97 protein-coding genes, 1 tRNA gene and 1 pseudogene (1 of these 99 running past the window's edge) are annotated in these 115,343 nt (G+C 64.9%); 55 read left to right on the forward strand and 44 right to left on the reverse strand.

Features of this window, described 5'->3' with window-relative positions:
- The first annotated feature begins 308 nt into the window (after positions 1-308).
- The 11 genes from I6F17_RS23110 (at position 309) to I6F17_RS23160 (ending at position 10,674) form a co-directional block, all read left to right on the forward strand.
- Complete coding sequence (locus I6F17_RS23110; protein ID WP_225132211.1) at positions 309-1,124, forward strand: sugar phosphate isomerase/epimerase family protein; 816 nt, start codon at positions 309-311, stop codon at positions 1,122-1,124.
- 30 nt (positions 1,125-1,154) lie between these two features.
- The gene (locus tag I6F17_RS23115) at positions 1,155-2,792 is read left to right on the forward strand and encodes an ABC transporter substrate-binding protein (protein WP_225132212.1); all 1,638 of its coding nucleotides are present in this window, start codon (positions 1,155-1,157) and stop codon (positions 2,790-2,792) included.
- Between the two features lie 2 nt (positions 2,793-2,794).
- On the forward strand, positions 2,795-3,778 hold the full coding sequence (locus I6F17_RS23120; protein ID WP_225132213.1) for an ABC transporter ATP-binding protein: 984 nt from the start codon (positions 2,795-2,797) through the stop codon (positions 3,776-3,778).
- Entirely contained in the window at positions 3,775-4,761 is a 987-nt protein-coding gene (locus I6F17_RS23125) for an ABC transporter ATP-binding protein (protein ID WP_225132214.1), read from the forward strand. The genes I6F17_RS23120 and I6F17_RS23125 overlap by 4 nt, the downstream gene beginning before the upstream one ends.
- Entirely contained in the window at positions 4,761-5,690 is a 930-nt protein-coding gene (locus tag I6F17_RS23130) for an ABC transporter permease (protein WP_225132215.1), read from the forward strand. Before I6F17_RS23125 ends, I6F17_RS23130 begins: the two co-directional genes overlap by 1 nt.
- Positions 5,687-6,550, forward strand: coding sequence for an ABC transporter permease (locus I6F17_RS23135; protein WP_225132216.1), 864 nt, complete (start codon positions 5,687-5,689; stop codon positions 6,548-6,550). The genes I6F17_RS23130 and I6F17_RS23135 overlap by 4 nt, the downstream gene beginning before the upstream one ends.
- Before the next feature lie 252 nt (positions 6,551-6,802).
- A complete protein-coding gene (ilvD, locus tag I6F17_RS23140) occupies positions 6,803-8,653 on the forward strand; it encodes a dihydroxy-acid dehydratase (protein WP_109143722.1) in 1,851 nt (616 codons plus the stop codon).
- A gap of 390 nt (positions 8,654-9,043) precedes the next feature.
- Positions 9,044-9,361: a hypothetical protein gene (locus I6F17_RS23145; RefSeq protein ID WP_225129915.1), complete on the forward strand. Its 318-nt coding sequence runs from the start codon at positions 9,044-9,046 to the stop codon at positions 9,359-9,361.
- A gap of 314 nt (positions 9,362-9,675) precedes the next feature.
- Entirely contained in the window at positions 9,676-9,999 is a 324-nt protein-coding gene (locus tag I6F17_RS23150) for a hypothetical protein (RefSeq protein WP_036028057.1), read from the forward strand.
- A gap of 190 nt (positions 10,000-10,189) precedes the next feature.
- Positions 10,190-10,465, forward strand: coding sequence for a hypothetical protein (locus I6F17_RS23155; RefSeq protein WP_225129917.1), 276 nt, complete (start codon positions 10,190-10,192; stop codon positions 10,463-10,465).
- A gap of 119 nt (positions 10,466-10,584) precedes the next feature.
- A tRNA-Ser gene (locus I6F17_RS23160) sits at positions 10,585-10,674 on the forward strand.
- 313 nt (positions 10,675-10,987) lie between these two features.
- On the opposite strand, the gene I6F17_RS23165 is transcribed toward I6F17_RS23160, so the two are convergent.
- The gene (locus I6F17_RS23165) at positions 10,988-11,596 is read right to left on the reverse strand and encodes a hypothetical protein (RefSeq protein WP_225129919.1); all 609 of its coding nucleotides are present in this window, start codon (positions 11,594-11,596) and stop codon (positions 10,988-10,990) included.
- A 392-nt stretch (positions 11,597-11,988) separates the two neighbouring features.
- Here I6F17_RS23165 and I6F17_RS23170 point away from each other — a divergent pair, with 392 nt between their 5' ends.
- The 7 genes from I6F17_RS23170 (at position 11,989) to I6F17_RS23200 (ending at position 18,427) form a co-directional block, all read left to right on the forward strand.
- Positions 11,989-12,285, forward strand: coding sequence for a hypothetical protein (locus I6F17_RS23170; RefSeq protein ID WP_035999192.1), 297 nt, complete (start codon positions 11,989-11,991; stop codon positions 12,283-12,285).
- A gap of 191 nt (positions 12,286-12,476) precedes the next feature.
- Complete coding sequence (locus tag I6F17_RS23175; protein ID WP_225129921.1) at positions 12,477-14,510, forward strand: VTT domain-containing protein; 2,034 nt, start codon at positions 12,477-12,479, stop codon at positions 14,508-14,510.
- Complete coding sequence (locus I6F17_RS23180; RefSeq protein ID WP_036039617.1) at positions 14,510-15,196, forward strand: endonuclease/exonuclease/phosphatase family protein; 687 nt, start codon at positions 14,510-14,512, stop codon at positions 15,194-15,196. The genes I6F17_RS23175 and I6F17_RS23180 overlap by 1 nt, the downstream gene beginning before the upstream one ends.
- Before the next feature lie 220 nt (positions 15,197-15,416).
- Entirely contained in the window at positions 15,417-15,608 is a 192-nt protein-coding gene (locus I6F17_RS23185) for a hypothetical protein (protein ID WP_035999201.1), read from the forward strand.
- A gap of 223 nt (positions 15,609-15,831) precedes the next feature.
- Complete coding sequence (locus tag I6F17_RS23190; protein WP_225129923.1) at positions 15,832-16,152, forward strand: DUF1476 domain-containing protein; 321 nt, start codon at positions 15,832-15,834, stop codon at positions 16,150-16,152.
- Between the two features lie 104 nt (positions 16,153-16,256).
- A complete protein-coding gene (locus tag I6F17_RS23195; RefSeq protein WP_225129925.1) occupies positions 16,257-16,547 on the forward strand; it encodes a hypothetical protein in 291 nt (96 codons plus the stop codon).
- Between the two features lie 953 nt (positions 16,548-17,500).
- Positions 17,501-18,427: a septal ring lytic transglycosylase RlpA family protein gene (locus tag I6F17_RS23200; protein WP_225129927.1), complete on the forward strand. Its 927-nt coding sequence runs from the start codon at positions 17,501-17,503 to the stop codon at positions 18,425-18,427.
- Here I6F17_RS23200 and I6F17_RS23205 read toward each other — a convergent pair.
- Entirely contained in the window at positions 18,421-19,377 is a 957-nt protein-coding gene (locus I6F17_RS23205) for an alpha/beta hydrolase (RefSeq protein ID WP_225129931.1), read from the reverse strand. The genes I6F17_RS23200 and I6F17_RS23205 overlap by 7 nt on opposite strands.
- Positions 19,378-19,531: 154 nt before the next feature.
- On the opposite strand from I6F17_RS23205, the gene I6F17_RS23210 reads away from it, so the two are divergent.
- The 9 genes from I6F17_RS23210 (at position 19,532) to I6F17_RS23250 (ending at position 29,276) form a co-directional block, all read left to right on the forward strand.
- A complete protein-coding gene (locus I6F17_RS23210; protein WP_225129934.1) occupies positions 19,532-20,794 on the forward strand; it encodes a D-alanyl-D-alanine carboxypeptidase family protein in 1,263 nt (420 codons plus the stop codon).
- Positions 20,795-20,796: 2 nt separating this feature from the next.
- The gene (gene tmk, locus I6F17_RS23215) at positions 20,797-21,483 is read left to right on the forward strand and encodes a dTMP kinase (RefSeq protein WP_036031435.1); all 687 of its coding nucleotides are present in this window, start codon (positions 20,797-20,799) and stop codon (positions 21,481-21,483) included.
- On the forward strand, positions 21,480-22,526 hold the full coding sequence (locus I6F17_RS23220) for a DNA polymerase III subunit delta' (protein WP_225129936.1): 1,047 nt from the start codon (positions 21,480-21,482) through the stop codon (positions 22,524-22,526). The genes tmk and I6F17_RS23220 overlap by 4 nt, the downstream gene beginning before the upstream one ends.
- A gap of 108 nt (positions 22,527-22,634) precedes the next feature.
- Complete coding sequence (gene metG, locus I6F17_RS23225) at positions 22,635-24,590, forward strand: methionine--tRNA ligase (RefSeq protein WP_225129938.1); 1,956 nt, start codon at positions 22,635-22,637, stop codon at positions 24,588-24,590.
- Between the two features lie 13 nt (positions 24,591-24,603).
- The gene (locus I6F17_RS23230) at positions 24,604-25,380 is read left to right on the forward strand and encodes a TatD family hydrolase (RefSeq protein ID WP_225129940.1); all 777 of its coding nucleotides are present in this window, start codon (positions 24,604-24,606) and stop codon (positions 25,378-25,380) included.
- Between the two features lie 13 nt (positions 25,381-25,393).
- Positions 25,394-26,191, forward strand: a complete 798-nt coding sequence (locus I6F17_RS23235) for an MBL fold metallo-hydrolase (protein ID WP_035999229.1) — start codon at positions 25,394-25,396, stop codon at positions 26,189-26,191.
- Positions 26,192-26,349: 158 nt separating this feature from the next.
- On the forward strand, positions 26,350-26,943 hold the full coding sequence (locus tag I6F17_RS23240; protein WP_225129942.1) for a TRAP transporter small permease: 594 nt from the start codon (positions 26,350-26,352) through the stop codon (positions 26,941-26,943).
- A gap of 2 nt (positions 26,944-26,945) precedes the next feature.
- The gene (locus I6F17_RS23245) at positions 26,946-28,259 is read left to right on the forward strand and encodes a TRAP transporter large permease subunit (protein ID WP_035999234.1); all 1,314 of its coding nucleotides are present in this window, start codon (positions 26,946-26,948) and stop codon (positions 28,257-28,259) included.
- 39 nt (positions 28,260-28,298) lie between these two features.
- Positions 28,299-29,276: a TRAP transporter substrate-binding protein gene (locus tag I6F17_RS23250; protein WP_036039595.1), complete on the forward strand. Its 978-nt coding sequence runs from the start codon at positions 28,299-28,301 to the stop codon at positions 29,274-29,276.
- Between the two features lie 54 nt (positions 29,277-29,330).
- Here the strand turns inward: I6F17_RS23250 and I6F17_RS23255 are convergent, their stop codons facing one another.
- The 4 genes from I6F17_RS23255 to I6F17_RS23270 form a co-directional block, all read right to left on the reverse strand.
- Positions 29,331-30,980 (reverse strand): acyl-CoA synthetase, encoded by a 1,650-nt coding sequence (locus tag I6F17_RS23255; RefSeq protein ID WP_225129944.1) that lies wholly within the window; start codon positions 30,978-30,980, stop codon positions 29,331-29,333.
- 21 nt (positions 30,981-31,001) lie between these two features.
- A complete protein-coding gene (locus I6F17_RS23260) occupies positions 31,002-32,891 on the reverse strand; it encodes a TRAP transporter large permease subunit (RefSeq protein WP_225129945.1) in 1,890 nt (629 codons plus the stop codon).
- 30 nt (positions 32,892-32,921) lie between these two features.
- Complete coding sequence (locus I6F17_RS23265; RefSeq protein ID WP_225129947.1) at positions 32,922-33,953, reverse strand: TRAP transporter substrate-binding protein; 1,032 nt, start codon at positions 33,951-33,953, stop codon at positions 32,922-32,924.
- 474 nt (positions 33,954-34,427) lie between these two features.
- Positions 34,428-35,303 carry a ferritin family protein gene (locus I6F17_RS23270; RefSeq protein WP_225130005.1) on the reverse strand — a complete coding sequence of 292 codons (876 nt, stop codon included), beginning with the start codon at positions 35,301-35,303 and terminating at the stop codon, positions 34,428-34,430.
- Between the two features lie 179 nt (positions 35,304-35,482).
- Here I6F17_RS23270 and I6F17_RS23275 point away from each other — a divergent pair, with 179 nt between their 5' ends.
- The 8 genes from I6F17_RS23275 (at position 35,483) to I6F17_RS23310 (ending at position 48,527) form a co-directional block, all read left to right on the forward strand.
- Positions 35,483-37,777, forward strand: a complete 2,295-nt coding sequence (locus I6F17_RS23275; RefSeq protein WP_225129949.1) for a NosR/NirI family protein — start codon at positions 35,483-35,485, stop codon at positions 37,775-37,777.
- A gap of 22 nt (positions 37,778-37,799) precedes the next feature.
- Positions 37,800-39,746 (forward strand): TAT-dependent nitrous-oxide reductase, encoded by a 1,947-nt coding sequence (nosZ, locus tag I6F17_RS23280; protein ID WP_128261662.1) that lies wholly within the window; start codon positions 37,800-37,802, stop codon positions 39,744-39,746.
- A 13-nt stretch (positions 39,747-39,759) separates the two neighbouring features.
- Entirely contained in the window at positions 39,760-41,118 is a 1,359-nt protein-coding gene (locus I6F17_RS23285) for a nitrous oxide reductase family maturation protein NosD (protein ID WP_225129952.1), read from the forward strand.
- Positions 41,115-42,035: an ABC transporter ATP-binding protein gene (locus I6F17_RS23290; protein WP_036039559.1), complete on the forward strand. Its 921-nt coding sequence runs from the start codon at positions 41,115-41,117 to the stop codon at positions 42,033-42,035. Before I6F17_RS23285 ends, I6F17_RS23290 begins: the two co-directional genes overlap by 4 nt.
- Complete coding sequence (locus I6F17_RS23295; protein WP_225129954.1) at positions 42,032-42,859, forward strand: ABC transporter permease subunit; 828 nt, start codon at positions 42,032-42,034, stop codon at positions 42,857-42,859. Before I6F17_RS23290 ends, I6F17_RS23295 begins: the two co-directional genes overlap by 4 nt.
- Positions 42,856-43,425, forward strand: a complete 570-nt coding sequence (locus I6F17_RS23300; RefSeq protein WP_036039555.1) for a nitrous oxide reductase accessory protein NosL — start codon at positions 42,856-42,858, stop codon at positions 43,423-43,425. Before I6F17_RS23295 ends, I6F17_RS23300 begins: the two co-directional genes overlap by 4 nt.
- Positions 43,422-44,417, forward strand: coding sequence for an FAD:protein FMN transferase (locus tag I6F17_RS23305; protein WP_225129956.1), 996 nt, complete (start codon positions 43,422-43,424; stop codon positions 44,415-44,417). Before I6F17_RS23300 ends, I6F17_RS23305 begins: the two co-directional genes overlap by 4 nt.
- A 291-nt stretch (positions 44,418-44,708) precedes the next feature.
- Positions 44,709-48,527, forward strand: a complete 3,819-nt coding sequence (locus tag I6F17_RS23310) for a Dyp-type peroxidase domain-containing protein (protein WP_225129958.1) — start codon at positions 44,709-44,711, stop codon at positions 48,525-48,527.
- A 22-nt stretch (positions 48,528-48,549) separates the two neighbouring features.
- Here I6F17_RS23310 and I6F17_RS23315 read toward each other — a convergent pair whose 3' ends face one another.
- From I6F17_RS23315 to I6F17_RS23330, 4 genes are all read right to left on the reverse strand, one after another.
- Positions 48,550-51,639 carry an adenylate/guanylate cyclase domain-containing protein gene (locus I6F17_RS23315; RefSeq protein ID WP_225130007.1) on the reverse strand — a complete coding sequence of 1,030 codons (3,090 nt, stop codon included), beginning with the start codon at positions 51,637-51,639 and terminating at the stop codon, positions 48,550-48,552.
- A gap of 302 nt (positions 51,640-51,941) precedes the next feature.
- Positions 51,942-52,769, reverse strand: a complete 828-nt coding sequence (locus I6F17_RS23320; protein ID WP_225129960.1) for a hypothetical protein — start codon at positions 52,767-52,769, stop codon at positions 51,942-51,944.
- Between the two features lie 86 nt (positions 52,770-52,855).
- A complete protein-coding gene (gene fsrB, locus I6F17_RS23325; RefSeq protein ID WP_036039542.1) occupies positions 52,856-54,148 on the reverse strand; it encodes a siderophore utilization protein FsrB in 1,293 nt (430 codons plus the stop codon).
- 212 nt (positions 54,149-54,360) lie between these two features.
- Complete coding sequence (locus tag I6F17_RS23330) at positions 54,361-55,293, reverse strand: helix-turn-helix domain-containing protein (RefSeq protein WP_225129961.1); 933 nt, start codon at positions 55,291-55,293, stop codon at positions 54,361-54,363.
- Positions 55,294-55,491: 198 nt separating this feature from the next.
- Between I6F17_RS23330 and I6F17_RS23335 the strand changes: the two genes are divergently transcribed.
- From I6F17_RS23335 to I6F17_RS23355, 5 genes are all read left to right on the forward strand, one after another.
- Positions 55,492-56,712: an amino acid ABC transporter substrate-binding protein gene (locus tag I6F17_RS23335; RefSeq protein ID WP_225129963.1), complete on the forward strand. Its 1,221-nt coding sequence runs from the start codon at positions 55,492-55,494 to the stop codon at positions 56,710-56,712.
- Between the two features lie 64 nt (positions 56,713-56,776).
- Positions 56,777-57,652, forward strand: a complete 876-nt coding sequence (locus I6F17_RS23340; protein ID WP_225125393.1) for a branched-chain amino acid ABC transporter permease — start codon at positions 56,777-56,779, stop codon at positions 57,650-57,652.
- The gene (locus I6F17_RS23345; protein WP_225129965.1) at positions 57,649-59,319 is read left to right on the forward strand and encodes a branched-chain amino acid ABC transporter ATP-binding protein/permease; all 1,671 of its coding nucleotides are present in this window, start codon (positions 57,649-57,651) and stop codon (positions 59,317-59,319) included. Before I6F17_RS23340 ends, I6F17_RS23345 begins: the two co-directional genes overlap by 4 nt.
- A complete protein-coding gene (locus I6F17_RS23350; protein WP_225129967.1) occupies positions 59,312-60,043 on the forward strand; it encodes an ABC transporter ATP-binding protein in 732 nt (243 codons plus the stop codon). Before I6F17_RS23345 ends, I6F17_RS23350 begins: the two co-directional genes overlap by 8 nt.
- A gap of 35 nt (positions 60,044-60,078) precedes the next feature.
- Positions 60,079-61,530 (forward strand): aldehyde dehydrogenase, encoded by a 1,452-nt coding sequence (locus I6F17_RS23355; RefSeq protein ID WP_225129969.1) that lies wholly within the window; start codon positions 60,079-60,081, stop codon positions 61,528-61,530.
- 51 nt (positions 61,531-61,581) lie between these two features.
- Here I6F17_RS23355 and I6F17_RS23360 read toward each other — a convergent pair whose 3' ends face one another.
- From I6F17_RS23360 to I6F17_RS23370, 3 genes are all read right to left on the reverse strand, one after another.
- On the reverse strand, positions 61,582-63,594 hold the full coding sequence (locus tag I6F17_RS23360; protein WP_225129971.1) for a TonB-dependent siderophore receptor: 2,013 nt from the start codon (positions 63,592-63,594) through the stop codon (positions 61,582-61,584).
- Positions 63,595-64,149: 555 nt separating this feature from the next.
- Entirely contained in the window at positions 64,150-66,138 is a 1,989-nt protein-coding gene (locus I6F17_RS23365; protein WP_225129973.1) for a primary-amine oxidase, read from the reverse strand.
- Between the two features lie 15 nt (positions 66,139-66,153).
- A complete protein-coding gene (locus tag I6F17_RS23370) occupies positions 66,154-67,344 on the reverse strand; it encodes a serine hydrolase (protein WP_225129975.1) in 1,191 nt (396 codons plus the stop codon).
- Between the two features lie 182 nt (positions 67,345-67,526).
- On the opposite strand from I6F17_RS23370, the gene I6F17_RS23375 reads away from it, so the two are divergent.
- Positions 67,527-68,516, forward strand: a complete 990-nt coding sequence (locus I6F17_RS23375; RefSeq protein WP_225129977.1) for a helix-turn-helix domain-containing protein — start codon at positions 67,527-67,529, stop codon at positions 68,514-68,516.
- Between the two features lie 6 nt (positions 68,517-68,522).
- Here the strand turns inward: I6F17_RS23375 and I6F17_RS23380 are convergent, their stop codons facing one another.
- From I6F17_RS23380 to I6F17_RS23390, 3 genes are all read right to left on the reverse strand, one after another.
- Positions 68,523-69,188, reverse strand: a complete 666-nt coding sequence (locus I6F17_RS23380) for a methionine ABC transporter permease (protein ID WP_036039523.1) — start codon at positions 69,186-69,188, stop codon at positions 68,523-68,525.
- Entirely contained in the window at positions 69,178-70,317 is a 1,140-nt protein-coding gene (locus I6F17_RS23385; RefSeq protein WP_225129979.1) for a methionine ABC transporter ATP-binding protein, read from the reverse strand. Before I6F17_RS23385 ends, I6F17_RS23380 begins: the two co-directional genes overlap by 11 nt.
- Positions 70,318-70,542: 225 nt before the next feature.
- Positions 70,543-71,349, reverse strand: coding sequence for an enoyl-CoA hydratase/isomerase family protein (locus I6F17_RS23390; RefSeq protein WP_225130009.1), 807 nt, complete (start codon positions 71,347-71,349; stop codon positions 70,543-70,545).
- A gap of 118 nt (positions 71,350-71,467) precedes the next feature.
- Between I6F17_RS23390 and nthA the strand changes: the two genes are divergently transcribed.
- Genes nthA through I6F17_RS23405 form a run of 3 tightly spaced genes read left to right on the forward strand, consistent with a single transcriptional unit; the run spans position 71,468 to position 73,133 of the window.
- Entirely contained in the window at positions 71,468-72,100 is a 633-nt protein-coding gene (gene nthA / locus I6F17_RS23395; protein ID WP_225129981.1) for a nitrile hydratase subunit alpha, read from the forward strand.
- The gene (gene nthB, locus I6F17_RS23400; protein ID WP_225129983.1) at positions 72,097-72,756 is read left to right on the forward strand and encodes a nitrile hydratase subunit beta; all 660 of its coding nucleotides are present in this window, start codon (positions 72,097-72,099) and stop codon (positions 72,754-72,756) included. Before nthA ends, nthB begins: the two co-directional genes overlap by 4 nt.
- Positions 72,756-73,133: a nitrile hydratase accessory protein gene (locus I6F17_RS23405; RefSeq protein WP_036028031.1), complete on the forward strand. Its 378-nt coding sequence runs from the start codon at positions 72,756-72,758 to the stop codon at positions 73,131-73,133. Before nthB ends, I6F17_RS23405 begins: the two co-directional genes overlap by 1 nt.
- Before the next feature lie 111 nt (positions 73,134-73,244).
- On the opposite strand, the gene queC is transcribed toward I6F17_RS23405, so the two are convergent.
- Positions 73,245-73,958: a 7-cyano-7-deazaguanine synthase QueC gene (queC, locus tag I6F17_RS23410; RefSeq protein WP_225129985.1), complete on the reverse strand. Its 714-nt coding sequence runs from the start codon at positions 73,956-73,958 to the stop codon at positions 73,245-73,247.
- A 127-nt stretch (positions 73,959-74,085) separates the two neighbouring features.
- Between queC and mazG the strand changes: the two genes are divergently transcribed.
- On the forward strand, positions 74,086-74,931 hold the full coding sequence (gene mazG / locus I6F17_RS23415) for a nucleoside triphosphate pyrophosphohydrolase (RefSeq protein WP_109143783.1): 846 nt from the start codon (positions 74,086-74,088) through the stop codon (positions 74,929-74,931).
- A gap of 18 nt (positions 74,932-74,949) precedes the next feature.
- Here the strand turns inward: mazG and hflX are convergent, their stop codons facing one another.
- The 4 genes from hflX to I6F17_RS23435 form a co-directional block, all read right to left on the reverse strand.
- The gene (hflX, locus tag I6F17_RS23420; RefSeq protein ID WP_225129987.1) at positions 74,950-76,332 is read right to left on the reverse strand and encodes a GTPase HflX; all 1,383 of its coding nucleotides are present in this window, start codon (positions 76,330-76,332) and stop codon (positions 74,950-74,952) included.
- Between the two features lie 11 nt (positions 76,333-76,343).
- A complete protein-coding gene (hfq, locus tag I6F17_RS23425) occupies positions 76,344-76,592 on the reverse strand; it encodes an RNA chaperone Hfq (protein ID WP_007591126.1) in 249 nt (82 codons plus the stop codon).
- Between the two features lie 249 nt (positions 76,593-76,841).
- Entirely contained in the window at positions 76,842-78,212 is a 1,371-nt protein-coding gene (locus I6F17_RS23430; RefSeq protein ID WP_035999365.1) for a sigma-54 dependent transcriptional regulator, read from the reverse strand.
- Positions 78,213-78,229: 17 nt separating this feature from the next.
- Positions 78,230-80,638 (reverse strand): PAS domain-containing sensor histidine kinase, encoded by a 2,409-nt coding sequence (locus tag I6F17_RS23435; protein WP_225129989.1) that lies wholly within the window; start codon positions 80,636-80,638, stop codon positions 78,230-78,232.
- Positions 80,639-80,811: 173 nt separating this feature from the next.
- Between I6F17_RS23435 and I6F17_RS23440 the strand changes: the two genes are divergently transcribed.
- The gene (locus I6F17_RS23440) at positions 80,812-80,958 is read left to right on the forward strand and encodes a hypothetical protein (RefSeq protein WP_167361662.1); all 147 of its coding nucleotides are present in this window, start codon (positions 80,812-80,814) and stop codon (positions 80,956-80,958) included.
- A 189-nt stretch (positions 80,959-81,147) separates the two neighbouring features.
- Here the strand turns inward: I6F17_RS23440 and ntrC are convergent, their stop codons facing one another.
- Genes ntrC through dusB form a run of 3 tightly spaced genes read right to left on the reverse strand, consistent with a single transcriptional unit; the run spans position 81,148 to position 84,773 of the window.
- Entirely contained in the window at positions 81,148-82,590 is a 1,443-nt protein-coding gene (gene ntrC / locus I6F17_RS23445) for a nitrogen regulation protein NR(I) (RefSeq protein WP_225129991.1), read from the reverse strand.
- 9 nt (positions 82,591-82,599) lie between these two features.
- A complete protein-coding gene (locus tag I6F17_RS23450) occupies positions 82,600-83,775 on the reverse strand; it encodes a nitrogen regulation protein NR(II) (protein ID WP_035999469.1) in 1,176 nt (391 codons plus the stop codon).
- Positions 83,772-84,773 carry a tRNA dihydrouridine synthase DusB gene (dusB, locus tag I6F17_RS23455; protein ID WP_085974562.1) on the reverse strand — a complete coding sequence of 334 codons (1,002 nt, stop codon included), beginning with the start codon at positions 84,771-84,773 and terminating at the stop codon, positions 83,772-83,774. Before dusB ends, I6F17_RS23450 begins: the two co-directional genes overlap by 4 nt.
- A 275-nt stretch (positions 84,774-85,048) precedes the next feature.
- Here dusB and I6F17_RS23460 point away from each other — a divergent pair, with 275 nt between their 5' ends.
- Positions 85,049-86,230, forward strand: a complete 1,182-nt coding sequence (locus I6F17_RS23460) for a bifunctional 2-C-methyl-D-erythritol 4-phosphate cytidylyltransferase/2-C-methyl-D-erythritol 2,4-cyclodiphosphate synthase (protein WP_225129994.1) — start codon at positions 85,049-85,051, stop codon at positions 86,228-86,230.
- A gap of 3 nt (positions 86,231-86,233) precedes the next feature.
- A complete protein-coding gene (locus I6F17_RS23465; RefSeq protein ID WP_035999375.1) occupies positions 86,234-86,842 on the forward strand; it encodes a CinA family protein in 609 nt (202 codons plus the stop codon).
- A 6-nt stretch (positions 86,843-86,848) separates the two neighbouring features.
- Here the strand turns inward: I6F17_RS23465 and I6F17_RS23470 are convergent, their stop codons facing one another.
- The 3 genes from I6F17_RS23470 to lipA form a co-directional block, all read right to left on the reverse strand.
- Complete coding sequence (locus I6F17_RS23470) at positions 86,849-87,631, reverse strand: mechanosensitive ion channel domain-containing protein (RefSeq protein WP_036039487.1); 783 nt, start codon at positions 87,629-87,631, stop codon at positions 86,849-86,851.
- Positions 87,632-87,853: 222 nt separating this feature from the next.
- On the reverse strand, positions 87,854-88,324 hold the full coding sequence (locus I6F17_RS23475; protein WP_027542754.1) for a type II toxin-antitoxin system RatA family toxin: 471 nt from the start codon (positions 88,322-88,324) through the stop codon (positions 87,854-87,856).
- Between the two features lie 6 nt (positions 88,325-88,330).
- The gene (gene lipA, locus I6F17_RS23480; RefSeq protein ID WP_225129997.1) at positions 88,331-89,287 is read right to left on the reverse strand and encodes a lipoyl synthase; all 957 of its coding nucleotides are present in this window, start codon (positions 89,285-89,287) and stop codon (positions 88,331-88,333) included.
- A 130-nt stretch (positions 89,288-89,417) separates the two neighbouring features.
- Between lipA and I6F17_RS23485 the strand changes: the two genes are divergently transcribed.
- Positions 89,418-90,020 carry a DNA-3-methyladenine glycosylase gene (locus I6F17_RS23485; RefSeq protein ID WP_225129999.1) on the forward strand — a complete coding sequence of 201 codons (603 nt, stop codon included), beginning with the start codon at positions 89,418-89,420 and terminating at the stop codon, positions 90,018-90,020.
- 1 nt (position 90,021) lies between these two features.
- On the opposite strand, the gene I6F17_RS23490 is transcribed toward I6F17_RS23485, so the two are convergent.
- The 5 genes from I6F17_RS23490 to I6F17_RS23510 all read right to left on the reverse strand — a co-directional run bounded on the left by I6F17_RS23490 (position 90,022) and on the right by I6F17_RS23510 (position 96,699).
- A complete protein-coding gene (locus I6F17_RS23490; protein WP_225130001.1) occupies positions 90,022-92,898 on the reverse strand; it encodes a valine--tRNA ligase in 2,877 nt (958 codons plus the stop codon).
- A gap of 151 nt (positions 92,899-93,049) precedes the next feature.
- The gene (locus I6F17_RS23495; protein ID WP_036039479.1) at positions 93,050-93,820 is read right to left on the reverse strand and encodes a DUF2497 domain-containing protein; all 771 of its coding nucleotides are present in this window, start codon (positions 93,818-93,820) and stop codon (positions 93,050-93,052) included.
- A 302-nt stretch (positions 93,821-94,122) separates the two neighbouring features.
- Positions 94,123-95,508, reverse strand: coding sequence for a TolC family outer membrane protein (locus tag I6F17_RS23500; protein ID WP_036039478.1), 1,386 nt, complete (start codon positions 95,506-95,508; stop codon positions 94,123-94,125).
- A 204-nt stretch (positions 95,509-95,712) separates the two neighbouring features.
- Positions 95,713-96,375 carry a protein-L-isoaspartate O-methyltransferase gene (locus tag I6F17_RS23505; protein ID WP_225132091.1) on the reverse strand — a complete coding sequence of 221 codons (663 nt, stop codon included), beginning with the start codon at positions 96,373-96,375 and terminating at the stop codon, positions 95,713-95,715.
- A gap of 141 nt (positions 96,376-96,516) precedes the next feature.
- Entirely contained in the window at positions 96,517-96,699 is a 183-nt protein-coding gene (locus I6F17_RS23510) for a hypothetical protein (RefSeq protein ID WP_225132090.1), read from the reverse strand.
- A gap of 458 nt (positions 96,700-97,157) precedes the next feature.
- Here I6F17_RS23510 and I6F17_RS23515 point away from each other — a divergent pair, with 458 nt between their 5' ends.
- From I6F17_RS23515 to I6F17_RS23525, 3 genes are read left to right on the forward strand one after another with little or no spacing between them, the layout of a single operon-like run.
- Entirely contained in the window at positions 97,158-97,805 is a 648-nt protein-coding gene (locus I6F17_RS23515) for a CoA transferase subunit A (protein WP_035999395.1), read from the forward strand.
- Between the two features lie 4 nt (positions 97,806-97,809).
- A complete protein-coding gene (locus tag I6F17_RS23520; protein WP_036039471.1) occupies positions 97,810-98,460 on the forward strand; it encodes a 3-oxoacid CoA-transferase subunit B in 651 nt (216 codons plus the stop codon).
- A gap of 12 nt (positions 98,461-98,472) precedes the next feature.
- Entirely contained in the window at positions 98,473-98,931 is a 459-nt protein-coding gene (locus I6F17_RS23525; protein WP_036039469.1) for a MaoC family dehydratase, read from the forward strand.
- Between the two features lie 195 nt (positions 98,932-99,126).
- On the opposite strand, the gene I6F17_RS23530 is transcribed toward I6F17_RS23525, so the two are convergent.
- Positions 99,127-100,011: an alpha/beta hydrolase gene (locus I6F17_RS23530; RefSeq protein ID WP_225132089.1), complete on the reverse strand. Its 885-nt coding sequence runs from the start codon at positions 100,009-100,011 to the stop codon at positions 99,127-99,129.
- 9 nt (positions 100,012-100,020) lie between these two features.
- Complete coding sequence (locus tag I6F17_RS23535) at positions 100,021-102,528, reverse strand: alpha/beta hydrolase (RefSeq protein WP_036039465.1); 2,508 nt, start codon at positions 102,526-102,528, stop codon at positions 100,021-100,023.
- Between the two features lie 132 nt (positions 102,529-102,660).
- Here I6F17_RS23535 and I6F17_RS23540 point away from each other — a divergent pair, with 132 nt between their 5' ends.
- On the forward strand, positions 102,661-103,587 hold the full coding sequence (locus tag I6F17_RS23540) for an alpha/beta hydrolase (RefSeq protein WP_225132088.1): 927 nt from the start codon (positions 102,661-102,663) through the stop codon (positions 103,585-103,587).
- Entirely contained in the window at positions 103,584-104,183 is a 600-nt protein-coding gene (locus tag I6F17_RS23545) for a hypothetical protein (protein WP_225132087.1), read from the forward strand. The genes I6F17_RS23540 and I6F17_RS23545 overlap by 4 nt, the downstream gene beginning before the upstream one ends.
- A gap of 18 nt (positions 104,184-104,201) precedes the next feature.
- On the opposite strand, the gene fabI is transcribed toward I6F17_RS23545, so the two are convergent.
- Genes fabI through I6F17_RS23565 form a run of 4 tightly spaced genes read right to left on the reverse strand, consistent with a single transcriptional unit; the run spans position 104,202 to position 109,427 of the window.
- Positions 104,202-104,990 carry an enoyl-ACP reductase FabI gene (fabI, locus tag I6F17_RS23550; protein WP_225132086.1) on the reverse strand — a complete coding sequence of 263 codons (789 nt, stop codon included), beginning with the start codon at positions 104,988-104,990 and terminating at the stop codon, positions 104,202-104,204.
- The gene (locus I6F17_RS23555; RefSeq protein WP_225132085.1) at positions 104,987-106,201 is read right to left on the reverse strand and encodes an acetate/propionate family kinase; all 1,215 of its coding nucleotides are present in this window, start codon (positions 106,199-106,201) and stop codon (positions 104,987-104,989) included. Before I6F17_RS23555 ends, fabI begins: the two co-directional genes overlap by 4 nt.
- Positions 106,202-106,206: 5 nt before the next feature.
- Complete coding sequence (locus I6F17_RS23560; protein WP_249782619.1) at positions 106,207-107,169, reverse strand: phosphate acetyltransferase; 963 nt, start codon at positions 107,167-107,169, stop codon at positions 106,207-106,209.
- A gap of 29 nt (positions 107,170-107,198) precedes the next feature.
- On the reverse strand, positions 107,199-109,427 hold the full coding sequence (locus I6F17_RS23565) for a DUF3141 domain-containing protein (RefSeq protein ID WP_225132084.1): 2,229 nt from the start codon (positions 109,425-109,427) through the stop codon (positions 107,199-107,201).
- A 136-nt stretch (positions 109,428-109,563) separates the two neighbouring features.
- Here I6F17_RS23565 and I6F17_RS23570 point away from each other — a divergent pair, with 136 nt between their 5' ends.
- The gene (locus I6F17_RS23570; protein ID WP_346657053.1) at positions 109,564-110,100 is read left to right on the forward strand and encodes a GNAT family N-acetyltransferase; all 537 of its coding nucleotides are present in this window, start codon (positions 109,564-109,566) and stop codon (positions 110,098-110,100) included.
- Between the two features lie 21 nt (positions 110,101-110,121).
- Here I6F17_RS23570 and I6F17_RS23575 read toward each other — a convergent pair whose 3' ends face one another.
- From I6F17_RS23575 to I6F17_RS23595, 6 genes and pseudogenes are all read right to left on the reverse strand, one after another.
- A complete protein-coding gene (locus tag I6F17_RS23575; RefSeq protein WP_035999416.1) occupies positions 110,122-110,580 on the reverse strand; it encodes a hypothetical protein in 459 nt (152 codons plus the stop codon).
- Positions 110,564-111,481: a DUF2950 domain-containing protein gene (locus tag I6F17_RS23580; RefSeq protein WP_225132083.1), complete on the reverse strand. Its 918-nt coding sequence runs from the start codon at positions 111,479-111,481 to the stop codon at positions 110,564-110,566. Before I6F17_RS23580 ends, I6F17_RS23575 begins: the two co-directional genes overlap by 17 nt.
- Positions 111,478-113,151, reverse strand: coding sequence for a DUF3300 domain-containing protein (locus I6F17_RS23585; protein ID WP_225190446.1), 1,674 nt, complete (start codon positions 113,149-113,151; stop codon positions 111,478-111,480). Before I6F17_RS23585 ends, I6F17_RS23580 begins: the two co-directional genes overlap by 4 nt.
- 111 nt (positions 113,152-113,262) lie before the next feature.
- Positions 113,263-113,685 carry an ABC transporter substrate binding protein gene (locus tag I6F17_RS37775; protein ID WP_276573260.1) on the reverse strand — a complete coding sequence of 141 codons (423 nt, stop codon included), beginning with the start codon at positions 113,683-113,685 and terminating at the stop codon, positions 113,263-113,265.
- A 131-nt stretch (positions 113,686-113,816) separates the two neighbouring features.
- Positions 113,817-114,242: pseudogene (locus I6F17_RS37780) on the reverse strand (ABC transporter substrate binding protein); the annotation flags it as partial.
- A gap of 92 nt (positions 114,243-114,334) precedes the next feature.
- Positions 114,335-115,343 carry the 3' portion of an ATP-binding protein gene (locus I6F17_RS23595; protein ID WP_225128804.1) on the reverse strand. Its footprint extends 884 nt past the window's final position, so the window shows 1,009 of its 1,893 coding nt (coding positions 885-1,893); its start codon lies beyond the right edge, outside the window — the gene reads right to left on this strand; its stop codon occupies positions 114,335-114,337.

Here is a 115,343-nt window from a genome sequence, read left to right on the forward strand (position 1 = left end):
CGCCCCATGTGGTCCCCCAACCCCATGTAGCGCGATCAGAGGATGATGCCCGTGGAAGTGGCCGCCGATCGATGTCCCGCGATGTACGCGAAGGACGGCTAGGATTCCATTCCGGATCACTACGGACACGATGGCGCTTGCCATGTGCCCATTCGGCATCGCTCGCAGCGATCGCTTTTGCTTGAACTGCAGCACGCGCGGGCAGGATGTCCACATCTCGTCCACGCTGCGGAGGGCGCATTTCACGGGCCTGTCATTGAACTGGTCTAGCGCTGCTCCCGTCATCGCTGACGACGAAGGAGCATGCCATGTCGAAGCCGGTGCTGGGCGCCGCATTGTCCATCAAATCGATCCCCGCGCATCGTGAATGGCTTCTCGAAAAGCAGCGCGATCTGGAAATCCAGGACTTCTTCCGGGCCGATCTGCTCGATAGCGACTGGCGGGCAACTGCCGGCGAGATCAAGCAGATGCTCACCGGTCACACCGGCCGGCTCGGCATCCACGGCCCGTTCTGGGGCTTCAAGATCGACAGCCACGATCCGATGATCCGCCAGGCCGTAACTAAGCGCCTGCTGCAGGGCCTCGAGGCCGCCGAGTTCCTGGGCGCGACGCAGATGGTGATCCACTCGCCATTCACGACCTGGGACCACAACAATCTCGATCTCTATCCCGACAATCGCGCCAATATCGTCGAGCGCGTCAAGGCAACGCTCGCCGAGGTGATTGCGCGAGCCGAGACGATCGGCTGCGAGATCGTCATCGAGAACATCGAGGACAAGGATCCGCGCGACCGCGTGCGCCTCGCCAAGGCGTTGGAAAGCAGCAAGGTCCGCGTCTCGCTCGACACCGGGCACGCCAATTACGCGCACATCTCCACCGGCGCGCCGCCGGTCGACTATTACGTCGAGACCGCCGGCGACATGCTGACGCATGTGCATCTGCAGGACACCGACGGCTTTGCCGACCGGCACTGGGCGCCGGGCGAGGGCAACATTCCCTGGGGCGCCGTATTCCGCGCGCTGGGACGGCTGACGTCGAATCCGCGGCTGATCCTCGAACTCCGCAACCACGAAGACGTCCGCAAGGGCGCGGCGCATCTCGCCGCGCTCGGTCTCGCCGAATAACCGACATCACACAGGGCAGGGGTTATCCTCATGAGCAAGCTCACCCGTCGCACCATCCTGAAATCCGGCGGCGCTGCCGCAAGCACCTTGCTGCTGCCGCGCTTTGCCATCGCGCAAGCCGACAACCGTCCTTCTGTGACCATCGCGGTCCAGAAGGTCACGAATGCGAACGTGCTCGACGTGCTGCGCGAACAGTCCAATGTCGGCGAGCGCGTGTTCTTCTCCTCGATCTGGGAAGGCCTGATCTCGAAGAACTGGCGCGGCAAGCTCGAAGCTGTGCCGGGCCTCGCCACCGAATGGCGCCGCATCGACGACCAGACCGTCGAGGTGAAGCTGCGCCAGGGCGTCAAGTTCCACAATGGCGACGAGCTCACGGCGGAAGACGTCGTCTTCACCTTCAGCCGCGAGCGCATGTTCGGCGAGACCGAGGCCAAGAACCGCTCGACCATCAAGGCGTTCGAGAAGATCCCGACGCCGCGTCCGGGCAAGGAGCTGCCGCCGGACGTCCCCGCGGTCGCCCGCCGCATCTGGCCGGACCTGGTGCGCGTCGATGCCGTCGACAAGTACACGGTGCGCTTCTACAACGCGACGCCTGATGTCACGATCGAAGGCCGGCTGTCGCGCTACGGCTCCGACATCGTGAACCGCCGCGCCTGGGAAGAGGCGGCGAGCTATCTCGACTGGGCCCGCAAGCCCGTGACGACCGGTCCCTACAGGGTCGTCGAGCTCAAGCCCGACGTTTCGCTGACGTTGGAAGCCCACGACGAATATTGGGGCGGCCGGCCGCCGCTCAAGCGCATCCGCTTCCTCGAAGTGCCTGAGGTCGCCAGCCGCATCAACGGACTGCTCTCGGGCGAATACCAGTTCGCCTGCGACATCCCGCCGGACCAGATCGCCGGCATCGAGAAGAATTCCGCGTTCGAAGTGCAGGGCGGCACGATTCAAAACCACCGCCTCACCGTGTTCGACAAGAACCATGCCGTGCTCGCCAATCCGCTGGTGCGGCGCGCCTTCACCCATGCGATCGATCGCCAGGCGATCGTCGACAGCCTGTGGTCCGGCCGCACCCGGGTGCCGAAGGGTCTGCAATGGGAATTCTACGGCGACATGTTCAACGCCGACTGGAATGTGCCGGCCTACGATCCCAAGCTCGCGCTGGATCTGCTCAAGCAGGCCAATTATAAGGGCGACCCGATCCCGTACCGCCTGCTCAACAATTACTACACCAACCAGGTCGCGACCGCGCAGATCCTGGTCGAGATGTGGAAGTCTGTCGGCCTCAACGTCCAGATCGAGACCAAGGAGAACTGGTCGCAGATCATGGAGCGCGGGCCGGCACGCGCCGTGCGCGACTGGTCGAACTCGGCCGCCTTCAACGATCCAGTGTCGTCGCTGGTCGCCCAGCACGGTCCCAACGGCCAGCAGCAGCAGATCGGCGAATGGACCAACGCCGAGCTGAACACGCTCTCCGAATTCCTGGAGACCTCGACCGATCGCGCCGCGCGCAAGAAGGCGTTCCGCCGCATGCTGGAGATCGCCGAGCGCGAAGATCCCGCCTACACGGTGCTGCACCAGAACGCGACCTTCACGGCCAAGCCGAAATCGATCAAGTGGAAGGCGGCGCCCGCCTTCGCGATGGATTTCCGCGCCGGCAATTTCGAGGTCTGAAGGTGAAGCCGCTGGTCAGCATCGAGGACTTGCGCGTCGCATTCAATGGCGTGCCGGTCCTGCGCGGCGTCGACATTGTCTTGCAGAAGGGCGAGGCCGTCGGCCTCGTCGGCGAGTCCAGCTCCGGCAAGTCGGTGACGTGGCTGGCCGCGCTGGGGCTGTTGCCGCGCTATGCGCACGTCTCTGGCTCGGTGCGGCTCAACGGGCGCCAGATTCTCGGCGCGCCGGCCACCGAGCTCGACCAGGTCAGGGGCGGGCGCATCGCCATGATCTTCCAGGATCCGGCGAGCGCGCTCAACCCGGTGCTGACCATCCGCAGGCAGCTTTGCGAAGCGCTGGCGCTGCACCGCGATCTCCAAGGCAACGCCGTGAAGGCGGAAGCGCGGCGGCTGCTCGATCTCGTCGGCATTCCCGACGCAGGCCGGCGGCTCGAGGCCTATCCGCACGAATTCTCCGGCGGCCAGGTCCAGCGCATCATGATCGCGATGGCGCTGGCCGGCAATCCCGATCTCCTCATCGCCGACGAGCCGACCACTGCGCTCGATGCCACCATTCAGGCACAGATCCTGGAGCTGCTCTCCACGGTCCGCCGCGAGCTCGGCATGGCCATGGTGCTGATCAGCCACGACCTCGGCGTCGTCGCGGAGAATTGCGACCGCGTCGCGGTGATGTATGCCGGCCGCATCGTCGAGCAGGCCCCGAGCAACCAGCTGTTCGCCGATCCCGTGCATCCCTACGCGCAAGGATTGATCGGCGCGCTGCCGCCGCTCGAGGGTCCGCGGCGGCGCCTCACCGCCATTCCCGGCACGGTGCCCGATCCCGCGCACATGCCCGGCGGCTGCGCCTTCGCGCCGCGCTGTGCACCGGTCGCGGAAGCATGCGGCCTTGCGGCGCCAAGCCTGGTGCCGATCGCCGATGATCGCAGCGTCGCCTGCGTTCGCGCCGAGGCCTCGCGCCGCGCGCTGCTCGGGATTGCCGCCGAATGAGTCCGCCGCTCGTCGAGGTCTCCGCGATCTCGCGCACCTATGCGATGCGCTCCAGAATGTTCGGGAGAGCTGCGGCCGTGCATGCCGTCGACGACGTGTCGCTGACGATTCCAAGGGGCCAGACGCTCGGTCTCGTCGGCGAATCCGGTTCGGGCAAATCCACCACGGGCCGCATCGTGCTCGGCCTCGAGCCGCCTGATAGCGGCGAGGTACGGTTCGACGGCAAGCCGATGGCCGCGCTCGGGACAACGGCGTGGCGTGCGCAGCGCGCGCGGATGCAGATGATCTTCCAGGATCCGCTCGGTGCACTCGACCGGCGGCTGCCGGTCGCCACGCAGATCCGCGAGCCGCTCGACATTCACGGCCTCGGTACGCCGGCGGAGCGCGAGGAGCGCGTCCGCGAGCTGCTGCGCGCCGTCGAGCTCACGCCGGCGCATGGCGCACGCTATCCCGGCGCGCTCTCCGGCGGGCAGCGTCAGCGCATCGTGCTGGCGCGGGCGCTGGCCACCAAGCCGGATTTCCTGGTCTGCGACGAGCCGGTCAGCGCGCTCGACGTCTCGATCCAGGCGCAGATGGTGAACCTGCTTTGCGATCTCCAGGCGCAGCTGTCGCTGACGCTGCTGTTCATCAGCCACGATTTGCGCGTCGTCAGGCAGATCAGCAATGTCGTCGCCGTGATGTATCTCGGCCGCATCGTCGAGATCGGCAGCGCCGACGATTTGTTCGCGCGGCCCGAGCATCCCTACACCCAGGCCCTGGTCTCGGCCTCGCCCGCGCCGGGCCGCCGCAGTGCCGGCCGAATCGTGCTGTCAGGCGACCCGCCGAACCCGGCCGCGCGCCCCACGGGCTGCGCCTTCCATCCGCGCTGTCCGCGCGCCATCGCGCGCTGCGCGAGCGAGGTGCCGGCGCTGTCCGCCGTCGGCGGCGACCGGCAGGTCGCCTGCCATCTCGTCACCGGCGCTGCGACACGGGACGCCGCGTAATGGGACGCTATTTCACCATTCGGATCGGACGCGCCGCGCTCACGATCGTGCTCGTCGTGACCTTCGCCTTCATCGTGTTGCGGCTGTCAGGCGATCCCGCGCTGATGATCCTGGGACCGGAGGCGCCGCCGGAGGTGCTCGCGGCATTCCGCAAGGCTTGGGGCCTCGATGACCCGATCTGGGCTCAATATTTCGACTATTTCGGCGCCATCGCGAAAGGCGAGCTCGGCCGCTCCATGCGCGACGGCCGGCCCGCGATCGAGCTGGTGCTGGAGCGCATCCCCGCGACCCTGGCGCTGACCCTGCCGGCGTTCTTCTTCAAGGTCGCGCTCGGCGTTCCCGCAGGGATCTACGCCGCGCTGCATCGCGGCTCGGGAATCGACCGTGCGGTGATGATGACGGCGGTCGCGGGCTTTACCGTGCCGAGCTTCGTGCTCGCGCTGCTGCTGGTGCTCGTCTTCGCCGTGCAGCTGGGATGGCTGCCTTCGGGTGGGCAGGACAGCTGGCGCCACGCCATCCTGCCGATCGCAACGCTCAGCCTCGGCGGCGCGGCGGTGCTGGCGCGCTTCACCCGCAGCGCTATGCTGGAGGTGCTGGGCCAGCCCTATATCCGCACCGCATCCGCAAAAGGCGTGTCGTGGCGCAAGGTGGTGACCTCGCATGCGCTGCCGAACGCGGCGATCCCGACCGTGACCATCCTCGGCTTCATGGTCGGCACGCTGATCGCAGGCGCAGTCGTGGTCGAGAGCGTGTTCGCCTGGCCGGGAGTAGGGCGGCTTCTTGTCGTTGCGGTTGCCAACCGCGATCTCGCCGTCGTGCAATGCATCCTGCTGCTGGTTGCGATGACCATGGTGACGTCCAACTTGATCGTCGACTTCCTTTACGGCTTCCTCGACCCGCGCCTGCGCAGCAAGGGAGCGCATGCATGACCGACGCGACGCTGAAGGAGACCAAGGCGTTTTCACGCCGCATCAGCCTGCCGGCCATTCCGGTCTCGGTCGCGCTGGCGATCACCTGGATCGTCGCGATGCTGCTGATCGCGGCCTTCGCGGAGAAGATCGCGCCATACGGCTTCACCCAGCTCGACCTGCGCAACCGGCTCGCGGCGCCCGGCAATGCCGCGCACTGGCTCGGCACCGACGAGCTTGGCCGGGACGTGCTGTCGCGGCTGCTCGTCTCGATCCGCATCTCGCTCCTGATCGCGTTCGGCGCGACCGCAATCTCGGCCGTGGTCGGGACCATACTCGGCTTCCTCGCCGCGCATTTTCGCGGGGCCGTCGAGCAGCTCGTGCTGATGCTGACCGACTTCCAGGCCAGCATGCCCTTCCTGATCATGGCGCTGGCCGTGCTCGCGTTCTTCGGCAACTCGTTGCCGCTCTTGGTCGGGCTGATGGGCCTGTTCGGCTGGGAGCGCTACGCCCGCATCGCGCGGGGCCTTGCCATCTCCGCGAATGCGCAGGGCTACGCCGCCGCCGTCCGCCAATTAGGGGCGACGCCGTCGCGGATCTATCTCCGGCACATCCTGCCCAACATCGCCTCGACCCTGATCGTCTCGACCACGCTCGTGTTCCCCGAGGTGATCCTCATGGAGTCAGGCCTGTCCTTCCTCGGCCTCGGCGTGCAGCCGCCGATGACCAGCCTCGGCAACATGGTCGGCTATGGCCGGGAATATCTGACCCGCGCCCCCTGGATCATGCTGGCGCCGGCGACGACCATCGTGGTCACCACCCTGGCGGTCTCTGTGATCGGCGACTGGCTGCGCGACCGGCTCGATCCGACGCTGCAATAAATGCTCGTCATGGCCGGGCTTGTCCCGGCCATCCACGTCTTTGCCGCGCAGAACCAAGAACGTGGATGCCCGGGACAAGCCCGGGCATGACGGCTGAGATCGCCTATGCCCCCGCGCCGGGAGCAGGGGAGCCCTGTCCAACCCAAGTTCCCGTTGCGCCCGCCGGGTCCGTGCGCTATCCGGCCGGAAAGGCCTGAGGTGGCTCCACATTTTCCCGCCCCGGCCGACGCAAACCCGAGGACGGAAACCGCCATGCCAGCCTATCGCTCCCGCACCACCACCCACGGCCGCAACATGGCGGGCGCCCGCGGCCTCTGGCGCGCGACGGGCATGAAGGACGCCGATTTCGGCAAGCCGATCATCGCGGTGGTCAACTCCTTCACCCAGTTCGTGCCGGGCCACGTGCATCTGAAGGACCTCGGCCAGCTCGTGGCACGCGAGATCGAGCAGGCCGGCGGCGTCGCCAAGGAATTCAACACCATCGCGGTCGACGACGGCATCGCCATGGGCCATGACGGCATGCTCTACAGCCTGCCGTCGCGCGAGCTGATCGCAGACAGCGTCGAGTACATGGCCAACGCGCATTGCGCCGACGGCCTCGTCTGCATCTCCAATTGCGACAAGATCACGCCCGGCATGCTGATGGCCGCGCTCAGGCTCAACATCCCCGCCGTGTTCGTCTCGGGCGGGCCGATGGAGGCCGGCAAGGTCAAGCTGGCCGGCAAGACCAAGGCGGTCGACCTCATCGACGCCATGGTGGCCGCCGCCGATAGCAAGGTCAGCGACGAGGACGTCAAGGTGATCGAGCGCTCGGCGTGCCCGACCTGCGGCTCCTGCTCGGGCATGTTCACCGCCAATTCCATGAACTGCCTCACCGAGGCGCTCGGCCTCGCGCTGCCCGGCAACGGCTCGGTGGTCGCAACCCATGCCGACCGCAAGCGCCTGTTCGTCGAGGCCGGCCACACCATCGTCGATCTGGTCCGCCGTTATTACGAGCAGGACGATGCCTCCGTGCTGCCGCGCAACATCGCGAATTTCAAGGCGTTCGAAAACGCGATGACGCTCGACATCGCGATGGGCGGCTCGACCAACACCGTGCTGCATCTCTTGGCTGCCGCCCATGAGGGGCAGGTCGCCTTCACTATGAAGGACATCGACCGTCTGTCGCGCCGCGTGCCCGTGCTCTGCAAGGTCGCGCCTTCCGTCGCCGACGTGCATGTCGAGGACGTGCACCGTGCCGGCGGCATCATGGGCATCCTCGGCGAGCTCGACCGCGCCGGGCTGATCGACACCTCTGTTACGACCGTGCACGCGCCGACCATGAACGAGGCGCTGGAGCGCTGGGACATCAAGCGCACCAAGAGTGAGACGGTCCGGACCTTCTATCGCGCTTCGCCCGGCGGCATCCCCACGCAAGTCGCCTTCAGCCAGGAGCGCCGCTACGACGAGCTCGACGCCGACCGCGAGAAGGGCGTCGTGCGCGATCTCGCGCACGCCTTCAGCAAGGACGGCGGTCTCGCCGTGCTCTACGGCAATCTCGCGCAGGACGGCTGCATCGTGAAGACCGCCGGCGTCGACGCCTCGATCCTGAAATTCTCCGGCCCCGCGCGCGTGTTCGAAAGCCAGGACGCGGCGGTCGAAGGCATCTTGGGCGGCAAGGTCGTCGCCGGCGAGGTCGTGGTCATCATCTATGAAGGCCCGCGCGGTGGCCCCGGCATGCAGGAGATGCTGTATCCGACCAGCTATCTGAAATCGATGGGCCTCGGCAAAGCCTGTGCGCTCGTCACCGACGGCCGGTTCTCCGGCGGCTCCTCCGGCCTGTCGATCGGCCATCTGTCGCCGGAGGCCGCCGAAGGCGGCAATATCGGTCTGGTGCGGACGGGCGACATCATCGCCATCGACATCCCGAACCGCAGCATCAGCCTCGAGGTCTCCGACGAGGAGCTCGCCAAGCGCCGTGCCGCGGAGGAGGCGAAGGGCGATGCCGCCTGGCAGGCGCAAGGCCGCAAGCGCAACGTCTCGACCGCGCTGCAGGCTTACGCCGCGCTCACCACCAGCGCCGCGCGCGGTGCGGTGCGCGAGGTCAAGCGGCGTCCGAAGTAGGCGGCATCGGCGCCACTGGGCTGGATCGGCGATCTTCGGAACGCCTCGCGGCTCCGTGCGATCACCCAGATGCGCCGTTGCAGGAAGTAGCCGGAACGGAGATTGGGAAAGAACGGCCCCCGCCTCCCTAGGGCGTGGGGCTGGTTGGGGTGGGGAGCGGGAGCCGTTTGCGCAGTGGGCACCCGACGTGCGGGCTCGCCCGCCAGGCATCATCAACTTAGTGCATTTTCCACATTTTGCTATTTAATTCTTATTAATCTTGTTTTTATTTTTATTTAATCGTGCCATCCTGAGAAAAATCGTCGAAATACATTTTCCGAATCCGGCTGAGGCGGTCGCCGTATCGAGATTCGTCCGCAAAGGTCGGGATTGCCAATAGCGGAGTTAGCCATGAGTCATTCTCCATCACTCGTGCCGCAAATCACGACAGACCGGGACGTCTATCTTGTGCTCGATGATTTCGGCCGCCGGCTGGGCCGGGCTTGGTGCGAGACGGCCGAGGAGGACGCCAATCGCGCGACCCTGCTCAGACATCTCGCTGAAGGGCAATATCTCCATCCCGCACGTATCGTGGCCTTCAATACCGCGGAGGGATGGTCGCGCGATGTCACCGCCGAAATCGCCGATGAGCTGCGCCGCCGCTTCGTCGAACTCGAGGAGACCGATCCCTCGCTGTTGGAGTTTCTGGAAAGAGCAGCGAGGCGTTGAAAGGTCGAACATCGAACGCGGATGAACTGCAAATTTGCTCGAACGAGTACCGCGGCGATGTCCGATCGCGGACTCGCTGTCATGCGCACCCCCGCGCAAGCATCCCGCGCGTTAATGCGCGTGGTCAATGAGTTCTTACCGCCCCGCCGCGATCGATCGTTCGCATTAAGGATGCCTCGACGAAGTTCGGCAAGGCATGGTTTTGCGCCGTATACTCCCGCGACCTTCGCAGATCCATTTCGGGCAACTGGGGCACCACCGCAATGTCTCGTACTCTCGCTGTCGTTTTCTCAACGGCCGTCGCCGCCATTTCCATGACGGGCGCAGCCTCCGCCGGCTGCTACAATTGCTACACGCCGCCGCCGTGCACGACCTGCTACCAGCAACAATACGTGCCGCCGCAATACCGCACCGTCGACGAGACCGTGATGGTGTCGCCCGGCTCCGTGGTCGCGCACCGCACGCCGGCGCAGTACCGCACCGTGATGGTGCCGCAGACCGTGATGGTCGCGCCCCCCAGCGTCCAGTACGAGCGCATCCCGCCGCAATACGCCACCCGGCAGCGCGTCGAGATGGTCTCGCCGGGTTATTCCTATTACGCCCCGGTGCAGATGAACTGCGCGTCCTGCGGCTACTGAGGCAGACGCAGTAACGACGAACATTGGCGCGGCGCTCCTCGCGGGGGTGCCGCGCTTTCTGTTGCGCGACGCAAAGGTGAGGGAGCCTTTGAACCGCAAGGCCCGGAACGACACGAAACGGCATGAGCTCGTTTCTGGACTCCCTCGAGCGACGCAACTCGGGCTGGTCGCTGCTTTCGCCGTTTCACTGATGTGCGCAGTTGCGGTGGTCTGGTCGGTCGGCTCGACCGATCGCGTTACCTATCTCGGCCCGGGCCACGGCCAGGAGCAGGCCATCACACAGGTCCGCCTCAAGACGCTCCCGCAAGGGAGTTACGTGATCGAACGGGGCGCGATCTACAAGGCAATGCAGGCAGGGTGCCGCTACGACCTGAACTACAGCCCTCAATTCGGCCGCTACGTCAGCGACCGGCAGAGGACCAAATACGTCCGGAGCGCCGTCCTGGTTGATTGCCCGAAGAGCTAGACAGGTTGTGCAGGAAAAGGAGCGCGCCGCGCTCCGGCCGGCAAAGGTTTGAGCACTTGCGCCAACTTGGCGTTGCCTTGCGCGGTCGACTACGTTAAGCGACACCCATTCCCGGGACTGGAAGGGTGGCCGAGTGGTTTAAGGCACCGGTCTTGAAAACCGGCGTGCCCGCAAGGGTACCGTGGGTTCGAATCCCACCCCTTCCGCCATAAGTTCCCTTCATGGGGTGGCACGCTCCTTGCCAATCGGACTTGCCCGAGCATGGAGGCGTGCACCGATGGCACAGCGAGTTCGTATCTTAAAGCAATCCAAGGCCAGTTTGACACATATTGCCCGCGAGCTGGCGAGATTGTTGGACGCGATCGAGGAGCTCGAGGAGCTGAGAGAAAGGGTTCGGCTCGCAGAAGCCGCTCGCGTGTTGCACTAGCTTGCGCTGGAAAGGCCTCCATCTCCCTTCTTGGGGGGCTCGGCGCGTCAGTCGTTTCGCCCCGTCTCCTCGGACATGCGACTGAAACTCAGTCGTCAGCTCCTCGTATCACCACCCTTGATCGCGTCCCACGCCGCCTTGTTGGCCTGATCGAACGCCTTGCGGGATTCGGCGAGTGCGGCGCTCATCACCGACCAGGACTCGCTGCCGGCTTGCTTCAGCTTTTGCAGGCGTGCTTCGGCTTCGGAGGCGTCGGACTTCATCTGCTTGAGTGCTGCGTCGATGTCCACGGTGCGGGCAGCAGTGACCTTGCCTGCGGCCTCGCGGAGTTTCTCTGCGGCTTCGCCCCAGGCCTTGGCCTGTGCAGCCGCAAGATCCCTGAACGTGGCCTGCTGCTGCTCGAGCTGTTTGCCGGCGCTTTCGAAGTAGGTCTTCATCTGGGCTTCGAATCCGTTCCATTGCCGCTCCAGCTCGGCCCTGGCTTCCGCCCACGCCGCTTCACCGGCCTGCGCCTTGGCCTTGAGTAGCGCCTGAAACTCGTCGCGGCGCTGCGTCAGATCGGACAGGAGCTGATCGGTCTTCACCTTGGACTCAGCCTTGGCCTGGCCGGCCTTGACCTCGAACGAGGCCAATGCGGCATCCATCTCGTCGATCCGCTCCTTGGCCCAGTTGAGATAGAAATGCATACTGCTCTGCTGTGACATGGCCGTCTCCGTTGATCTGCCGAGGTCAGATTTCCAGAGGTTCGGCTTGCCTGTGTTGACCTGTCTCAATGACACCGTGGACGAAAGCGCAGCGCGCTCGAGCCAAGGGACGCACGGACTTGCGTCAGGAACGCTATCGAATGTGAGAGATTAGCCCGACAACAAGCTTCACAGCGGGCAACGCATGTTCTTCTTTTTCTCGAACCGGCTGGGATGTCTCGGCTCGCTGCTGATCTCCGGCCTGGTCACGGTGGCGCTGCTCTTCCTGTTTGGACTCATTCGGTTCTGATCATCAGCGCCTGGGATCCAACCGTCATCCTCTTGCGTGCTCCCTCAGGAACTTGGCCTCGGCTCGCCTGTTGTTCGCAGTCTCGAGCACACGGAGAGCAGCCTTGGAAAGCACCATCATTGGAGAATTCGACACGCGCCGCGGCGCCGAGCTTGCGGTTGAGCATGTCGTGCAGGAATGCGGCGTGCCGCGAGGCGACGTCTTCGTCCAGCCTGCCGGCGCTGCGAACACCGTGGGAACACGCGCGGCAGGTCCTGACGTCAAGACAGCGCCCACACCGGAGGGGCGGCAGAAGCTGGAAGGCCTGATCGAGGTTTCCGTCGATTTTCACGGCGATGCCCCTGAGAAAATTGTCGATGTGTTGAGGAGCGCCGGCGCGAAGTTTGTCCGCACCAAATGACGACTTGTGCGACGGGCCCAGAGGGCGCGGGACATTCGGCATTCGCATCGAACCGCAGCCGTTGACCGCGTGGAACCCCTTGAGCCTCCAGGCGTTTAGACGCAAACGCGAATTGCGAGGTTCACCTGCTTCAGAGCGCATCGACACTCACTCCCGGCGACACCGTCTGGCGGCGGTGCAGGGCGCGGCGCGTGGCGGTTCTGAACGATGCCGCCGCCTATTTCGCAGCCCTGCGGGAGGCCCTGCTGGAGGCGCAGGATCTCGTCTACATCATCGGATGGGACATCCATAGCAGGACACGCCTGGTCGGAGCCTCCGGACGTGCGGATGATGGCCTGCCTGAGGAGCTGGGTCCCTTCCTGCGCGCCCTGGTGCAGCGCAGGCCCGCCTTGCGCATCAACATTCTCGTCTGGGACTTCGTCTCGTTTTACGCTTCCGAGAGAGAGTGGAATTCCGCGGCGAAATTTACCGCCGACACCGATGGCCGCGTCCGGTTTCATCTGGACGCCACGCTTCCGTTCGGTTCGGCGCAACACCAGAAGATCGTCTGTGTCGACGGTTCATTGGCGTTCGTCGGCGGCCTCGATCTGACGATCAGGCGCTGGGACACGAGTGACCACCGCGCCGACAATGCCATGCGCTGCGACCCTCAGCGCAAGCCGTATCCGCCGTTTCACGATGTTCAGTGCTTGGTCGACGGCGATGCTGCGGAGCAGCTGTTCGCCCTCGCGGAGCAACGCTGGCGTGCGGCAGGCCAACAGTCCGATGAATGGTGCGCACCGAGGAACGGTCGCTGGCCGGCGAACGTGCCTGTGGAGGCCGAGCACGTGCCGGTCGGGATCGCCAGGACCGAGGTGGTCTGTCCTGCAGGCTCGACCATCAAGGAGGTCGAACGCTCCTTCATTGCGGCGATCCGGTCGGCAACGAGCTTCGTGTACATCGAAAATCAATTCACCAGCGCGACCCGGATGGCGCACGAATTGGCGGGGCAGATGTGCCGCGTGCCGTCGCTTCGGGTTCTGGTGGTCGCTCCGAAACTGCATTCCTCGTGGTTTGAGTCCCAGGCCATGCAGAACGGCCGTGGCGCCTTCATCAACTGCTTCAGCGCGGCTGGCGTGGCCGATCGCATCCGCTTCGTCCATCCGGTCTCCCGCAGCGGCAATAAGGAAGCCGCCGTGATGGTGCACAGCAAGCTCATGGTGGTCGACGACCGGATCTTGCGGATCGGCTCCGCCAATCTGAACAATCGTTCCATGGGCGCCGACAGCGAATGCGACCTCATCTTTGAAGCTGAATCCGAGCAGCATCGGGATTTCATCGCCTCCGTCCGCCGTCGTCTCATCGCTCATTTCTGCGGTCTCGACGAGCAGGCCATCGCAAGAAACGAGCATCGGCTCTTCGCTCTGCTAGACGACGTCTCCACATCTCATGGCGCCAAGACGTTGCGGAAAGTCCAGTCTTCGGTTCTAACCAGCACGCTGGCCAGCTTGGTTCAGCCTGTGGCGGACCCTGAGCTGCCACTTCATCTGGAGCGCACGGCATCTCGCATGTGGACGACGAAAACCATCATCGGGATCGTTGCGATAGCCGTGGCTCTTTTTGGGCTGGCGCTGGCCTGGTCTTACACGTCCTTGAGCGATCTCGCCGATGCAGGTCATCTTTCGGCGCTTCTGTCTGCCTATTCGCAGTCCATCTGGGGGCCGTCATTGGCGATCGCAGCCTTCGTCCTTGGCGGGCTCGTCGTCTTTCCGGTTCTCGTGCTCATTGCGGCAACGGCCGCCGCACTCGGGCCGTGGCTGGGGTTCGCGACCGCCATGGCGGGCGTCCTGCTCAGCGCCTTGATCCTGTTTGCGATCGGTCGCTTCGTCGGCCGGGAACGGCTTCAGCGTCTGCTGGGCCGACGTGCCGCACGCATCCAGGAACGCGTGGTCGGGAAGGGGATCCTGGCGGTTGTCGTCATCCGGATGCTTCCCATAGCACCGTTCTCACTGGTAAACGTCGTGGCAGGCGCAAGCACGCTGCCTCTTCGTGACTTCATGGTTGGAACTCTGCTGGGCAGCACGCCCGGAATCCTGGCCATGGCGGTTCTCGGCTCGCAGATTGCAGAGCTCGCCAGAAATGCGTCCTGGAGCAACATAGTGCTTCTGATACTGGCATTCCTCGGCTGGCTCGGGGTCTGCGTCGGCGCGCAATTCGTGACGACATGGCTCGCCGGGAGGCGCTGATGGTGCCCGTGCGCTTCATGACGTGGAATGTGCACGGCACGTTCAATCTCAATCCGAAATTCGATCTGGAGGGTGTTTGCTCCATCCTGCGCAAATGGGCCCCCGATGTCGTCGCACTGCAGGAGGTCGACTCGCGGTCGCGATCCGACGACCCCTTTGGGAAGTTGGCAAGCGTGATCGGTGATCACCGCGTGCACGCCAAGTCGATCGTCACCGAGGATGGTGACTATGGCCAGATGCTGCTGAGCCGCTTTCCGTTCTGCAGCGTGCCCGAGATCGTGGACGTCTCCTATCGAGAGCGGGAGCCTCGCCGGGCGATCGCCACGGACTTGCTGACCCCTGCCGGCGACGTGCGCGTAGTGGCCACGCATCTCGGCTTGAGTATCCATGAGCGCTATGCCCAGGCGCGGTCCCTGGTGAGCCTGGTGCGACCGGCGAGAACCGTGGTTCTCGGTGATTTCAATGACTGGTTCTGGGTCCGATCCGTGCGGCGCGTGCTCGCGCAGGTCTGTCCGAACCGGTCGCGGTTGCGAACCTTCCCGTCACGCTTGCCCTTGATGCGGCTCGACCGGATCTATGCAACCCGTGACAGCCGGATCGGGAAAGTTTGGACCGACGAAGCGGCGAGGGCCTATTCCGACCATCTGCCCGTGATTGCAGACATCGAGATCGCCGCGGGCAGCTGATCTGCTCGCAGGCCCATGCGGGGGCAGGCGCGATTTGGGCGATTCCGAAGGCAGGGAAGGCCACGGTTTTTGCCCGACGGCGCAGCCGCCTCGCGCTCTTTAGAAAAGGCTTGAAATCAGAAAGACTTGGCTACTGTGCATGGGGTTGTTTTCGTAAGTATCACCTGGACTCCTCTCGGGACCGTGCGGAACTTTTTCCGCATCGCCACGTTATCTCGCCATGACTGAAGACCTTTCCTTCCGACGCAAGCCCCTGACCCCCGAACAGCGCCACGCCCGCGATGCGGCTCGCCGGATCGAGGCAGAGAAGGCCATGCGCGACCACGAAGCGGCGCAGAAGGCGTTCTACGCCAACAAAGAACGGCTGAAGGCCGAGCGACTCGCGCGCGAAGCGGCGGCGGCGAAGGGTTGAGCGAACACGCTCCGTCGCGCCATTTCCAAAAATCGCATCTGCTGGCGGCCTGCATTTGATTGTCGGCCGCCAATGCCGCTTGGGTGTCTGCTTCCCATCGGCAGGCTTGACGGCGCTTCGCTTCCGGGAGGAAGCTTCTGATGATCCAAAACTGACCTGAACCATGGAGACGTTCGCTCCCAGCAAGTCCGATCCTCATCAGCGACGCAGAATGGAGCTGACCATGACCACGTTCGACAAGCGCGAGCAGGGCTTTGAGGCCAAATTCGCCCGGGACGAGGAATTCATGTTCAAGGCCACGGCGCGGTCCAACAAGCTGCTCGGGCTTTGGGCCGCAGGCCACCTCGGGCTCAGTGGCGATGCCGCTGCAGGCTACGCGGCGGCGCTGGTGACGGACCATCTGGAGAGCCGGACGATGGACCATGTGGTCGGCAAGGTGGCGGGCGATCTCGCAGGCAAGGGGATCGCGCGCGAGCAGGTCGCCGCCAGGCTTCAGGAATGTCTCCACCAGGCGCTGGCGCAGCTCGAAGCGGAGCGGCAATGACACCCGCTGCCGCGTTCATTCGGCGCGCTTGCCGCCTTCCGACGGCTGTGCCGTTTCGTGCTACCGTGCCAGCCGCCGAGACGGCGGCGAGCGGGAGGTGGGGCATGTCTCGGAGCAGCTTTGGCAAATGGTCCGGCGTGATCGTATGCGCCGGCGCCATGCTGGTCGCTGCAGGTGGCGCCGAGGTCTCGGCGACGCCGCTGACGCCGTTTCGCTACGAAGCGCAGGCCCAGCGTCATTGCCCGCGCGACAAGGTGGTTTGGCTCGACTTCGGCAAGGGCGTTTATTACCGCAAGGGTCAGAAGCGCTACGGCCAGGGCTTCGACGGCAGCTTCGTCTGCCAGAACGAAGCCCGTGGCAGCTTCTACCGACGCTCGCTGTTGGGCCTGCGCTGAGCGGCGGGTTTCGGCGGCTGGCGGACGCGCCGGCTATTTCGCTGACGGCAGCCTGACCGGCACATGCGGGGAGGTGCTGATAACCCGGGGACTTCCATCCGGATAGGTGCGGTTGCCGCGGATCAGGGATTCCAAGACTAGGAAGAACTTCTCGGCAAGCATCTGCGTCACCCTCGTTGGTGATGGCCTCTTGCAATTGGTCGAGGCGCCGAACGCAATAATTCAATCAACTGAATGGGAGCGGGGACGGCCGCGCCTGCTGCGCCGCAATGGAGAGAACCGTATTGGCCAGGAGGACGTGCGGTTCAGGCAAACGCCAGCGCGACGAGACTCGAGCAGAGCAGCACCAAGCCGCCGGCGGTCAAGGCCAGGAAGCCATCGGATACGAGGTCATGATTACGCATGGGACACCTGCCGCTCTCGTGTTCGATGCGCGAGTGGATCGATCAAGACCGTCCGAACGCGCCGCTTTGAAAGAGGTGATGCTTGCCGTCCGCGCGAGTGCCTTCAGGCCCTCGTGCGGTAACCCTCGAACGCATGGGCCAGGAAGATCCCCGCGCTTACCAGACCCATCAGTGCCGAAACCGTCTCGATCATCGTTAAATTCCAAATCCCGCCCTCGCATCCGAGAGAACGCGGGCGGCCTTGCACAGTCAAAAGAATTTCGGTGAGCGGCGCGACAATGGGGGTGGAGTGAGGATTTGGCGCAACAGACTGTCCGGCACTGGCACAGTGCGGGGGCCATCGCCCCGTAGAACAACGGAAAAATGCGAACGTCTCGTTTACCATCCCGGCGTGATCGCCATGGGCTCCCCATTTCCGCCGCGTTCGGGTTGCGTTATCGTTACCGCGTCCGAGACGGTGGTGGGCCGCCTCGGATGAGATGACCGGACAGCGCTCCCCGTAGCCAAAGCGGGTTGGGTACGCCTCCGGCAAAGTGGTATTTGGGGCGCATGGGGATCCGTCGGTCAGATTCGGTTTTGCGAGCCGCGCGCGGTGTTGCGGCGGTCGCGACCTGCCTTGCGCTCGCCAACTGCGCCTCCTCAAACAAGTTCGCCAGCCGCGTCGACCCGAAATACGGGGTGTCCTCGAGCCCGCGGGTGGTGGCCTTCGGCGATCCGGTCCCGAAGGGTGGCGGCACCTACCGCGTCGGCAAGCCCTATGTCGTGGCGGGCCGGACTTACGTGCCGGAGGAGGACGTCAACTACCGAGCTGAGGGCATGGCCTCCTGGTACGGCGACAGTTTCCACGGCCGCCTGACCGCCAATGGCGAAGTGTTCGACATGACCTCGCTGACCGCGGCGCATCCGACCCTGCCGATGCCGTCTTATGCGCGGGTGACCAACGTCTCGAACGGCAAGTCGCTGATCGTCCGCGTCAATGACCGCGGGCCTTACCACGGCAACCGCCTCATCGATGTCTCGAACAAGGCTGCCGAACTCCTTGAATTCAAAGGGAACGGCGTCGCCAAAGTTCGCGTCGAATATGTCGGCCGGGCTCCGCTCGAAGGCTCCGACGACCGCCAGCTTCTGGCGACCCTGCGCACCGGCGTTCCGGCGCCGTCGCCCTCGATGGTCCGGGTCGCCTCGGCCAAGCCGTTTGTGCCGGAGCTGCCGTCCTCGACCCGCGGTGCCATTCGCGGCGAGGTCCCGATGCCGGAGGGGCGGCCATACAATCTCGGCAGTACCTCGGCCGATATGGCTTCGCTCAATGCTACCTCGGAAATGTCGGCCTCGAGCCGCAGCCGGGGCCGGGCGCTCCAGAACGCCCGCGCAGTGTCCTATGGCGAGGACGGTCGCTACGCCGCCGACAGCGCGGCCGCATCGACCGACGGCGCCGCCGAGGCCCGCAGCATCCTGAGCGGCCGCGGCCTCTACTGAGCCGCGCTCTCCTTCAAGAACGTGACGAGCGCCGCATTCACCTCTTCGGGCCGCTCCTGCTGCACCCAATGGCCGGCGCCCTCGATGATCAGCTTGCGCTTCAGATTGGGCAGCACGCGCTCGAGCTCGTTGACCCGCTTGGCCCCGATCAGGCCGGTGATGACGGCGTCCTTCGAGCCTGCGATGAAGAGGGAAGGCTGGTGAATCTGCGCGTCCTGCCAAGGCGCGGTCAGCTCCCAATTGCGGTCGATGTTGCGATACCAGTTCAGCCCGCCGCGAAAGCCGGACTTGCGGAAGGCCTCGGTGAAATAGGCCAGGTCTGCCTCGCTGAGCCAGCCAGGCAGCGGCTCGTCGGCGCCGGCATGACCGAGAAAGCCCTTGCCCTCCTGCACGAACATGGCGGCGGTGGGATCGGCGAGGCCCCGCCCGCCGAGGACGATGCGCATGGTGCGTGCGACGTCACGCTCGAGCTCGGCCTCGGCGACGCCGGGCGTCTGGAAATACTGCCAGTAGAAATTGGTGACGCCGCCCTGGCGCAGCAGGTCGAGCGGCTTGCCGCGGCCCCGGAACGGCGGCGGCACGCTCAGGCCCGCGACCGCCGTAAAGATGTCCGGCCGGAACAGCGCCGCGTGCCAGGCGACCGGCGCACCCCAATCATGGCCGACCACCATCGCCTTTGTCTCACCGAACGCCTGGACGAGGCCCACCACGTCGCCGACCGTGTCGAAGATCGAGTAGGCGTTCATATCGAGTGGCGCCGCGCTCTGACCATAGCCGCGCATGTCGGGGGCGACGACGTGAAACCCGGCTTCAGCGACTGCCGGGATCTGGTGGCGCCAGGAGTAGGACAGTTCCGGCCAGCCATGGCACAGCACCACAAGCGGTCCCTGTCCGGCTTCGCGGACGAACAGCTCGACCCCGTTGGCCTTGATCATGCGGGTTGAGGGCATTCGCTTTTCCGCCTTGTTTCACGGGTTTGGTCGAAAAACATGAGGCGCCACGATAGGGGCGCGGCGAGAATCGTGCAATCTCGGCGACGAGCGTCCAACCGCGTGTTGTTCGCATCTGTTCCAGCTGTTAGAACGCCTCTCTCAGGGCTTCGCCATGGCACTTCGTCTTCCTTTGCTTCGTCGCAACCGGCTCACCGCCGGAACGCTGGCACGCGGGCTGATCGCGACGGTTTTGGCAGCGGCCATCGGCTGGGGCGGGGCGCTCCTTGCGGCCAACCAGAGCGTCCAGGGCGGCAAGAAAGCGGAAGATGCCGGCTTCGACGGCGATGCCCCGACCGCGATCCTGATCGAAGCCTCCTCGGGCAGCGTGCTGTTCGAGAAGAACGCCGACGAGCTGCGCGCGCCCTCGAGCATGATGAAGCTGATGACCGCGGAGGTCGTCTTCAATGCCATCAAGAAGGGCGACATCAAGCTGAACGACGAGTATCGGATCAGCGAGAATGCCTGGCGCAGAGGCGGGGCCCCCTCGGGCGGCTCTACCATGTTCGCCGCCATCAACAGCAAGGTCTCTGTCGACGATCTCCTGCGCGGCGCGGTCATCCAGAGCGGCAACGACGCCTGCATCGCGCTGGCCGAAGCCATGGCGGGCAATGAGCGGATCTTTGCCGCGGACTTCATGACCAAGCGCGCCCGCGAGCTTGGCATGACCAGGTCGACCTTCGCCAATTCCAGCGGTCTGCCCGATCCCGGCAACAAGATGACGGTGCGCGAGCTCGGCATGCTTGCCCGGCACATCATCCTGGACTTCCCCGAATTCTACAAACTGTTCGGCGAGAAGGAGTTCACCTGGAACAAGATCCGCCAGCAAAACCGCAATCCGCTGCTCAATTCGATGGAAGGCGCTGACGGCCTGAAGACCGGCTACACCAAGGAAGGCGGCTACGGCATGGTCGGCTCCGCCGTGCAGAACGGCACGCGGCTGATCGTCGTCGTCAACGGACTTGACGATCCCGAGGACCGCGCCACGGAAGCCAAGAAGATGCTGGAATGGGGTTTTCGCAATTTCGAGACCCGCACCCTGATCGCAGCCGAGCAGCCGGTCGGCTACGCCAAGGTGTTCGGCGGCGAGAGCCGGTCGGTCAAGCTCATCGCCAAGACCCCTGTGAAGGTGATGGTGCACAAGAACGGCAGCGACAAGCTGATTGCGCGCATCGTCTATAGTGGCCCGGTGCGCGCGCCGATCGAGGCCGGCCAGCGGGTCGGCGTGGTCAGGGTCTGGCGCAGCGGCAACATCGCGGTCGAGACGCCGGTCTACGCCGCGGAGGCGATCGGCACCGGCTCGACCATGCGCCGCGCGATCGACGGCGCCAGCGAGCTCGTGATCGGCATGTTCCGCGCAGGCGCCGAGAAGCTCTGATCATGAGTGAGAGCGCTGCACAGCGGCCGTCCGGACGGGGACGCTTCATCACCTTTGAAGGCGGCGAGGGCACGGGCAAGTCGACCCAGATCAAGAAGCTCGCCGACCGCCTCAAGGCGGCAAAGCTGCGCATCCGCGTGACGCGGGAGCCGGGCGGCTCGCCGGGCGCTGAAATCATGCGTCATCTGGTGCTGTCGGGCATGGGCAAGCTGCTCGGCCCCGAGGCCGAGACGCTGCTGTTTGCCGCCGCGCGCGATGACCATGTCCGCACGGTGATCCAGCCGGCGCTGAGCCAGGGCGTCTGGGTGCTGTGCGACCGCTTCGCGGACTCGACGCGGGCGTATCAGGGCAGCCTCGGCCAGGTGTCTGATGGCCTGATCAACGCGATGCAAAGGGTGACGATCGGCGACCTCAAGCCGGACCTCACCATCATCCTCGATTTGCCGGTCGAGATCGGCCTGCAACGTGCCGCCGCGCGCCGCGGCAGCGGCACGCCCGACAGGTTCGAGGCCGAGAAGCTCAGCTTCCACCAGGGCCTCCGCGAAGCCTATCGCAAGATCGCGGCGGAGGATCCCGCGCGCTGCGTGCTGATCGACGCCAATTCCGATCCGGACACGGTCGCCGCGCGCATCTGGACGGCGCTGCGCGAGCGCCTGCTGCCAACGCCTGCGTCAGTGGTGTCGGTATGAGCCCGCGTCAGGCCGAGCGCGAAACCGCCATACCGCATCCGCGCGAGACGTCGCAGCTGTTCGGCCATCGCGAGGCGGAGGCCGCGCTGCTTGATGCCTATCGCAGCGGACGCATTCCGCATGCCTGGCTGATCGGCGGGCCACAGGGGATCGGCAAGGCGACGCTGGCCTATCGCATGGCGCGCTTCGTGCTCGCCCATGCGCAGCCGCTGGCGCCGGCCGTGCAGCGCGCCGAAAGCCTTGCGATCGATCACGACGACGCCGTGGCGCGGCAGGTGGCGGCCGGCTCGCATGGCGGCCTGCTGACGCTCGAGCGCACCGCCAACGAGCGCGGCGTGATGCGCACCGTGATCACCGTGGACGAGACGCGCGAGACGATCGGTTTTTTCGGCTCGACCGCCGCGGCCGAAGGCTGGCGCGTCTGCATCGTCGACACCGTCGACGAGCTCAATCCGAACGCGGCCAACGCGCTTCTGAAGATTCTCGAGGAGCCGCCGCAGCAATCGCTGTTCCTGCTGGTGAGCCACGCGCCCGCGCGGGTGCTCGCCACGATCCAGTCGCGCTGCCGCAAGCTGCGCCTGCGGCCGCTCGCGACGAACGATGTGGTCGGCGCCGCCGCTTCGGCGGCTGAGCTCGATCCGAACGATGCCGCGCTGCGCGAGGCGGCCGAGGCCTCCGAGGGCAGCGTCGCACGGACGCTGACGTTGCTCGGTGGCGAGGCCCTGAAGCTTCAGCAGCGCACGGCGGCGCTGCTCGCGCGCCTGCCGCAGGTCGATCCGCGCGAATTGCACACGCTCGGCGATTCGCTCGGCACCAGCGACCGCGTGGCGCTTGCGGCCTTCATCGACGGCATCGACCGCTGGATTGCGGAGCGCCTGCATGCGGATGAGGCCAATGCCAACCAGAACCTGCCGCGCCTTGCGCGGCTAGCTGAGGTATGGGAAAAGATCGTCCGCGCCGCGCGCGACACCGAAACCTACAATCTGGAGCGAAAGCCCTTGGTTTTCTCGGTGTTCGGCTGGCTCGCGGACGCAACGCGCTAAAGCATGATCCGGAAAAGTGCGCAGCGATTTTCCGAATGATCATGCGCAAAACAATAACGGAACGCCGAGCCGTTTCCAAAATTCGAGAAGCCGGTAAAGGAATTCGTGGTGGCAACGCGAGCTAAGAAATCCGTCAAACGCAAGAGCGGCAAGAAGGCTGCGAAGAAGGCCGTCAAGAAAGCCGCGAAAAAAGTCAAGGCGCGCGCGGCCAAAGCTGCCAAGAAGGTCAAGAAGACCAAGAAGGCTGCCGTCAAGAAGAGCGTGAAGAAGGGCGCCGCAAAGAAGGCCGCGAAGAAGCAGGTCGTCGCCAAGAAGGCGGTGAAGAAGGCTGCCAAAAAGCCGGCCAAGAAGCCGACTAAGGCTCCGGCGAAGAAGGTCGCGAAAAAGGCGGCTGCGCCTGCCGTGACCGCCGCACCGACTCCCGTCGCGCCTGTGAAGCCAACGGCGCCGAAGTCAAAGGCCCCGCGCGCGCCGAAGCCCGTCGCTTCTCCGCAAGCTGCCGCGCCTGCGGTGGCCGCCCCGCGCGACAACGTCTTCTACATCACCACCGCGATCGCCTATCCCAACGGTAGCCCGCATATCGGTCATGCCTATGAGGCGATCGCGACCGACGCCCTGGCGCGCTTTGCGCGGCTCGATGGCAAGGATGTGTTCTTTTTGACCGGCACCGACGAGCACGGTCAGAAGATGATTCAGACGGCGGCGAGCGAAGGCATGTCCACCGCCGCGCTCGCGACGCGCAATGCCGGCCGCTTCAGAGAGATGGACGAGCGCCTGGACGTGTCGTTCGACCGCTTCATCCGCACCACCGAGGAGCAGCATCACCGCTCCAGCCAGGAGATCTGGCGGCGCATGGAAGCGAATGGCGACATCTACGCCGACACCTATTCGGGCTGGTACTCGGTCCGCGACGAGGCCTATTACGCCGAGGACGAGACCCGTGTGAACGACGATGGCGTGCGCTTGGGGCCGCAGGGCACGCCGGTGGAATGGGTGGAGGAGAAGAGCTATTTCTTCCGCTTGTCGGAGTACCAGGACAAGCTGCTCAAGCTCTATGCGGATCAGCCTGACTTCATCGGGCCGGACTCGCGCAAGAACGAGGTGGTGAGCTTCGTCAAGGGCGGCCTGCGCGATCTTTCGATCTCGCGCACCACGTTCGATTGGGGCGTGAAGGTGCCCGGCGACGAAGAGCACGTGATGTATGTCTGGGTCGATGCGCTGACCAACTATATCACCGGCGTCGGTTTCCCCGATGAGAGCGACAAGAATTGGCGCTATTGGCCGGCCGACGTGCACGTCATCGGCAAGGACATCATCCGCTTCCATGCGGTGTATTGGCCGGCCTTCCTTTTGTCGGCGGGCATCCCGCTGCCGAAGCGGGTCTATGCCCACGGCTTCCTGTTCAACAGGGGCGAGAAGATGTCGAAGTCGGTCGGCAACACTGTCGATCCCTTCAACCTCGCCGACCAGTACGGCGTCGACCAGTTGCGCTACTTCTTCTTGCGCGAGGTGCCGTTCGGCCAGGACGGCAACTACAATCACGAGGCGATCGTCGCCCGCATCAACGCCGATCTCGCCAACGATCTCGGCAATCTCGCGCAGCGCTCGCTGTCGATGATCGCAAAACAGCTCGGCGGCGTGCTGCCCGAGCCCGGCGAGTTCAGCGACAACGACAAGGCGATCCTGGCGATGGCGGACGGCATGATCGCGGCCTCGCGTGAAGCCATGGCGACGCAGCAGATTCATCAATGGCTCAACGCCGTCTGGGCCGTGGTCGCGGAGGCCAACCGCTATTTTGCGGGTGAAGCGCCGTGGGCGCTCGCCAAGACGGATCCGGCCAGGCAGAAGACGGTGCTCTACGTCACCGCCGAAGTCGTGCGTCAGATTGCGATCCTGGCTCAGCCCGCGATGCCGACCGCCTCCGGCAAGCTGCTCGACAGCCTAGGCATCCCCGAAGCCGAGCGCAATTTTGACATGCTCGGCGGCGCCAAGCGCATCGCGCCCGGTTCGACGCTGCCGGCGCCGATGCCGGCGTTCCCGCGCTACGTCGAGCCGGCGGCCTGAAGGCGTTCGCACGATGCTGGTGGACAGTCATTGCCATCTGGATTTTCCCGACTTTGCGGAAGATCTCGACGGGATCGTGTCGCGGGCGCGTGCCGCCGGCATCGCGCGCATGGTCACGATCTCGACGCGGGTACGGCGGCTGCAGGACCTGCTCGCTATCGCCGAACGCTATGACGACGTCTATTGCTCTGTCGGCACCCATCCGCATCATGCGGACGAGGAGGACGGCATCGCGCCGGACGAGCTGGTTGCGTTGACCCGGTATCCCAAGGTCGTCGCGCTCGGCGAGGCCGGGCTCGATTATTTCTACGACAACGGCTCGCCGGAGGCGCAGGCGAGGGGCTTTCGTGCCCACATCGCCGCCGCCCGCGCCACCGGCCTGCCGCTGGTGATCCATACCCGCGAGGCCGACGAGGACTGCGCGCGCATCCTGGAAGAGGAGGCCGCAAAGGGATCGTTTCGCGCGGTGCTCCATTGTTACACGGGCGGGCGCGAGCTGGCACTGAAGGCGGTGTCGCTCGGGCTCTATATCGGCTTCACGGGAATCCTGACCTTCAAGAAATCGGAGGCCTTACGCGCGATCGCAGCCGAACTGCCGCCCGATCGTATCCTGGTCGAAACAGACTCGCCCTATCTTGCGCCCGGCAAGTTTCGGGGCAAACGCAACGAGCCGGCCTACGTGGTCGAGGTCGCAAAGGTGCTCGCCGAGACGCGCGGCGTGTCCCTTGACGAGATCTCGCGCCAGACCAGCGAAAACTTCTTCCGCCTGTTCTCGAAGGTGAAAACTTGAGACTGGGAGCCACATGACGCTGACGCTGACGATCCTGGGCTGCGGCTCCTCCGCCGGCGTGCCGCGCCCGGCGCTCGGCTGGGGCGCCTGTGATCCCAACAATCCCAAGAACCGCCGTCGCCGCTGCTCGCTGCTGGTCGAACGGACGTCCGAGCATGGCACGACACGCATCGTGATCGACACCTCGCCGGACCTGCGCGAACAATTGCTCTCGACCAATGTCGACCACATCGACGCGGTGTTCCTGACGCACGAACATGCCGACCAGACCCACGGCATGGATGATCTGCGCTCGGTCGTCATGCACATGCGCCGGCGCATTCCAACCTATTTCAACCAGTCGACCGCCAAGGACATCCTGTCGCGGTTCTCTTATTGCTTCATCTCGCCCGAGGGCAGCGATTATCCGCCGATCCTGACGCGGCATTCGATCGAGGCGGGAGAAAGCCAGACGATTCTGGGGAAGGGCGGCGCGGTGACAATGACCGCCTTTCTGGTGCAGCACGGCAACATCCCCGCGCTCGGCTACCGCATCGGGGATGCGGCCTACACGCCTGATCTCAATGATATCCCGCGCGAGAGCTGGGAGGCGCTAGAAAATCTCGATCTCTGGATCGTCGACGGCCTGCGTTACACCGGCCATGTCAGCCATTTCAGCATCAACGACGCGCTGTCCTGGATCGAGCGCTTCAAGCCGAAGCGCGCGGTCATCACCAACATGACCGCCGACGTCGATTATGAGGTTATCCGGCAGTCGCTGCCCCCTGGCGTGGTGCCGGCCTATGACGGGCTGCGGCTCGAGACGCACTAAACCCGCGGTGGAAATTCTCCTGCCAGCCGGCATAGACCTTGCTTGCACCGGCCCCATCATGTTGATCTAACGTCTGAAAGACAGGCGTTGGGCAGGGCGATATTCAAACAGGACCGGCAGTCGGATGCTATCGGTCCGTCGAGTCGCCTTGTGTGAGGATGGGGATCGCGTTGGCAGAGGACGATGTAGCGACTCAGGGACCGGTACGACGCGCGCTGGACCTCCTCTATCTCGGCGCGGGCTATGCCGCGGGCGGCTTCCTGGTCGCGATCTTCGCAATCATGATGGTGATGTCGGTCGGGCGCCAGTTTGCGCTCAACATTCCCGCGGGCGATGATTTTGCGTCCTGGTGCATGGCCGCGATGGCGTTCCTCGGCCTCGCTCACACCTTCAAGCGCGGAGAGATGATCCGCGTCGGCCTGCTGCTGGAGCGTTTGCACGGACGGACCAAGCAGATCGCGGAGGTCGTGGCGCTCGGTATTGCCGCTGCCTTCATTCTCTACTTCACCCGTCATGCTGTGCAGATGACCTACGATTCCTGGCGCTTCAACGACGTGGCGCAGGGCGTGGTCGCGCTTCCGCTCTGGATTCCCCAGCTCGGATTCGCCGGCGGCCTCGTGATCCTCTCGATCGCGCTGATCGACGAGATGGTCAACGTCATCGGCGGCAACCGTCCGAGCTACGAGAAGGGCTCGCCCGACGAAACTCCGGAAGAGTTCGTCGAACGCATCTCGCAGGGCGGTGGGGGCTGACCATGGCCAGTCTCGGCATGATCGAGCTGTCGTTCGTCCTGCTCGGCGTCATGATCCTGCTGCTGGGAAGCGGCGTCTGGATCGCGGTCTCGCTCGGGCTGGTCGGCTTCGTGGCGATGGCGCTCACCACCAGCCTGCCGCTCGGCACCGTGCTTGCGACCACCACCTGGAGCGCGAGCTCATCCTGGACACTGGCGGCCCTGCCGTTGTTCATCTGGATGGGAGAGATTCTCTTCCGCACCAAATTGTCGGAGGAAATGTTCCGCGGCCTGTCGCCCTGGGTGCAGTGGCTGCCGGGACGGCTGACACATGTGAACGTGATCGGCTGCGGCATCTTCGCGGCGGTGTCGGGTTCGTCGGCGGCGACCTGCGCGACGATCGGCAAGATCGCGCTGCCGGAGCTCGACAAGCGCGGCTATGACAAGGGCCTGAGCCTCGGATCGCTGGCGGGCTCGGGCACGCTCGGCCTGCTGATCCCGCCGTCGATTCCGATGGTGGTCTATGCCGTCACGGCGAACGTCTCCGTGCTTCAAGTGTTTCTCGGCGGCTTCCTGCCGGGATTGCTCGTGATCGCGCTCTATTCCGGCTACATCATCATCTGGTCGCTGCTCAACCCGACAAAGGTTCCGCCGCGCGATCCGCCGATGCCGCTCCGGCAGAAGCTGCGCGAGTCCGCCAAGCTCGCGCCCTGCCTGCTGCTGATCCTGGCGGTGTTCCTGTCGCTCGTTCTCGGCTTTGCGACGGCGACGGAATGCGCGGCCTGGGGCGTTTCCGGCGCGCTGCTGCTGGCTTGGTGGAGCGGCACGCTCACGCGCAAGAACTTCCTCGAGAGCATCATGAGCGCGACGCGCCTGACCTGCATGATCATGCTGATCCTGGCAGGCGCGGCCTACACCACGGCGGCGATGGCCTATACGGGGATTCCGGCCGCGCTCGCCACCTGGGTCCAGGGCCAGCAGCTCACGCCGAGCATGCTGGCGCTGTATCTGAGCATCATGTACATCATCCTGGGTTGCCTGATCGACGGCATCTCGATGATCGTTCTGACCGCTGTCATCGTGCTGCCCATGGTCAGGCAGGCCGGCCTCGACCTGGTCTGGTTCGGCGTCTATCTGATCATCCACGTCGAAATGGCGCAGATCACGCCGCCGGTGGGGTTCAACCTGTTCGTGCTCCAGAACATGAGCGGCCGCGATACGTTCACGGTCGCGCGGGCGGCCTTCCCGTTCTTCGTGCTATTGCTCGCTGCGGTCTTCATCATCACGGAGTATCCGCAGATCGTGACGTTCCTGCCGAAGCTCGCTTTCCCAGACTGAGCGTACCCGTTCTCTAGATCGACTGTGAGGAGAAGTCCGATGATGTCTCGCTTATTCCACGCATCCATGATTGCCGGCGTTGTGCTGGCCGCGACACCTGCCTTGGCTCAGAGCAAATGGAATCTGCCGGCAGCGTATCCTGCGGACAATCCGCACTCCGAAAACCTGGTCGCGTTCGCCAAGGACGTCGAAGCCGCCACCTCGGGCAAGCTCCAGATCACGGTTCATCCGGGCGCCTCGCTGTTCAAGGCGCCCGACATCAAGCGCGCCGTGGTGACCGGGCAGGCGCAGATGGGTGAGGTGCTGCTGTCGATCCACGAGAACGAAGACCCGATCTTCGGCGTCGACGTCGTGCCGTTCCTCGCGACCAGCTTCCCCGAGGCGACGAAGCTGTATCAGGCCTCCAAGCCTGCGATCGCCAAGAAGCTCGACGCGCAAGGTCTCAAGCTGCTGTTCGTGGTGCCGTGGGCACCGCAGGGCGTCTACGTCAACAAGCCGCTGGCCACGATCGAGGACATGAAGGGTCTGAAGTGGCGCGCCTACAATGTCGGGACCGCGCGGATCGGCGAACTGGTCGGCGCGCAATCGGTCACGATCCAGGCTGCGGAACTGCCACAGGCGTTGGCGACCGGCGTGGTGAACTCCTTCATGTCGTCGGGCGGCACCGGCTACGATTCGAAGGCGTGGGAGTCGCTCAAATACTTCTATGACGTGCAGGCCTGGATTCCGAAGAACTACACTTTCGTCAACAAGGCTGCGTTCGAGGCGCTCGACAAGCCGACCCAGGAGGCCATCCTGAAGGCCGCCGCCACCGCGGAGACGCGCGGCTGGAAGGCTTGGGAAGAGAAGGCCAATTGGTACCTCGGTCAGCTCAAGGCCAAAGGCATGACTGTCGAGCCGCCGAGCCCGGCACTGAAGGCCGGCTTCCAGAAGATCGGCGACCAGCTCACGGCCGACTGGCTCAAGAAGGCAGGGGCCGACGGTCAGGCGGTGCTCGACGCCTACAAGAAGATGTGAGGATGAGAGAGCTTCCGCCCGCCGCAGGCGGGCGGAAGCTTCTTTGGCCGCTGGTCAGGCCGAGATCGCCTTCACCGAGCCGACTTCGTTGCGCAGCAGGAACTTTTGGATCTTGCCCGTGGACGTCTTCGGGATCGGCCCGAACACGACCGCCTTCGGCGTCTTGAAGCCGGACATCTGGCTGCGGCAGAAGGCGATGATATCCGCCTCGCTGGCACTGGCGCCCTCTTTCAGTTCGACGAAGGCGCAGGGCACTTCACCCCATTTCGGATCGGGCTTTGCCACCACGGCCGCGAACAGCACGGCCGGGTGCTTGTATAGGATGTCCTCGACCTCGACCGAGGAAATGTTCTCGCCGCCGGAGATGATGATGTCCTTGGAGCGGTCCTTGATGATGACGTAGCCGTGCTCGTCGAGCACGCCGAGATCGCCGGTATGAAACCAGCCGCCTTCGAAAGCTTCCTTCGTCGCCTTCTCGTTCTTCAGGTAGCCTTTCATCACGATGTTGCCGCGGAACATGACCTCGCCGATGGTCTCGCCGTCGCGCGGCACCTGCTGCATCGTTTGCGGGTTGATCACGGTGACGGCTTCCTGCAGCGGGTAGGGCACGCCCTGCCGGCGCTTCATGCGCGCGCGCTCGGCGGCAGGCAGGTCATCCCAGCCCGGCTGCTCGGCGCAGACCGAGGCGGGGCCGTAGACCTCGGTCAGGCCATAGACATGTGTCAGCTTGATGCCGATGCTTTCGGCGCCTTCCAGCACCGCGACCGGCGGCGCGGCGCCCGCGATCAGGCCGACGACGCGGCGGGCCGCATCGCCCTTTGGTGCATCGGGCGCGTTGATCAGCGTGTTGTAGACGATCGGCGCGCCGCACATATGGGTGACGCCGTGTTGCTTGATCAGCTCGAAGATCCTGGTCGGCTCGACCTTGCGCAGGCAGACATTGATGCCGGCGGCCGCCGCAATGGTCCAGGGAAAGCACCAGCCGTTGCAGTGGAACATCGGCAGCGTCCAGAGATAGACCGGATGCTGGCCGAGATTGCCGGCGAGGATGTTGCTGACGGCGTTCAGATAGGCGCCGCGATGATGGGTGACGACGCCCTTGGGATTGCCCGTCGTGCCCGAGGTGTAGCTCAGCGCAATCCCGTCCCATTCATCGCCCGGCGTGATCGGCGCGAAGCCTGGATCGCCTTCGGCGACGGCTGCCTCGTATTCGATCTCGCCGATGCGCGTGCCGCCCTTGAACAATGCGTCGTCGACGTCGACCACGAGCGGCTTGGGGCCGGTCATCTGCGCCAGGGCCGCAGTGATGACGCCCGAAAACTCTGGATCGACCAGGATGATTTTCGCGCCGCCATGATCGAGCTGGAACGCGATCGAAGGCGCATCGAGACGGATGTTGAGCGCGTTGAGCACGGCGCCGGTCATGGGCACCGCGAAGTGCGCCTCGTTCATCGCGGGAATGTTGGGCAGCATCGCCGCGACGGTGTCGCCGACGCCGATGCCCTTGCTCGAAAGCCAGGAGGCAAAGCGCTTGCAGCGCTCATAGGTCTGCGCCCAAGTGAAGCTGCGGCCTTCATAGACCGTGCTGACGTGATCGGGATAGACCGCGGCGCTGCGCGCGAGGAAGCTCAGTGGGCTCAGCGGCACATAATTGGCTTGCGTCTTGTCGAGGCCGATATTGTACGGATTCTGTCGCTCGCTCATCGACACCCTCCTTAAACCGCATCAAAGAAATCCGATCGAGATCCAGGGGAAGATCGCGACGATGATCAATCCCACCAGCAGCGCCAGCAGATAGCCCCAGATCGGCCTGATGCCTTCGGCCGGATCGACGCGCCCGATGGCGCAGGCGGCATAATAGCCGACGCCGAAGGGCGGGGCGAATAGCCCGATACCCATGGCGAGAATGATCACCATGGCGTAGTGCACCTCGTGCACGCCGACGGCGCGGGCGATCGGAAACAGCAGCGGTCCGAACAGCACGATCGCCGGGATGCCCTCCAGCACGCTGCCGAGGATGGTGAAGGCCAGGATCGACACGGCGATGAAGGTCGCAGCCCCGCCCGGCAATCCCGTCATGGCCGCAGCCAGCGAGCGCGAGAAGCCGGATTGGGTCAGGCCCCAGGCCATGCCGGTTGCGGTGCCGATGATCAGGAGGATCGCACCCGACAGCGCGGCGGTCTCGACGAGCATCGGAAACAGCCGCCGCCAGTCGAAGCGGCGGTAGATCAGGAGGCCGACGAGGGCGCCATAGACGATGCCGATGGTGGAGACTTCGGTCGCGGTCGCGATGCCCTCGACCACGGCATAGCGGATCACGAAGGGCAGCGCGAGCGCGGGCAGGGCGACGACGAAGGTCTTGCCGATCTCGCCAGCCGTCGCGCGGCGGACGTGGCCCATGTCCTCGTGGCGGTAGCGCCACCACACCAGCATGCAGAGCGTGACGGCGAGCACGACGCCGGGCAGGAGGCCGCCGGTGAAGAGGGCGGCGATCGAGACGCCCGTGACCGAGCCGATCGTGATCAGCACGAGGCTGGGCGGGATGGTCTCGGTCTGGGCGCCGGTGGCCGCCAGCAGCGCGACGAGATCGCCGGGCTTGGCGCCGCGCTCTTTCATCTCCGGGAACAGCACGGGCGCGACTGCCGCCATGTCGGCCGCCTTGGCGCCAGAGATGCCGGAGACGAGGTACATCGCGCCGACGAGCACGTAATGCAGGCCGCCCCTGATATGGCCAAGCAGGCTTGCCAGGAACGCCACCATGGCCCGCGCCATGCCGGTCATCTCGATCAGCAACCCTAAGAACACGAACAGCGGCACGGAAAGCAGGATGAGGTGGCTCATGCCCTCGTCCATGCGCCCGACCAGCACCATGACCGGCGTGCTCGTGGTCAGCGCGAGATAGCCGTAGATCGCAAGACCAAAGCCGAACGCAATGGGAACCCCGGCAAACACGCAGAAGCCGGCGACGCCGACGAAGAAGATGATGAGGTTGAGATTGCCGAGCGGCCGCAGCAATGGCTCGGCCAGCCAGAACAGGCCGATCACGACCGCAACCGACAGCACGGCGGCCGCAACCATGCGGTGGTCGGCCGCGCGCGCGAGCCGCAGCAAGGCGAAGGCCGCCATCAGGCCGATGCCGGCCGGCAGCGCAGCGGCGCGCCACATATTGGAGATCTGCAGCGCCGGCGTCGTGATGTAGCTTTCTTCATAGGCGTAGTCGCAGGCCGGCCACACAATCAGGATCAGGAACGCCAGGGCCGCGGAGGTCGCGACCAGATCGAGATAGGCCCGCATCGCCGGCCTGGCGCTGGCGACGACCGCCGTCATGCGCATGTGCTCGGAGCGGCGGAACGCAACCGCCGCGCCCAGCATGGCGAGCCACAGGAACAGAATCGAGGCGAGCTCGTCCGACCAGATCAGCGGCCGGTGCAGGCCATAGCGTGCGACCACGCCGGCAAACAGGATCACGATCTCGGCGACCACCAGGATCGCCGTCGGGATTTCGACGACGAGGCCGAGCACGCGCTCGACTGAGGCCAGCAGCGAAGGTCGGCGAGGGGACTGCAACGTCACCTCGCCCACCACTTCGGTCACCTCGATCTCGACGTGAGCCATCCTGATACCGACCTCGACGGCCCCAACACGCTACGACAGCTTGCCGACGGCCTTCTCCAGAAGCTCCCAGGCCTGATCGCCATATTTGCCCTTCCATTCGGCATAGAAGCCGGCCGAGCGCAGCTTGTCGCGGAACGGCGCGATGGCCGGCTGGTTGAAGGCCAGGCCCTTGCCCGCGAGTTCCTGCTGCAGGTTGGCGTTCAGCTTGGCGGTATCCTCACGCTCCTTGACGGCGGCGGCATTGATGTTCCTGGCGACGATGGTGCGCACGTCCTGCGGAAGCTTTTCCCAGGCTCTTCGGTTGGCCAGGAACCAGAATCCGTCCCACATGTGGTTGGTCAGGGAGCAGTACTTCTGCACCTCGTAGAGCTTGCCGGTCGAGATGATGGCCAGCGGGTTCTCCTGGCCCTCGACGATCTTGGTCTGGAGTGCGGAATAAACCTCGCTGAAATTGATCGAGGCGGGCGCGGCATCGAACGCCTTGAACATCGAGGTCCACAGCGGCGACACCGGCACGCGGATCTTGAAGCCCTTGAGATCGTCAGGGCCGGCGATCGGCCTGGTCGACGACGTGGTCTGGCGGAAGCCGTTGTCCCAGATCTTGTCCATGACCTCGAGGCCGGCCTTCTTGATCTCGCCGCGGACATGGGCGCCGAGATCGCCGTCCATGGCCTTCCAGACCGTGTCGTAGTCCGGGAACGCGAAGCCGATGCCGTTGATGGACGCCGCCGGCACCAGGGTCGACAGGATCAGGCCGGACAGCGTGAAGAACTCGACGCCGCCGGAGCGGATCTGGCTCAGCATGTCGGTGTCGGAGCCGAGCTGATTGTTCGGGAAGATTTGCAGGTCGAACTTGCCGCCTGTCTCGGTCTTGATCGCCGCCGCCATCTCCTTGGCACGGACGTTGAGCGGATGGGTGTCGGGCAGGTTATTGGCGTACTTGTAGGTGAACTCGGCGCTCTGGGCGCGGGCCACATGGGGCGCACCGAGGCCGCCCAGGACAGCGGTCGCGGCGGAAGCCTTGAGAAGCGTGCGTCGGGAAAAGCGCGTGGAAAGGACCATGGGTCTGCTTCCTCGGAAGGTTTGTTGTTGTTCTGAGATGCAAACCTATACGGGCGGTCGGCCTTAGGGTCATCTGCGATCTCGCGGATGCCTCGCTTATTGCAGCCGGACACGGTCACGGCAATATCGGCTTTCGCAGACCTCGACCCGATTCAAAACCTGAAAAACAACCCCATGCACAGTAGACGTCAAGAGCTAAGACGACGGCCGACGCGCAGACGGAGATACAGGCCTTGGCGAAGCTCGGATGTCAGCAATTCCGCCAAATCATTGATCTCATTGTACATAAAGATATTCCATAATATACCTTATGCGAATTATGGATTTTGCTGTGGCGACGGCATCCGACCGCTCGGATCGCGCCGAGGCCCACCCCTGAGATTCCGTCTGGGACGCTTTCGACGGCCTGCCGGCCACTGTCCTTAAGCCCCCATGCGATCGACGGCAGCCATTGCCACGATTGCCGCAAGCGCGTTACGCCGCCGACAGCGATCGGAGCCAGGCCAATCGGGCGATCGCTTGCTCTGCCAGATGCTGCAGGCGTTCGAGATGGGCCGCATCGGTCGACCGTTCGGCGCCTTCGAGGTAGCCGTCGACGAGTGCTTCGGCGACCTCCAATGGGCCCTTGTGTTCCACGGAGGCGGCAAAGCTGCCGAGCCCCGAGGCGGCGGCGGCCATCTCGATGGTCTGTTGGCGAATGTCTCGGATCCGCACCGCCGCTGGTTCGCTCAGGCGCGGTTCCAGGTCGTCGAGCTGCGCGGCCAAGCGGAGCTCGAGCCGTCGCGCATCAATTTGCCGCGGCGGCCCCGACGATGCACCGACGTTGCTGCGATCATGTTCATGATGATAGGCGCGGCGCCTCTCCTTCCGCAGTGTGGCGACATGCCCGAGCTCTTCCCTGGCCATCATCTCGGAAGCCTTCTTGATGTCGGCGTCATCGGAATAGGCGGCGAGATAGGACCAGAAGGCGAAGGCGCGCTCCTCGTTGCGAACCGCCATGGCAAGCGCACGGTACGGCGTCATCAGCCGTGAGTTCCTGACTTCAGCGGCAGCGTCCGGCGGAAGCGGTTCCGGCGCTTCCCAGCGCACCAGGGCGGGATCCGGGCTCTTGCCGCGGCGGGATTGCGACCAGCTTGTGACGCTGTCCACGTGATCGCGCTCGGCCGCAGCCAGCCGCGTGAACACCTCCGCCAGCTCATTCTTGCCCTGCCCGCGCATCTCATCGGCAAGAGAATCGTACTTGTTGGCCGCTTCCTGCTCCATTGCATGCGCTAGCGCAAAGAGCTCGTCGAGCGACTGCAATACACCTGCAGGCTCGGCACGGAGCAATGACGTGCGTAGGAACGGCATACCGAGGACTCCACATGCAGATTTCAGAACCGGTTCCGCGCGACCACAAGTCTCACGAGCGGGGTTGACAGAGTCAGTCGCGCGCGATGAGCTTTGCACGTCAGCAGCGACAAATCATCGAAGAAGAATCCTTGAGCATGCGCGGCTGGATTGGTCGCGCAGATCGTATTTGAATCGACATGTCGAAGCGACCGGATGAGGATACCGCCCTCGCACGGCGTGCAGCGCTTGCGCTCGCAGGCTTGCTGCTGGTGTGCCTGACTTATATTTCACCCGCTCACGCGGCCGGCGATTTGCCGACATATCTGCCGAAGATCGTGCCTGCGGAGTTCTTTCCGGGGGCAGATCGCTTCGGGCCGCCCCAAGGCGATCCGCCCATCGTACCGGTCTATCGCGGCGATCAGCTCCAGGGATTTGTATTTCTCAACTCCGATCTGGCGAATTCCGTCGGCTACTCCGGCAAACCGATTCACCTGCTGGCCGGCATCGATCCGAACGGCGTCATCACCGGCATCAAGCTCGTCGATCACAAGGAGCCGATCGTGCTGGTCGGCATTCCCGAGGCGCGCATCGTCGCTGCCGTGAACGCGCTGATCGGCAAGGACATGAAGCCGGTCGCAAGTGGTGCCGAGAGGCCACCGCAGGTCGACATCGTCAGCGGCGCAACCGTCACCGTGCTGGTGATGGGCGACAGCATCGTTCGTGCGGCGTCCAAGCTGATCCGAAGCGGCCGCATTGGTGGCGGCGATGGTGCGACCGCGTCGGCTGCCCTGCCCCCCGTCATCAAGACACTCGATCTCGAACGCAGCGAAGTCCGCGACTGGGAGAGCCTCGTCGGCGACGGTTCGATCCGCCGGCTTCATCTCGGGATCGGCGACATCAACGACGCCTTTGCAAAATCCGGCAGCGCGGCGGCGACTCAATATCCCGAACCGGGTGACGCGAACGACACCTTCATCGATCTTTACGTCGCCCTCGCGAGTGCGCCCACGATCGGCCGCAGCCTCCTTGGCGAGGATGGCTATCGACGCTTGAAGGAGGGCCTTAAGCCCGGACAGCAGGCGATCATCGTCGCCGGCAACGGCCCCTACTCCTTCAAGGGCTCGGCCTATGTGCGCGGTGGTATCTTCGATCGGATCGAAATCCTGCAGGAAGGCAACAGCACCCGCTTCCGAGACCGGAACCATACCCGCCTTGGTGCGCTGGACGCGGTCGGCGCGCCGGAGTTCAGGGAAGTCGCGCTGTTCGTCACGCCTCCCGAGTTCACGCTGGATCCAACGCAGCCGTGGCAGCTTCAGCTCCTGGTGCAGCGCAGCCTCGGCGGCCGCGACAAGGCATTCCTGACCTTCGACGTCAACTACATCCTGCCCGATAGCTACATACGCCGCGAGCAGCGGGCCGTGACCGTGCCAGAGAGCGCAGCGCCTCCGCCCTCGCAGGCAGCCGTCGCGGCCGCCCCGCCGGCGGAGGCGGACGAGCCACTCTGGATGCGGATCTGGCGATCGAGCACGGTCTCGATCGCCATCACCGCCGTCATGCTGGCCGCCCTCACCGGCATCTTCTTCTTCCAAAACCTCTTGGTGCGCCGCCCGGTGCTCTACACCTGGGTGCGGCGGGGCTATCTCGCCTTCGTTCTGGTCTGGCTCGGCTGGTACGCCAACGCGCAGCTCTCCGTCGTCAACGTCGTCACCTTCACCAACGCGCTGGTGACCGGCTTCCACTGGGAATTCTTCCTCGCCGCGCCGCTGATCTTCATTCTATGGGCGGCGACGGCCGGCGGGCTCCTGTTCTGGGGGCGCGGACCGTTCTGCGGTTGGCTGTGTCCCTTTGGCGCACTGCAGGAGCTCACCAACACGGCTGCGAAATGGCTGAAGGTGCCGCAAATAACGGTGCCGTGGGGACTGCATGAACGGCTATGGCCGATCAAGTACATCATCTTTCTCGGACTGTTCGGGCTGTCGCTCTACTCCGTCGAGATGGCCGAGCGATTTGCCGAGGTCGAGCCGTTCAAGACCGCGATCATCCTGAAATTCTCACGAAGCTGGCCGTTCGTGGCCTATGCAGTCGCCCTGCTCGTCATCGGCCTCTTCATCGAGCGCTTCTTCTGTCGCTACCTCTGTCCGCTCGGCGCGGCGCTCGCGATTCCCGGGCGCATGCGGACGTTCGAATGGCTGCGCCGCTGGGAAGAATGCGGCTCGCCGTGTCAGCGCTGCGCCAAGGAATGCCCGGTGCAGTCGATCCATCCCGAGGGGCACATCAACGTCAACGAATGCATCTACTGCATGCATTGTCAGGAACTCTATTACGACGACCACCGCTGCCCGCACATGATCCAGGTGCGGCTCAAGCGCGAGAAGTTCGCGGCGATGTCGTCGCCCTCGATGCGCTCCGGCGGCAAGGGTCCCGCGACCGTCATTAGCGCCGGTGGCAAGCCCGTTGCCGCATCGGCAGTCCTCTCTCCACCCCCAAACTGAACCCGAAGCCGAGGAGGCAATCATGAGTGAAAACGAAAAAACCAAGGGCGTCAGCCGACGAACCGTGCTCGGAACGACGGCGGCCGCAGCGGGCGTGGGCCTCGCCGGCGGAGTGATGCTGAAGGACGGCGGATTCGTCGCGCCTGCGGACGCGCAGACCAAGAATGCCGCGCCGAAAGCACCGGCAGCCCGGCCGGCCGTTCACAAGACCGAGGTCGCGCCCGGCGAGCTCGACGAATATTACGTGTTCTTCTCCAGCGGCCAGTCCGGAGAGATGCGTGTCGTCGGTCTTCCCTCGATGCGCGAATTGATGCGCGTTCCGGTTTTCAATCGCTGCAGCGCGACCGGCTGGGGGCAGACCAACGAAAGCATCAAGGTTCTGACCGAGGGGATGCAACCTGCGACCCGCGAGTTCCTGAAGAACCGCGGCGGCACCTACCTGAACGGCGACCTCCACCACCCGCACATTTCGTTCACGGACGGCACCTATGACGGTCGCTATGCCTTCATGAACGACAAGGCCAATAGCCGCGTCGCGCGGGTGCGCCTCGACATCATGAAGTGCGACAAGATCATCGAACTGCCGAACCAGCACACCGTTCACGGCCTCCGCCTGCAGAAATATCCGCGCACGGGCTATGTCTTCGCCAACGGCGAGGATGGCGTGCCGCTGCCCAATGACGGCAAGATCCTGGACGATCCCAAACAGTATCGTTCGATCTTCAGTGCGATCGACGGCGACACGATGAAGGTAGCCTGGCAGGTGATCGTCAGCGGCAACCTCGACAATGTCGATGCCGATTACCAGGGCAAGTACTGCTTTGCGACCTGCTACAACGGTGAGGAAGGCGTCACTCTCGCGGAAATGACCGCCAGCGAACAGGACTGGGTCGTCATCTTCAACATCAAGCGGATCGAAGAGGCCGTGAAGAAGGGCGACTTCAAGGAGATGAACGGCGTGCCCGTGATCGACGGCCGCAAGGGTTCGGCCTACACCCGCTACGTTCCGGTCTCGAACAATCCGCATGGCATGAACACCGCTCCGGACGGCATCCACATCGTGGCGGCCGGAAAGCTCTCGCCCACCGTGACTGTGATGGACGTCCGCAAGTTTGACGACCTGTTCGATGACAAGATCAAGCCGCGCGACGTTGTCGTTGCAGAACCGGAGCTTGGCCTTGGCCCGCTGCACACGGCCTATGACGGCAAGGGCAACGCCTACACCACCCTTTTCCTCGACAGCCAGGTCTGCAAGTGGAACATCGACCTCGCCAAGCGCGCGTTCAAGGGCGAGAAGGTCAACCCCATCCTCCAGAAGCTCGACGTGCACTATCAGCCGGGCCACAACCACACCTCGATGGGCCAGACCAAGGAGGCGGATGGAAAATGGCTCATCTCGCTGAACAAGTTCTCGAAGGACCGCTTCCTGAACGTCGGCCCGCTCAAGCCGGAGAACGATCAGCTGATCGACATCTCGGGCGATCAGATGAAGCTCGTGCATGACGGCCCGAGCTTCGCCGAGCCGCATGACGCGACCATCGTCCACCGCTCCAAGATCAACCCCGTCTCGATCTATGACCGCGCGGATCCGATCTTTGCGGATGCGGTCAAGCAGGCCAAGGCCGACGGCATCAACCTCGAGGCGGATTCCAAGGTGATCCGCGACGGCAACAAGGTGCGGGTCTATATGACTTCGACCGCGCCGGCCTACGGACTCGATCAGTTCCAGGTCAAGCAAGGTGACGAAGTGACCGTCTTCGTCACCAACATCGACGCGGTCGAAGACCTGACGCACGGGTTCTGCATCGTCAACTACGGCATCAACATGGAGATCGGGCCGATGGCCACCGCGTCGGTGACCTTCACGGCCGACAAGCCGGGCGTCTACTGGTATTATTGCTCCTGGTTCTGCCACGCCATGCATATGGAGATGAAGGGCAGGATGTTCGTCGAACCGAAATCGGTCTGATCGGAGTGACTTCGTGCGACTTCTGTTACGCATGTTTCCGGCGGCGCTGGCCGCCGCCGGATTATCCGGCTTCGCCGAAGCGGAGACCTTGACGGCTGCGCCCGGCCAGCCGCTGCAAGCCGTGCTGGATCATGCGCGCGCCGGCGACGTCGTCGAGCTTGCGCCGGGCGAATATCATGGTCCGATCCGGATCGACCGCTCCTTGCAGCTGGTCGGGAGTCGGGACGCTGTGCTCGATGGCGATGGTTCCGGCAACGTCATTACCGTCAGCGCGGCCGATGTGACCATTCGCGGCTTGACCATTCGCGGGTCCGGCCGCGACTTGCAGGCGATGAATTCCGGGATCTTCCTGCAGAAGACGGCCGAGCGCGCGAGGATCGAGGACAACCGGCTGGTGGAAAACCTGTTCGGTGTCTATGTGCATGGCGCCAGGGGCTCGCGGGTGGCGCGCAACGAGATCGAGGGACTGCGCGGCGGGCGTCTCAGCGAGGCCGGCAATGGAGTCTCGCTGTGGAACGCGCCCGATGTCACCATCGCCAACAATACGTTCCGCTATGGCCGCGACGGCATCTTCTCGATCTCCAGCAGCAAGGACCGCTTCATCGACAACCGCTTCGAGCAGGTTCGCTTCGCGGTCCACTACATGTACACCAACGACAGCGAAGTCAGCGGCAACGTGTCGATCGGCAACCACGTCGGTTACGCCATCATGTACTCGAACCGTCTGGTGATCCGCGGCAACAGCTCCGATCGCGATCGCGACTATGGACTTCTCTTCAACTACGCAAACTACGCCCTGATCGAAGGCAACCGGGTCACCGGCGGCCAGCTGAACGCGACGATGCAGAAGCCGGAGGACGGGCCGGCCGAGGAGCGAGGCATGCTCCCGCAGCAGAAGCGGGAGAGCTCTCTCAAGACCGGCCCGGAAAAGTGCGTGTTCATCTACAACACCAACCACAACAAGTTCCGCAACAACTGGTTCGAGCGCTGCGCGATCGGCGTGCACTTCACGGCCGGCTCCGAAGGCAACGAGATCACGGGCAACTCCTTCGTCAGCAACGCCAACCAGGTGAAATATGTCGGCACCCGGCATCTCGACTGGTCGATCGGCGGGCGCGGCAATTACTGGAGCGACAATCCGGCTTTCGACCTGAACGGAGATGGTATCGCCGACACGGCCTACCGGCCGAACGATCTGATCGACCGCGTGCTGTGGACGGCGCCTGCGGCCAAGGTCCTCATCAACAGCCCCGCCGTCCAGGTGATCCGCTGGGCTCAGGCGCAGTTTCCTGCCCTGCTGCCGGGCGGCGTCGTCGACAGCCATCCGATGGTGTCGCCGCCGAACGGCCGCGCAGCGAAGGAAACGCCATGACGGGGATCGTACGCGTCAGCGACGTCACCAAGACCTATGGGCCGGTCAAGGCCGTGCGCGATACCTCCTTCACGCTTGGCCAGGGCGAGCTGGTTGCCTTGATCGGCCACAACGGCGCCGGCAAGACCACGCTCATGAAGCTCATGCTCGGGCTGATCCGGCCGACCAGCGGCTCCATCGAGGTTCTCGGGGACAATCCCGCCGCCGGTGAATTCGCGGGCCGACGGCAGCTCGGCTATCTCCCGGAAAACGTCTCCTTCGACCCTGCCCTGACCGGCCGCGAGACGCAGGCCTTCTACGCCAGGCTGAAGCGGGAGCCGGTTGCCAAGGGCCTGGAGTTGCTTGATGCCGTGGGCCTCGGCGCCGCCAGCCGCCGCCGGGTCAACACCTATTCGAAGGGCATGCGCCAGCGTCTCGGACTCGCGCAGGCGCTGCTGGGGCAGCCGCGCGTGCTGCTGCTGGACGAGCCGACCACCGGTCTCGATCCGGAGCTGCGGCAGACCTTCTACGACATCATCGCGCGCCTCGCCGCGGCGGGTGCGACCGTGTTGCTGTCGTCGCATGCGCTGACCGAGCTCGAAGAGCGCGCCGGCCGGGTCATCATCATGAACCGCGGCGTCAAGGTCGCGGACGGATCGATCGACGAGCTCCGTCGTCTCGCCCGGCTGCCTACCAGGATCCGCCTCAAGGTCGCCGGCCTTTCGCCCAGCGAGATGCCCGGATGGGCTCCGCAAGACGCCACCTGCCGCCGCTTGAACGGCCACATCGTCGAGATCGACGCCGCACCGGAGCGGAAGATCGAGCTGCTGCATCGCGCAACGGCCGCCGGCAATGCTGTCGAGGACGTCGACGTGGTCCCGCCGAGCCTCGACGAGCTCTACGCTCACTTTCTCCGACGATCGGAGCAGGCCTCATGAATATCCTGATCATCGCAGCCAAGGAGATCCATCAGGCGATCCGCAATCGCTGGGTGCTTGCGGCGACGCTGCTGCTGGCCGGGCTTGCCCTGTCGCTGACGTTTCTCGGCAGCGCGCCGACCGGCAATGTCGGCGTGCGCACGCTCGACGTTATCATCGTCAGCCTGTCGAGCCTGACCATCTTTCTCGTTCCGCTGATCGCGCTGCTGATGTCCCACGACGCCATCGTCGGCGAGATGGAGCGGGGGACGATGCTGTTGTTGCTCAGCTACCCGGTGGCGAGGTCGCAGGTGCTGTTCGGCAAGTTCCTGGGCCATCTCGCCGTTCTCGCCTTCGCGACCTGCCTTGGCTACGGACTTGCCGTGGCGGCGCTGGCGGCGACGGGCGGCCGTATCGATGGCGACAGTCTCGTGGCTTTCGTGGCCATGATCGGCTCCTCGGTGCTGCTCGGAGCTGCGTTTGTGGCGATCGGCTATCTGGTCAGCGCGCTCGTGCGTGATCGCGGAACGGCTGCCGGCATTTGCATCGGATTGTGGCTGCTGCTGGTGCTCATCTACGACATGGCGCTGCTGGGCGTACTTGTGCTCGACCAGGGTCGCAGCATCTCTGCGGCCGCGCTCAACGTCATGCTGCTGGCGAACCCGACCGACGCCTACCGGCTGATCAATCTGACCGGCTTCGCCAATGTCAGCACGTTCGCCGGCATGGCCGGCCTCGCCCAAACCACGTCGCTGACGGTGCCGGTCCTGCTGACCGCCCTGCTCGGCTGGACGCTGCTGCCGCTGGGCCTGGCCGCGCTCGCCTTCTCGCGGAGGGAGCTATGAGGCGCCGAACGCTGCTGCTCGCCCTGCTGCTGCCGCTCGCGCTCGCGGGCTGCAACGACAAGCAGGCTGCCAATATCCCGCCGCCGCATCGGATGACCGCGGAGGATATCGGCCACTACTGCGGCATGAACGTCCTCGAGCATCCCGGACCCAAGGGTCACATCTTCGCCGCGAGCTTGATCCAGCCCGTCTGGTTCTCGTCGGTGCGCGATGCGATCGCCTTCACCATGCTGCCGGATGAGCCCAAAGACATTTTGGCGATCTACGTGTCCGACATGGGCAAGGCGCCCGACTGGGACAAGCCTAGCGCCGACAATTGGATCGAGGCGCGCAAGGCGCTGTTCGTGATCGAGAGCCGAGTCAAGAGCGGCATGGGCGGCGACGAGGCCGTGCCGTTCTCGGACCGGGCCGCCGCCGAGAGATTCGCAAGTGAGAACGGCGGCAGGATTGTCGGCTTCGACGAGGTGCCGCGGGACTACGTCCTCGCTTCCGCGAATGCCGGCGGCGCGGCGCCGGACGAAGCGTCCGAAGGGGCGCCGGGTGACGGAGCGAGGAGGACGCCATGACGCCAATGCTGTCCCGCCGACGCTTCATCCGGATCAGCGCCGCTGCCGCGGGGCTCGGCGCGCTGTCCGTCGGACGTCCCGTTTGTGCCGAGGCCGCGCCGGTCACCTGGCGCGGCACGATGCTGGGCGCGGTCGCAGCGCTGGAGATTCACGACGAAGACCGCCGCCGGGCCGAGCGGCTGATCGCGCTGGCCTGCGCCGAGGCGCGCCGGCTCGAACGGCTGTTCAGCCTCTATCTCGACGATTCCGCCCTGGTCGCGCTGAACCGGACGGGTGTCCTGGTTGATCCGGCCGCCGAAATGGTCGATCTGCTTTCAACCTCGCAGCGCTACGCCACGCTGACGGGCGGTTTGTTCGACGTCACGGTGCAGCCGCTGTGGGAGCTCTATGCCCGCCATTTCGCGCGAGCTGACGCCGATCCGGCCGGCCCTCGCCCAGCCGAGATCGAGGCTGCGCTGGCGCGCGTCGACAGCAGCCGGCTGTCGGTCAGCCGCGACCGGATCGTGATGCCCAGGGGCATGGCCGTCACCCTGAACGGGATCGCGCAGGGCTACGTTACGGACAAGGTGGTCGACCTGCTGCGGGCGCACGGCATCTCGCACAGCCTGGTCGACATGGGCGAGGCCCGGGCGATCGGCTCGCGTCCGGACGGACGCCCCTTTGACGTCGGTATCGCCGATCCGGACAGCGCGGGCCACACCAAAACGGTGCTGCCGATCGTCGACCGCGCCGTCTCCACCTCAGGCGGTTACGGTTGCCAGTTCGATTCCGGGGCGCGCTTCAACCATTTGTTCGATCCCCGATCGGGCGGCTGCGCCCACCGCTATCGCAGCGTGACCACTGTTTCCCGCAGCGCGACTGCAGCGGACGCCTTATCGACGGCGTTCAGCCTGATGCCGGACGACCAGATTCGATCGCTGTTGCGGCGTGTCGATATCGACCGCGTGCACTTGATCGACGCGGCCGGCAAGTCGGTCGAATTATTGGCATAATACCCAACGACGACGCTCGTTTCCTTTCGGCGACTTCCCGGTTTGCGACCGCGAAGAAAGTTCGGAATTGTGGGCCAGTTCATAAAAGCTGGAGAGCCGCAGCCGCAGAGTTGATCCGCTCTGGCTCGAGCTGCCGCAACGACCAACTTCGCGACCGAAATGCCTGCATTAAGTCCATGAGCGCATTGGAAACATTGCGAGCCAGATTGCACGTTTGAGGAAGTGAAGCCGTAATTTTCACATTTTGGGAGCGCGCAGCGAAGAGACGCTCGCAGCAGGGGAGCCAGAGACATGCGTCGTGATTTGACCATCAAGACCGGCAGCATGGCCGGCACGTCCGATTTCAGGGTGATGGCTCCGATCAAGAAGGGGTTCGTGCCGTCCCTGGATGCGACCACGTACAAGACCCGCGTCAAATACGTGCTACGGGCGCTGAATGGCGGACGCGCCAACGCGTATGAATACGAGCTCGCCCGCGTGCTGACCGATTCCGTTGACCGCGTCGGGCGGATCCACTCGGTGGGCATCGCCGTGCTCGAACCCGAGGACGAATCCGTGGACGGCATGGACTATGTGCTGCTGACCGCCACGTTCGACGGCTCCTGGGAAGCCTATGTCCGCGTCATCTGGCAGAAGGCCGCCCGGCTGCTCGACCTCATCTTCTGCAATACCGATGGTTATGTGCTCGGATACGAGAACACGTACGAAAACTGGGGTATCTGGCTCAAGAGCAAGCAGACCGAAGCCTATTTCCTCTATGCCACCCCCGACCTGACCGTGGATGACACGCGCTTCCTGCGGATGGAGGAGCGGGTCTATCGGCGCGCCTCTGGCGCCGGCGCCGACAAGATCGTCACGCGGATCAGGATTCCCTCGCCGGAAGACATCGCGCGACACTCGATATTCGCGGTCGACGGCCAAGTCGGTGTCGATCCGACCAATGCCGGCTTCAGCAAACCGCTCAGCATCGAAGCCGCCGCCCGGCCTCCGTTTCGCCACGGCATCCGCGCACTGGCGGGACTCTACCGTCTGGCCGACTTCTATCCGCCGGGGACGCATGACGGGGTGCTTCTGCATCGGGCCGGCCACGAGCTGCTGCCCGAATTCGTCACCATGATCAACGACCCCACCTACGCGGAAGGCGTCAAGCGCGCTCGCCGGCGCTATGATGAGGCCCTGCGCTGGTTGATGACCCCGCCCGATGTGGCGCCGGTACGGCGCAACCTGCCCCTCGCCCCGCCGGCAAAACTGCCGTTGCAGGATCCCGGCAACGTGCAGGGCGGAATTCTGACCGCCTACAATTCAGATCACGGCTGCCTGCTGCTGCTGCAGTTCGCCAATCCGGCCGCACTGGCCGCGTTTCTCGACGTCCTCGAGGTGACTTCCGAAGCCGACGTTCTGACGCCGGGGCAGATCGTCACCAACATCGCATTCACGGTCGAGGGACTGCGTCAGACCGGCCTGTCGGACGAAGAGGTGCGCACTCTGCCGGAAGAGTTCGTGCAGGGCATGGAAAGACGCGCCGGCCTGCTCGGCGACGTGCGCTGGAATCATCCGCAGCGATGGCGCCTTCCCGCCAGCAATTGGGCGCTCGGGACCGACGCGCCGGACCTGCCCGAAGGCGACCCGGCGCCGCGCATCAGCATGAGCTCGGTCCATGCCGTCCTTCAACTTCGCCTATTGCTGTCCAAGGATGCGCAGCCGACGGCGGATGCGAGACAGGCGTTGATGGCCGAAATGAAGCGCCTGGTCGAGGTCGATGCAGGCATCAAGCCCCTTTCGATCCAATGGATGCAGCGGCAGCGCGATAAACGATCCGGCGACATGCAGGACCATTTCGGGTTTGCCGACGGCGGTTCAGACCCGGTGCTGCGTGAGTGCCAGGCAGGAAAGTATTATTCCAATCAGGTGCATCTCGGCGAAGTTCTGTGCGGCTACCCGAACCTTGCCGACGAGACGGCACCGTTCGGCGACGCGACCAAACGTGCTCACGCAATGCTCCGCGACGGCAGCTTCATGGCACTGCGTAAGCTGCGACAGGACGTCGAGCAGCTCGACGAAGTCCTGGCCCGCGCGACGCGACAAGCAGCCGAGACGGCCGGACCGGACGCACCTGCCCTGACGCGCGAGACGCTGATGGCCAAGATGATGGGACGCTGGCCGACCGGCCATCCCCAGGCCGGCCAGCCGCTCACCCCGACTCCGCCGCCCGCCGCACAGAGCAACGACTTCAATTACGACCCCGACCCACAGGGCCAATCGTGCCCGTTCCACGCGCATATTCGGCGCGCCAATCCGCGCGTCTCGATCACCAAGGCCGATGCCGGCGCCCGGCCCCCACGGATCGTCAGGCGCGGCATGTCCTACGGTCCCCCGGTTGACCCGCAAGCCGCCAAGGCCGCGCTGCAACCAGAGCGCGGCTTGGTCTTCATGGCCTACAATGCCAGCCTCGGCGAGCAGTTCGAGGTGGTGCAGAGCTGGCTCTCTGGCGGCAACAGCGCGGGTTCGTCCTCGGGGGTCAGCGATCCTTTCCTCGGCCTCGCCGAGCCTGGCCGGCTCCGGCATTTCCGGTTCGAGCATGAAGGCCAAACCATTCGCGTCGCGCTCGACGGCTCGGACCGGCTCCACGACGAACCTCGTCCGTTTGTTCGTCTGGAATGGGGAGCATATTTCTTTGCGCCATCGAAGAAGGCGCTTGCCGATCTAAAGCAATGGGCGGCGAGCCGGGGGTATAAACCGGCCGTGACATGGTGCGCGGATCGGGGAGAAAAGGAGATCGTGCGTCTACGCCTGATCGAGCGCCAGCAGGGCGAAGCCGCGGCGATGGCCGCGTGGAAGACGGCGCTCGAAGATCCGGATTCAGCCTCGCATTTCGTCAACGCCTCGATCTGGGCTGCGATCCGCGAGCGCCACGGCGGCGCGCTCCGCACGCCCTTCGGGGTCTTGGTCGCCGACCGCGACATGGTCTACAAGGTGTTCGCCGATTCCGACACCAAGCTGACCATCACCGGCTATCTTCCCCGCATGCTGCGGTCGTTCGGCATCCTCTATCTTGGCCGCGACGCCGGGCAGCCAGACCAAGTCTACGAGCAGGAATCCGAGGCCTGCAATGCCGCGATCATGGCCCTTGACCAACCCGCCGCATTCGAGCTGGCGCGCGCGGTCACACAGAAGGTGCTGGGCTTCATGGTCAAGCAGACGATCGACTATGCCGCCAGCGACGGCGAAGCGACCTGGGAGCTGACCGTCGACGTGCACGAATTGGTGGATCCGCTGCTCGCCGCCTTCTGCGAAGCGTGGTTCGGGTTGAGCGAGGACGGGGGTCATTTCCGCCGCGTCGGCTATCGCTGGGATTGGACGCCGGGCGAGCCGCCCGGCTATCCCGGCCATTTCCTGTCGCCTTCGCGCTACATCTTCCAGCCGCACCCGAACGCGACAGTGGAGGCGATCGGCGCGGCACATGGCGACGCTGCGCGCCGTGCGATGGAAGGTTTCCTGACGCAGTTCGGGCCGACAAACGCGCCAGTGACCAAGGCAGTCTATAACTCGCCGCGTGGCACCGGCGACATTCCGTTCGTGGCGCGCACCGTCGCCGGCGCCATGATGGGATTCATTCCGACCGTCGACGGCAACCTTCGGCGGATACTGAACGAATGGCTGCGCGAAGGAACGCTATGGGCGTTGCGCGCTCGCTATGCCGGCACGAAGGCAAAGAACTACATGGACGCCCTCAACCGGCTAAGAGACGACTTCATCCCCGCGATGCAACTTCGCGCGGTGCCCGAATTGATCTGGCGGACAGCCGTCGTTTCGCAAAGCATCGGAGGGGTCGAGGTGAGGCCTGGCGACGTCATCGTCGCCGGCGCAGTCTCCGCCACCCAGCAAAGTCTCGCCGAAGGTCGCCAGGACATCTATCACGCCTTCGGCGCCAACCGCAGGGTCGCGGGGCATCCGACGCATTCATGTCCCGGAGCAGACCCGGCACTGGCGGTGATGCTGGGTTTCTTCAGCGCACTGGTGGAGACGGAGCTGCCCTTGCGGACCGGCCCCATTCCAATGAGCCTGACGATGGACGGAAGAGTTCCCGCGCCGAGCCCACCGCCACCCTGAGCGGTGGACAGGTGCGCAGCGATTAGACGGCACAATGCCGAGCGAGCTGATCGTTGGCGTAGCCGACGGGTATGCCGATGACGAGCCTGATCGTCTCCTCCGCATGCCAGTGCATGCCGAGCGCGCGCAGTTTCTCGGCGGCTTCCATCATGGTCTGGCGGGCCGCCTCGCCCCGGCCCTGCCCTGCGAGAAGCTCGCCGCGCAGGGAGAGGTTCAGAGCCGCATCGCGCAGCGAACCGCGCCAGCCTGCGGAGGTTTCAGCCCGTCGCAACCAGCGCTCGCTAAGACCGCGATCCTGGCGCAGGGCTGCGAGTTTCGCCAGCGAGCGGCATGCCGCCGCCTCGCCCAGTCGCTCGCCTTCGCGTGCGCGGCGCAGGACATGGGCGGCATACCGCCGCGCCGTCTCGACATCGCCTTCAGCCGTCGCCGCCTCAACGAGCCAGCTATATTGGACCGACGTGTAGAAATGAAAATTGCGCCGCTCCATCCATTCCGCGGCATTCCGCAACTGCAGCAAACCATCGGCGTCGCCGGTCGCCGACCAGCGGGCAAATCCCGAGGCGGCTCGGCAATCGGCCAGAAGCAGCAGGCTGCGCGTGTTCTCGGCGATGCGCGCCCCTTCCACGGCGAGCTGCTCCGCCTCCTGCCAGCGGCCCTGCCAGATCAGCGCGACCGCAATCCAGTTGCGCACGGAGTTGACGACCGGGTGGGTCGAACCTCCGACCAGAGCCATGGCTTCACTGAAACAGGCGTGGGCGCCCTCGAAATCGCCGCGATCCGCCAGGATGCCGCCCTTGCACGACAGCGCGTAGGCCGCTCCGAAGGATATCGCACCATGCCGACGGGTGCGCTGCTGCTTGGTGGAAATGGCGGCGTCGATCAAGGCGATGGCTTCGTCGTACTGACAGCTTGCAGCCAGAATCTGCCCGAGCGTAGCTTCGATCTGGGCGATCAGGCGACGATCTTCGAGCTTGCGCGCCAATTCCAGTGCCGTCCGTGTGTGTGTCACGGCCTCCCGGAAGCGGCCGAACCCGTAGCACATATAGCCGAGCCATTCATAGGCACTGGCCATCGCGGCGGTCTCGCCGAGGGAGGACGCGATCGCAACCGCGCGTTCGAACACAGAGGTGTCGTCGGTCAGCGACAGCGGGTCGAAGATGTTGGCCATACCCAGCTTGTTGGCCAGCAAGCACCAGCGCAGCGATTGCTCGCGCGAGCGATCGGGCACGCGATCCAGCGCCTGCATCGCGACCTGGTACTGCGCACTGGCACGATCGAGCGCAAATGCAGCCATGGCCTTGTCGCCGGCACGTTCGGCATAATGGGCTGCGCTTTCCCAATGACCTGCGCCTTGCGAATGGTAGGCCAGAGCTTCCATCGCATCCTCGCGATCAGCCTGCTCGGACCGCGCCAGCAGGGTGTCTTCGATCCGCTTGTGCAATGCCTGACGCTCGTGCAGGCCAATGGTGTCGTAGACCGCATCGCGCGTGATGCCGTGCTTGAAGCGAAGGACGCCGCCCGCTGGATCCGCAAAGAGAAAGTCCGCATCCGCCAATGCCCGCACGATGGCCGGGTCGGGTTCGCTGCCGCAGGCCGAAACCAGCAACCCGTGCGGCACGGTGTTGCCGATAACGGCCGCGGCGCGCACCACCTTCGCCTCATCGGGCGGCAGGCGTGCCAGGCGCGAAGCGACCAGGGTTGCGATCCAGCCCTGTTTGCTGCGCGCTTCGAACGAGGCAGGATCGTTGGCGGCGATGGAATGGCAGAGCTCTTCGATGAACAACGGCACCCCGCCCGCATAGGCATGGATGCGGGCTACCAGGAAGGGATCGGCCTGCGGGACCCAACGTCGTACGGCAAAGTCGGTTTCCGGCCCCTGAAACGGTTCGAGAAATAGGTGCGGTGCGCCGGAAATCCATTCGCTGCCGTCCTCGCGCGGCCGGCTGGCGAGGATGACGTGAGGTCCGTTGGGCAATTCCAGCAAAGCCTGCAGCAATTGGCGGCTCGCGTCGTCGGACCATTGCCAGTCGTCGATCACCAGCACCAGCGGGCCATGTGCCGACAGTCCGGTGAAGAACCCGAGCAGATCGCCGACGACGCCGTCGACGGTAATGCGGCCGCCACGCGCATCGGCGCCGGCCGACACCAGTGCCAGGATCGATTCTGCATTCGGACCGAGCTGGGCCGCCCATGGCTCCAGAGCCGCGCGCGCCGTCTCCTTTGCCTCGACGAGGGAGGCGTCCGCTCGAATTCCCAGCGCAGCGCGCAGCATTTGCAGGAATGGTTGCAGAACCTCGGCACCGACGTAACTCTCGCAACTGCCTCGCAGCAGCCTGATGCGCTCGGTGCCGACGTGCCCCAGCACCTCTTCCAGAAGGCGCGTCTTGCCGAGTCCGGGCCCGCCGATGACCACCGCGCAGCGTTGCGCCTGCGCAGGTGCTTCGCTCAGAAAGCGTGTCAGGAAGCCGAATATCTCGTTGCGGCCGATGAAGGGTGTCAGGCCCCGGCGCGAGGTTGCCTCGAAGCGTCGGGTCGCCGTGCTTCGACCCAACACCAGCCTCGCCTGCGGCATTCCCGAAGCCGCTGGGAGGTGGGCGGCGAGCTCGAAGAAGTTGGCATGCGGCCCAAGGGCATCGAGGCTGGCCAGGATCTGATCCGGACCGGCGTGGCGCGACAGGTGCGCTGCCGTGTTCACGACATCGCCGATCAGGTCATACCGGCCGGACTCGATGTCGCCTTGGGTCAGGAGCACGGTGCCGGCATGGATACCCGAATGCATTCGAAGCGGCATCAACGCCGGCGATACGCCATCGTGGCGCAACTCTCCGACCCATTCGTGAATATCGAGTGCTGCTTCCGCAGCACGACGACCGTCATCTTCGCCGGATTGGGGATAGCCGAAAATGGCGAGGGCACCGTCTCCCTGCGTACGGATGATGCGACCACCGTGCTTCGCCACCGCTTGATGCCAGATCTGCCGCAACTGGCTGAGGAGTTCGGAAAGGTGCTCGGACTCGACATCCCGGCCCAGGGCGGTTGATCCGACAAGGTCGGAGAACAGCACCGTCAATCGATGACGTTCGCCTCTGGGGTCGCGGGTCTGCGTAATCATCGTCAATCGCAGCCAACTCGTTGACGAACCGCAAGAACGGTCTCCAGCGGGTGCCAGACCGGATGCAGCAAGTATCGCAAAAGGCCATAGTAACTCGCCCGACCCGCAAGTGGAAGCTCGCGGGGATTGCATCCGCCGAATATGACGATCAGGACGACCGCATTGGCCTAACCTATTCAAAAACCTCGTGTCTTCCGTTTGCCGACGGCGCGGCGCCGCCTCGCCTGCGCAGGCCAAGGCGTGGTTCAAAGCCGGTGATTCAAAGCCGGAGGATCACGGCGGAGGATATCGAGCTGGCGTTCCTAGGGAAGCGGCAGCCGCTCCAGCTGGCTCTGCGCCTTCTTGACGGCGGCCGCATACCAGCTCTGGCTCGGGGCTTCCTTGGCGAAGCACGCCGTGAAGGCGGTCATTGCCTTGTCCTCGCGGGCCATCTCGCCGCGCGGGTCTTTCTTGTCGACGGGCTTTGCCATCATCTGCTTCCAGACCTTCTCGCAGGTCGGGATCGGGGCGGTCTTCACGGCCTCCCTTGCCGCGAGGAAATAGACCTTGTCGCCCTGGATCGCGACGACATCGATTTCGTCCGGCGGGCCCTTGAGGCCGCCATTGCCGCGCACGCCGAGCACAGCGGCTGCCACGCTCGCCTTGACCGGCTTGGTGATCGGCAGCTCTGCGTAGATCGCAAAGGCGGCGTCCTGGATGGCGTAATAATAGAAGCGGTCGGATTTCAACGCGGCGCCGCTCTCCTGAGGCATGCCGTCCTCGCGATGCTCGCCAAGCCAGTGCTTGAGCAGCCCGGTCGTGGTCACCACGGCCTGCATCTTGTCGCCTTCGGATGCGAAGCTCAGCCCGTCGAGATGGCCGAAGCCGATGTCGTCCTTGAACAGCGTATCGACGTTCGACTTGCCCTCGGCCGGGAGTCCCTTGATCGCGACCGGACCGATCAGACCGCGCAGCACGCCGGCCAGCTCCTTCAGGGCCGCTTCGTGCTGCTTGTAGATCTCGTCGCTCTCCTTGGCATTCGAGAATTTTGCGATGTAGCGGTCACGCAGGTCGAGATAATGTTGCTCGGGCGCGGCCGCCGCGGCGGGCGCGGCCAGGACGAGCAGGCAGAGCAAGGCAAGCAATCTCATTGCAATTCCGGAAGACTGGAGAGCGATCTCCATCTTTGTGCCGACGCCGCGTGCCAAGGTTCATCCATTGGCGGAACGCGGGTGCCCTACTCTGCCGGCGTCAGTTGCTCCCGGTTCAGCCGCACGGCCGCCGTCTCCCGCACGCGAACGCGGGCGCGGCGCTTGCGCCACCAGATCACGACGCCGGTGACAGAGAGCGCGGCGACCACGAGGCCCATCACCGAGATCAGGATACGCCCGAACAGTCCGACGATGCGGCCCGAATGCAGCGGAAACTGCGCCTGCACGAAGATGTCGGCGGCGGTGCCGACCCAGGGCAGCCGCTCGCCAATGGGGCGGCCGTCCTCGCTGTCGTAATAGAGCTGCGCCGGGCCGACGCCGCCGGCACCGTGATCGTCGCCGGGATGGAAGAACGCGGCGGCGTAGACGCCATGGGCCGGGCCGTAGCTGAGCGCGCCGACCGGGGTGGTCCAGCCTCGCGCCTTGCCGTCGGCGGCCGCGCGGGCAGCAATCTCGGCGAACGTCATCTTGGGCTCGATCGGATTATCGAGATCGCGATAGGGCCGCTGCTCATAGGGTGTCGGGGTGTAATTCGACACCATCTTCATCAGCGGCGAGAACACCTCGAAGTAGAGGTTCAGCGAAAACGCGGTGAAGGCGATGATGAACAGTACGCCCCACGTCCACAGGCTGAATGCGCGGTGGATGTCGAAATTGATCCGGTAGGCGCTGCCCGAGGTCTTGATGGTCCAGGCCGGGGCCCAGCGCGCCCAGAAGCCGCGCTCGAGCTGGCGCGTGACCTCAGGCGCACGCGCCGCCTTGGCGCGCCGGCGCGAGGGCAGCGTCAGATAGAACCCGACGAAGCAATCGATGGTCCAGATGATGGCGATGATGCCGAGCACGCGCATGCCCCAGCGGTCGCTGCCCCAGAATTCCGGGATGTGCATCGTGTAGTGCAGCTTGTAGAGAAAAGAGACGAAGTTTTCCCGCGTGACGGGCCAGACCGCGCCCCAATAGCGCCGGCCGAGCTCCGCACCCGTGTTGGGATCGAGGAAGACCTGGTTGTAGTCGAGCGGGTAACGCTTGCCGGTCGCGGGGTCGATCCGCGGCATGACGAAGAACCACAGCGAGTGGCCCTGCTCCGGCGTCATGAAGAGGTAGACGACGCGCGCGCGGGGATCGCGCTGCTCGATCATCTTGGCAAGCTCGAGCGAGGGAATGGCCGGGCCCTTCGTCGAGACATCGAACAGATGGCTGTTCAGGACGTCGTCGAGCTCGTGATCCCAGGAGATGATCGCGCCGGTGATGCCGGAGAAGAACAGGAAGGCGGCCGTCAGCAGTCCCGCCCAGCGATGCAGTTTGCCGAATATCGCTCTCATCGCTCAGATCTCATTCCCACTGGGCCCGGCCCCTCATTTGCCGGACCGCTTTTCGATTGGACTCGCCGCCGGCAGTTTAGCCGGTGGGCCTTCGGCCTAACGCAGGGACAGTTGCAGTGCGAGAGGTCCGACATTAGAATTTATCGAGACTGGCCACTAAGCTGCGCGACAAAGCGTCCATGCGTGATCGGGTGTTCGCGCAGCCGCGTGCGTTACGGCCAATCGGCAAAATTCAGCGTCGGTCTCGATCGCCCCGCTCTCGCGCGTGCCGCAACGCGCCGACGCCATACGCCCGGTGCCTCGCCGGTGTGCTTGCGGAAAAAGCGGCTGAAATAGGCGGTGTCCGTGAAGCCCAGCGCAAATGCGATCTGCTTTACGGCGATGGTTCCAGCCTCCAGCCGCGTCGCCGCTTCCCTGACGAGGCGCTGCTGAATCAGTTCGCTCGGCGAGCGCTTCAGCTCGCGGCTGCACAGCGCGTGCAGGCGATCCGGCGTGGTGCCGAGTAGCCTGGCGTAATCGCTGACGCGCAAGTGCTGTTGATAGCGCTCCTCGAGCAGCCTGCGGAACCGGCTCAGGATCTCGGTGCTGCTGCTCTCCTCGTTGCGGGTCCCGTCGCCAGCGAACAGGCGCCAGAATCGCAGCACGCACAGCGTCAGCTCCGCCGACATGATCGACGCTGCACCGCTGCGTGCGGGCGTGGCGACCTCGGCGGCGATCGCCGCGATGGAACGCGCGATCGTGGCCGCGAGATCGGCCTCGACCTGCAACGCCAAGATGCCGCCCGCCCCCTCGAGCGCGAGATAGGCCGCCTCTGCCGATGGCGGGAGATAGCGATGCCATGTGCCGGCGCGCAATTGCAGCAGCTGCGCCGTCGTGCCTGCCGACACCTCCAGATAGTCGGCGGATCCCGCCGGGAGCCAGACCAGCGCGGGTCCGACCGTCCGCATGGTCTGGCCGGACTGACCGATCTCGGCGGTCCCGCCGCCGGGAAGGCAGAGCAGATGAATGAACGGACGGGCCGCTTTCGAGGTCAGCGCCCATCGCCGCGCGACGTAATGCGCTCCGATCAGCTCGGCGCCCACAGGGACAGCCCCATTCGGCACGATCGCCGGCGCCGGATCGGGGCCCGCGACGCCTCGACGCACTTGGCGGTCAAGACCAGAACCGTCCAATCTTTCACCGGATTTGTCCATTGTGCGAGCAAAGCTCGGGATGCTTGCTAGGTCAAGTCCCGGTGGCGGCCGGCTCAATGATGCCGCCCTAGAGAAAGTCGGGACCAAGGGGAAACGACCACTCACTGCGATGCCGACCATCGCTTGAGTGCAACAGGAGGGAGACACGATATGTTTTCAGCGAACCGTCGAACGTTGCTGCGCGTCGCTGGCCTTGCGGCTCTGGCCGGAACGCTCTGGACCTTTCCGTCCACGGCCGATGCGCAGGAGAAGATCCGGATCGGCTACGCCATTTCCAAGACCGGTCCCTATGCCGGCGGCGCCGGCATCACCACCCTGCCCAATTATGAGCTGTGGGTGAAGGACGTGAATGCCGCCGGCGGCATCAAGCTCGGCGACAAGAAGCTGCCGATCGAGGTGGTCGAATATGACGACCGCAGCAGCTCGGAAGAAGCCGTCAAGGCGATCGAGCGCCTCGCCAACCAGGACAAGGTCGATTTCATTCTTTCGCCGTGGGGCACGGGTCTCAATCTCGCGGTCGGCCCGACTCTGAACCGTCTGGGCTACCCTCACCTCGCGGTCACGTCGGTGACCGACAAGGCGCCGGAGCTTGCCAAGCGCTGGTCGAACGCGACGTTCTGGCTCGGGACGTCGGCCCAGATATCCGAGGGGCTCGCCGATCTGCTCGGCAAGCTGAAGAGCGAAGGCAAGATCGGGGCGAACATCGCGATGGTCAGCATCGCCGACCAGTTCGGCATCGAGCTGTCCGCGGCGGGCCGCGAGGCCTTCAAGAAGCACGGCTTCAAGCTCGGCTATGACAAGACCTATCCGATGGGCACTCAGGATCTCCAGCCTCTGTTGAAGGATGCGATCGCGTCGAACCCGGATGCGTTCATTGCCTTCAGCTATCCGCCGGATACGATCGCGCTGACCGAGCAGGCGCAGCTGTTGAAGTTCAACCCGAAGGTTTTCTATGTCGGCGTCGGCACCGCGTTCCCGCTTTACAAGGGCAAGTTTGCCGCCAACAGCGACGGCGTGATGGGCATCGGCGGTTGGAATGCCGAGTCTCCGCAGCTGAAGGAGTATCTGGCGCGCCACAAGGCCGCCACCGGCAAGGAACCGGATCGTTGGGCGAGCTCGATCACCTATGCGAGCCTGCAGGTGCTCCAGCAGGCCATCGAAAAGGTCGGCAAGCTCGATCGCACCGCTGTCGCGGCGGAAATCCGTGCGGGCACGTTCGAGACCATCATCGGCAAGGTCAAGCTGAAGGACGGGCTGCTTCAGGAGGTCTGGAACGTCGGGCAGTGGCAGAACGGCGAGTTCTACGCCCTCGCGCCAACCTCGCTGCCGGGCGCACGTGCCGCGGTCGTGCCCAAACCGCAGTGGCAGTAAGGCTGGTTGGCAGGCCTTGCGTCCGCGAGGCCTGCCTGCCGTCCGCTCAAGGGGACGCCGCTCCATGTTGCTTGTCGACATCATCCTGCCGGGCCTCGTGCTCGGCGGCATGTACGCGCTGATCGCGCTCGGGCTGACGCTGCAATATGGCGTGGCGCGGATCATGAACCTCTCCTACGGAGAGTCGCTGGTCGCGGCCGCCTTCGGCGCGTTCTCGCTCTATGGCGGCCTTGGGCTGAGCCCGCTCGCGGCGCTGCTGCTGGCGGTCCCGGTCGCGATGGTGCTGAACTGGCTACTGTATCGCTTGCTGCTGGAACGGCTGATGCGGCGCGGCAAGGACCGGGGCGCGCAGGAGATCGACAGCATCCTCGTCACCTTCGGCGTGCTGTTCGTGATCCAGGGCGCCATGCTGGTCGCCTTTGGCGGCCAGTACTACAGCTATAGCTATCTCTCCATTCCGCTGACGATCATGGGCTCGACGCTTGCCGTCAATCGGCTCGTCGCGCTGCTGTTCGCGGCGCTGGTCGGCGGCGCCGTCTATCTCGCCCTCACCCGCACCCGGATCGGCACTGCGGTACGCGCCATCGCCGTCGATGCCAACGCCGCGCGTCTCGTCGGCATCGACGTCGCGGCCCTGTCGGGGCTGGCGTTTGCCTTCGGCGGCGGCCTCGTCGCCGTCGGCGGTGTGCTGATCAGCATGTTCCTCACCTTCAATGCCGCGATGGGCGTGGTCTTCACGATGAAGGCGCTGGTCGTCGTCATCATGGGCGGTGTCGGCAACGTCATCGGCGCGCTGGTCGCCGGGCTGCTGCTTGGTGTGGTCGAGACCGCGGTGGCGCGGCTGGTCGATCCCGGTCTGACGCTGGCTGCGACCTACGCACTGTTTCTCGGCGTGCTCGTGATCAAGCCCACCGGCCTGTTCGGCAGGGCGGCGTCATGACGGGGCCCGTCCGCATTCTGCTGTGGTGCGCCGGCCTCGCTCTCGCCGCATGCCTCGTCACCTATCCGCTCTATGCCAACGGCTATTATCTCGCGCTCGGCATCAGCGTGCTCTATTTCACGATCCTGGCGACCGCGTGGGCGATGTTCTCGGGCCCGACGCGCTACATCTCGCTTGCAACGGTCGCGTTCTTCGGGCTCGGCGCTTACACGGCTGCGGTGCTCGGCGAGACCATGCCCTGGCCGGTCGTGCTGCTGGCCGCAGCCGGCGTGGGCGCACTCACCGCCGCAATCACCGGGCTTTCGACGCTGCGGCTGTCCGGAATCTATTTCGTGATCTTCTCCTTCGGCCTGGCCGAGCTGATCCGGCAGCTCGTAATCTGGTACGAGGTCAACATCCACAAGTCGGTCGGCCGCTATCTCTTCAGTGCGGTGACGCAGGACGTTCTCTACTGGCAGCTGCTGGGCTTGACCGCGGTCGTCTTCCTGGTGGGCTGGATGCTCGGGCGCTCGCGCTATGGGCTGGCCCTGCGCGCCATCGGCGCCGACGAGACCGCGGCGAGCCATTCCGGCATCGATGCCACGCGGATCAAGCTCGGCGTCTTCATTCTGAGCGCGACCTTCATGGCGGTGACCGGCGCGGTCATGGCGCCACGCTGGACCTATATCGATCCGGCCATTGCGTTCAATCCGACCATCTCGTTCCAGGTCGTGATCATGGCCCTGCTGGGCGGCGCGGGCTCGCTGTTCGGGCCCGTGCTGGGCGTCATTCCCCTGGTCTTGCTGTTCGAGGTGCTGACGGCGACGCTGCCCAACCATTTCAGCATCGTGCTCGGCGTCATCTTCGTGTTCATCGTGATGGTGTTGCCGAACGGGGTGATCGGCCTGTTCGGGGCGGGCCGCTGGCGTGTTCCGGCCGGCGGTCCCGCCGCCGCGCCCGCCCGCGCGGGCGATGCACCGCTGCTCGCGGTCGACGGTGTCAGCAAATCGTTCAGCGGACTACGCGCCGTCGACGGTGTCAGCTTCACAGTCACGCCGGGCGAGATCATCGGCATCATCGGCCCGAACGGATCCGGCAAGACGACGCTGCTGAATACGCTGTCCGGGGCGCTGCGGCCCTCCTCGGGCACGATCCGGCTGGGCGGCATCGTCCTCAACGGTATGCGCGCGCACCAGATCGCGCGCCTTGGCCTTGCGCGCACGTTCCAGCTGGTGCGCGTGATGCCGGACCTGACGGTGGCCGAAAACGTTGCGGCGGCGCGGCTGTTCTCGACGACGAACGGCTCGGGCGCAACCGCAAGCGAGCTGCTGGATCTCGTCGGGCTCGGCAAGCTGCAGGAAGCGCCCGCGAGCGAGCTGACCTATATCGACCAGAAGCGGCTCGAGCTTGCCCGCGCGCTGGCGCTGCAGCCGCGCCTCGTGCTGCTCGACGAATGGCTGGCGGGCCTCAACCCGAGCGAGCTCGAGACCGGCATCGCGCTGATCGCGAAATTGCGCGATCGCGGCCTCACCATCATCATGGTCGAGCATGTCATGGATGCGATCCGAGCACTGTGCAGCCATTGCATCGTCATGAATGCCGGCAGCGTGATCGCGCGCGGCGCGCCGGAGGCCGTGTTGTCCGATCCAAAAGTCGTTGCAGCCTATCTCGGAGGCGACGATGCTTGAGGTCGCCGCCCTCTCCCATTTCTATGGCAAGCACCAGGCTCTCGCCGACATTGCGCTCGCTATTGGGCAAGGCGAGATCGTCGCGATCCTCGGCGCCAACGGCGCCGGCAAGTCCACCCTGCTCAAGAGCATCGCCGGGCTGGTCAAGCCTGCCCACGGCGCAACGATCCGGTTCGAGGGACATCACATTGGCGAGCTGCCCGCCCACCTGATCGTGGAGCGCGGCATCGCGCTGGTGCCCGAAGGCCGCGGCGTATTCGGCGATTTGACGGTTGCCGAGAATCTGCAGCTCGGCGCCTACCCCGCCCGCGCCCGCGCAGGCGAGGCAGACCGGCTCGCGAGGATCCTGCGACTGTTCCCGCGCCTTGCCGAGCGTATGGCCCAGGCCGTTCGCACCATGAGCGGCGGCGAGCAGCAGATGGTGGCGATCGGCCGGGCGCTGATGTCGAACCCGCTGCTGCTCCTGCTCGATGAGCCTTCGCTCGGCCTGTCGCCCCTGCTCAGCCGCGAAGTGTTCCGTGCACTGGCGGAGATCCGTAGCAGCGGCCTCAGCGTGTTGCTGGTCGAGCAGAATGCGCGGGCGAGCCTCGACATCGCCGACCGTGTCTACCTGATCGAGTCCGGCCGCAACGCCGGCAGCGGGCCGGCCAGTGCGATGAAGAACGATCCGGAGGTCCAGCGCGCCTATCTCGGCAAGGCCCGCGCGGCCCCGTCCCCACCATAATCGCTCAATCCCGCCTGCAACCTTTGGAGTGCATCATGAACGCGATCGACCTTCTCATCGGCGGCAAGGACCAGTCGGCCAGCCATCAGCGTACCTTCCAGCGCCACAACCCGATCTCCGGCGACGTCGCGACGATCGTGGCGGCGGCCTCGATCGACGACGCGATGCGGGCCGCGGACGCTGCGGCCGCCGCGTTCCCGGCCTGGTCACAGCTCGGTCCGTCGGAGCGCCGCAAGCGGCTCAATGCGGCCGCCGACATCCTCGCGCGCCGTGCCGCGGAGTTCACCGCGCTGATGGTCGCCGAAACCGGCGCCACCGCGGGCTGGGCCGGATTCAACGTGCACCTAGCCGAAGGCATGCTGCGCGAAGCCGCGGCCATGACGACGCAGATATCCGGCGAAGTCATACCGACCGACAAGCCCGACAACCTCGCCATGGCGTTTCGCCAGCCGGTCGGCGTGGTGCTCGGCATCGCGCCCTGGAACGCTCCCGTGATCCTCGGCGTGCGATCGGTCGCGATGCCGCTCGCCTGCGGCAATACCGTGGTGCTGAAGGCGTCCGAGATGAGCCCGGGCGTGCATCGGCTGATCGGAAGCTGCCTGGCGGAGGCCGGCCTCGGTGACGGCGTCGTCAATGTCGTGACCAACGCGCCGGAGGATGCGCAGGCGGTGGTCGAGGCGCTGATCGCCCATCCTGCGATCCGCCGCGTCAACTTCACCGGCTCGACCCGCGTCGGCCGCCTCATCGCGCTGGCCTGCGCAAAGCACCTGAAGCGCGCGCTGCTGGAGCTTGGCGGCAAGGCCCCGCTCGTGATTCTCGACGATGCCGACCTCGACGCCGCCGTGAATGCGGCAGCGTTCGGCGCCTTCATGAACCAGGGGCAGATCTGCATGTCCACCGAGCGGATCGTCGTCGACGACAAGGTGGCGGACGCCTTCATCGCCAAGTTCGCCGCCAAGGCCAAGAGCCTTCCCTTCGGCGATCCCCGCAAGGGCAATGTCGTGCTCGGCTCGCTGGTCAGTGACGCCGCCTGCGAGCGCGTCCGGGGCCTGATCGACGATGCCGTCGCCAAGGGCGCCGTGCTCGCTGCCGGCGGTCACGGCAGCGGCACCATCATGCCCGCCACCATCGTCGATCATGTCACGCCGGCGATGCGGATCTATGGCGAGGAGAGCTTTGGTCCGGTCGTGACCGTGGTGCGCGTGAGCGGGATCGACGAGGCCGTGCGCGTGGCCAACGACACCGAATACGGCCTCTCCTCGGCCGTGTTCGGCCGCGACATCGCCCGTGCGCTCGGCGTTGCCAGGCGGATCGAGGCGGGCATCTGCCACGTCAATGCTCCGACCGTGCATGACGAGCCTCAGATGCCGTTTGGCGGGACCAAGGCGTCAGGCTATGGCCGCTTCGGCGGCAAGGCCGCAATCGACGAGTTCACCGAACTGCGCTGGATCACCGTGCAGACCGGGCCCCGGCACTATCCGTTCTGATCGGCGGGATGCAGGTCCGGTCTCCAAGGCCGGACCGTCCTCGCATTGTGCTCACCAGCGGTAGGTCAGCCTGGCGATGGCTTTCCGCCCTTCCGCGTAGAAGCAGCCCGACATGCTGTAACATGAGGCGACATAGCGGGTGTCGGCGAGATTGGTGACGTTCAGCGCCAGGCGCCAATTGTCCCTGTTGTAGGCCAGCAGCGCGTCGAGAACGGTCGACGATCCCACCTTGAACGTGTTGGCCTCGTCGCCCCAGGTCGCGCCGACATAGCGGATGCCGCCGCCGAACTGCAGGCCGGCGAGCGGCCCGTTCTGCAGCGTATAGTCGCTCCACAGCGAAGCGCGGTTGAGCGGCACCGTAGTTGGCGCCTTGCCGACATTCACCGGATCCTGCGTGACCATGGCGTCGACATAGGCATAGGCGGCGCGCAGGTTCCAGCCATCGGCGAGCGACATCGTGCCTTCGAGCTCGATGCCGCGCGACTTCACCTGCCCGATCTGTTCGTAAAAGGTGGCCGCGGGCACGTACACAGCGACGTTATCGCGCGTCAGGTCGAAGGCGGCGAAGGTGAACAGCGCGTTCCAGCCGATCGGCTGATACTTGACGCCGACCTCGTATTGGACGCCGGTCTCGGGATTGAGCATTTGTCCGCCAAACCCGGTCGCGAGCAGCGGCAGGAACGATTCCGAGTAGCTGAAATAGGGCGCGATGCCGCTATCGAAATTGTACATCACGGCGGCTCGGCCGGTGAAGGCCGAGGCGTCCTTCGCGGCCGTGGTATTGGCGATACCGTTATCGACCTGCGTGGTCACGAAATCCTGACGGCCGCCGAGCTGGAACGAGAGCCGGCCGAGCTTGATCTGATCCTGCGCATAGACGCCGACCTGGGACTGCTTGACGCCGGTGTTGTCGTACATGGCGCCGATGGCGTAGTCGTAGCTGTAGTTCGGGTTGAAGACGTTGATCTCGGGGGACGAGGTCGTGACGCCGAAGGCGGTGTCGCGGAAGGAGGTGTTGCGATAGTCGACGCCAACCAGCGTGGTGTGGCTGAGAATGCCGGTGGTGAACTTGCCCTGGAGCTGGTTGTCCACGGCGAATGAGTTGATGTAGGAGTTGCTGTAGCTGCCATAGCGCGCGAGCTGCCCTGCGGCTTCGTTGGTATAGCCGCCGCCGTAAAACACCTTCTCCTCGTTGTGCTGATAGGCGTAGCGCAGATTTTGCCGGAACGTGACGTTGTCGGTGAAATTGTGCGCGAGCTGGTAGCCGACGGTTGCGATCTCGGTGTTGAATGCGTCGAAGCCCGGCACGCCCGCGAAGAACGAGACCGGGATGGTGCGGCCGTTGTTCGGCCAAACCGTGCCCGAGGCCGGCAGGAACTGAAGGCCCCACCCTGCCCGGTCCCGCTGATAGTTGGCGAGCAGGGTGATGGTGGTGTCCTCGTTCGGCTTGAAGGTGACGGCGGGCGCGATGAAGACGCGGTTGTCCTTGCTGAAATCGACCTGGGTCTCGCCGTCGCGCACGACGCCGGTCAGGCGCCACAGCACCGTGCCTTCCTTGTTGGCGGCGCCGCCCATGTCGAACTGGCCCTGATAGCGGTTGAAGCTGCCACCCGAGATCGAGACCTCGCCGAACTGCTGCGCCGTCGGCAGCTTGGTCACGTAGTTGAGAACGCCGCCTGTGCCGCTGCCGCCATACATCGCGGAGGACGGACCCTTGAGCACCTCGATACGCTCGGCCCCATAGGGCTCGAGGCCATTGAAGTGCACGTAGTTGCTGGAGGGAATCCGCAAGCCGTCGACGAAGAGGCCCGGCATCGTCATGTCGAAGCCGCGGATCTGGAGGCCGCCGAAGCGGGTGTCCGAGCCGCCATTGACGTCGCCGCTGACGCCAGCGGTGTAGCGCAAGGCCTCGCCGATCGAGACCGCGCCCTGGTTTCTGATCTGGTCGGTGGTGATGACTGACACCGACTGCGGCGTTTCGATCAAGGGCGTATCGGTCTTGGTGGCGGTGCCGCTGCGCGTCGCAACGAAACCGCGTACCGGGCCATTGGCGCGTTCGCCCATTGCACCGTTCGATGAGGCCGACTGGGTTGGCGCAGCCTGCTGCTCCGTGCTGCGACGATTGGCGCGTGCGGTACGTGTCGCCCCCGCCCTTCGCGACGACGCAATGGCCGCCGGACGAGCCCGCTGCGTCGGCGCTTCGACGGTGACAGAGGGAATCTGCGTCTGGGCTTGGGCAGAGCCGAAGACCACGGCGAGAGCGAATGTGCTGGCCGCACCTAGGAAGAGCGTCTGAATCTGTCGGCGGCGCGTGTTCTTACGCGAAGAAGGTTGGAAATCGGTCACGTCTGTTGAGCCCCACGCACTGCCGGCTTTGCCGGTATCGATCTTGATGGCCCGCCCTAACTCAGGCGGTTTCGGAGTGCGATAGGAACGGCGTTAGAATTTCTCCAGACGTGTGCACAGCACGTGCGACGCATGCGCTCATGCGCGCTGCTTCTTTGGGATTGGAATCCCTCTAAAATGATTCTGTCAGTGTGTTAGGAGCCCGACCGGATGCGACAGCCGCGTCGCGCAATCAGTGTTGCGACCAAAGCCAGGGGTGGGAGCGGATGAAGGTCACGTCCGGTCTGCGTGACAACAGGTCGTGCTCTTCTCGCCAGACAGCACGCTGCGGCTGTTGCGGTCCGGCGGAAGGTCGCCAGCCGCATTCGCCGCAAAGAATCCGGTTGGCTTCAACACGAAGCCGGCATATTCCACCGGCATGATCGGGAAGTCTTCGGGCTTGCAGACATGGGTGTGGCCGAAGGAGTGCCACACCACGATGTCGGCATTCTCGATATTGCGATTCTGCGCGGCATAGCGCGGCAGGCCGTCACCGCCGGCGTGAACGTTGGGATAGTCGCCGCTGGCGTATTTCTCGGCCGGATCGAATGCAGTCACCCAGACATGCTTGGTGGCGAAGCCGCCGCGCTTGCGCACGTAACTACCCTCCTGGGCCAGCATCAGCGGGCTGGGATTGACGACGAGCTTGTAGGCCGGTGCACCGCCGACCGAGTTGATCTCGTTCGGATTACTGATCTTCCAGAATCGGCCGGTCTCGCCATTGGCGACCGCTGCGGCGTCGCGCTCGCGCGACAGCACGCGCGTGGTGGTGTCGAACACGTTGCCGTGCGGATTGTCGTCGCCCCAGGGCCGCGGCACGAACTCGTGCTCCGTCACCGTGTTACCGCCGCCGTCGAGATCCATATGCAGGCGGACGTTGAAGAAGTGCTGGTGCGTGGGGCCGCCGAGATTATCGTCGACCATGCCGCCCCATCGGTACTTTTCGCCCGGCCGCACCGCGGCAGTCTGGATGATGCCGGTGAGTTTCGTCTCCAGCTGAATCGTGCCGTCCTGATAGAGATACCAGTAGAAGCCGTAATCGTAATTGCCGACGGTGGCGAAGAACGAGATCACGAGCCGCCGGGATCTCCGCACCTCGAACAGGCCGTTGCGAAACTCGTAGTGCTTCCAGGCAATCCCGTAATCCTCCTCATGCATGCAGATCGCGTTCTGCATGACGAAGGGCTCGCCCTTGTTGTCGGCGGCAGGCACGTCGAAATAGTGGATGTTGCCGAGGCAGTCGCAGCCCAGCTCCAGCGCGTTGGCGAGCATGCCGAGCCCGTATTCGCCGGCATCGAAGGCCGACTTCCAGAAATGGTTCGCGGTCGGATCGGCATAAGGCACCACCATCTCGGTGACGCTGGCGCGGTGGATCAGCGACCGCTTGCGCCCGCCGTCCTGGTAGGCGAGCTGATGCAGCACGAGGCCCTCGCGCGGCGTGAAGCCGACGCGGAAGCTCCATTTCTGCCAGTCGACTTTCCAGCCGTCGACCTTGAAGCTCGGCCCTTGCGGCTGCTCGATATGCAGAGGCTTGATGTCGGTGCGCGGGTTTGGCACGTCATGCGCGCCGTAGTTCCGTTTCTTGCGCGGAATCGGCACGATCGGATCTTGATCCGTGAGCTCGATGACCTTGCCCCCGATGAGGTCGACCACAGCGATCACGCCCTCGATGGGATGGGCGTAGCCGTTGTCCTGGAGGTGCTCGCGAAAATAGCTGACGGCTCGCACGATGCGGGCGCCGCGCTCGAACTCCTTGTCGAAGAATCCGGAGGAGAACGGATCGACCTGGACCAGCTCGATGTCCTTGTCGGTCAGCCCGCGCCGAACCATCGCCGCCCGCCAAGCGGGATCGGCCTTCACCACGGCATCGCACTTGAAGAACTCTTCCAGCATCACCGGCGGCTGCCCATAGGGCGCCTCGCGGTTCGGCACGACCTTGCGGCCGACGATCTCGCCGCGGCCGAGGTCAACGATATGCTCGATCGCCTCGCCCGTGGTGACGTCGAGCGTCAACGCGAAGGCGCGGCGCTCCACCTTGCCTGAAGCCAGCTCCTGCTTGGTCGGCTCCTCCAGCCGCACCGTCGGGAAACGGCAGTTCTCCGCTGAAGTGGCCGCTGCCCGCACCAAAGCGCAAGCCGCGGCGATCTCGTCGGCCGTCAGCGGATCGAGCGGATGCGGTGTCGCGGTCTGCGCTCGCGGTTGAGCTTTGGCGGTTTCAAGCATGAGGACGTCCAAATATCAGGCGAGATGTGCGGTGATGGCGCGGAAGGCAGCAAACCAGCGCTGGTCGATCGGCACGTCCATTGCCTTGGGCTGTGTTGCGAGCTTGACGATGACGGTGTCGGAGTCGAGGTCGACATAGAGGTGCTGGCCGTGAATGCCGATCGCGGTGAGCGCGTTGCGCGAAGGATCGATGGTGAACCATTTGCTGCGGTAGCGCGCGCCCGGGAAGAACTCGGCGAGGTCGCCATCGGCCCACGCCTTGGGATCACCGTTCTCGCGGATGTCGTCGATCCACCAGCCCGGCACCACCTGCCGGCCCTCGACGACGCCGCCGCAGCGGATCATCTCGCCGAAGCGGACGAGATCGCGCGCGGTGACCGAGATGCCGCCCGCAATGCGGCCCATGCCGTGGCTGTCGAGTGTGAGAGAGCCGTCCTCCTCCGCGCCCAGGGGCTGCCAGAGAAACTCGGAGAGAATAAGATGGTAGGGCATCCCGCAGGCGCGTTCATACACCCAGCCAAGCACCTCGGTATTGGGCGAAACGTAGTGGAACACCTTGCCGTGCGGTTTGCCGCTGCCGCGCAGCGTCGTCAGATAAGCGCGCTGATGGCTGGGCTCGACGCCCGGCGGCGGCACGTCCCAACCCGAGGAGAACCGATAGCGCGCGAGGTCGCCGGCGGGGTCCTCGTAATCCTCCTCGAACTTGATGGCGACGGCCATGTCGAGCAGGTTGCGGACGGTGCAGCCGGCGTAGGCCGATGTCTCCAGCTCCGGCACGTAGCGCAGCACCCTCGCCTCTGGATCGACCAGGCCGCGCGCGGCCAGCACGCCGCCGAGCGTGCCAGCGATCGCCTTGCTGATCGAGCAGATCAGATGCGGCGTGGTCGCGCTCATGCCGTCGCCGTACCATTCATGGATCAGCGTGCCCTGATGCATCACGAGGAGCGTGTCGGCAAAGGTTTCGCGCAGCGCGCATTCGATCGTGGTCGCTTTGCCATCAGGCCCGGTGAAGCCGAGCTTTGCCAGTTCGCGCGGGGCGCTTCTCATTGGCGTCGGCCGGGCGGAGCGACGAATCTCTGCGGTCGGCAGCACTTCGCGGGTGTGGGTAAAACCCCAGCGGATCGCGGGAAAGCTGCGCCAATTGGCGCGCGTCACCTGAGCCTCGGGTACGGGCGGGCTGCCGCGCATGACATCGGTCGATCGCATCTCGCTCCCTCCGCGAAGCGCCGTCCCGGCAGCGATGTCGGAACGGCAGGACGGAAGCCTGCACCGCGGCGCTGTCAGGCGTTATCGAGATCCGGCAATATTTTGCTGGACAGCGTCTCTGGCCGTGCCAGTCTGGCGCGGGTCCTGCTCGGTGCTGGACTCAAGGATTTCGACGTATTGCCATGGCCTTAAGGGCAACTCTTCCGATTCAAGACTCGGCTGCCGGCTTGCTCCAGGCGAACAGCACGGATGTCGATGAGCATTGCGCAAGCCTCGGCCGCTGGCGGCTGAGCTACGATCAGATCAGCGCCGGCGCGTTCCGGGGCAGCTTCACGCAACTCTCCTTGCCGCGGCTGGAGGTGTTCTGCGAGATCACCAGCCAGCAGGTCCGCCAATATGGCCAGCTTGGTGCCGACAGTTTTGGCATCGGCCTGCCCTGGCACGGCGACGGCGAGCTCAGCTTCAACGGGACCGGTGCCAGCGGCGCCCGCGTCCTCGCCAGCATCGACGCCGAGATCGACATGTGTACCCCGAAGGCCTTCGAGCTGCGCGGCGTCGTTGCCAGCACGATGCTGATCGCAGAGCTCGCCGCCCGGCTCGACATCGAGCTGCCGCGCACCGCCTGGCACCGGCTGCAGGTGATCGAAATGGCGGAAGCGCCGGTCGCGCGGCTGCGGGCGCATCTGGCCGCCATTCAAGCGACGATCACGACCGCTCCGGCAACGTTCAACGATCCGGCGGCGCGGCAGGCCCTGGAAGACGCCCTCCTCGTCGAAATCATGGACATGCTGCCGACCGCACGTCCGAGCGATCCCGGCCGCAGTGCGGCGGCTCGGAAGCGAACCGTGGATCGTGCCCGCGAGCTGATGCATGGCAGGGGCGATCGCTCGCTCTCGCTGCTGGAGGTCTGCAAGGCCGTCGGCGCCAGCCCGCGCAAGCTCGGCTATTGCTTCCAGGAGGTTTTGGGCACGAGTCCGATGCACTATTGGCGCGCGATGCGACTGAACCGTGTGCGGCGCGATCTCAAGGGCGCCGGCGGCAACGAGACCTCGGTCTACGACGTGGCGGTGCAGCACGGATTCTGGCACTTCAGCCAGTTCTCGCTCGACTACAAGCGTCACTTCGGCGAGCTGCCCTCGCAGACGCTGCGTCGCGCGAGGTGTGCCGCCTGATCGGATTCAGCGATGCCGCAGCCGGCGGTTGACCCGGCGCGCCAGGTAATCGCCGGCGCTCTGGACTATCTGCACCAGTGCGATCAGCACGACCACGACGGCCAGCATCATCTCCGGCATGAAGCGCTGATAGCCGTAGCGGATGCCGAGATCGCCAAGGCCGCCGCCGCCGACTGCGCCGACCATCGCGGAATAGCCGAGCAGGCTGACCACCGCGAGCGTCAGCGCCAGCAGCAGGCCGGGCAGCGCCTCCGGGATCAGGACCTTGAACACGATCTGAAGGGGCGAAGCGCCGAACGAGGACGCAGTCTCGATCAGGCCGCCGTCGACCTCGCGGATCGCAGCCTCGACGAGGCGCGCGATGAACGGCGTCGAGGCGATGGTCAGCGGCACGATCGCGGCGGTCGAGCCGATCGAGGTGCCGGCAACGAGGCGCGTGAACGGGATGATGGCGACGACGAGGATGATGAAGGGCGTCGAGCGCGTCGCATTGACGACGATGCCGAGCACGCGATTGACGATGGGCGCCGCGAACAGCTCGCCTTTGCGGCTGGTGGCCAGGAACACGCCGAGCGGCAGGCCGAAGACGGTGCCGAGCAACGCCGCGATGCCGACCATGTACAGGCTTTCGAAGGTAGCCTGGACGATCAGGTTGATGAGTTCAGGCGACATAGCCGAGACGCTCCGCCGAGAATTGATATCGAGAGAGCCAGGCGAGCGTCCGCGTCACCGCGTCCTCGCCGACGGGAATTCCGAGCGTCAGCGAGCCGACATGCTGGCCGCCAATCTCGTCGATGCGCGCCGACAGCAGCGACACGTCGAGGGCTAGCTCACGCGCGAGGCGGGCCACCACGGTATCGCCGGCCCCTGCCCCGCGCACCTGGATCCGGATCACGGCCTGCCCGCCGGCAGGCTGCGTCGAAACGATTCGGCTCGCCAGCGAGACCGGCAGGCTGTCGCCGATCACCTCGGCCAGGAAGGACTGCGTGATCGGATGTTTTGGATGCGTGAAGATGTCGGAGACGTCACCACTCTCGACGACGCGGCCGGCGTCCAATACCACCACCTCCTTGGCGAGCTGGCGCACCACGGACATCTCATGCGTGATCAGCACGATGGTCACGCCGAGCTCGCGGTTGATGTTCGCAAGCAGATCGAGGATCGCGCGCGTGGTCTGCGGATCGAGTGCCGAGGTCGCCTCGTCCGACAGCAGCACGCTTGGCCGCGTCGCCAGCGCGCGGGCGATGCCGACGCGCTGCTTCTGGCCGCCGGACAGTTCGGAAGGATAGCGGTCGTGCTTGTCGGCGATGCCGACCAGCGCGAGCAGCTCGGCGACGCGGGCCTTGATGTCGGCCTTGGTCCAACCGGCGATCTCAAGCGGCAGCGCGATGTTGTCGGCCGCGGTGCGCGAGGACAGCAGGTTGAAATGCTGAAAGATCATGCCGATCGAGCGCTGCGCCAGCCGCAGCTCGCGGCCGGCCAAGGCCGAGATATCGCGGCCGTCCACGATCACGCGGCCCGTGGTCGGCTTCTCCAGGCCGTTGATCAGCCGGACCAGGCTCGACTTGCCGGCGCCAGAGCGGCCGATCACGCCGGTGATGGAGCCGCGCGGAATGGCGAAGTCGATGTCTTGCAGCGCGTTGACGCCGGGCTTGCCGCGATAGGCCGGATAGGTCTTGGAGATGCCGGCGAAACGAACCATCGCGTCCGGCTCGGCGGGCGCGGGTGAAATCGCTTCGAGCGTTTCGATCGGTCGTCCGATCGCGAGCGATTGGCGGGCATTCATGGAGATGGCCTTCATGCACGATAGCTCGGTCACCCAGATGCCCAGAGCAAATGGGAACCGGTCGCGTCTGCGACGGGGTGAGAATGGCGACGAGGGCTCGATCGAGCGCGCTGCACCGCAGCACGCACCTTCGCTCTTTCTGGTCTTCCTTGCAATCTCAGATATTTGGGAGGACTTGGAGGAAGTTTTCCCGATCGCCTCCTGGCGGAGAAGATTATGCGCCGACTATCGGCGCTGTGATCACCGACCTCGGAACCGCGGCTTGCGGCGCGTCAGGAACGCCTCCACGCCCTCCTTGTGGTCCTCGCTGAGGCTTGCGAGCGCGAACTGATCGACATCCATGTGGCTTGCAAGATCGTCCAGCGCATGCGCGAGCCGGTTGACGGTCAGCTTGGTCATGGCGACGGACAGCGGCGGCTGCGCGGCAACCTTGCGGGCAAGCTCCATGGCGGCATCGAACGCATGGCCGGGATCCGCCACCTGCTCGACGAGCCCCCATTCATAGGCCTCGTCCGCGCTGATGCGCTGGTCGGCCAGGATCACCGCCTGCTTGGTGCGGGCCGGCCCGATCAGATGCAGCATGCGCGGGATACTCTGCCAGCTCATATTCATGCCGAGCCCGATCTCGGGCACGCGCAGATGCGCATCGCGCCCCATCACCCGGAAATCGAGCGCCACCGCGAGGGCAACGCCGCCGCCGACGCAAAAGCCTTCGATCGCAGCGATGGTGATCTGCTCCATGTCCTGCCAGGCTTGGGTGAGGCGCGGCCCGAGCCTGAGGTGCCGCCGCAACGCGCCCAGGTCCATCTCCTTGCGCGAGCGTCCCTCGGCGTCCTTGAGGTCGAAGCCGGCGCTGAAGGCGCCCGAGCTGCCGGTCAGCACGACGACCGAGGTCGCTGCATCGTCCTCGAAGCTGCGCGCAGCCGCCGTGAGCTGGCGCAGCGCCTCAGGCGAGAGCGCGTTGATGCCGTCGCCGCGGTCGAAGCGCACGACCGCGATCCGCCCCTCCGGCCCGAGACCCTTCTCGATCTTCACGTAATCGGTCACCATCATCTCCACGCTGTTTGCGGGATGCTACCGTACAAATGCCCTCACGCATACGTGCCAGGTCTGCGCTGCAACGAGCCCTCGACAGGTCCGGGGCATTGCGCCTATCTTCCGCGGCATGAGCCAAGATCACGACCATCATCACCACGATCACGATCATTCCGAGCTGTCCGAGACCGAGCTGCGCGTGCGCGCGCTCGAGACGATCCTGACCGAAAAAGGCTATGTCGAGCCGGCTACGCTCGATGCCATCATCCAGGCCTATGAGACCAAGATCGGCCCGCACAATGGTGCGCGCGTGGTCGCCAAGGCCTGGACCGATCCGGCGTTCAAGACGGCGCTGCTGCAGGACGGCTCCAAGGCGATCGGCACGCTCGGCCATGTCAGCCGCGTCGGCGATCATCTCGTCGTGGTCGAGAACACGCCCGAGCGGCACAACATGGTCGTGTGCACACTGTGCTCCTGCTACCCCTGGGAAATGCTCGGACTGCCGCCGGTCTGGTACAAGGCCGCGCCCTACCGCTCCCGCGCGGTGAAGGACCCGCGCGGCGTGCTCGCCGATTTCGGGGTCGCGCTGCCGAAGGACATGGAGATCCGGGTGTGGGATTCAACCGCCGAGACGCGCTTCCTGGTGCTGCCGATGCGCCCCGCCGGTACGGAAGGCTGGAGCGAGGAGCAGCTCGCCGAGCTCGTGACGCGCGACTCCATGATCGGCACCGGTTTCCCCAAGACGCCGGGAGCACCGTCGTGAACGGCGTGCACGACATGGGCGGCATGGACGGATTCGGCAAGGTCGAGCCCGAGCCGAACGAGCCGATGTTTCACGAGGAATGGGAGTCGCGCGTGCTGGCCATGGTGCGCGCGATGGGCGCGGCCGGCGCCTTCAACATCGACACTTCGCGCTTCTATCGCGAGACCTTGCCGCCGCACGTGTATCTATCGAGCTCCTATTACAAGAAATGGTTTCTCGGGCTCGAGGAGATGCTGATCGACAAGGGCTATCTCACCCGCGAGGAGGTCGCCGCCGGCCATGCGATGCAGCCTGCAAAGGCGCTCAAGCACGGCAAGTTCGACCGCGCCAATGTCGAGCGCATCATGGTGCGCGGCAAGTTCGGCCGCCCTGCCCCGGCTCCGGCGAAATTCAACATCGGCGATCGCGTCCGCGCCAAGAATATTCACCCTGCCACGCACACGCGGCTGCCGCGCTATGTGCGCGGTCATGTCGGCGTGGTCGAGCTGAACCACGGCTGCCACGTGTTTCCTGACACGGCGGCGATGGAGCGCGGCGAGAACCCGCAATGGCTCTATACTGTGGTGTTCGAGGGCCGCGACCTCTGGGGCGAGGACGGCGATCCCACGCTGAAGGTCTCGATCGACGCATTCGAGCCCTATCTGGATCCGGCGTGATGAGCAGCGCGCTTGCGGCCGCCGCGACGGCGGCGATCCCGAGCATTCCGTGCGACGACGACGGCCCGGTGTTCCGAGCGCCGTGGGAGGCGCATGCCTTCGCGATGGCCTTGAGCCTGCACGAGCGCGGCGTATTCACCTGGCCGGAATGGGCCGCAGCACTCGCAGACGAGATCAAGCGCGCCCAGGCCGCCGGCGACCCTGATACCGGCGAGACCTACTATCTGCACTGGCTCGCCACGCTGGAGGGCCTCGTCGCCCGCAAGGGCGTCGCGTCGATGGAGACGCTGCACCGCTATCGGAATGCGTGGGACCACGCCGCGGATCGCACGCCACACGGCAAGCCGATCGAGCTCAGGCCAGAGGATTTTGGCTAGCTGATTGCTCCGTCGTCATTGCGAGCGCAGCGAAGCAATCCAGAATCCCTCCGCGGTGGCAGTCTCGATTGCTTCGTCGCAAGGGCTCCTGGCAATGACGACAGAGCGAGCCTACCGTCCCGCCACGTACTCGTTCCACCCCTTCGCCCGCAAACTGCAGGCCGGGCACTCGCCGCAGCCGTAGCCCCAATCGTGCCGTGCGCCGCGTTCGCCGAGATAGCAGGTGTGGGAGTGCTCGCGGATGAGATCGACGAGGCCGTCGCCGCCGAGGTCATGCGCGAGCCGCCAGGTCGCGGCCTTGTCGATCCACATCAGTGGCGTGTGCAGCTCGAACTGCTTGGCCATGCCGAGCGAGAGCGCGGCCTGCATGGCGCGGACGGTCTCGTCACGGCAATCGGGATAGCCGGAATAATCGGTCTCGCACATGCCGCCGACGATGTGGCTGATGCCGCGCCGGTAGGCCAGCGCCGCGGCGAAGGTCAGGAACACGAGGTTGCGGCCCGGCACGAAGGTGTTCGGCAGACCGTCCGCGCCCATCGCGATCGCAACGTCGCGGGTCAGCGCCGTCTCGGACATCGCCGCCAGCGTCGGGATCGACAGCGTGTGGCTCTCGCCGAGCCTTGCGGCCCAATCGGCGCGCAGGCCCTTGATGCCGTCGAGCAGGCGGTCGCGGCAGGCAAGCTCGATGGCGTGGCGCTGGCCGTAGTCGAACCCCAGCGTCTCCACACTCGCGAAGCGGCTCAGCGCCCAGGCGAGGCAGGTGGTGGAATCCTGGCCGCCGGAGAACAGCACCAGCGCGATTTGTGAGGAAAATGCATCACTCATGGCCCGCGCTTTAGCATCGCACGACTTGCCCGCCAATCGGTGGAAATCGGCCAGTTCCGCCGCCTTGCGCTGGGATCGGGGGCCCGCTTTTGGCATAAGGCTCTGTATCCCAGGAGACTGCCCGGCAATGACCCCTTCCCGCGACATTTCCCGCCTGATCGAGATCATGGCGGCGCTGCGCACGCCGGTGACCGGCTGCCCCTGGGACCTCGAGCAGGATTTTTCGACGATCGCGCCCTACACGATCGAGGAAGCCTATGAGGTGGTCGACGCCATCACCCGCGGCGATCTCGACGATCTCAGAGAGGAGCTTGGCGATCTCCTGCTCCAGGTCGTGTTCCACGCCCAGATGGGCTCGGAGCAGAACGCGTTCGATTTCGGTGACGTGGTCCTGGCCATCACCCGCAAGATGATCCGCCGCCATCCCCACGTCTTCGCCGACAAGGACGGCAATCTCGCCTCCTCCCATGTCAAGGAAGTCTGGGACCGCATCAAAGCGGAGGAGAAAGCCGAACGCGCCGCGCGCCGGCCGCCGGAGGAGGCGCCGACGCACAAGTCGCTGCTCTCGGGCGTGAAGGCCGGCCAGCCCGCTTTGACCCGCGCGATGGAGCTGCAGCGCAAGGCCTCCACCGTCGGCTTCGACTGGAACGACCCGCGCGCGGTGCTGCACAAGATCCGCGAGGAGGTCGACGAGATCGAGGCGGCATTGGACCGCAACGACAAGCAGGAGATTGCGGAAGAGACCGGCGACCTCATGTTCGCCCTCGTCAACCTCGCCCGCCATGTCGATGCCGATCCGGAGGCTGCGCTCCGCGCGACGAATGCAAAATTCGAGCGCCGTTTTGCCTATATCGAGCGGGCACTGGAGGCGCAGGGTCGGACGCTTGAGCAGGCGTCGCTGGCCGAGATGGACGCGCTGTGGAATGCCGCGAAAGTGGAGACGAAGGTGACTTCGGAGACGCGAACCGCGTAGTCCAGATGCGCGCCGGCCTCACGCCGGCAGATGTGGCACGGCGTCGAACCTGTTCACCACGATGTCCCGCTTGGTCTCGTCCACCCGCACGGTCATGTCGAAGCGGCCGTCGTGGAGCTCCTTCGACAGCACCTCGGCGTTGCGATGCAGCCAGCTGATGCCGGCGCCGTCGGCGGCGTCGATGGAGAGATCGAGCGTGGTCCGTTTCGCCGCGAGCCGCTGCTCGATCGCGGCGAGCAGAGCATCGACGCCCTCGCCCGACACGGCTGAGACCAGCATCGCCGGATGATCCTCCGGCCTGCGCGCGGCGATGTTGAGCAGCTCTTCGCGTTGCTCGGGGTCGAAACGATCGATCTTGTTCCAGACCTCGATGATGCGGCCGGAATCGTCCGGGTTGATGCCGAGCTGGCGCAGCACCGCATCGACGTCGCTCTGCTGCGCTTCGGCGTCTTCATGCGAGATGTCGCGGACATGCAGGATGACATCGGCTTCCAGCACCTCCTCCAGCGTGGCGCGGAAGGCGGCGACGAGCTGCGTCGGCAGGTTGGAGATGAAGCCGACGGTATCCGAGAGCATCGCCTTGCCGCCATGCGGCAGGTTGAGCGCCCGCAAGGTGGGATCGAGCGTCGCAAACAGCATGTCGGCCGCCTGCACGTCGGCGCGGGTCAGGCGATTGAACAGCGTCGACTTGCCGGCATTGGTGTAGCCGACCAGCGCGACGACACGATACGGCACGCGTTGACGGCCGGCGCGATGCAGACGCCGCGTCGCCTGCACCTTTTTCAGCTCGCTCTCCAGCTTGGAGATGCGCTCCTGGATCAGGCGGCGGTCGGCCTCGATCTGCGTCTCGCCGGGGCCGCCCATGAAGCCGAAACCGCCGCGCTGGCGTTCGAGATGGGTCCAGGAGCGCACCAAGCGCGAACGCTGGTAGTTGAGATGCGCAAGCTCGACCTGCAGCGAGCCTTCCCGGGTCTTGGCGCGGCGGCCGAAGATTTCGAGAATGAGCCCGGTGCGGTCGAGCACCTTGGCATGCCATTCCTTTTCGAGATTGCGCTGCTGGATCGGCGACAATGCGCAATCCATCACCACGAGCTCGACCTCGAGGGTCTTGATCAGCCCGGCGATCTCCTCGACCTTGCCTTTGCCGATATAGGTCGCGGGGCGGATCTGGCTGACCGGCGCGACGATGGCATCGGCAATGACGAGATCGATCGCACGTGCGAGGCCCGCGGCTTCATCGAGCCGGGCCTCGGTATCGCGCAAGGCATGAGTCTCCGATTGCGCGTCGGCGCTGCCCGCGCGCACGCGCAAGTAGGGGCCGATGACAAGCACCCGCCCCGTCTGCGTAGCCCCTGCCGACCGCGGACGGTCGGCATCCCCGTCGAAATTCCGGGGTTCCAATCAGGTCACTCTCAAGCCGGCTGGTCCTCGCCGCCTTCGAACAACTGAATCGGAGCGCCCGGCATGATGGTCGAGATCGCATGCTTGTAGACCAGCTGCGAATGACCGTCGCGCCGAAGCAGCAAACAGAAATTGTCGAACCAGGTCACGATGCCCTGGAGCTTCACTCCGTTGACCAGAAAGATCGTCAGTGGCGTCTTGGTTTTGCGAACGTGATTAAGGAAGGTGTCCTGTAGGTTTTGTGCGCGGTCTGCCGCCATTGTTTTTTTCTCGCTTTGAGTTTCTTTTTATTGCGCCGGATGCGGCCCTCTTTGTGGAGTTCGGGGCTTCCTCCGGTTGCCGTCCTTCATGAGATCCCCCTCGGAAGGAACAGCGGTTCGATTAGAGGACAGGTCGGGATATTAGGCAAGCCGCTTGAAGCGGCAGGCGTGGCCCTATTGCCCCGAAAAATTACGGAAATCGATGATTTTCTTTGCCTATTCTCGAGATCCCGCCGCAGCGTCGCAGCATTAGCCGACGCCGAGCGCTTTCAACTTCCGGTGCAAGGCCGAACGTTCCATGCCAACGAACTCGGCCGTTCGAGAAATATTTCCTGAGAAACGGCTGATCTGTGCAATCAAATAGTCGCGCTCGAACACCTCGCGTGCTTCGCGCAGCGGCAGGCCCATGATGTGCTCGCCATTGTTGCTGGTCGGCATCGCCGGCACCATCGAGCCGACATCCTGCGGCAGCATGTCGGCGGTGATGATGACTTCCGGCCCGCCGGCGGCCAGAATCATGACTCTTTCAACGTTGTTGCGGAGCTGGCGCACATTGCCGGGCCAGACATGCGATTGCAGCACCGCCATTGCGTCCTGACCGATCTGGCGCTTGGGCAGGCCGCTGCCGGCCGAGATCTGCTCCATGAAATAATCGATCAGTTCCGGAATGTCCTCGCGCCGCTCCGACAGTGCGGGCACGCGGATCGGCACCACCGAGAGCCGGTGGTAGAGGTCCTCGCGGAAACGGCCGGCCGCGATCTCCTCCTCGAGATTGCGGGCGGTCGATGAGATGATGCGCACGTCGACCTGCACCTTGGCGGTGCCGCCGACGCGCTGGAACGACTGCTCCACCAGCACGCGCAGGATCTTGTTCTGGGTCTCGCGCGGCATGTCCGCGATCTCGTCGATGAACAGCGTGCCGCCATGCGCCTCTTCGAGCGCGCCGGGCTTGCGCGGCTGCTCGCCATTGGACTGCTCGACGCCAAACAGCTCATGCTCCATTCGCTCGGGCGTGATCGCGGCGGCGTTGATGACGACGAACGGACCGTCGGCGCGGCCCGAAGCGATATGCAGCGTGCGCGCGGTCAGCTCCTTGCCGGCCCCGGCGGGGCCGACGATCAGGATGCGGCTGTTGGCCTTGGCCGCCCGCTCGATGGTTTGGCGCAGCTGGTTCATGCTGGGCGAGCGGCCGACGAGCTGGCTGGCGCTCGGGGCGAGCTGCTTCAGTTCCTTGACCTCGCGCTTCAGCCGCGAATTCTCCAGCGCTCTGGTCGCGACCAGGATGAGGCGGTCGGCCTTGAACGGCTTCTCGATGAAGTCGTAGGCGCCGCGCTTGATCGCGGCGACCGCGGTCTCGATGTTGCCGTGGCCGGAGATCATCACGACGGGCAGATCGGCATTGTCCTTCTTGACCTGCTCCAGGAGCTGCAGGCCGTCGAGCTTGGAGCCTTGCAGCCAGATGTCGAGAAACACCAGATGCGGCCTGCGATTGGCGATCTCGGCGAGCGCCGTGTCGCTGTCACGCGCGGTCCTGGTGACGAACCCCTCGTCTTCGAGAATGCCTGCAACGAGATCGCGAATATCGGCTTCGTCATCGACAATCAGAATTTCACTTGCCATGGATCGCGCCTGTCTTGTCAGCTGCCTGTTGAGGCTTCGATTTTGGTTGAATCATTGGTCTTTTCAGCCGGCTCTTTGGTTCCGGCGGCCGGCTCTTTTGTTGCCTGGGTCGCGACGGATTCCGTCGCCGTTTGCGTGATGTCGGGCTTGGAGGTTGTCCCAGTCGCGTCGTTGACCGTCGGCACTTGCTCTGTTGTCGCGGACTTCGCGGGTTGCCCCGACACGGCAAAGCGCATGCGCATCCAGGCGCCGCGCTGGCCTGGGCGGAAGTCGGAGGCGTCCTTCAGCTCGATCCGCCCGCCATGGTCTTCCAGCACGCGGCCGACGATGGCAAGGCCCAGCCCGGTGCCCTTGGCGCGCGTGGTGACGTAGGGCTCGAGCAGGCGCGAGCGCGCGACCTTGGGCAGGCCGATGCCGTTGTCGATGACGTCGATCAGCACATCGTCGCCCTCGCGTGACACCACGACGTCGATACGCCCCTTGCCGAGCTCCTCGGGCGGGACCTGCTCGATCGCCTCGGTGGCGTTCTTGACGATGTTGGTGACAGCCTGCGAGATCAGGCGCCGATCGAACTGGGCGCGCAACGGATACTGCTTGAACTCGGCCTCGATGTCGATTTCGGGATGGGCGACCTTCATCAGGAACACGGCCTGGCGCACCGTGTCGGCGACGTCCTCGCCTTCCATCACGGGCTTCGGCATCCGCGCAAAGCGCGAGAACTCGTCGACCATGCGCCTGATGTCGTCGACCTGGCGGACGATGGTATCGGTGCACTGGTCGAAGATCTGCTTGTCCTTGGTCTCGGTGATGTCCTTGCCGAACTTGCGGCGGATGCGCTCGGCCGAGAGCTGGATCGGCGTCAGCGGGTTCTTGATCTCATGCGCGATGCGGCGCGCCACGTCGCCCCAGGCCGAGGTACGCTGCGCCGAGACCAGCTCGGTGATGTCGTCGAGCGTGATGATGTAGCTGTCATGCGGCTGGTTCTTCTCGGCGCTGACGCGGACCGACAGGTTGCGCTCGGTGCCGTCGCGGGTGATCGTGATCTGGCCCTGCACCAGGCGCTGGGTGCCTTCCCGCGCCGTCTTCATCATCTCGTCGAGCTCGGGCAGCACGTCGGAGAGCGGCTGCCCGAGCGTCTCGGCTTCGGAGTGCCCGATCAGTTTCTCTGCGGAGCGGTTGAGGATGCCGACGCTGCCGGACGCGTCAACGCCGATGATGCCGGCGCTCGCGGATGACAGCACCGCCTCGATGAAGCGGCGGCGGCTGTCGATGAGGTCGCTGGCATTGACCAGCTCGTCGCGCTGGCTGCGCAATTCCTGCGTCATCTTGTTGAAGGTCTCGCCCAGCTGGGCGAGATCGCCCTCCGACTGGTGCACGGGCACCTGGACGTGCAGGTCGCCGGTCGAAACTGTATGTGCCGCGTTCATCAGCCGCCGGATCGGCGAGACCAGCGAGTTGGCGAAGTTGAGACCGATCAGCACCGAAGCCATGAGGATGGTCAGCGCGATCACCGCGAACATCAGCGCGAAGGCGACCTGGATACCGAGCCTGCGCGATTCGATCTGGGCGTATTCGGCGACGCTGACCTCGGTCTGCTTGAGCTGATTGACGACATTGGGATCAAGCGGCCTGGCGACATAGAGGAAGGTGTCGTTGAAGGCGCGCAGGCGGATCACCGCGGCAACGAAGCTCGCATCGGGAAGGACAGCGATCTCGGGCTCGTTCTCGTTGACGTTGCTCAGAAAGTCCGGCGCGGGCGGCGAATAAGCGAGCCGCATGCCGGTGTCGGCGGATTCCAGGATGTTGGTGTTCTTGTCGATGATCATCGCGCCCGGCAGGTTGCGCGACGCGGCGCTTGCCGTCAGCATCTCGCGGAACGAGCGGCGGTCCTGGTCGTAGAGCGGCCGGGCATGGGCGATGTCGTTGGCCATGCCGAGAATGTCGCCGCGGATCAGCTGCGCATGGTCCTGCATATAGGCCCGCGCGATCGTCAGCGAGTTCTGGATCACCTCCTTGGTCGGCCCGGAGAACAGCCGGTCGAGTCCGCGCTCGATGGTGACGTTGGCGACGACGGCGACCAGCACCGCCGGCAGCACCGCCACGATCGAGAACAGGCTGACGATCTGGACGTGGAGACGCGCCGCGGCCCTGCCCCGCCGCCGCGCCAGGATCAGCTGCCAGAGTTCCCGGATGATGATCCCGACCAGCAGCAGGATCGTCGCGGCATTGATCAGATAGAATGTGCGGACCACCGCGGGCGTCGGCTCGATCGTGCTCAGACCCGTCAGGACCAGGAAGGTCAGGAAGGCCGACAACAGCGCCAGCGCTACGGCAAAGGGTGCCAGCCAGCGTCGCACCGACCAACGCCGGGGCTCTTCCGCTGGGGCCGTGTCAAAGTGTGCGGCCGAGGTATCTGCGCTGGTCATTCCGGCAATGATGCTGAAAACGGGTCCGCGGACGCGCGGATACTGATGTATTCGTACCACATTGTTGCCGAATTGCGACAATTCCGCGGCGTGTTCGCCCTGGCGGACCCGCGCAATCCACAGGCACATGCCGCCTGGGCGGAACGGATTCCCGCCGTCCCGGCTTAATCCGCATGGATAGGATCTTTCTCGCGACGATGGTTTCGGCCGTTCTGCTGCTGATCGTGGCCGCCGACCTCCTGGTCAACGGCCTCGGCCTTCAGCAGCCGCCGCTGAATGTCGCGAGCGTGGTGCCAGCCTCCGGCGGACTGGTCAGATAGGCGTAATGGCCGCGCTGCGGCCGACGACCAATTTGAATGTGCGGGCGGAACATTAGAGTCCCGTCAGGACTTGTGCTCACCGCGTCAGCCACAACGGCCAGCGCGATCCGGACAGGCTCAGCTCTGCCTTGGTAGGGGGAGCTGAGCCACCCGGTCCGCGCTAGCGCGTTTGCCGTTCTCGCAAGAAAGTCAGCCCCCGCTCCGATACACCTGGATGTCGAGATCCCGGATCTTCTTCCGCAGCGTGTTGCGGTTGAGGCCGAGCAGGTCCGCGGCGCGGATCTGGTTGCCGCGGGTGGCGGCAAGCGCGGCCGTGAGCAGCGGCACCTCGATCTCCTTGAGGATGCGGTGATAGAGGCCGGGCGGCGGCACGCCGTTCGGGAAGCCCTGGAAGTGCGAGGACAAATACGCCTCCACGGCGCCGCCGAGATTGTCGACCCCCTGCTGGACCGCAGCGCCCGGGCTGACCGAGGGCGGCGCGAGCTCGCCGTCGATGACGGAGGACGTGATCACGTCCTGCGGATAGAGCGCGGCGAGCCGCCGGGCGAGGTTTTCCAACTCGCGCACGTTGCCGGGCCAGCGGTGCTGCTTCAGCCGCTCCAGTGCCAGGGTATCCAGCTTCTTCGGCGGCAGACCGTCCTTCTCGGCCAGCGTGAAGAAGTGCCGCACGAGATCCGGCAGGTCCTCGATGCGCTCGCGCAAGGGCGGCAGCCGCAGCGGGACGACGTTGAGGCGGAAGAACAGGTCTTCGCGGAACAGGCCTTGCTGGATCAGCACGCGCAGGTCCTTGTTGGACGCCGCGACGATGCGCACGTCGGTCTTGATCGGGGTACGGCCGCCGACGGTGGTGTATTCGCCCTGCTGCAGCACGCGCAGCAGGCGGGTCTGCGCCTCCATCGGCATGTCGCCGATCTCGTCGAGGAACAGCGTGCCGCCCTCGGCCTGCTCGAACCGGCCGGAGGCGCGGGTATTGGCGCCGGTGAAGGCGCCGCGCTCGTGCCCGAACAATTCGGACTCGATGAGGTCGCGCGGGATCGCCGCCATGTTGACGGCGACGAAGGGGCCGTTGCGGCGCTTGCCGTAATCGTGCAGCGCGCGCGCCACCAGCTCCTTGCCGGTGCCGGACTCGCCCGTGATCATCACGGTGAGATCGGTCTGCATCAGGCGCGCCAGCACGCGATAGATTTCCTGCATCGCCGGCGAGCGGCCGACCAGCGGGATCGCCTCCATCTCGGCGTCCTCTTCCGGCGACGAGGTCCGCTCCTTCGGCTCGGCGAGCGCGCGGCCGACGATGGCGATCAGTTCCTTCAGGTCGAAGGGCTTTGGCAGATATTCGTAAGCCCCGCGCTCGGAGGCGCGGATCGCCGTCATGAAGGTGTTCTGCGCGCTCATGACGATGACGGGCAGGTTCGGCCGCATCTTCTTGATCCGCGGCAACAGGTCGAAGGCGTTTTCGTCCGGCATCACCACATCGGTGATGACGAGATCGCCCTCGCCCTGGCTGACCCAGCGCCACAGCGTTGCGGCATTGCCGGTCAGCCGCACTTCGTAACCGGCGCGGGACAGTGCCTGATTGAGAACGGTGCGGATGGCGGTATCGTCATCGGCTACGAGAATGCTACCTGCGGGCATCGTTGATCCTCATTTTGCCCCCTGTGACGCAGGCGACGACTTCCCGGCAGAGCCGTCGCGACTGCTTTGATCGGCGTGTTTGACCGATGTGGAATACATCGGCATCAGCACGCGGAAGGTGGTCTTGCGCGGCTGAGATTCGCATTCGATGATGCCCCCGTGATCGCCGACGATCTTGGCGACCAGCGCAAGGCCGAGACCCGAGCCGGTCTGCTTGGTGGTCACGAAGGGATCGAACAGGTTGGGCAGAAGATCGTCGGGCACGCCGGGTCCGTTGTCCTTCACACAGAATTCGAGCGGAAGGGATACCCGCGATTTTTGACCGGGGACTGACAGGCGCACACCGGGTCGGAACGCGGTGGTGAGCTGAATCTCGGCATCGGGCACGTCGATCAGCGCTTCGGCGGCGTTCTTCACGAGATTGAGGAACACCTGGATCAGCTGGTCCTGGTTCGCCAGCACCGGCGGCAGCGAGGGATCGTAATCCTCGACGAAGCGGATGTTGCGGGCAAAGCCCGACTGCGCCAGCCGCTTGACGTGATCGAGCACCGAATGGATGTTGACGGGGCCGCGCACCACGGGGCGCTCGTCGCCGAACACCTCCATGCGATCGACCAACGTCACGATGCGGTCGGCCTCGTCGCAGATCAGCCGCGTCAGCATGCGGTCCTCGGACGAGGCCTGTTGCTCCAGCAGCTGTGCCGCGCCGCGAATGCCCGAAAGCGGATTCTTGATCTCGTGCGCGAGCATTGCTGCTAGCGCTATCACCGAGCGCGCGGCGCTGCGATGGGTGAGCTGGCGATCCATTTTGTCGGCGATGGTGCGCTCCTGCAGCATCACGACGATATGGCCGGGCCGCTCGGTGAGCGGCGCAACATGCAGGTCGACCTGGCGGTCGCCGCCCATGCGCGGCGTGCCGAGATCGACCTTGTATTCGTTGACCGGCGCGTTCGAGGAGCGCACCTGGTCGATCAGCGCCAGCAACGGGCTGCCGAACGGGACCAGCTCCTTTAGCGACTGCCGCTTCAGGAATTGCGTGGAGATCTCGAAGAAGGCTTCGGTGGCGATGTTGGCGGCGACGATCTTGCCGTCGGGCCCGATCATGAGCACGGGGTTGGGCAAAGCATCCAGGATTGCGTCGCTGTCGGACTGAAGCGGCCGACGATGTTCAGCGGCTGAACTCATGCAGCAGCGCTCCATGCGAAGTCGTCGAAGGCGTCTTGCAGTGCATCGTGAACGAGGCGCGGATCCTCCGAGACCAGGATCTTCTGCCGCCAGGATTTCAGCTTCTCGGCCGGCGCACGGCTCGCCTGCGCTGCGACGTCGAGCGCCCAGCCCAGATGCTTGCGGGCGTGCCTCAGTCCGATGCGCAGACCATAGAGCGCACAAACGCCGTCATAGAGCGTGCGGACATAATGCAGCTGCGTCTGGAGCGAGGGCACGGCTTCCTCGGCCCCGCCGTTCAGACGGCGGCCGATCTGGCCCGGCAGCCAGGGCTGGCCCTGCGCGCCGCGGCCGATCATCACGGCGTCGGCGCCCGAGGCGTCCAATGCCGCCAGCGCCTTCTCGTAGGAGGTGATGTCGCCGTTGACGACGAGCGGAAGGGAGATGGCCTCGCGCACGGCGCGGATCGCATCCCAATCGGCCTCGCCCTTGTAGAACTGGCAGCGGGTTCGGCCGTGCACGGTGACGAGCTTGACCCCGGCGGCCTCCGCGCGCCGCGCCAGCTCCGGCGCGTTGCGGCTGCGGTCGTCCCAGCCGAGGCGCATCTTCAGCGTCACCGGTACCTTCACGGCCGCGATCGTCGCCTCGATCAGGCTGACCGCATGGTCGAGGTCGCGCATCAAGGCCGAGCCGGACTGGCCGCCGGTAACGTGGCGGGCGGGACAGCCCATGTTGATGTCGATGATATCGGCGCCTTCCGCTTCGGCGATCCGGGCGCCTTCAGCCATCCAGTGTGTCTCGCAGCCGGCCAGCTGGACCACATGCGGGCCGATGCCGGTGGCTTCGCAGCGCAACCGGGACATCCGGTGGCCATTGGCGAGCTCATCGCTCGCGGTCATTTCAGACACGACGAGACCAGCCCCAAGCTCGGCGGCCAGCCGGCGGACGGGCGAGTCAGTCACACCCGACATCGGCGCCAGGAAGACCGGGGTGGCGACTTCAATATCGCCTATTTTCAACGGCTTAGAGCCTGATACTGCCGAGCCGGTCACAGGGGTCTCGTTGACTGGGCAGGGCCTCATCGCGCCTGCCATGATCTATCTTGCGCACAATTCTTGTGCAGTCAAGCGTCATGCCTACAGTTTAGACAGTTCTGTAGATCTTTCAAGTGCAGTGCAGCAAAATGCTGTTTCCCACAATCCGGGGAAACCCCCTTTTTTTGCGGGCCTGCCGTGCTAGAGGCATGCCGGCAAATCACCCCTGCTCTTTCATTGGCAATGAGTATTTCAGTCCTATGGCGAAATCACAGCGCACCGCGGTCGTCCTCGTCGCAGCCGGGCGCGGATTGCGCGCTGGCGCCGGCGGGCCGAAGCAATATCGGGAGATCGGTGGCGTGCCCGTGATCCGCCGCGCCATGGAAGCGTTCAGCCGTCACGCTGACGTCTTCGCGGTGCTGCCGGTGGTGAACCCCGACGACAGCGCCATGTTCACCGCAGCGGTCGCAGGGCTCAGGCACGAGCCACCGACCAATGGCGGCGCGACGCGGCAGGCTTCGGTGCTCGCCGGCCTCGAAGCGCTGGCCAAGCACAATCCGGACATCGTGCTGATCCACGACGCCGCGCGCCCCTTCGTCTCGGAAGGCGTGATCTCGCGCGCGATCGAGGCGGCGAGCCGCACCGGCGCTGCGATCCCCACCGTTGCCGTCACCGACACCATCAAGGTCACCGGCGAAAGCGGCAACGTCGAGGCCACGCCGGAGCGCGCTTCCTTGCGGATCGCACAGACGCCGCAATCCTTTCGTTTCGACGTTATCCTCGAGGCGCATCGTCGTGCGGCAAGGGATGGACGCTCGGATTTCACCGACGATGCCGCGATTGCCGAATGGGCGGGATTGACGGTTGCAACCTTTGAAGGCGATGTTGCCAACATGAAGCTCACAACTCCCGAGGATTTCGTGCGCGAGGAAGCGCGCCTGGCCGCCCAGCTCGGCGACATCAGGACCGGCACGGGCTACGATGTGCATGCCTTCGGCGACGGCGACCATGTCATGATCTGCGGCGTGCGCGTGCCGCACACCAAGGGTTTCCTGGCTCATTCCGACGGCGATGTCGGCCTGCATGCGCTGGTCGACGCCATTCTCGGCGCTCTCGCCGACGGCGACATCGGCTCGCACTTCCCGCCGAGCGATGCGAAGTGGAAGGGCGCCTCCTCCGACCAGTTCCTGAAATATGCTATCGAGCGCGTCGCAGCGCGCGGCGGCCGCGTCGCCAACCTCGAGGTGACGCTGATCTGCGAGCGGCCGAAGATCGGCCCGTTGCGCGACACCATGCGCGCGCGCATCGCCGAGATCTCCGGCGTCGACATCTCGCGCATCGCAGTGAAGGCGACCACCAGCGAGCGGCTCGGCTTCACCGGCCGCGAGGAAGGCATCGCGGCCACCGCGAGCGCCACTATCCGCCTTCCCTGGGGCGTCTAGGCCATGGGCGGCAGCGACGCACGCGCCCTCTCCCGCTCGCTGCTCGATCTGTGCCGGATGCGCAAGCTGACGATCGCAACGGCCGAATCCTGCACCGGCGGTCTCGTCGCGGGCGCACTGACTGACATCCCGGGCTCGTCCGATGTCATTGACCGCGGCTTCGTCACCTATTCCAACGAAGCCAAGCGCGCGATGCTTGGCGTCGAGGCGAGCACGTTGGCCAATTTCGGCGCCGTAAGCAAGGAGACCGCGACCGCAATGGCAATCGGTGCGCTTGAGCGCGCCGATGTCGATCTCGCGGTCGCCATCACCGGCATCGCCGGCCCGGGCGGCGCCACGCCCGGCAAGCCGGTCGGTCTCGTGCACTTCGCCGCCGCCGCGCGCGACGGCCGCATCATCCACCGCGAGCACCGCTTCGGCGCCATCGGCCGCAGCGCGGTGCGCGCCCGCTCCGTGGTCGAGGCGCTGCGCATGCTGATGGATCTGGCCCGCGGCCCGCAAGTCGCGGCCAAGCCGCAGCGCACCGCCGCCAGCCGCCTGCGCCCGCGCGTCACCCGCTCGCCGCGCCGGCATGTGGTCAAGCGCAGGCCGCCGCGTCCGCCGCGGGGATAGAACGCCTCAGGCAGCCGTGGCAAGCAGCGCGCTCGCATGATCGAGCACGCACTGCTTGACCGCGCCAGCTTCAGACGGTTTTGCCTTGGCGCTAACCGTCAATTCCAGGATCGGTGCCGCGGGGTTGGCGACATCGAGGACTTTGGTGACGGAGACGGCGGGCGCTGCGTGATCGTCGATGCGGGAGTCATTGCGCAATTCCTTGAGTATCCGGTCGGCCAGCGTATTTGCGGCGCCCGCAGGGACCGGAAATGCGACCTTGACCTCGCCCGTGCCGGGATAGGCGCTATGGTTGATGATGGCCGCGCCCCAGACCTGTCCATTCGGCAACAGGATCTGCGTGTTGTCGGGCGCGACCAGCTCGGTCATGAACAGCGATAGCGATCTCACCTTGCCCGCCTTGCCGGCGACCTCGACATCGTCGCCGATGTGAAAGGGCCTGAACAAGAGCAGCATCACGCCGGCGGCGAGATTGGACAGCGTGCCCTGCAAGGCAAGACCAATGGCGAGCGAGGTCGCGCCCAGCACGGCAACGAGGCTCGCCGTCTGGATGCCGAACAGCTGCAGCACGGCGATGCCGACGACCGCGAGCACGCCATAGCGCGCAAGGCTGCCTACGAACAGCGTCACCAGCGGGTCGACGCGGTGCGTAACGCTGAGGACGCGCGTGACGAAGCGTTGCATCGCGCCGGACAGATACCAGCCGACCGCGAGCAGCAGGACCGCGTAGATCGCGTTCAGGCCATACAGGACAAGCGAAGCTTTCAGCGTGTCGAAATTGATAGTCATGGCGGCTCCAACCCGGTCAGTCGGTTGAGAACGCGCCGCGATGCGAAATGATCCCGGTGGATGCTGATGGGGAACACGGAGCGATGTTGGATTGGGAGGGCACGCCCGCCGCTCCATTGTCATTGCGAGCGCAGCGAAGCAATCTAGAATCCCTCCGCGGAGACACCCTGGATTGCTTCGCTGCGCTCGCAATGACGGTGGAGAGAGCAGTGCTGATCGCGACTACGTCGACGCCAGCTTCGGCCGGCCGTAGATCGCGTCCGCCCGTTTCTCGAACGCGGTCGAGAACCGCGCGAAGGCGGCATCGAACATCGAGCCCATCAACATCGCCAGCATGCGGCTCTTGAATTCGTAGGCGAGGAAGAAGCCGACGTCGCAGACGCCCTCGCCCTTGGGCTCGAACGTCCAACGGTTTTCCAGATTCCTGAACGGACCTTGCAGATATTCGACCAGGATCTTCAGATTGGCGCGGTCGAGCGTCACGCGGCTAGTGAAGGATTCCTTGACCAGCTTGAACGACACCGTCATGTCGGCGACCAGCACCTCGGTGCCGTCGGGTTTCGCCATGCGCTGGCGCACCTTCAGCGCGCTGCACAGCGGCACGAATTCCGGGTAGCGCTCGACATCGGCGACCAGATCAAACATCTCGGACGCGCTGTGGTTGACACGGTGCTTGCTCGAAACTCGATGCATGGTACGTCAGCGGGCGTGAGCTGCCCGCGCAGCCTTCAGTCTCGCGAAATCCTCGCCGGCATGATGCGACGAGCGGGTGAGCGGGCTTGCCGACACCATCAGGAAGCCCTTGGTGTAGGCGATCTTTTCGTAGGACGAGAACTCGTCCGGCGGCACGTAGCGCATCACCGCGTGATGCTTGCGGGTCGGCTGCAGATATTGCCCGATGGTCAGGAAGTCGACGTCGGCCGAGCGCAGATCGTCCATCACCTGGAGCACCTCGTGGCGCTCCTCGCCGAGGCCGACCATGATGCCGGACTTGGTGAAGATGGTGGGGTCGAGCTCCTTGACCCGCTGCAGCAGCCGGATCGAATGGAAGTAGCGCGCGCCGGGCCGCACCGTGAGATAGCGCGACGGCACCGTCTCGAGATTGTGGTTGAACACGTCGGGCTTCGCCGCAACGACGATTTCGAGCGCCCCTTCCTTGCGCAGGAAGTCCGGCGTCAGGATCTCGATCGTGGTCGAGGGGCACGCAGCGCGGATCGCGCGGATGGTCTCTGCGAAATGCTCGGCGCCGCCATCAGTGAGGTCGTCGCGATCGACCGAGGTGATGACGACGTGGGCGAGGCCCAGCTTCGCCACGGCCTCGGCGACGTTCTGCGGCTCGGCCGCGTCCAGTGCATTGGGCAGGCCGGTCTTGACGTTGCAGAAGGCGCAGGCCCGGGTGCAGGTGTCACCCATGATCATGAAGGTCGCGTGCTTCTTGTCCCAGCACTCGCCGATGTTCGGGCAGCCCGCCTCCTCGCACACCGTGTGCAGGCCGTTGGCGCGCACGATGTTGCGGGTGTCGGCATAGCCGCGGGTGTTCGGCGCGCGCACGCGAATCCAGTCCGGCTTCGGCGGCGAAGCGGAATCGGGCCGGTTCACCTTTTCGGGGTGGCGCGGGCGCAGCGGGTTCGAGATGGTATCGACAATAACGACCATGGGGTGTCCGGTCTGTTCAGGTCCTACCTAGTCGGTCTGGCCTGGCATCGCAACCCGGCTCGCCCCGCTTCAGGGAACATGGCAGATATGGGCAATATCCTGCTCTGTTCTCAGGCGATTCTCACCTCGAATGGCTCCAATCTCGAACACTTCACCGCCGCGGCTCGGCAAGCCCCTGAAGCGCGCCTTCTTCGGACGCAGCGTCCATGAGGTCGCGCCCGACCTGATCGGCGCCACCATGCTCGTCGACGGCGTCGGCGGGATCATCGTCGAGGTCGAGGCCTATCACCATACCGACCCGGCGGCGCACTCCTATCGCGGGCCGACGCAGCGGAACCAGGTCATGTTTGGCCCGCCTGGCTTTGCCTATGTCTACCGCTCCTACGGCATTCATTGGTGCGTCAACTTCGTCTGCGAGGAGGAAGGCTCGGCCAGCGCCGTGCTGATCCGCGCGCTGGAGCCGACGCATGGCTTGGCTGCGATGCGCCGACGCCGGCATCTGCAGGACGTGTATGCGCTGTGCTCGGGCCCGGGCAAGCTGACCGAGGCGCTCGGCATCACCATCGCGCACAACGCCCTGCCGCTGGATCGGCCTCCCATCGCGCTGCATGCGCGAACCGAGGATGTCGAGGTCGCAACCGGCATCCGCATCGGCATCACCAAGGCGGTCGAGCTGCCCTGGCGCTACGGCGTCAGGGGCTCGAAGTTTTTGAGCAAGCCGTTTCCGAAATAGGCTACGACGCCTGCTTCAGCCGCTCCATCGCCTCGAGCAGCTTTGCCTTCCGCGCCAGCGCCGTCTCGCGCTTTTCGCGCTCCTCCTCGACGACCTCCTCGGCCGCGTTGGCGACGAACTTCTCGTTCGCCAGCTTCGACTCGGCTCGCTTGATGTCTGCCTCGGCCTTGCCGATCTCCTTGTCGAGACGCGTGCGCTCGGCGGCGACGTCGATCACGCCCTTGAGCGGCAGCGCGGCGACCTCGCCGCGCACCAGCAGCTGGACAGCGCCGTCAGGCGCGCGATCGGCGAACGAGATGTCCGACAGCCGTGCCAGGCGCTTGATGACATCGGCCCAGCGCGGCGCGCGCTCCTTGGTTTCGGCCGAAGCGCCTGCGAGCACCAGCGCCGTCAGCGTTGCCGGCGCGATATTCATCTCGGCGCGCACCGAGCGGATCTGCGTGATGAGGTCGATGACCCAGCCGATCTCGGCCTCGGCAGCCGGATCGGTGAAGTCGGCATGATCGAAGATCGGCAGCACCCAGGCCGGCGAGACGAGCGCATCGGTCGGTCCCGTGGTCGCCGCAAGCATCGCGAGCTGCTCCGGCGTCGGCTCGACCGGCTTCAGCGGCCACGGCGCCAGTGCGAGCAGGCCGTCGCGTTTTGCCGTCACCTCCCACAGCTCTTCGGTGATAAAGGGCATGAAGGGATGCAGCAGCTTCAGGATCTCGTCGCGCGCCCAGGCGACCATGGCGCGGGTCTCGTCCTTGGCGGGGCCGTCCGGACCGAGCAGCACGGGCTTGGCGAGCTCGACATACCAGTCGCAGTAGACGTTCCAGACGAAGCGATAGATGCTGCCGGCGGCATCGTTGAAGCGATAGGCCTCGATCGCCTCGGTCACCTCGCGCGTGGTGTGGGCGGTCTCATGCGCGATCCAGCGGTTCAGCGTCTCCTTCGCCTTCGCCGGCTCGAAACCATCAGGCACGGCGCAGTGGTTCATCTCCGCGAACCGGCACGCGTTCCAGAGCTTGGTCGCGAAATTGCGGTAGCCTTCGACGCGGCTGGTGGCGAGCTTGATGTCGCGCCCCTGCGCCGCCATCGCGGCCAGGGTGAAGCGCAGCGCGTCGGCGCCGTATTCGTCGATCAGGTGGAGGGGATCGATGACGTTGCCCTTCGACTTCGACATCTTGGCGCCCTTCTCGTCGCGGACGAGGGCGTGGATGTAGATGGTCGAGAACGGCACCTCCTTCATGAAGTGCAATCCCATCATCATCATGCGGGCGACCCAGAAGAAGATGATGTCGAAGCCGGTCACCAGCGCGTTGGTCGGGTAATAGCGCTGCACCTCGGGCGTCTCGTCGGGCCAGCCGAGCGTCGAGAACGGCCACAGCGCCGAGGAGAACCAGGTGTCGAGCACGTCCTCGTCGCGCGTGATGAAGCCTTCGCGCTTGTTGCGGTCGAGCGCCATCTCGCGGCCCTGCTCGGGCGTGATGACCTCCTGCTCGACGTAATAGCCGAGCGCGTGGCTGATGGCCTCCTCCTCGGTCTCGGCGACGAACACCTTGCCGTCAGGGCCGTACCAGGCCGGGATCTGATGGCCCCACCAGAGCTGACGCGAGATGCACCAAGGCTGGATGTTCTCCATCCACTCGTAATAGGTCTTTTCCCAGTTCTTCGGCACGAACGTCGTTTCGCCCGAACGCACCGCCGCGATCGCAGGTCTCGCCAGCGTCTTGGCGTCGACGTACCATTGGTCGGTCAGATACGGCTCGATCACGCTGTTGGAACGATCGCCGTGCGGCACCATGTGGGTGTGCGGCTCGATCCGCTCGACGAAGCCGAACGATTCCAGCCGCTCGACGATGCGCTTGCGCGCAGCGAAGCGGTCGACCTTGTGGAATTCCTCGGCGAATTGCGCAGCGCCTTCGGGCAGGTCGCGCAGATAATCCTCGTTGTCGAGGAGATCGAGACAGCCTTCCCTGTCGAGCACGCTGATCCGGCGCAGCCCGTGGCGATTGCCGACCTCGAAATCGTTGAAGTCGTGCGCCGGCGTCACCTTCACAGCGCCCGATCCCTTCTCGGGATCGGAATACTCGTCGGCGACGATTTTGATCTTGCGGCCGACCAGCGGCAGAACGACGTTCTTGCCGATCAGCTTCTGGTAGCGCTCGTCCTCCGGATGCACGGCAACGCCGGTATCACCGAGCATGGTCTCGGGGCGCGTGGTGGCGACCACGATGAAGCTCGAGGGATCCTCGGGGTTGAACGTCTTGCCCTCGATCGGATAGCGCAGATACCAGAGGTGGCCCTTCACTTCCGTCTGCTGCACTTCGAGATCGGAGATCGCGGTCAGCAGCTTGGTGTCCCAGTTCACCAGCCGCTTGTCCTTGTAGATCAGGCCCTCACGGTGCAGCTCGACGAAGACCTTGACGACGGCCTTCGACAGGCCCTCGTCCATGGTGAAGCGCTCGCGCGACCAGTCGCAGGACGCACCGAGGCGCTTGAGCTGGTTGATGATGGTGTCGCCACTCTCGGCCTTCCACTGCCAGACCCGCTCCAGAAACTTCTCGCGGCCCATCTCGCGGCGACCGGGCTGCTGGCGCTCCATCAGCTGCCGCTCGACCACCATCTGGGTGGCGATGCCGGCATGATCGGTGCCGGGCTGCCACAGCACGTCGCGGCCGCGCATGCGCTCGAACCGGCAAAGGATGTCCTGCAGCGTGTTGTTGAGGGCGTGGCCCATGTGCAGCGAGCCCGTCACGTTCGGCGGCGGGATCACGATGGTGAAGGGCACGGCATCACGGCGGTCGGGCCGGCCAGCCTTGAACGCAAGGCTGTCCTCCCACACCACGGACATGCGGGTTTCGATATCGGCGGGCTGGTAATTTTTCTCGATCATGGGGCTGCTAGAAAGCCGCGCGAGGGGGCCAAGTCAACGAAAAGTCAACGAAAAGGTCAGGGAAAACGAGGCGGCAACAGCGCTTTCCAGCCCGGTCCGGCGCCCGAATATGACGCCCAAGCCGGGCTTTATGAGGGCCCTTCGGCCGCCCTCAGCGGCCCCCGCGCGAGACCCGCTCGATTTCGGCCTTCACGATGCGTTCAACCAGGCCGGGCAGGTTGTCGTCGAGCCAGGACTTCAGCATCGGCCGCAGCATCTCCTTGACCAGGTCCTCCAGCGTCCGCGCATTGCTGCTGAGCACCGTATGGGCCAGGGAGTTGAAGGCGGATTCGACCGCGGAGACCGTCGATTGCGCGAGGATCGGCTGCTGCGGGGGCAGCGGCGGCGCGTCGAAGTCCACCGGCGCGTAGGACGGCGGCGGGGCGGGACGCGGCGGCTCGGCGAATTCGAGATCGTCGCGTGGCTCGACCTTGCGGAAGGTCGGCGGCGGCGGAGGCGGCGTCGGGTCCATCGCCATGTCGTCGGTCAGTTCGAGCACGTCGGGCTCAGGCTCGGGCTCGGGCTCTGGCTCGGGCGCGCGGACCTCAGGCGTGGGTGTGGCCGCATCGAGACCCGCCAGCAACGCGTCGATATCGTCCTGGCTGTTGGATGCGTCCGCCGCGGGCGCCGGCGCAGGTGGCGGCGCCGGCTTTGCAGCCGGCGGCGGTGCCGGCTTCTCGGCGGCGGGTTTAGGCGGAGCGACCTTGGATGGCGGAATGTCGTTCATCGCCTGCAGCTTCGGGGGCGCGGCGGGCGCAGCAGCCTTCTCGGGCTTGGCGGCCTCAGCCGGCGGGGGCTTTGCCTCGTCGTCGGCAATGATGCGCCGGATCGAGGCCAGAATCTCCTCCATCGAGGGTTCTGTGACCTTTGCAGGCTGCGTCATCTCCGACTCCACATCATCAACGCCCTCGCATGCGTTGTTTTACACCAAGCACGGCAGGATTGGCCGGTTCCCCAACGATGGGTCCGCCATTTTCGTCGCCGCAGCCCGACTTGTCCCCAGATCACGGCTCGACGCGCAGCGGTGCGCCCCTGCCCCGGCGTCGAAGTGTTACGCACACGACATCAACGCGGGCGAATCGACCCGCATCATCTTGGCAAGGCTATGTCAGGGATTTTGACGATTGCAAGCAAAGCACCGATCGACCTCGGCTATTGGCGAGATCGACCGGATGATTACGGGAATCAGCGGCCGTCAGGCGTGCGCACACCCGCCCAGCTGTCCCGCACCTGATGATAGTGAACGCTGGGGTCGTAGGTCGTAGTCGCAAGGCCGAGGACCTGCGGCGACAGACGCCCAACCGCCGCGAGGACGTTATACGATGCGACTACGCGATCGTGCTGCGCGGTCACCAACGCAACGCGCGCGTTCACCAGCGCCTGCTGCGCATTGAGCACGTCCAGCGTGGTGCGCTGGCCGGCCTTGGCCTCCTCGCGGACGCCGTTCAGGGCGATCTCGGACGCCGTCACCTGCGCCTGAGCCGACTGCACCTGCGCCTTGGTGGCCTGCAGCGAGCCCCACCATTGCACAACGGTCGCACGGGTCTGGTCGCGAGTCGTTTCGAGGTTCAGGCGCTGCTGCGCCAGGTTCTCCTTGGATTGGCGGATCAGCGCGTATTCGCCACCGCCCTGATAGATCGGCACCGAGAGCTGCGCGATCGCCGCTGCGGAGAACGATCGCATCTGAATCAAGGACTGTTCATTGGCCTGCGTCGCCGATGCCTGGATGGTCATCGTCGGCAGCAACGCACCTTCGGCGACCTTGACCTGCAGGTAATTGACGTCGATGCCGAACATTGCGGCCGTGACGTTGGGATGCTCAATGAGGCCAAGCTCGATCGCTGCGGCAAGGGTTGCCGGAAGGAAACGATCGACAGGTGAACCGGGGGCGAGATTCGCCGGCTCGTTGCCGATGATGCGGCGGAAGTTTGCGCGCGTGGTGGTAAGGTTTGCTTCCGCTGTAAGGGCCTGCGTCCTGCCGGCCGCCAGTTGCGCTTCCGATTGGGCGACGTCGGTGCGCGTCACTTCACCGACATTGAAGCGGTCGCGGGTCTGCTTCAGCGTCTGCTCGAGCACGCGTACGTTGCTGCGCTGGACTTCGAGCGTGGCGGCATCGCGCAGATAGTCCATGTAAACCGTAGCCGCCTGGAGCAGCACACTTTGATCGAGGCTGCGCAGCGCTTCGCGGGCACCGGACACCTGACTCTCCGCCGCCCGCGTTCTGTTGGCGGTCTGGTTGCCATTGTAGAGCGTCTGCGTAGCGGTAATCCCGGCGCTGCGAGGTAACCTCGTTCCGTTGATCGAGTTAGCCCCCGGACCACTCTGCAAATCCTGGTACTGGTAACCACCGCTCGCGGTCAGCGAGACCCTAGGGCGATAGCCCGACAAGGCTTGAGGCACGTTTTCGTCGGTCGAGCGCACCTGGGCACGCTGCGCGTTGAGCTGTGGATTGTTCTGATAGGCGCGCACCAGCGCGCCGTCGATCGTATCCGCCAAGGCAGGCGTCGGCCCGGCAAGCGCCAGCAGCAGGACCGAAACCGCAGCTCCGGTGAAGAGCTTCACCCCATGCATCCGTGAAATTCCGTTCGTTCTAGCGCCCGGCTCGTGCCCGCGAGCAGGGGTACCGTACCAATGGAGTCGTTGCCCCGCCGCAACATAGGACGCGGTCGAGCGCGACGGAACTACCTGACGGTGGTTCTCAGTGGAAACTCTTCACGTGCAGCATCCCGGCCACACTTCTGATTCAGAACGGGATTTGGGGCGGCTTTGGGGCCGTCAGAAGACAAAAGCAGCCGCCCGCTCCAAGCCGGGAAGAACCGGGGCGGCGGCGTCGAACAGGGCCCGATGGCCGAATTCGCCGTGGGTACGGGTCACGATCATCGCGCGCGGCGGCCTCGATTCGGCCGACACCCCCACCAGGCGCCCACCCTCCTTCAGCTGCCCGAGCAGAGCTTCCGGCATCACCTCGGCCGCGCCGTTGAGGACAATCACGTCATAGGGGGCGGCAGCAGGGTCGCCCTCGTTGCAGGCCGCGGCCTTGCAGGCGACATTGGCAAGACCCTGGGCGGTGAAGGCGTCCCTGGCCTTGGCGGCCAAAGCCGTATCGCACTCGGTCGCCGTGACCTGCCGCGCGAGCTTGGCAGCCAGTGCAGCGAGATAGCCGGTGGCGCAGCCGACGACCAGCACGTTGTCATCCCCGCCGATCTCGGCGGCCTGGAGCAATTTGCCGGTCAGCGCCGGCTTGATCAGGAACCGCTTGGCGGCGCCTTCGCTGACGTCGAGGTCGAGATCGAGGTAAGCCAGCGCCTGCCGGCCGGCCGGCACGAAGGCCTCGCGCGGCACCGTGAGCATGGCATCGAGAACACGACGGTCGGTGACGTCATTGGTGCGCACCTGGCCATCGACCATTTTTTGGCGCGCGGTCGAAAAACCGGACATTTGCGGACCCTGCAATGCGGACGATGCCGCGGAGAAAAATCGCGGCATCTTTTGGAGCATGCTCGGTCAAAACGCAACATAGCGGTTGGCGATGCGCGTTTCGCGCTCCGCAACCTCTCCTGATGGAGGGCCGGGCCGGCCCTATTCGATGGCGACTGCCAGGCGGCCAATGAGGCCGGCGACCTCGTCCAGCCGCGCCGAATCCGGCGCCTCGACGGCGCGCGCGAGACAAGCGAGGCATTCATCGTCGCTGAGCTCGGGGATGCCGGCCGGCAGAATCGAGGAGGCCAAATCAGAACGGTCGACCTTGTTGATGTCTGGCATGGGAATCAGCTCCGCGAATGTCCGGCAGATCCACGCTCGACGTAAATTGAGTCGTTTTGGCGCCGTCCGAATGGCGGGACCTCGCCGACGCACAGGTGTTCGAACGCGATTCCGTGCTGCACCCCGGTGCTTCGCTCTAGATTTCAGGCAAAGCACATAGCACGCAGCATTAGGATGCAAGCGCAAGCGTTTGAATTTAGTAAGATTCGGCTCTCCGGACTGGATCCGGTTTTGTTACGGAAGCGTCGGTTTCTCTTGAGCCTTTTAGCGCGCCTCAGCGTCGAGGTTCCCAAATCATTCCCAAGGCCTACCATGCGTTCACGTTGGAGAAGGGCGCGCTGACGGCGCGCAATGATCCAGAGGCCCTTGACCCAGATCAAGGGAGTCGGCCGCCCGCCCGCCAACATCCCCACGTCACCGCCCTTCAGCCCATCGTCGGGCGACCGGGAGTTTCGATCATGAAGGCTGTTTCCGTCGAAGAAGCCGTTGCGATGATCCCGGCAGGCGCCAGCGTCATGGTTGGCGGATTCATGGGAGTTGGAACGCCGGAGCGGCTGCTCGACGAGGTCGTGCGCCAGAGGAAGACGGGTCTGACCTTGATCTCGAACGACGCGGCCACGCCGGGCAAGGGCGTCGGCAAGCTGTTCGATCAAGCGCTGGTGTCGAAGCTGACGGCAACGCATATCGGTCTCAATCCGAAGGCGCAGCAGCAGATGCTGGCGAACCAGATCGCGGTCGATCTCGTGCCGCAAGGCACCTTCGTCGAGCGCATCCGCGCCGGCGGGTGCGGTCTCGGCGGGGTGCTGACGCCGACCGGGGTCGGAACGCTGGTGGCCGAAGGCAAGCGCCAGATCGAAGTCGACGGCAAGCCGTTCCTGCTGGAAACGGCGCTGCGGGCGCAATTCGCATTGGTGCACGCCTTCCTCGCCGACTACCTCGGCAACCTCGCCTACGCCCTCACCTCGCGCAATTTCAACCCGGTCATGGCGATGGCGGCCGACACCGTCATCGTGACGGCGGAGCATATCGTCCCGGTCGGCGTGATCGCGCCCGATCACGTCGTCACCCCCGCGCCGCTTGTCGACTATCTCATCACCAACGGGTGACATCATGGATCCCCAGATCATCATCGCCCGGCGTGTCGCCAAGGAGCTGAGGAGCGGCAACCTCGTCAATCTCGGTATCGGCATTCCGACCCTGGTCGCCAATTACGTGCCGTCGGACCTGAAGGTCTTCTTCCAGTCCGAGAACGGGTTGATCGGCACCGGGCCGATTCCCGAGCAGGGGATGGCGCATCCGACGCTCACCGATGCCGGCGGACGCCCGATCAGCGCGCTGCCGGGCGCCTCCACCTTCGACAGCGCGATGTCGTTCGGCCTGATCCGCGGCGGCCACGTCGATGTCACCGTGCTCGGCGGTCTCCAGGTCGATGCGCATGGCCATCTCGCGAACTGGATGATCCCGGGCAAGATGGTCCCGGGCATGGGCGGCGCAATGGACCTCGTCACCGGCGCCAAGCGCGTGATCGTCGCCATGCAGCACGCGGCCAAGGGCAAGTCGAAGATCGTGGTGAAATGCTCGCTGCCGCTGACCTCGGCACGCCCTGTCAACCTTGTCGTGACCGACATGGCCGTGATCGGTTTTCCCGATGGCAAGGCGACGCTGCTGGAAACAGCACCCGGCATGAGCGTCGGCGAGGTCATGGCCTTGACGGAGGCCGAACTCGCCATTCCCGACAATGTTCCGGAAATGAAGCTCTGAACAGGTCAACCCATGCGAATATTCAGCGACTTCAACGAGATCAAATCCGCAATCGGCACCGAGATAGGCGCCAGCGACTGGATCGAGATCACGCAGGACCGCATCAACCAGTTCGCCGAGGCGACCTGCGACGAGCAGTGGATCCATGTCGACCAGGAGCGCGCCAAGCAGGAGATGCCGGGCGGCAAGACTATCGCCCATGGCCTGCTCTCGCTTGCCCTTGCCCCGCTGTTCATCCGCTCGGTCATCGGCCTGAAGGGGCTGCGCAACACGCTGAATTACGGTGCTGACCGCATCCGATATCTCGCGCCGGTTCCGGCGGGCTCGAAGTTACGCGGCCGGGTCACGATCGCGGAAGCGGAGGACGTGCCGCCGGACGGGCTGCGCGTCAACTACCACCTCGTGATCGAGATCGAGGGCGGCAAGAGGCCGGCCTGTGTCGCCGAATTGATCGCTCTGCACTATCGCTGAGTCAAAGAGTCGAAAAACAACCCCATGCACAGTAGACATGGGGCTGATTTGACGGATGTTTCCTGTTCGCCCGGAACCGGTTGCTCCGTCGGGCAAAACACTGGCAATATGTCACCATCGATCATGGGTCCGGACTGCTCAGCGCGTCAATCGATGATGTGGTGGCCGCCGTCGACGTCGAGGCCCCGCCGGGGATCAGCTTGGCGCCGTGGATGGTGACGCGGCACGTCCTCCGAACCAGGCGCCGAAATAGCCTGCATAAAGTGCCGGCGATTCGAGGTTCATCGAATGCCCTACGCCTGGCACGATGACCAGCCGGCAATCCGGCATCGCTTCGGCCATAGCACGGAGATCGGCCGGCGCGATCCAACCGTCCCGCTCGCCCCACAACACGAGGTGCGGATGCCGGATCTCGGACATACGGCGCTCCAGCTCACGGCTCTCCTTCTCCCGCGTCAGGTTCACCGGCGTGCCGATCCAGATCCCCTCCGATACGCCGAAGGTCTGCTCGATGATCCGATCGAACAGCGTCTGGATCTCTCCCAGCCCCTCGCGAAAGCGAGGGACCATGTTCGGCCCCATGCTCTCCGGGACGAACAGCGAAGAAGCGGCTGTAGCCATCACGGACCGCGTCAGCTCCTTGCTCGACATCATGGCCCTGAATAATCCGATCTGATCAGCATCGAAGGCCATGCCGAGCGGCGTTACCGGATCGAGCGCGAACACACGGCCGAAGCGCTGCGGCTGCTCGAGCAGCATTCTGGCGGCGATGATGCCGCCGGTGGAATGTGTCGCGAGATGGCAATAGCCGATCCCGAGCGTATCGAGCGCCGCCAGCATGTCCTCGGCGTGCTGCCGCATGGAGTAGTTGGAATAGTCGGCCGACGGCTTCGGCCGGTCGCTGTCGCCACAGCCGCGCCAATCGATTGCAACCACACGGAGCCCGATCGGAAACAATGGCGCGGCGAGCTCGATCCAGTCCTTGCTGGCGAGATTTCCGTGGATGAAGACGACGGTGACGTCGCCTCGTCCCCACTCCCGCCAGCCGAGTCGGAGTTCGCCCGCCTGCACCCTTGGCATCGCCGGGCCCTACTTGTTGAGGCCAGCCGTCGGCGCCGCTCCGGGCGGTGTCGGCGCCACTGGCAAGGCAGAGACGACGGCGCCCTTGATCATGCGATCGGTTCCGAGCGGCGATGATGTGTCCACCTCCCCGTTGGTCACGAAATCCACGACATCGGCAGCGTATTCCACTGGATTGTCGGTGTGGATGAAGTGTCCGGTCTCCGGATAGATCTTGAGCATCGGCCGGTTGCCGGCATTGGTCATACGCGTCATGAACGGCGTGATGACGTCGCGGCCGAGGTCCGTCAGGCCGTTGAACGCAGGCGTCGGAATGAACGGCTCCTTGTCGCCGAACGCCAGGAAGATCGGCGCTTTGATCTGGGTGACCCGCTCATAGAGGTTCTTCGGGTCATCCTGCTGGAGCTCAGCACCGATCGTGTAGATGTCGAAGATGAAGACGTTGCACCACTGATCGAGCTCCTTCGGGTTGCCCTTGGTAAGCCCGGCGCGTTGCTCGGTATGGAAACGGGCATATTCGCTGTCGTTGAAGAAGTATCCGCTCTTCGCAGCCGATACCACGCCGGTGTCCGGATCACGTTTCTTGAAGTAGAAGAAGTCCCGGACGTTCTGCTCGCTCCGCGCCTTTTCCGCAGCGAGAATACCGGTCTGGTCCCAGACCTGCTTCCACTTGTCGAAGTCTCGGCCGAGGCCGTCGGCGAACAGAGTCGCCTTCTTGTCCTTGGCAATGGTGATCTCGCGCGGATATTCCTCGAGGCCGGACGGCGCCTCTAAGGCGAGGCCCTGCACCGCATCAGGCCAGGTCAGGGCGTAGCCCACGACGAACTGGCCGCCGAGCGAGTGGCCGAGATAGTACGCCTTCTTAACTCCGAGCTGGTTGACCACGAGGTCGTAGATCACCTCGCGCATGTCCTGCATGGTGCGAGCGGGATTCTTGTCGAGATTGCCGGGCCCCGACATGCCGTAATGCGGTAGGTCCGGCACGATCACGCGCAGGCCGCTGCGCAGCGCATACTGCATGATGTTGCCGTAATGGCCGCCGAACGCGCCCTTGCCGTGGATGATGACGAGCACCTTCGGATCCTTGTCGGTGCCGGCATACTCGTCCATGTAGCCGATTTCCCAGGAGTTGCCGCTCTTGTCCTTGGCACTGCCGAATTTGACCGGATAGGGATAGGTCACGTAGGCCTTCCAGAACGACTTCTTGGGATCGATCGTCTGGGCGACGCCGGGCACGCGGTAATTCTTGTCGACGAATTTCTGGGCGCGATCGAGGGCCGCCACGTCATCCATGAAGGCGACGAACTTCGGATCGTTCTTGCGCTGGTTGATGATCGGGAACACGCCGTAGTGCGCGACGGGGCTCTCCTGTGCGATAAGATCAGCGCCGGGCACGCGATCGACAGCCTTCTGCGCCAGCTTGAAGTTGAGCCAGAGGTCGTTGGTAATGTGCATCACCAGCGTGCGAGCCTGAATGCGACCGAGATAGGGATTGACGTTATGGGTCTCGCCGACCCGATTGCGCCAGACGAGGTCGACGGCGTCGTAGAGCTTGGCGCGATTAATGACGTTGAGGCCGGCCTTCTCGTTCGGCGGATCCCAATAGAAGATCTCGGGCTGTACCGCCGCCCAGTTCTGGGTCGTGCGGAAGGAAAAGTCATAACCCGTCATGCCGAGGATCGACCAGCCGAAAGCCACGCCCGGCACCGGATGCTTTTCCTTCGGGAGCTTGTAATAGTCGCCCTCGGTCGCCTGCCAGACCGGATCGCCCTGGATCGCGGCTGTCATCATCTGGAAAGTCCAGTTGCCGACCGGGTCGTCGCCATCCGATTGCGTGGTGCCGCCGATCGGCATCAGGGCGCTGACATATTCCGGATGCATCACGCCCCAGACGTAGGTCTGCGTGCCACCCATGGAGACGCCGGTCACCAGCGCGACGCGCGCGACCTTCAGCTCGTCGCGCAGCAGGCGGTAGTTCGCCTGCACCATGTCGTAGTAGCTGTATTGCGGAAACTTGATGCCTAGGCCGTCGGATGGCTTGCTCGCGCCCCAAGTGCCGAGCGGATCGACCATGATGACATAGTAACGATCCGTATCGATCGGCCGGCCCGGACCAATGATGGGTACGCCACCCGACAACGCCGCACCCTTGACCCACTGTTCGTACATGTCGGTGGAATCGCCGGAATAATAGGAGTTGATCACGATGGCATTGGTGATCTCGCCCGCCGCGTTGCGCCTTGCGTTGCCGACGGCGATGTAAGCCGTGCGCAGCTTGCCGGCCCCGAGCGATTCAAGCGTGACGCCGCCCTCGCCGCCGTTCTCCCATTTGGAAGGGTCGGTCAGGTCGTACTTGCCGCCCAGGCGGAAGTTGGCGATCTCGTAGGTCTTCTTCAGCCCGTCATGCTGCACCTGCGACGAACGGCGCGTGAAAGGCTGTGCGGTTGCGATCGCCGTTCCGAGCAGCAGCACGATCAGGCTCAACAGGCAACGATTCAACGCATCTCGTCCGGCCATGATGCGATCCTCCCTGGAAGATTTTCCTGAAACGCTAGGCAGGGCGGCCGGGGAAGGTTTGATCTAGCTCAATGGAATCCGCTCGGAGGAATCGAGGATCGCGGGCATCAAAACACCGGCGGTACCCTCGCGATGCCTTTCCTCAGCCACGGCTCATATCGGATCCGCTATGAGCTCGACGGGCCGGCGGGCGCACCGGCCTATGTTCTCGTGAACGGGCTGACGCAATATTCCGAGCTGTGGAGCGCCTATCGCGAGGCCTTGGCGGCGCGAGGCTTTCGCGTTGCGACCTTCGATCTTCTCGGCCAGGGCGCCTCCGACAAGCCGAGGCTCTTCATCAGCCAGGACGATCAAGTCGCTGCACTGCGCCTCCTCATCGACGAACTCGGGGACCGTCCGATCTTTCTGAGCGGGATCAGCTTTGGCGGCCTGATCGCGCTGCGATATGCGATCGAGCATGGCAAGCGGCTGGCCGGGCTCGTGCCGATGAGCTGCTTTGCGGAGCTGTCGCCGCAACTCTTGCTGCTTGGCAATGCGCTGCGGACCGGCCTGATCCTCGGTGGCACGAGTTACCTCCAGGATCTCCTGTTGCCCATGAACCTCTCGGACCAATGGCTGAAGCCACTGCTGGACAAGCTCGAGAGCGTGAAGCGGCAAGGTTGGCTGGTCAACGACGTCTACGCGCTGCAAAACCTGATGGAATCTTTCCTCGACTTCCAGCCGCTCACGCCGCGCCTGTCCGCGATCGCCGTTCCGACCATGATCCTCAACGGCGAGTTCGATTTCCTGACGCCGCGGGCTCTCCACGAAACATTGCGTGTCGAGATTCAGAACAGCTCATTGGTGATCATCCCCAGGGCCTATCACGCCTTCACGCTGGAGAAAGGGACACTGACCGCCGATCTGCTGGCGCGCTTTGCCGAAGACGTGCTGGCCGGCCGCTGGCAGGGCAATCAAGCGGTCTGGGTGGCGCCGGACCAGCCCGGCGGCGAGCTCACGCCGTTTCCTGCCGGCTACGATCATCTGCGTGCCATCCCGGTCAAGCGAGCGCTGCCATGAGCGGCTTCCTCGGTCCCGTCGCGCCGGACGGTCGCATTCCACCGTACCAGCAGACGAAGGTCGCAGCATTCCTGATTTCGGCGCACGGCGCCCTGGCTCGGCAATTCGCTTTCATGCTGCCCGCGAGGCTCGACGCGGCATGGCAGAGCGAATTGAATGCTCAATTTTATCGCGAGACCGAGATCGTCTCGCTGCTGCTGCGCGCCACGTCCTGGGTGCTGGATCCTTCCCTGGGTTACATGCTCGCCTCCTGGGAGTCCGCCTGGCTGCCTGCACCGGTCGAAGGGATCGCAGACCCTCGCCTTGCCCAAATGATTCACCTCGCAGCGCTTGCCCACGCCGTGCATGCCGGCATACGGCCGGCTGCGATCCTACCAATCGAGGCCAATGCGCAGGATCCTTTTGTTATGGCGCTACGCCGGATCGAATTCGAGAGTGGCCGGCTGTTGCAGGCCCAGATTCTATTTCTGAAGAGCACAGACCTTGCGCCGCATCGCGACGCGGTCAGTGCGGCGCTCGCGCAGCGTCACGCCGAAGTCCGCAAGCTCTGGCGCGAATTACTCGAGTGCATCGGCATCGGCGTACCGCCGGCATGACAACGCGCGATTGCGCGCTCAATCGATGATGTGATAGCCGCCGTCTATATAGAGCACGCCACCGGTGATCAGCTTGGCGCCGTCGAGCGCCAGGAACGCGGTAGCATTGCCGACATCGTCGATGCTGACGAGGCTGCGCGAGGGCGCCTTGGATTGCGCCTTGTCCATCAGCTCGTCGAACTCCGGAATGCCGGAGGCTGCGCGGGTCGCGAGCGGTCCCGGCGAGATCGCGTGCACGCGGATGCCCTTCGGACCGAGCTCGGCAGCGGCGTAGCGAACGGCGGCCTCGAGCGCCGCCTTGGCGACGCCCATGATGTTGTAGTTCTCCACCACCATCTGGCTGCCGTAATAGGTCATGGTGAACATCGTGCCGCCGTTCTTCATCAGGGGTTCGGCCAGATGTGCCATCCGCAGGAAGGACCAGCAGGAGACGTCCATGGTCTTCAGAAAGCCGTCGCGGCCGACATCGACGACGCGGCCGTGCAGTGCTTCCTTCGGCGAGAAGGCGATGGAATGAAGCAGGAAATCGAGCTGCCCCCACTCCGACTCGATCCGCTCGAAGACCGCCTCGGTCTGGCCTTCGGCCATGACGTCGAGCGGCAGGAAGATCGGCGCTTCGAGCGCCTGCGCCAGCAGCTCGACGTGCTTCTTGGCGCGGTCGTTCAGATAGGTGACGGCGAGATCGGCTCCGAGCGCGCGAAACGCCCTGGCGCAGCCCCAGGCGATCGATTGGTCGTTGGCGATGCCGACGACGAGGCCCTTCTTCCCCTTTAGTGCGACCTTGCTGTCCGGGAATACTGGAATCATGACACCCTCTCTTGTCTGGGGTTGGGCGATTGGCCGTTCATCAGCAGCGCCAGCGTGTGCTGCGCAATCATGAGCTCCTCGTCCGTCGGGACGACGTAGACCGGAACGAGACTCGTCCTTGCCGATATCAGCCGCGAATGGCGCGTGTTCTCGGCCGGGTCGAGTGCCACGCCAAGCCAGCCGAGTTGCTCCGCCACGCGTGCGCGGATACTGCTCGAGTTCTCCCCGATGCCGGCGGTGAAGACGAAGGCGTCGATCCCCTGCAGCGCCGCCGCCAGCATGCCGGCGTTGAGGCCGATGCGATAGACGAAATAGTCCACCGCCAGCTTCGCTTGCGGATCCGTGCTCGCCTCCAGCTCGCGCATGTCGTTGCTGACCCCGGAAAGCCCCTTCAATCCGCAATCACGATAGAGAAAATCCTGCACCTTCGATGCCGTCATCCCCTTCTCGGACAATAGGTACAGCACGACGCCCGGATCGAGCTGGCCCGGGCGCGTGCCCATCGGCAGCCCATCAAGCGCAGTGAATCCCATCGTGCTCTCGACGCTCAGCCCATTCTTCATCGCGCACATCGACGCGCCACTGCCGAGATGGGCGACAATCACCCGGCGCTTCGCGACGTCTGGCGCGATCTGCGGCAGCGCCCTGGAGATGTACTCATAGGACAGCCCGTGAAAGCCGTAGCGCCGCACACCTTCGGCGTGGAGCTGGTGGGGGATCGCGTAATGATCGGCCAGCGGACCGTGCGTGCGGTGGAACGCGGTGTCGAAGCACGCGACCTGCGGGATCGTCGGGAAATTGGCCAGGATCGAGCGGATCGGCGCCAGATTGTGCGGCTGATGCAGCGGCGCCAGCGTAACAAAGCGTTCCAGCCGTGCCACCACGCCATGGTCGACGAGAATTGGCCGCTCATAATCCGGCCCGCCATGGACGACGCGATGCCCGACCGCCAACGGATGGATACGCGCCTCGTTCCGCAGCCATTCCCCCGCAACTTGCATTGCCACCGGCACGTCCGGAATGGCCTCGATCGGATAGGCCCGGTCCGCCATGGGATCGTTGCCTGCCCTGCTTGCCCGCAAGCGCGGACGGCTGCCGATGCCGTCCACCTGTCCCTTGATCAGGCGGCGCAGAACGCCCTCACCCTCGACCGCAAAGACCTGGAACTTGACGCTCGAGGAGCCGGCGTTGACGACGAGGATGCTGTCCATGGCGATCACGCCGCGACTGTCGGCGCCTTCTGGCGCCGCGCGTGAGCATAAAGTGCAGCAACCGCGCAGGACGCCATCCGGGCCCTTGGGCTGTCCGCACGCGAGGTCAGGACAACGGGGACGCGCGCCCCGAGCACGATGCCGGCGCCGTCGGCCTTGGCGAAATAGGCGAGGTTCTTGGCCAGCATGTTGCCCGCTTCGAGGTCGGGCACGACCAGGATCTGGGCGCGGCCGGCCACCTCGGACTTGATGCCCTTGATCCGTGCGGATTCCAGGTCGATCGCGTTGTCGAAAGCCAGCGGCCCGTCGAGCACGCCCCCTGTGATCTGGCCGCGATCCGCCATCTTGCAGAGCGCCGCGGCCTCGATCGTGGACGGAATTTTCGACGTGACCGTTTCGACTGCGGAGAGGATGGCCACCCGCGGCAACTTGCCGAAGCCCGCCTGATTGTAGAGGTCGATCGCGTTCTGAATGATGTCCCGCTTGGCGTCCAGATCTGGGAAGATGTTGATTGCGGCGTCAGTGACGAAGATCGTCTCGGCGTAGGCCGGCACATCCATGACGAAAACATGGCTGATGCGCCGATCGGTCCGCAATCCCCCGACCTTGGCCGTGACGGCCCGCATCAGCTCGTCGGTATGAAGGCTGCCCTTCATGAGCAATTCGCCCCGCGCGGCATGGATCAATTCGACACCCTTCGCCGCGGCTTCGTCGCTGTGCGCGGCATCCACGATCTCGTAACCCGAGATGTCCAGGCCGAACCTGGCAGCAATATCCCTGATCTTCCGCTCCGATCCGACCAGGATCGGCCGGATGATGCCGGCAGACGCGCTGTCGACGGCGCCTCGCAAGGATGTCTCATCGCAGGGATGCACCACGACGGTCGGCGTCGGCGGGATTGCCCTGGCCGCCGCGATCAGGCGGTCATACTTGCTGGGAGACTGCGTAGCCGTCGCATCTGCTGACATGATGTCGCTCCCGATCCTCGCAACTCGCGCTACGACGCCTTCGCCTTGGGATCGAAAGGGGCTACGTTCGATGCCCTTTCGGAACCGTCCGCGGTCTCGAGACCAAACAGGCCAGCGATCTGCCGCAGCCGGTTTGCGCGCTCGCCGGTGACATCCGCACTGGCCGACAACACCTGCTCGATCGCCTCGAATGCTGCGCGGCGAACGTTCATGTCGTCAGGCAGCAATTTCGGGATTGCAGCGAGCGCCCCTTCCCGGTCGAGCAGCAGCATGAAGAACTGCTCGCGTACCAGCATCTTGAACTCGGCAAGAGACATGCGTGCGCCGCCATGATCCCGGCGGACCCGGCGCAGAGCCTCGATGCTGCGTTCGTCCACCATCCCCCGTGCCGAGCCGACATAGAGCAAAGCGCGCAACGCCGCTTCACGGAGGCCGCCCTCACCGATCCGCGACTTCAGCTCGGCAATGCGCTTCTCGAGCATGGTGCGATGCTCGGCGGACATCTCACGCCGACGCGACGGCGTGGACGTCGGATCGATCCCGACCGCCGCCTGGAGCGCCGGGGATCCGTAGACGCTGAGGAACATCGCTTCGCTGAGCGCCTCCTGTGAATCGCGCCAGCTGTCGAGGGCGTGAACGACCTGCTTCGAGATCTGCTCCTGGAACGCCAGGAACGGATTGTCCGCAGCGACCGGCTTGCGCTTCTCGGCGGCCTTCTCGGCCAATGATTTCACCGTCGCCATGAAAGGATTCTGGCTGCTGAACAGCTCGTATTGCAGCCGCAGCGGATGCATGTTGTGAGCCCATTCGGCCATCTGTGGCGTCACCATGCGCTTGAGCCATGGCTGGACGAACTTCTGGTAGGCCGCCAGGTTGATTTCCGAGATTCGTTTGGCGGTGGCAAAGCGTCGCTCGTCCTCAGGCGAATTGCCGCCCATGGCGCGGATGTCGTCGAGCGTCCGCGCCTCGCAGCGCATCACCCACTGGCCGACGACCAGATCCGAACTTGCGGTTTCCTCATCCTTCGCTTCGAATGTCGCTTCATAGAGGCCGGGCGGCAGAACGTCGATGAGGTCGATGTTGCTGGAAAATTCCGCGTGCTCCTTCTTGGCAACGCCGCCGGAGACGAAGATGCCGAGATGGCCGATGTTCTGGTGCACGGTGTAGACGATGGTCTGGCCATAGGCCCTGATCTCATCGACATCGGCATAGCAATCGAGGATCCAATGCAGCGCCTGCTGCGGCGGCGTGATGTTGTCGCCCTCCGAGCAGAACACCACGATCGGGGATCTGATGTTGCGAAGGTCGACCTTCCGGCCATCGGACATTTCGATGTTGCCGGCCGCGAGGTTGTTGCCGACGAACAGCTCATCGACGATGAATTGGATCTCCTCGGCGTTCAGGTTGACGTGGCCGCCCCACCAACGCTCGAATTCGAGATAACGATCCGCCTCGGTGTCGACCTTGGAATAGACGTTGTATTGCTTGGTCCAGAGCGTATTCGACGGGTTCTGGTTCTCGAAGTTCTGCACCAGCCAAGCACCATCGAACTTGCCGGCGCCGAGATCGGAGGTCAGGGCCGTCAACCAGCTTCCGCCCAACAGTCCGCCCGAGTAGCGCATCGGATATTTTCCATGCACGCCGGCCCAATAGGCCAGCGGCGCGCCGGCGATGATCAGCGGGCCGAACAGCTCGGGACGTAGCGAGGCCAGGATCATGACGGCCCATCCGGCCTGACAATTGCCGATCACGCAGGGCTTGCCGTCGGCATCCGGGTGAAGGCTCATGACCTTTTCGATGAAGATGGCTTCGGCACGCGCGATGCGCTCGATGGTCTGACCGGGCATCGGGTCCGGCAGGAATCCGATGAAGTAGCAGGGATGGCCTGCTTTCATCGCCACGCCGATCTCGCTGTCGGCCTTGAAGCCGCCGATGCCGGGGCCGTGGCCCGCACGCGGATCGACCACGACGAACGGCCGCCGGTTCATGTCGATCTCGACATTGGCGGGCGGAACGATGCGCACCAGCGCGTAATTGACGGGTTCGGCGAGCTGGCGCCCGTCCATGATCAACTCCGCCGCGTATTGCAGAACATGCGGGGCGGTTTGCGCGAGGTGTTCCCTGTACTGGTCTCCGCGCCGGCGCATGATATCCAGGAACAGGATACTGCGCTGTCCCGCATCGACGAGGTATTCGACTGCCGAGGCGACCAGCCCCGACATGGGGCCGCCCGGAATTTGCATCTTGTGCATGGACATGTCTTCGACCTCTCCGTCGCCTTGGCCAATTGACGGCGCCGGGCGAGGACGAACGTTGATCTAGGTCAAGATGATCTGCACGCTTCGGAGGCGTCTATCCTGCATTATAAGGCATGAGACGCGGCTGGACGGCATTTTGACGAGCGACATCAGCATGTCACAAATTGCAACTTACAGCGTCCAAACCGTCCTGAAGGACGGCACTGCGATCCATATCCGCGCGCTTCGCGCCAGCGACGAGGCGGACATGCTCGCGGCCATCGCGCGCACTGGACCGCAATCGCTGCAAAGCCGGTTCTTCGTTTTGAAGCGACATTTCTCGGAGAAGGAGCGTGCCTTCTTCATGGACGTGGATTTCAGCAATCACGTTGCGCTGGCCGCTCTCGCCGAGGAACAGGGTCGATACGCCATTATCGGCGGCGGCCGGTACGTCATCGTCGAGCCCGGTCGGGCAGAGATGGCCTTCGTCGTGGTGGATGCTTGGCAAGGTCGCGGAGTGGGCTCGCTGTTGCTGAGGCACCTGACAGACATCGCGCGCGAACAAGGCGTAAGAGAGCTCACAGCCGAGGTTCTGTCCGACAACATGCCCATGCGCAGCGTGTTCGCGAAGGCGGGCTTCAAGCTCGCGCGGAGTGACGATCCGAGAACGGTGCACCTGTCGCTCACGCTTTGATCCGCGCGCCCGGCTTGAGCCTCACCTCAAAGCGATCGTGATCCGACTGATATTGGCCGCCAGCTCGAGTCCCGCCTTCGGGCCTTGCAGCACCATCGTGACGCCCTTTTCATTGCGCAGGTGCACACCATTGGCGCCGCCGACCAGCGCAAAGCCGCCGCCGACGGAGCTGTAGTTGCCGGCGAAGTCACTGACCTCCCGGATACCGGATGCCCAGCCGTCGAGGCGGCCGACCGTTGCACCGACCGTGATGCCCAGGCTCACGCCGCTGACGTTGAAGGGGTAGGTCTTGCCGCGGTACGTCAACACGCCGCTGCCCACGCCACCGCCGGCCAGGAATCCCGCCTTGACGATCTTCACTCTGACCTGACCGGTGGCCTGCGCGAAGGACGGCGCTGCCGGCAGGGTCAGCCCGAGCGCAAGCAGGAGCAGCGCGATCAGGCGAAATGCGCGCACGCGCGGCTCAGGGTTTTGCGGCATCGACCTTCTTCCAGGTCTCGTCGGGATCGAACAATGTGGTGCGTTGCGCGATGAACTCGGTGCGCTTGCCGAGATCCTTCTGATAGACGACGCCGTCATGATTGACGAGGAAGGTCATGACGCCCGAATTGCCGTATTCCGCGGGCCAGGCGATCAGGCCGAAGCCACCGATCATCTTGCCCTTGACGACGTAGTTGAGCGCACCGCCGGGCGCATCCGGCCCCTGCCCTTTGAGGATCCGGAAGTAATAGCCGTGATAAGGTACAGGCCCGACATCACCGCCGCGATAGCCCTCCTTCGAGGCTTCGGCCGCGAGCGCGCCGAGCGGACTCGGGTCGCTGTCGTCGCGCCAGAACAGGCCGTCCTTCTTGCCGGGCGAGGAGACGATGCGCTGCGCGTAGACGCCGACGCCCTCGCCGCGGTCCTTTTCGGCATATTCGTTTTGCGCGTCGACGAAGGCGAGCGCGGTCTGGATCGCGTCGAGCTCGTTGCGTCCGATGCGACGGCGCAGCACCTCGATGCGTCCCTCGTCGGTGTCGAACGCCCAACCCGTCCTGGTGTTGACCAGCGGAATTGGAAACGGAAAATCGTCCGGCCCGAGCATCAAGGTGGCGGTCTTGTTGCCCTCCGCCTTGATGCCGTGCTTGGCGTCGTACATCGCAGTGAAGCGCGCCCGAATGTCGTTGTCGGCAACCTCGTCGCCGGACGACACGATGTCCTCCGCATTCCTGCCGAGCACTTTCAAGATGTCTTTCGGGCCGCTCTTGACCGCGGCGGCAAGGGCAGACGCGGCCTCTTCCGGTGTCTTGTAGGATTCCTGTGCGAGAGAGGCCGATCCGAGCAGCGCGAGCGCGAGGACGCCGGGTAGCAGCGCACGGCTAAACGATTTCATGCCGGTCATGGCATCACCTCCGCAGGAATCTTCGCGCCGCCGGCGAGCCAGTCGCGATAGGTGCGGAACGGCAGCCCGAGTTTTTCGTAATGGACGCGCAGATAGCCGTCGCTGCCGCGGGTCACGGCAGCGGGCATCGCCTGCTCGACCTCCTGCGCCATCACGCCGACATAGGCCTTGTCGCTGCCGATATAGCTGAAGCGATAATAGCCAAGGCCGTTCGAGAGGTGTCCGAGCAGGACGATGTCATGCTTGAGCACGATATCCGAGCGCCGGCCGCCGCCACCACCGCCCCGGAAACCGCCACCACCGCCGCCACGCATCGCCATTCCGCCACCGCCTCCACGCCCGGCAAAGCTTGGTCCGCCGCCGCCACCGCGCGGCATGCTCGCCATGCTGGCACGGCCGCGTGCGGATGCTGCGGCAGCCGAGCGGCCGGAGGAGACGTTCATGGCCCCGCCACGATTGCCGCCGCCACGATTGGCCGAACCGCCGCCGGCGCGGTTCGCAGCCTTGGCGCGATCGCCGCCGCCCTTGGTCGCGCCCTTGGCACGATCACCGGCACCGGCACGATCGCCGCCGCCAGGCCGGTCGCGCGTCCCTGCGCTGGGGCGATCGCCCGCGCCCGGACGGTCGCCACGATTGCCGGCGCGATCCCCTGCGCGATCTCCTGGACCGCCGCGATCACCCGCACGATCTCCCGCCCGGTCCCCGGCACCCTGGTCGGGGCGCAGCACCTGGTTGCCGTCACGGCCGCGGAAATCCATCCGGTCCGACACGCCGGCCTTCAGATTGTTGTTGCCGAAGCGCTGCTGAACATTGCTGTTGTTGTAGCGCACACCGCCGCGATGCGCCGGATTGTGCTGCCAGCCATTGCCGATGTTCGTGGTGCGATGGTTGACATAGACGTTGCGGTTGCCCCAGTTGCAGCCGCCGCCCCAGTAATTGCCCCAGCGTCCGATCGCCCAGGCCGTGCCGAACGCGATGCCAGCCGCGACCACGCCGGCGCCGATATAAGACGGGTAGCCCCAATAATAAGGCGGATACTCCGCATAGGGCCAGCTGCCGTAGACCGTCGCCGGGTCGTAATACGGCACGTACATCGCCGCGGGATCGGCCTGCTGGATCACGACGACCTGCTTGCCTTCCTGAGACTGGACACTGACCTTCTGCTGCTTGGTAGTGACGAGCTTCTTGTTGTCATAGGCCTTGTTGCGCAGACGCTGGATCGCGTCCATCACGTCGGGCTGCTGGGCGAGGAAGGCATCGCCCAGCTTCTTGGTCCAGTCGAGCTGCTCGCTCATCATCGCGAGGACATCGGCGGTGCTGGCCAGCGCCTTGACGCTGTCGTCCCAGCCCTGCTTTTCCACTTCCGTCTTCAGCGCATCGCCCTTCAGGCTCTTGCGCTCCTTCAGCCAGCGGTCGGCCTGCACCACCTCCAGCGGATAGGTCGAGGCGGCCAGTACATTGGCGAGCAACTCGTCCGGATAAAGCGCGATCGGCGCGACGAGGGCCTCGAGTTGCTCGGGCTTCAGGAGCTCGGCCGCCGGTGCGGGCGGGCTGGCAGGCTGCGCCTGCGGCGCCGGGGCTGCAGGCGTCGTTGGGGCCTGCGCCATTGCGGCGACCGAAGTTGCCATCAACAGCGCCAGCGCCATCAGGGTCTTGCCGCAACGAAACATCACATCCTCCCTCGGACTTCAGTGCGGGAGGATCAAGCCGGGGCGCAAGCATTTGTTGATCGAGATCAACGAAACGGGTCATCGCGGCTGCTGCAGCGCAAGATCGAATAATCATTCGATCAGCTCGGCATCCACCAGAAGCCGGTTCGGCACCGTCAGGCCGAGGGCCCTGGCTGTCTTCATGTTGATGACGAGCTCGAACCTGGTGGCAAATTGCACCGGGAGAGTGCTGATATCGGCACCGCGCAGGAGACGGTCGACATAGCCGGCGCCATCACGAAATTGCTGGGTCAGATCTGCACCACACGATATCAGCCCGCCATTCGACGCGTAGAAACGGACTGCGAAGATGGCGGGCACGCGCCGCTGCGCCAGCAATGCAATGGCCATCGTGCTGTGGGTTCCGAAGAAGCCGCCATCCGGCAGCACGACGAGGCCGCCGCCTGTGCGCGCCGCCGTCTCGATCGCTGCCGCGATCCCCGGACCGCTGCGAACGCTCGCACCGGCGATCTTGAGGCCGAGACGGCTTTCCATCTGGTGCGCCGCTTGAACATAGAACGGTCCGTAGGGTGCCGATTCCGGGTTGAACAGCAGGGCGCATGGCTCATTCCCGGCACCATGTCCTTCAAAAGGCCGAGCCACTTCCCGCTCATCGAATGCTCATAGAGCGAAAAGCCGGTCAGATTTCCGGCCGGCCGGGCCAGATCGGCGACAAGCCCCGTCCCTACCGGATCGGAAAGCCCCACGAAGACGATCGGAATTCGTTGCGTTGCATCGCGCAGCGCCCGTGTTGATCCCGTACTGGTCGAGAGCAGCACGTCCGGCGCCGCGGCGACGAGCTCGAGCGCCTCCAGCTTCTGGCGCGCCGGATCGGGGCCCGGCCAGCGCACCTCCAGGCGGTAGTTCTGGTTGGCGATCCAGCCTCGATCGGTGAGACCCTGCTGAAAGGCATCCACGCGCATTTGCGCGCCGGGATCACCAGCGACATTGCCCGTCAGCACGCCGACGGCGGGCATTCGGTCCTGGGCTTTCGCCAGGACCGGCAACGCAGCAGCAGCACCAACCAGCGTCATGAAGTCACGACGTCTCATACGCCTCACGCTCGCCTGTCGTACTCGTCATGCGACCGAGAGAGAACGGCTTCAGCACCGTGATGCTTGATCAAGATCAAGATACCGCAAGCTCAGCGCGCGACCGGGAGCCGGATCGTGAACAGCGCGCCGCCCGCAGGCTGGTTCGCAGCAGCGATCGTGCCGTGATGGGCCTCGACGATGGTCCTGGCGATTGCAAGGCCCATGCCCATGCCTTGCGGTTTGGTCGTGAAGAACGGATCAAACAGGCCTACGAGATCGGAGGCGGGTATTCCGGGCCCGGTGTCGGCGATCCTGATCTCGGCCTGATTGCCGGTGCTGAGCGTCGACACGCTGACCTCCCGCTTTCCGGCGTCCGCATCGGAAATCGCATCCATTGCGTTGATGATCAGGTTGAGAATGACCTGCTGAAGCTGGACCGGATCACCCTTGACGTGAAGGCCGGCCAGGGCCGGCAAATAGCTCAACGTGATCCGGCGTCCCTGAGCGAGGGCCTTCACCAGATCGATTGCTTCGCGCACTGTATCGTTGAGCTCGATGTGCTTGACCTCGAACGGGGTCTTTTTCAGAACGCTGCGCAGCCTACGGATCACCTCGCTCGCCCGTTGGTCGTCCCTTCTGATGTCGGCGAGGATCTGCTGAATCTCGACAAGGTCGGGCTGAGCGGCCCTGAGCATGAGCTCTGCAGTCTCCGCATTGGTCAGAATCGATCCGAGTGGCTGGTTCAGTTCATGTGCGATCGATGTGGTCAGCTCGCCAACTGCCGAGTAGCGGTTGACGTGGGCGAGTTCCGCCAGCCGCTGACGCGATTCGACTTCGGCGACGCGGCGCCGGCGACGCTCGTGCAGGAGCCCGCTGATGAGTCCGGTCTGGACCAGGAACACAGCCGAGATCATCAGCATCTGCCAGTGATAGCGCTGCCAGATACTCGGCTCGCGAAACAGGATGGTGCTTCCCTTGGGCAGGCGGCTTTCGCTGATGTCCCAGCGCTGCAACTCCCGCCAATCGTAACGCGGCGCGGCGAAAGCGATCGGCTCGTAATTGATGCTCGCAGGTTTCGCACCGCCGAGAATACCGATCGCGGCGCTGACCGTTCTCGAT

The organism is Bradyrhizobium sp. NBAIM18 (assembly GCF_020193825.1).
GTDB classification, from domain to species: Bacteria; Pseudomonadota; Alphaproteobacteria; order Rhizobiales; family Xanthobacteraceae; genus Bradyrhizobium; species Bradyrhizobium yuanmingense.

Coding starts and splice junctions, on each gene's coding strand:
- I6F17_RS23470 (WP_036039487.1), bottom strand. CDS start 87,631: ATGACTATCAATTTCGACACGCTGAAAGCTTCGCTTGTCCTGTATGGC.
- I6F17_RS23185 (WP_035999201.1), top strand. CDS start 15,417: ATGACTGAAGACCTTTCCTTCCGACGCAAGCCCCTGACCCCCGAACAG.
- nthA (WP_225129981.1), top strand. CDS start 71,468: ATGAGCCAAGATCACGACCATCATCACCACGATCACGATCATTCCGAG.
- nosZ (WP_128261662.1), top strand. CDS start 37,800: ATGAGTGAAAACGAAAAAACCAAGGGCGTCAGCCGACGAACCGTGCTC.
- I6F17_RS23430 (WP_035999365.1), bottom strand. CDS start 78,212: ATGGCAAGTGAAATTCTGATTGTCGATGACGAAGCCGATATTCGCGAT.
- I6F17_RS23210 (WP_225129934.1), top strand. CDS start 19,532: ATGGCACTTCGTCTTCCTTTGCTTCGTCGCAACCGGCTCACCGCCGGA.
- I6F17_RS23245 (WP_035999234.1), top strand. CDS start 26,946: ATGGCCAGTCTCGGCATGATCGAGCTGTCGTTCGTCCTGCTCGGCGTC.
- I6F17_RS23360 (WP_225129971.1), bottom strand. CDS start 63,594: ATGGGCGAACGCGCCAATGGCCCGGTACGCGGTTTCGTTGCGACGCGC.
- I6F17_RS23485 (WP_225129999.1), top strand. CDS start 89,418: ATGGCTCCAATCTCGAACACTTCACCGCCGCGGCTCGGCAAGCCCCTG.
- I6F17_RS23510 (WP_225132090.1), bottom strand. CDS start 96,699: ATGCCAGACATCAACAAGGTCGACCGTTCTGATTTGGCCTCCTCGATT.
- I6F17_RS23355 (WP_225129969.1), top strand. CDS start 60,079: ATGAACGCGATCGACCTTCTCATCGGCGGCAAGGACCAGTCGGCCAGC.
- I6F17_RS23535 (WP_036039465.1), bottom strand. CDS start 102,528: ATGGCCGGACGAGATGCGTTGAATCGTTGCCTGTTGAGCCTGATCGTG.
- I6F17_RS23530 (WP_225132089.1), bottom strand. CDS start 100,011: ATGCCAAGGGTGCAGGCGGGCGAACTCCGACTCGGCTGGCGGGAGTGG.
- I6F17_RS23150 (WP_036028057.1), top strand. CDS start 9,676: ATGACGGGCGCAGCCTCCGCCGGCTGCTACAATTGCTACACGCCGCCG.
- I6F17_RS37775 (WP_276573260.1), bottom strand. CDS start 113,685: ATGGAAAGCCGTCTCGGCCTCAAGATCGCCGGTGCGAGCGTTCGCAGC.
- I6F17_RS23405 (WP_036028031.1), top strand. CDS start 72,756: ATGAGCAGCGCGCTTGCGGCCGCCGCGACGGCGGCGATCCCGAGCATT.
- ilvD (WP_109143722.1), top strand. CDS start 6,803: ATGCCAGCCTATCGCTCCCGCACCACCACCCACGGCCGCAACATGGCG.
- I6F17_RS23305 (WP_225129956.1), top strand. CDS start 43,422: ATGACGCCAATGCTGTCCCGCCGACGCTTCATCCGGATCAGCGCCGCT.
- I6F17_RS23220 (WP_225129936.1), top strand. CDS start 21,480: ATGAGCCCGCGTCAGGCCGAGCGCGAAACCGCCATACCGCATCCGCGC.
- I6F17_RS23190 (WP_225129923.1), top strand. CDS start 15,832: ATGACCACGTTCGACAAGCGCGAGCAGGGCTTTGAGGCCAAATTCGCC.
- I6F17_RS23385 (WP_225129979.1), bottom strand. CDS start 70,317: ATGAAGGCCATCTCCATGAATGCCCGCCAATCGCTCGCGATCGGACGA.
- I6F17_RS23265 (WP_225129947.1), bottom strand. CDS start 33,953: ATGGTCCTTTCCACGCGCTTTTCCCGACGCACGCTTCTCAAGGCTTCC.
- I6F17_RS23250 (WP_036039595.1), top strand. CDS start 28,299: ATGATGTCTCGCTTATTCCACGCATCCATGATTGCCGGCGTTGTGCTG.
- I6F17_RS23115 (WP_225132212.1), top strand. CDS start 1,155: ATGAGCAAGCTCACCCGTCGCACCATCCTGAAATCCGGCGGCGCTGCC.
- I6F17_RS23320 (WP_225129960.1), bottom strand. CDS start 52,769: ATGAGATTGCTTGCCTTGCTCTGCCTGCTCGTCCTGGCCGCGCCCGCC.
- I6F17_RS23315 (WP_225130007.1), bottom strand. CDS start 51,639: ATGATTACGCAGACCCGCGACCCCAGAGGCGAACGTCATCGATTGACG.
- I6F17_RS23345 (WP_225129965.1), top strand. CDS start 57,649: ATGACGGGGCCCGTCCGCATTCTGCTGTGGTGCGCCGGCCTCGCTCTC.
- I6F17_RS23525 (WP_036039469.1), top strand. CDS start 98,473: ATGCGAATATTCAGCGACTTCAACGAGATCAAATCCGCAATCGGCACC.
- I6F17_RS23240 (WP_225129942.1), top strand. CDS start 26,350: ATGGGGATCGCGTTGGCAGAGGACGATGTAGCGACTCAGGGACCGGTA.
- I6F17_RS23580 (WP_225132083.1), bottom strand. CDS start 111,481: ATGACCGGCATGAAATCGTTTAGCCGTGCGCTGCTACCCGGCGTCCTC.
- tmk (WP_036031435.1), top strand. CDS start 20,797: ATGAGTGAGAGCGCTGCACAGCGGCCGTCCGGACGGGGACGCTTCATC.
- I6F17_RS23500 (WP_036039478.1), bottom strand. CDS start 95,508: ATGCATGGGGTGAAGCTCTTCACCGGAGCTGCGGTTTCGGTCCTGCTG.
- mazG (WP_109143783.1), top strand. CDS start 74,086: ATGACCCCTTCCCGCGACATTTCCCGCCTGATCGAGATCATGGCGGCG.
- I6F17_RS23260 (WP_225129945.1), bottom strand. CDS start 32,891: ATGGCTCACGTCGAGATCGAGGTGACCGAAGTGGTGGGCGAGGTGACG.
- I6F17_RS23200 (WP_225129927.1), top strand. CDS start 17,501: ATGGGGATCCGTCGGTCAGATTCGGTTTTGCGAGCCGCGCGCGGTGTT.
- I6F17_RS23235 (WP_035999229.1), top strand. CDS start 25,394: ATGACGCTGACGCTGACGATCCTGGGCTGCGGCTCCTCCGCCGGCGTG.
- I6F17_RS23135 (WP_225132216.1), top strand. CDS start 5,687: ATGACCGACGCGACGCTGAAGGAGACCAAGGCGTTTTCACGCCGCATC.
- I6F17_RS23365 (WP_225129973.1), bottom strand. CDS start 66,138: ATGCTTGAAACCGCCAAAGCTCAACCGCGAGCGCAGACCGCGACACCG.
- fabI (WP_225132086.1), bottom strand. CDS start 104,990: ATGATTCCAGTATTCCCGGACAGCAAGGTCGCACTAAAGGGGAAGAAG.
- hfq (WP_007591126.1), bottom strand. CDS start 76,592: ATGGCGGCAGACCGCGCACAAAACCTACAGGACACCTTCCTTAATCAC.
- I6F17_RS23440 (WP_167361662.1), top strand. CDS start 80,812: ATGGATAGGATCTTTCTCGCGACGATGGTTTCGGCCGTTCTGCTGCTG.
- I6F17_RS23230 (WP_225129940.1), top strand. CDS start 24,604: ATGCTGGTGGACAGTCATTGCCATCTGGATTTTCCCGACTTTGCGGAA.
- I6F17_RS23450 (WP_035999469.1), bottom strand. CDS start 83,775: ATGAGTTCAGCCGCTGAACATCGTCGGCCGCTTCAGTCCGACAGCGAC.
- I6F17_RS23565 (WP_225132084.1), bottom strand. CDS start 109,427: ATGTCCATGCACAAGATGCAAATTCCGGGCGGCCCCATGTCGGGGCTG.
- I6F17_RS23275 (WP_225129949.1), top strand. CDS start 35,483: ATGTCGAAGCGACCGGATGAGGATACCGCCCTCGCACGGCGTGCAGCG.
- I6F17_RS23465 (WP_035999375.1), top strand. CDS start 86,234: ATGGGCGGCAGCGACGCACGCGCCCTCTCCCGCTCGCTGCTCGATCTG.
- I6F17_RS23255 (WP_225129944.1), bottom strand. CDS start 30,980: ATGAGCGAGCGACAGAATCCGTACAATATCGGCCTCGACAAGACGCAA.
- I6F17_RS23125 (WP_225132214.1), top strand. CDS start 3,775: ATGAGTCCGCCGCTCGTCGAGGTCTCCGCGATCTCGCGCACCTATGCG.
- I6F17_RS23520 (WP_036039471.1), top strand. CDS start 97,810: ATGGATCCCCAGATCATCATCGCCCGGCGTGTCGCCAAGGAGCTGAGG.
- I6F17_RS23180 (WP_036039617.1), top strand. CDS start 14,510: ATGGTGCCCGTGCGCTTCATGACGTGGAATGTGCACGGCACGTTCAAT.
- I6F17_RS23350 (WP_225129967.1), top strand. CDS start 59,312: ATGCTTGAGGTCGCCGCCCTCTCCCATTTCTATGGCAAGCACCAGGCT.
- I6F17_RS23495 (WP_036039479.1), bottom strand. CDS start 93,820: ATGACGCAGCCTGCAAAGGTCACAGAACCCTCGATGGAGGAGATTCTG.
- I6F17_RS23165 (WP_225129919.1), bottom strand. CDS start 11,596: ATGTCACAGCAGAGCAGTATGCATTTCTATCTCAACTGGGCCAAGGAG.
- I6F17_RS23490 (WP_225130001.1), bottom strand. CDS start 92,898: ATGATCGAGAAAAATTACCAGCCCGCCGATATCGAAACCCGCATGTCC.
- fsrB (WP_036039542.1), bottom strand. CDS start 54,148: ATGAGAGCGATATTCGGCAAACTGCATCGCTGGGCGGGACTGCTGACG.
- I6F17_RS23560 (WP_249782619.1), bottom strand. CDS start 107,169: ATGTCAGCAGATGCGACGGCTACGCAGTCTCCCAGCAAGTATGACCGC.
- I6F17_RS23515 (WP_035999395.1), top strand. CDS start 97,158: ATGAAGGCTGTTTCCGTCGAAGAAGCCGTTGCGATGATCCCGGCAGGC.
- I6F17_RS23195 (WP_225129925.1), top strand. CDS start 16,257: ATGTCTCGGAGCAGCTTTGGCAAATGGTCCGGCGTGATCGTATGCGCC.
- I6F17_RS23575 (WP_035999416.1), bottom strand. CDS start 110,580: ATGCCGCAAAACCCTGAGCCGCGCGTGCGCGCATTTCGCCTGATCGCG.
- I6F17_RS23335 (WP_225129963.1), top strand. CDS start 55,492: ATGTTTTCAGCGAACCGTCGAACGTTGCTGCGCGTCGCTGGCCTTGCG.
- I6F17_RS23290 (WP_036039559.1), top strand. CDS start 41,115: ATGACGGGGATCGTACGCGTCAGCGACGTCACCAAGACCTATGGGCCG.
- lipA (WP_225129997.1), bottom strand. CDS start 89,287: ATGGTCGTTATTGTCGATACCATCTCGAACCCGCTGCGCCCGCGCCAC.
- I6F17_RS23555 (WP_225132085.1), bottom strand. CDS start 106,201: ATGGACAGCATCCTCGTCGTCAACGCCGGCTCCTCGAGCGTCAAGTTC.
- I6F17_RS23370 (WP_225129975.1), bottom strand. CDS start 67,344: ATGCGATCGACCGATGTCATGCGCGGCAGCCCGCCCGTACCCGAGGCT.
- I6F17_RS23155 (WP_225129917.1), top strand. CDS start 10,190: ATGTGCGCAGTTGCGGTGGTCTGGTCGGTCGGCTCGACCGATCGCGTT.
- queC (WP_225129985.1), bottom strand. CDS start 73,958: ATGAGTGATGCATTTTCCTCACAAATCGCGCTGGTGCTGTTCTCCGGC.
- I6F17_RS23585 (WP_225190446.1), bottom strand. CDS start 113,151: ATGTTTCGTTGCGGCAAGACCCTGATGGCGCTGGCGCTGTTGATGGCA.
- I6F17_RS23205 (WP_225129931.1), bottom strand. CDS start 19,377: ATGCCCTCAACCCGCATGATCAAGGCCAACGGGGTCGAGCTGTTCGTC.
- I6F17_RS23270 (WP_225130005.1), bottom strand. CDS start 35,303: ATGCCGTTCCTACGCACGTCATTGCTCCGTGCCGAGCCTGCAGGTGTA.
- I6F17_RS23475 (WP_027542754.1), bottom strand. CDS start 88,324: ATGCATCGAGTTTCGAGCAAGCACCGTGTCAACCACAGCGCGTCCGAG.
- I6F17_RS23505 (WP_225132091.1), bottom strand. CDS start 96,375: ATGTCCGGTTTTTCGACCGCGCGCCAAAAAATGGTCGATGGCCAGGTG.
- I6F17_RS23540 (WP_225132088.1), top strand. CDS start 102,661: ATGCCTTTCCTCAGCCACGGCTCATATCGGATCCGCTATGAGCTCGAC.
- I6F17_RS23300 (WP_036039555.1), top strand. CDS start 42,856: ATGAGGCGCCGAACGCTGCTGCTCGCCCTGCTGCTGCCGCTCGCGCTC.
- I6F17_RS23435 (WP_225129989.1), bottom strand. CDS start 80,638: ATGACCAGCGCAGATACCTCGGCCGCACACTTTGACACGGCCCCAGCG.
- I6F17_RS23380 (WP_036039523.1), bottom strand. CDS start 69,188: ATGTCGCCTGAACTCATCAACCTGATCGTCCAGGCTACCTTCGAAAGC.
- I6F17_RS23310 (WP_225129958.1), top strand. CDS start 44,709: ATGCGTCGTGATTTGACCATCAAGACCGGCAGCATGGCCGGCACGTCC.
- I6F17_RS23545 (WP_225132087.1), top strand. CDS start 103,584: ATGAGCGGCTTCCTCGGTCCCGTCGCGCCGGACGGTCGCATTCCACCG.
- I6F17_RS23130 (WP_225132215.1), top strand. CDS start 4,761: ATGGGACGCTATTTCACCATTCGGATCGGACGCGCCGCGCTCACGATC.
- I6F17_RS23340 (WP_225125393.1), top strand. CDS start 56,777: ATGTTGCTTGTCGACATCATCCTGCCGGGCCTCGTGCTCGGCGGCATG.
- I6F17_RS23460 (WP_225129994.1), top strand. CDS start 85,049: ATGGCGAAATCACAGCGCACCGCGGTCGTCCTCGTCGCAGCCGGGCGC.
- I6F17_RS23295 (WP_225129954.1), top strand. CDS start 42,032: ATGAATATCCTGATCATCGCAGCCAAGGAGATCCATCAGGCGATCCGC.
- I6F17_RS23145 (WP_225129915.1), top strand. CDS start 9,044: ATGAGTCATTCTCCATCACTCGTGCCGCAAATCACGACAGACCGGGAC.
- ntrC (WP_225129991.1), bottom strand. CDS start 82,590: ATGCCCGCAGGTAGCATTCTCGTAGCCGATGACGATACCGCCATCCGC.
- I6F17_RS23375 (WP_225129977.1), top strand. CDS start 67,527: ATGGCCTTAAGGGCAACTCTTCCGATTCAAGACTCGGCTGCCGGCTTG.
- I6F17_RS23110 (WP_225132211.1), top strand. CDS start 309: ATGTCGAAGCCGGTGCTGGGCGCCGCATTGTCCATCAAATCGATCCCC.